General features: G+C 60.3%; 105 protein-coding genes and 1 pseudogene (2 of these 106 only partly in view). 56 read left to right on the top strand and 50 right to left on the bottom strand.

Going from position 1 to position 114,058, the window contains the following annotated elements; translation table 11 throughout:
* Nucleotides 1–269: the start of a leucine--tRNA ligase gene (gene leuS / locus HU727_RS14025; RefSeq protein ID WP_186532377.1), read on the bottom strand. Its footprint begins 2,338 nt before the window's first position; only the first 269 of its 2,607 coding nucleotides appear in the window; the start codon lies at nt 267–269; the stop codon falls past the left edge of the window.
* 255 nt (nt 270–524) lie between these two features.
* Here leuS and HU727_RS14020 point away from each other — a divergent pair, with 255 nt between their 5' ends.
* Together HU727_RS14020 and HU727_RS14015 are read left to right on the top strand one after the other, a co-directional pair.
* Entirely contained in the window at nt 525–848 is a 324-nt protein-coding gene (locus HU727_RS14020) for a hypothetical protein (protein ID WP_186532378.1), read from the top strand.
* A gap of 104 nt (nt 849–952) precedes the next feature.
* Nucleotides 953–1,732 (top strand): YdcF family protein, encoded by a 780-nt coding sequence (locus HU727_RS14015; protein ID WP_186532379.1) that lies wholly within the window; start codon nt 953–955, stop codon nt 1,730–1,732.
* A 90-nt stretch (nt 1,733–1,822) separates the two neighbouring features.
* Here the strand turns inward: HU727_RS14015 and lnt are convergent, their stop codons facing one another.
* The 5 genes from lnt to miaB all read right to left on the bottom strand — a co-directional run bounded on the left by lnt (nt 1,823) and on the right by miaB (nt 7,218).
* Nucleotides 1,823–3,346: an apolipoprotein N-acyltransferase gene (gene lnt / locus HU727_RS14010; RefSeq protein ID WP_186532380.1), complete on the bottom strand. Its 1,524-nt coding sequence runs from the start codon at nt 3,344–3,346 to the stop codon at nt 1,823–1,825.
* Nucleotides 3,347–3,364: 18 nt separating this feature from the next.
* Nucleotides 3,365–4,204: a CorC family transporter gene (locus tag HU727_RS14005; RefSeq protein WP_007909641.1), complete on the bottom strand. Its 840-nt coding sequence runs from the start codon at nt 4,202–4,204 to the stop codon at nt 3,365–3,367.
* A gap of 5 nt (nt 4,205–4,209) precedes the next feature.
* Nucleotides 4,210–4,704, bottom strand: coding sequence for an rRNA maturation RNase YbeY (gene ybeY / locus HU727_RS14000; protein WP_186532381.1), 495 nt, complete (start codon nt 4,702–4,704; stop codon nt 4,210–4,212).
* Complete coding sequence (locus HU727_RS13995) at nt 4,697–5,695, bottom strand: PhoH family protein (RefSeq protein ID WP_186532382.1); 999 nt, start codon at nt 5,693–5,695, stop codon at nt 4,697–4,699. Before HU727_RS13995 ends, ybeY begins: the two co-directional genes overlap by 8 nt.
* A 194-nt stretch (nt 5,696–5,889) precedes the next feature.
* Nucleotides 5,890–7,218: a tRNA (N6-isopentenyl adenosine(37)-C2)-methylthiotransferase MiaB gene (miaB, locus tag HU727_RS13990; protein WP_186532383.1), complete on the bottom strand. Its 1,329-nt coding sequence runs from the start codon at nt 7,216–7,218 to the stop codon at nt 5,890–5,892.
* 133 nt (nt 7,219–7,351) lie between these two features.
* Here miaB and HU727_RS13985 point away from each other — a divergent pair, with 133 nt between their 5' ends.
* Nucleotides 7,352–7,681: a DUF1820 family protein gene (locus HU727_RS13985; protein WP_003185742.1), complete on the top strand. Its 330-nt coding sequence runs from the start codon at nt 7,352–7,354 to the stop codon at nt 7,679–7,681.
* A gap of 111 nt (nt 7,682–7,792) precedes the next feature.
* Here HU727_RS13985 and HU727_RS13980 read toward each other — a convergent pair whose 3' ends face one another.
* From HU727_RS13980 to HU727_RS13965, 4 genes are all read right to left on the bottom strand, one after another.
* Nucleotides 7,793–8,347 carry a tetratricopeptide repeat protein gene (locus HU727_RS13980; RefSeq protein ID WP_064364065.1) on the bottom strand — a complete coding sequence of 185 codons (555 nt, stop codon included), beginning with the start codon at nt 8,345–8,347 and terminating at the stop codon, nt 7,793–7,795.
* Nucleotides 8,348–8,571: 224 nt separating this feature from the next.
* The gene (hemL, locus tag HU727_RS13975; RefSeq protein ID WP_186532384.1) at nt 8,572–9,855 is read right to left on the bottom strand and encodes a glutamate-1-semialdehyde 2,1-aminomutase; all 1,284 of its coding nucleotides are present in this window, start codon (nt 9,853–9,855) and stop codon (nt 8,572–8,574) included.
* Nucleotides 9,856–9,870: 15 nt separating this feature from the next.
* Nucleotides 9,871–10,494: a thiamine phosphate synthase gene (gene thiE / locus HU727_RS13970; protein ID WP_186532385.1), complete on the bottom strand. Its 624-nt coding sequence runs from the start codon at nt 10,492–10,494 to the stop codon at nt 9,871–9,873.
* Nucleotides 10,495–10,512: 18 nt separating this feature from the next.
* Nucleotides 10,513–11,310 (bottom strand): hydroxymethylpyrimidine/phosphomethylpyrimidine kinase, encoded by a 798-nt coding sequence (locus tag HU727_RS13965; RefSeq protein ID WP_186532386.1) that lies wholly within the window; start codon nt 11,308–11,310, stop codon nt 10,513–10,515.
* A 280-nt stretch (nt 11,311–11,590) separates the two neighbouring features.
* Between HU727_RS13965 and HU727_RS13960 the strand changes: the two genes are divergently transcribed.
* From HU727_RS13960 to HU727_RS13945, 4 genes are all read left to right on the top strand, one after another.
* A complete protein-coding gene (locus tag HU727_RS13960) occupies nt 11,591–13,945 on the top strand; it encodes a hybrid sensor histidine kinase/response regulator (RefSeq protein ID WP_186532387.1) in 2,355 nt (784 codons plus the stop codon).
* Between the two features lie 95 nt (nt 13,946–14,040).
* Nucleotides 14,041–15,690 carry an acyl-CoA dehydrogenase family protein gene (locus HU727_RS13955; protein WP_186532388.1) on the top strand — a complete coding sequence of 550 codons (1,650 nt, stop codon included), beginning with the start codon at nt 14,041–14,043 and terminating at the stop codon, nt 15,688–15,690.
* A gap of 93 nt (nt 15,691–15,783) precedes the next feature.
* Entirely contained in the window at nt 15,784–17,283 is a 1,500-nt protein-coding gene (gene amn / locus HU727_RS13950) for an AMP nucleosidase (protein ID WP_186532389.1), read from the top strand.
* A 72-nt stretch (nt 17,284–17,355) separates the two neighbouring features.
* On the top strand, nt 17,356–17,991 hold the full coding sequence (locus HU727_RS13945) for a pseudouridine synthase (RefSeq protein WP_225919837.1): 636 nt from the start codon (nt 17,356–17,358) through the stop codon (nt 17,989–17,991).
* Here HU727_RS13945 and HU727_RS13940 read toward each other — a convergent pair.
* Nucleotides 17,986–18,195: a DUF2788 domain-containing protein gene (locus tag HU727_RS13940; RefSeq protein WP_186532390.1), complete on the bottom strand. Its 210-nt coding sequence runs from the start codon at nt 18,193–18,195 to the stop codon at nt 17,986–17,988. The two genes, HU727_RS13945 and HU727_RS13940, sit on opposite strands and share 6 nt — an antisense overlap.
* 284 nt (nt 18,196–18,479) lie before the next feature.
* Nucleotides 18,480–18,956: pseudogene (locus HU727_RS13935) on the bottom strand (Lrp/AsnC family transcriptional regulator); the annotation flags it as partial.
* 441 nt (nt 18,957–19,397) lie between these two features.
* Here HU727_RS13935 and HU727_RS13930 point away from each other — a divergent pair.
* Complete coding sequence (locus tag HU727_RS13930; protein WP_186532391.1) at nt 19,398–20,384, top strand: DUF6515 family protein; 987 nt, start codon at nt 19,398–19,400, stop codon at nt 20,382–20,384.
* Here the strand turns inward: HU727_RS13930 and HU727_RS13925 are convergent.
* Nucleotides 20,378–21,274: a cation diffusion facilitator family transporter gene (locus HU727_RS13925; RefSeq protein ID WP_186532392.1), complete on the bottom strand. Its 897-nt coding sequence runs from the start codon at nt 21,272–21,274 to the stop codon at nt 20,378–20,380. The two genes, HU727_RS13930 and HU727_RS13925, sit on opposite strands and share 7 nt — an antisense overlap.
* Before the next feature lie 12 nt (nt 21,275–21,286).
* Nucleotides 21,287–21,721, bottom strand: coding sequence for a periplasmic Zn2+ metallochaperone PmcY (gene pmcY / locus HU727_RS13920; RefSeq protein ID WP_186532393.1), 435 nt, complete (start codon nt 21,719–21,721; stop codon nt 21,287–21,289).
* Nucleotides 21,722–22,085: 364 nt separating this feature from the next.
* Between pmcY and hrpB the strand changes: the two genes are divergently transcribed.
* The gene (hrpB, locus tag HU727_RS13915) at nt 22,086–24,605 is read left to right on the top strand and encodes an ATP-dependent helicase HrpB (RefSeq protein WP_186532394.1); all 2,520 of its coding nucleotides are present in this window, start codon (nt 22,086–22,088) and stop codon (nt 24,603–24,605) included.
* Nucleotides 24,606–24,784: 179 nt separating this feature from the next.
* Here hrpB and HU727_RS13910 read toward each other — a convergent pair whose 3' ends face one another.
* From HU727_RS13910 to HU727_RS13900, 3 genes are all read right to left on the bottom strand, one after another.
* Nucleotides 24,785–25,753, bottom strand: coding sequence for a WaaS/CpsH family glycosyltransferase (locus HU727_RS13910; RefSeq protein WP_225919836.1), 969 nt, complete (start codon nt 25,751–25,753; stop codon nt 24,785–24,787).
* A gap of 52 nt (nt 25,754–25,805) precedes the next feature.
* The gene (locus tag HU727_RS13905) at nt 25,806–26,885 is read right to left on the bottom strand and encodes an endonuclease/exonuclease/phosphatase family protein (protein ID WP_186532395.1); all 1,080 of its coding nucleotides are present in this window, start codon (nt 26,883–26,885) and stop codon (nt 25,806–25,808) included.
* Between the two features lie 75 nt (nt 26,886–26,960).
* Nucleotides 26,961–27,635, bottom strand: a complete 675-nt coding sequence (locus tag HU727_RS13900; RefSeq protein ID WP_186532396.1) for a YciC family protein — start codon at nt 27,633–27,635, stop codon at nt 26,961–26,963.
* A 179-nt stretch (nt 27,636–27,814) separates the two neighbouring features.
* On the opposite strand from HU727_RS13900, the gene HU727_RS13895 reads away from it, so the two are divergent.
* From HU727_RS13895 to rhlE1, 5 genes are all read left to right on the top strand, one after another.
* Entirely contained in the window at nt 27,815–28,576 is a 762-nt protein-coding gene (locus tag HU727_RS13895; RefSeq protein WP_186532397.1) for a DUF2076 domain-containing protein, read from the top strand.
* A gap of 208 nt (nt 28,577–28,784) precedes the next feature.
* On the top strand, nt 28,785–29,264 hold the full coding sequence (locus tag HU727_RS13890) for a LabA-like NYN domain-containing protein (RefSeq protein ID WP_186532398.1): 480 nt from the start codon (nt 28,785–28,787) through the stop codon (nt 29,262–29,264).
* A 35-nt stretch (nt 29,265–29,299) separates the two neighbouring features.
* Nucleotides 29,300–29,905, top strand: a complete 606-nt coding sequence (locus HU727_RS13885; protein ID WP_186532399.1) for a 3'-5' exonuclease — start codon at nt 29,300–29,302, stop codon at nt 29,903–29,905.
* A gap of 253 nt (nt 29,906–30,158) precedes the next feature.
* Nucleotides 30,159–31,094, top strand: coding sequence for a drug/metabolite exporter YedA (gene yedA / locus HU727_RS13880; RefSeq protein ID WP_186532400.1), 936 nt, complete (start codon nt 30,159–30,161; stop codon nt 31,092–31,094).
* Nucleotides 31,095–31,146: 52 nt separating this feature from the next.
* On the top strand, nt 31,147–32,484 hold the full coding sequence (gene rhlE1 / locus HU727_RS13875; protein ID WP_186532401.1) for an RNA helicase RhlE1: 1,338 nt from the start codon (nt 31,147–31,149) through the stop codon (nt 32,482–32,484).
* Between the two features lie 238 nt (nt 32,485–32,722).
* Here the strand turns inward: rhlE1 and HU727_RS13870 are convergent, their stop codons facing one another.
* Together HU727_RS13870 and HU727_RS13865 are read right to left on the bottom strand one after the other, a co-directional pair.
* Entirely contained in the window at nt 32,723–33,964 is a 1,242-nt protein-coding gene (locus HU727_RS13870; RefSeq protein ID WP_186532402.1) for a TIGR03862 family flavoprotein, read from the bottom strand.
* 272 nt (nt 33,965–34,236) lie between these two features.
* Nucleotides 34,237–35,157 (bottom strand): histone deacetylase family protein, encoded by a 921-nt coding sequence (locus tag HU727_RS13865; protein WP_186532403.1) that lies wholly within the window; start codon nt 35,155–35,157, stop codon nt 34,237–34,239.
* A 96-nt stretch (nt 35,158–35,253) separates the two neighbouring features.
* On the opposite strand from HU727_RS13865, the gene HU727_RS13860 reads away from it, so the two are divergent.
* The 3 genes from HU727_RS13860 to HU727_RS13850 all read left to right on the top strand — a co-directional run bounded on the left by HU727_RS13860 (nt 35,254) and on the right by HU727_RS13850 (nt 37,393).
* Entirely contained in the window at nt 35,254–35,823 is a 570-nt protein-coding gene (locus HU727_RS13860) for a GNAT family N-acetyltransferase (protein ID WP_186532404.1), read from the top strand.
* 110 nt (nt 35,824–35,933) lie between these two features.
* The gene (tesB, locus tag HU727_RS13855; RefSeq protein ID WP_186532405.1) at nt 35,934–36,803 is read left to right on the top strand and encodes an acyl-CoA thioesterase II; all 870 of its coding nucleotides are present in this window, start codon (nt 35,934–35,936) and stop codon (nt 36,801–36,803) included.
* Entirely contained in the window at nt 36,800–37,393 is a 594-nt protein-coding gene (locus HU727_RS13850; RefSeq protein WP_186532406.1) for an HAD family hydrolase, read from the top strand. Before tesB ends, HU727_RS13850 begins: the two co-directional genes overlap by 4 nt.
* Nucleotides 37,394–37,534: 141 nt before the next feature.
* Here the strand turns inward: HU727_RS13850 and HU727_RS13845 are convergent, their stop codons facing one another.
* Complete coding sequence (locus tag HU727_RS13845) at nt 37,535–38,488, bottom strand: alpha/beta hydrolase family protein (RefSeq protein ID WP_186532407.1); 954 nt, start codon at nt 38,486–38,488, stop codon at nt 37,535–37,537.
* The gene (gene ypfJ / locus HU727_RS13840; RefSeq protein WP_186532408.1) at nt 38,489–39,373 is read right to left on the bottom strand and encodes a KPN_02809 family neutral zinc metallopeptidase; all 885 of its coding nucleotides are present in this window, start codon (nt 39,371–39,373) and stop codon (nt 38,489–38,491) included. It abuts the gene before it with no gap.
* Between the two features lie 395 nt (nt 39,374–39,768).
* Between ypfJ and HU727_RS13835 the strand changes: the two genes are divergently transcribed.
* A complete protein-coding gene (locus tag HU727_RS13835; RefSeq protein ID WP_186532409.1) occupies nt 39,769–40,647 on the top strand; it encodes a DMT family transporter in 879 nt (292 codons plus the stop codon).
* A gap of 127 nt (nt 40,648–40,774) precedes the next feature.
* Here the strand turns inward: HU727_RS13835 and HU727_RS13830 are convergent, their stop codons facing one another.
* Nucleotides 40,775–42,112 carry an MFS transporter gene (locus HU727_RS13830; protein ID WP_186532410.1) on the bottom strand — a complete coding sequence of 446 codons (1,338 nt, stop codon included), beginning with the start codon at nt 42,110–42,112 and terminating at the stop codon, nt 40,775–40,777.
* Between the two features lie 274 nt (nt 42,113–42,386).
* On the opposite strand from HU727_RS13830, the gene quiC reads away from it, so the two are divergent.
* Both quiC and HU727_RS13820 read left to right on the top strand, forming a co-directional pair.
* The gene (quiC, locus tag HU727_RS13825; protein WP_186532411.1) at nt 42,387–44,288 is read left to right on the top strand and encodes a 3-dehydroshikimate dehydratase QuiC; all 1,902 of its coding nucleotides are present in this window, start codon (nt 42,387–42,389) and stop codon (nt 44,286–44,288) included.
* A 102-nt stretch (nt 44,289–44,390) separates the two neighbouring features.
* Nucleotides 44,391–45,068, top strand: coding sequence for a TetR/AcrR family transcriptional regulator (locus HU727_RS13820; protein WP_186532412.1), 678 nt, complete (start codon nt 44,391–44,393; stop codon nt 45,066–45,068).
* Between the two features lie 118 nt (nt 45,069–45,186).
* On the opposite strand, the gene HU727_RS13815 is transcribed toward HU727_RS13820, so the two are convergent.
* The 4 genes from HU727_RS13815 to HU727_RS13800 form a co-directional block, all read right to left on the bottom strand.
* Nucleotides 45,187–46,041 (bottom strand): shikimate dehydrogenase, encoded by an 855-nt coding sequence (locus tag HU727_RS13815; protein ID WP_186532413.1) that lies wholly within the window; start codon nt 46,039–46,041, stop codon nt 45,187–45,189.
* Between the two features lie 5 nt (nt 46,042–46,046).
* Nucleotides 46,047–46,487: a type II 3-dehydroquinate dehydratase gene (aroQ, locus tag HU727_RS13810; protein WP_186532414.1), complete on the bottom strand. Its 441-nt coding sequence runs from the start codon at nt 46,485–46,487 to the stop codon at nt 46,047–46,049.
* Between the two features lie 195 nt (nt 46,488–46,682).
* The gene (gene trmA / locus HU727_RS13805) at nt 46,683–47,762 is read right to left on the bottom strand and encodes a tRNA (uridine(54)-C5)-methyltransferase TrmA (protein WP_186532415.1); all 1,080 of its coding nucleotides are present in this window, start codon (nt 47,760–47,762) and stop codon (nt 46,683–46,685) included.
* Entirely contained in the window at nt 47,759–49,054 is a 1,296-nt protein-coding gene (locus HU727_RS13800) for an NCS2 family permease (protein ID WP_186532416.1), read from the bottom strand. The genes trmA and HU727_RS13800 overlap by 4 nt, the downstream gene beginning before the upstream one ends.
* Before the next feature lie 223 nt (nt 49,055–49,277).
* Between HU727_RS13800 and HU727_RS13795 the strand changes: the two genes are divergently transcribed.
* The gene (locus HU727_RS13795; RefSeq protein ID WP_186532417.1) at nt 49,278–49,727 is read left to right on the top strand and encodes a DUF4879 domain-containing protein; all 450 of its coding nucleotides are present in this window, start codon (nt 49,278–49,280) and stop codon (nt 49,725–49,727) included.
* A gap of 66 nt (nt 49,728–49,793) precedes the next feature.
* Nucleotides 49,794–50,345 (top strand): DJ-1 family glyoxalase III, encoded by a 552-nt coding sequence (locus tag HU727_RS13790; protein ID WP_186532418.1) that lies wholly within the window; start codon nt 49,794–49,796, stop codon nt 50,343–50,345.
* A 4-nt stretch (nt 50,346–50,349) separates the two neighbouring features.
* Here the strand turns inward: HU727_RS13790 and HU727_RS13785 are convergent, their stop codons facing one another.
* Nucleotides 50,350–51,588, bottom strand: a complete 1,239-nt coding sequence (locus tag HU727_RS13785) for an MFS transporter (protein WP_186532419.1) — start codon at nt 51,586–51,588, stop codon at nt 50,350–50,352.
* A 516-nt stretch (nt 51,589–52,104) separates the two neighbouring features.
* Between HU727_RS13785 and HU727_RS13780 the strand changes: the two genes are divergently transcribed.
* The 3 genes from HU727_RS13780 to HU727_RS13770 all read left to right on the top strand — a co-directional run bounded on the left by HU727_RS13780 (nt 52,105) and on the right by HU727_RS13770 (nt 54,799).
* Entirely contained in the window at nt 52,105–53,550 is a 1,446-nt protein-coding gene (locus HU727_RS13780) for a cytochrome ubiquinol oxidase subunit I (RefSeq protein ID WP_186532420.1), read from the top strand.
* Between the two features lie 3 nt (nt 53,551–53,553).
* Nucleotides 53,554–54,561, top strand: a complete 1,008-nt coding sequence (gene cydB, locus HU727_RS13775; protein ID WP_186532421.1) for a cytochrome d ubiquinol oxidase subunit II — start codon at nt 53,554–53,556, stop codon at nt 54,559–54,561.
* Between the two features lie 70 nt (nt 54,562–54,631).
* Nucleotides 54,632–54,799 (top strand): DUF2474 domain-containing protein, encoded by a 168-nt coding sequence (locus tag HU727_RS13770; protein ID WP_186532422.1) that lies wholly within the window; start codon nt 54,632–54,634, stop codon nt 54,797–54,799.
* Between the two features lie 69 nt (nt 54,800–54,868).
* On the opposite strand, the gene HU727_RS13765 is transcribed toward HU727_RS13770, so the two are convergent.
* Together HU727_RS13765 and HU727_RS13760 are read right to left on the bottom strand one after the other, a co-directional pair.
* A complete protein-coding gene (locus tag HU727_RS13765; RefSeq protein ID WP_186532423.1) occupies nt 54,869–55,993 on the bottom strand; it encodes a methyltransferase in 1,125 nt (374 codons plus the stop codon).
* A 178-nt stretch (nt 55,994–56,171) separates the two neighbouring features.
* The gene (locus tag HU727_RS13760) at nt 56,172–56,858 is read right to left on the bottom strand and encodes an autoinducer binding domain-containing protein (RefSeq protein ID WP_225919835.1); all 687 of its coding nucleotides are present in this window, start codon (nt 56,856–56,858) and stop codon (nt 56,172–56,174) included.
* Between the two features lie 315 nt (nt 56,859–57,173).
* Here HU727_RS13760 and HU727_RS13755 point away from each other — a divergent pair, with 315 nt between their 5' ends.
* On the top strand, nt 57,174–57,950 hold the full coding sequence (locus HU727_RS13755) for a ferredoxin--NADP reductase (protein ID WP_186532425.1): 777 nt from the start codon (nt 57,174–57,176) through the stop codon (nt 57,948–57,950).
* 47 nt (nt 57,951–57,997) lie between these two features.
* Here the strand turns inward: HU727_RS13755 and mscL are convergent, their stop codons facing one another.
* Complete coding sequence (gene mscL / locus HU727_RS13750; protein ID WP_186532426.1) at nt 57,998–58,411, bottom strand: large-conductance mechanosensitive channel protein MscL; 414 nt, start codon at nt 58,409–58,411, stop codon at nt 57,998–58,000.
* 286 nt (nt 58,412–58,697) lie between these two features.
* Here mscL and katB point away from each other — a divergent pair, with 286 nt between their 5' ends.
* From katB to radA, 3 genes are read left to right on the top strand one after another with little or no spacing between them, the layout of a single operon-like run.
* Entirely contained in the window at nt 58,698–60,239 is a 1,542-nt protein-coding gene (gene katB / locus HU727_RS13745; protein WP_186532427.1) for a catalase KatB, read from the top strand.
* A 59-nt stretch (nt 60,240–60,298) separates the two neighbouring features.
* Nucleotides 60,299–60,841, top strand: coding sequence for an ankyrin repeat domain-containing protein (locus tag HU727_RS13740; RefSeq protein ID WP_186532428.1), 543 nt, complete (start codon nt 60,299–60,301; stop codon nt 60,839–60,841).
* Nucleotides 60,842–60,883: 42 nt separating this feature from the next.
* Nucleotides 60,884–62,251 carry a DNA repair protein RadA gene (gene radA, locus HU727_RS13735; protein WP_007909773.1) on the top strand — a complete coding sequence of 456 codons (1,368 nt, stop codon included), beginning with the start codon at nt 60,884–60,886 and terminating at the stop codon, nt 62,249–62,251.
* Between the two features lie 117 nt (nt 62,252–62,368).
* On the opposite strand, the gene HU727_RS13730 is transcribed toward radA, so the two are convergent.
* Entirely contained in the window at nt 62,369–62,737 is a 369-nt protein-coding gene (locus HU727_RS13730; RefSeq protein ID WP_186532429.1) for a PilZ domain-containing protein, read from the bottom strand.
* A 160-nt stretch (nt 62,738–62,897) separates the two neighbouring features.
* Here HU727_RS13730 and HU727_RS13725 point away from each other — a divergent pair, with 160 nt between their 5' ends.
* The 3 genes from HU727_RS13725 (at nt 62,898) to yjiA (ending at nt 66,308) form a co-directional block, all read left to right on the top strand.
* Complete coding sequence (locus HU727_RS13725; RefSeq protein WP_186532430.1) at nt 62,898–64,964, top strand: carbon starvation CstA family protein; 2,067 nt, start codon at nt 62,898–62,900, stop codon at nt 64,962–64,964.
* A 15-nt stretch (nt 64,965–64,979) separates the two neighbouring features.
* On the top strand, nt 64,980–65,177 hold the full coding sequence (locus HU727_RS13720) for a YbdD/YjiX family protein (RefSeq protein ID WP_003228401.1): 198 nt from the start codon (nt 64,980–64,982) through the stop codon (nt 65,175–65,177).
* 153 nt (nt 65,178–65,330) lie between these two features.
* Nucleotides 65,331–66,308: a GTPase gene (gene yjiA, locus HU727_RS13715; protein ID WP_186532431.1), complete on the top strand. Its 978-nt coding sequence runs from the start codon at nt 65,331–65,333 to the stop codon at nt 66,306–66,308.
* Nucleotides 66,309–66,420: 112 nt separating this feature from the next.
* Here the strand turns inward: yjiA and HU727_RS13710 are convergent, their stop codons facing one another.
* The 5 genes from HU727_RS13710 to morA all read right to left on the bottom strand — a co-directional run bounded on the left by HU727_RS13710 (nt 66,421) and on the right by morA (nt 74,859).
* On the bottom strand, nt 66,421–67,125 hold the full coding sequence (locus HU727_RS13710) for a GntR family transcriptional regulator (RefSeq protein ID WP_186532432.1): 705 nt from the start codon (nt 67,123–67,125) through the stop codon (nt 66,421–66,423).
* Nucleotides 67,126–67,143: 18 nt separating this feature from the next.
* Nucleotides 67,144–67,848, bottom strand: coding sequence for a FadR/GntR family transcriptional regulator (locus HU727_RS13705; RefSeq protein WP_186532433.1), 705 nt, complete (start codon nt 67,846–67,848; stop codon nt 67,144–67,146).
* Nucleotides 67,849–67,897: 49 nt separating this feature from the next.
* Entirely contained in the window at nt 67,898–69,211 is a 1,314-nt protein-coding gene (locus HU727_RS13700; protein ID WP_186532434.1) for a C4-dicarboxylate transporter DctA, read from the bottom strand.
* 327 nt (nt 69,212–69,538) lie between these two features.
* Complete coding sequence (glyA, locus tag HU727_RS13695) at nt 69,539–70,792, bottom strand: serine hydroxymethyltransferase (protein ID WP_186532435.1); 1,254 nt, start codon at nt 70,790–70,792, stop codon at nt 69,539–69,541.
* Nucleotides 70,793–71,010: 218 nt separating this feature from the next.
* Entirely contained in the window at nt 71,011–74,859 is a 3,849-nt protein-coding gene (gene morA, locus HU727_RS13690) for a cyclic di-GMP receptor MorA (protein ID WP_186532436.1), read from the bottom strand.
* Between the two features lie 285 nt (nt 74,860–75,144).
* Here morA and ettA point away from each other — a divergent pair, with 285 nt between their 5' ends.
* The gene (ettA, locus tag HU727_RS13685; RefSeq protein ID WP_003228391.1) at nt 75,145–76,809 is read left to right on the top strand and encodes an energy-dependent translational throttle protein EttA; all 1,665 of its coding nucleotides are present in this window, start codon (nt 75,145–75,147) and stop codon (nt 76,807–76,809) included.
* 347 nt (nt 76,810–77,156) lie between these two features.
* Nucleotides 77,157–78,494 carry an NADP-specific glutamate dehydrogenase gene (gdhA, locus tag HU727_RS13680; protein WP_186532437.1) on the top strand — a complete coding sequence of 446 codons (1,338 nt, stop codon included), beginning with the start codon at nt 77,157–77,159 and terminating at the stop codon, nt 78,492–78,494.
* On the opposite strand, the gene HU727_RS13675 is transcribed toward gdhA, so the two are convergent.
* The 4 genes from HU727_RS13675 to HU727_RS13660 all read right to left on the bottom strand — a co-directional run bounded on the left by HU727_RS13675 (nt 78,491) and on the right by HU727_RS13660 (nt 82,221).
* A complete protein-coding gene (locus HU727_RS13675) occupies nt 78,491–78,985 on the bottom strand; it encodes a GreA/GreB family elongation factor (protein ID WP_186532438.1) in 495 nt (164 codons plus the stop codon). The two genes, gdhA and HU727_RS13675, sit on opposite strands and share 4 nt — an antisense overlap.
* Before the next feature lie 48 nt (nt 78,986–79,033).
* Nucleotides 79,034–79,408, bottom strand: coding sequence for a hypothetical protein (locus HU727_RS13670; protein ID WP_186532439.1), 375 nt, complete (start codon nt 79,406–79,408; stop codon nt 79,034–79,036).
* 199 nt (nt 79,409–79,607) lie between these two features.
* On the bottom strand, nt 79,608–81,461 hold the full coding sequence (locus HU727_RS13665; protein WP_186532440.1) for an Lnb N-terminal periplasmic domain-containing protein: 1,854 nt from the start codon (nt 81,459–81,461) through the stop codon (nt 79,608–79,610).
* Nucleotides 81,462–81,732: 271 nt separating this feature from the next.
* A complete protein-coding gene (locus HU727_RS13660) occupies nt 81,733–82,221 on the bottom strand; it encodes a DUF3015 domain-containing protein (protein ID WP_016773112.1) in 489 nt (162 codons plus the stop codon).
* Nucleotides 82,222–82,521: 300 nt separating this feature from the next.
* On the opposite strand from HU727_RS13660, the gene HU727_RS13655 reads away from it, so the two are divergent.
* Together HU727_RS13655 and HU727_RS13650 are read left to right on the top strand one after the other, a co-directional pair.
* Complete coding sequence (locus HU727_RS13655) at nt 82,522–84,960, top strand: Lon protease family protein (RefSeq protein ID WP_186532441.1); 2,439 nt, start codon at nt 82,522–82,524, stop codon at nt 84,958–84,960.
* Nucleotides 84,961–85,284: 324 nt separating this feature from the next.
* A complete protein-coding gene (locus HU727_RS13650; protein WP_186532442.1) occupies nt 85,285–85,599 on the top strand; it encodes a PA4575 family protein in 315 nt (104 codons plus the stop codon).
* A gap of 36 nt (nt 85,600–85,635) precedes the next feature.
* On the opposite strand, the gene HU727_RS13645 is transcribed toward HU727_RS13650, so the two are convergent.
* Nucleotides 85,636–87,465: a hypothetical protein gene (locus HU727_RS13645; protein WP_186532443.1), complete on the bottom strand. Its 1,830-nt coding sequence runs from the start codon at nt 87,463–87,465 to the stop codon at nt 85,636–85,638.
* Nucleotides 87,466–87,625: 160 nt separating this feature from the next.
* Here HU727_RS13645 and HU727_RS13640 point away from each other — a divergent pair, with 160 nt between their 5' ends.
* Together HU727_RS13640 and bamJ are read left to right on the top strand one after the other, a co-directional pair.
* A complete protein-coding gene (locus HU727_RS13640; RefSeq protein ID WP_090286455.1) occupies nt 87,626–88,114 on the top strand; it encodes a TIGR00645 family protein in 489 nt (162 codons plus the stop codon).
* A gap of 198 nt (nt 88,115–88,312) precedes the next feature.
* Nucleotides 88,313–88,930, top strand: coding sequence for a BamJ family beta-barrel-assembly machinery protein (gene bamJ / locus HU727_RS13635; RefSeq protein ID WP_186532444.1), 618 nt, complete (start codon nt 88,313–88,315; stop codon nt 88,928–88,930).
* Nucleotides 88,931–89,066: 136 nt separating this feature from the next.
* Here bamJ and HU727_RS13630 read toward each other — a convergent pair whose 3' ends face one another.
* From HU727_RS13630 to HU727_RS13620, 3 genes are all read right to left on the bottom strand, one after another.
* Complete coding sequence (locus HU727_RS13630) at nt 89,067–89,324, bottom strand: PA4570 family protein (protein ID WP_186532445.1); 258 nt, start codon at nt 89,322–89,324, stop codon at nt 89,067–89,069.
* A 192-nt stretch (nt 89,325–89,516) separates the two neighbouring features.
* On the bottom strand, nt 89,517–89,858 hold the full coding sequence (locus HU727_RS13625) for a zinc ribbon domain-containing protein YjdM (protein ID WP_186532446.1): 342 nt from the start codon (nt 89,856–89,858) through the stop codon (nt 89,517–89,519).
* 180 nt (nt 89,859–90,038) lie between these two features.
* Nucleotides 90,039–91,007 (bottom strand): polyprenyl synthetase family protein, encoded by a 969-nt coding sequence (locus HU727_RS13620; protein WP_007950962.1) that lies wholly within the window; start codon nt 91,005–91,007, stop codon nt 90,039–90,041.
* A gap of 241 nt (nt 91,008–91,248) precedes the next feature.
* Between HU727_RS13620 and rplU the strand changes: the two genes are divergently transcribed.
* The 5 genes from rplU to HU727_RS13595 all read left to right on the top strand — a co-directional run bounded on the left by rplU (nt 91,249) and on the right by HU727_RS13595 (nt 95,004).
* A complete protein-coding gene (rplU, locus tag HU727_RS13615) occupies nt 91,249–91,560 on the top strand; it encodes a 50S ribosomal protein L21 (protein ID WP_007924746.1) in 312 nt (103 codons plus the stop codon).
* Between the two features lie 35 nt (nt 91,561–91,595).
* On the top strand, nt 91,596–91,853 hold the full coding sequence (gene rpmA, locus HU727_RS13610) for a 50S ribosomal protein L27 (protein ID WP_003176049.1): 258 nt from the start codon (nt 91,596–91,598) through the stop codon (nt 91,851–91,853).
* 193 nt (nt 91,854–92,046) lie between these two features.
* Entirely contained in the window at nt 92,047–93,270 is a 1,224-nt protein-coding gene (gene cgtA, locus HU727_RS13605; protein WP_186532447.1) for an Obg family GTPase CgtA, read from the top strand.
* A 137-nt stretch (nt 93,271–93,407) separates the two neighbouring features.
* The gene (gene proB, locus HU727_RS13600) at nt 93,408–94,526 is read left to right on the top strand and encodes a glutamate 5-kinase (protein WP_186532448.1); all 1,119 of its coding nucleotides are present in this window, start codon (nt 93,408–93,410) and stop codon (nt 94,524–94,526) included.
* A 10-nt stretch (nt 94,527–94,536) separates the two neighbouring features.
* Nucleotides 94,537–95,004 carry a CreA family protein gene (locus HU727_RS13595; protein ID WP_186532449.1) on the top strand — a complete coding sequence of 156 codons (468 nt, stop codon included), beginning with the start codon at nt 94,537–94,539 and terminating at the stop codon, nt 95,002–95,004.
* 186 nt (nt 95,005–95,190) lie between these two features.
* Here the strand turns inward: HU727_RS13595 and rpsT are convergent, their stop codons facing one another.
* A complete protein-coding gene (gene rpsT / locus HU727_RS13590) occupies nt 95,191–95,463 on the bottom strand; it encodes a 30S ribosomal protein S20 (RefSeq protein ID WP_003228351.1) in 273 nt (90 codons plus the stop codon).
* A gap of 252 nt (nt 95,464–95,715) precedes the next feature.
* On the opposite strand from rpsT, the gene murJ reads away from it, so the two are divergent.
* The 6 genes from murJ to ispH all read left to right on the top strand — a co-directional run bounded on the left by murJ (nt 95,716) and on the right by ispH (nt 103,212).
* Nucleotides 95,716–97,254 (top strand): murein biosynthesis integral membrane protein MurJ, encoded by a 1,539-nt coding sequence (murJ, locus tag HU727_RS13585; RefSeq protein WP_186532450.1) that lies wholly within the window; start codon nt 95,716–95,718, stop codon nt 97,252–97,254.
* 129 nt (nt 97,255–97,383) lie between these two features.
* Nucleotides 97,384–98,322 carry a bifunctional riboflavin kinase/FAD synthetase gene (gene ribF / locus HU727_RS13580; RefSeq protein ID WP_186532451.1) on the top strand — a complete coding sequence of 313 codons (939 nt, stop codon included), beginning with the start codon at nt 97,384–97,386 and terminating at the stop codon, nt 98,320–98,322.
* A gap of 13 nt (nt 98,323–98,335) precedes the next feature.
* Entirely contained in the window at nt 98,336–101,167 is a 2,832-nt protein-coding gene (ileS, locus tag HU727_RS13575) for an isoleucine--tRNA ligase (RefSeq protein ID WP_186532452.1), read from the top strand.
* Nucleotides 101,160–101,672 (top strand): signal peptidase II, encoded by a 513-nt coding sequence (gene lspA, locus HU727_RS13570; RefSeq protein ID WP_186532453.1) that lies wholly within the window; start codon nt 101,160–101,162, stop codon nt 101,670–101,672. Before ileS ends, lspA begins: the two co-directional genes overlap by 8 nt.
* Complete coding sequence (fkpB, locus tag HU727_RS13565) at nt 101,665–102,117, top strand: FKBP-type peptidyl-prolyl cis-trans isomerase (RefSeq protein WP_186532454.1); 453 nt, start codon at nt 101,665–101,667, stop codon at nt 102,115–102,117. Before lspA ends, fkpB begins: the two co-directional genes overlap by 8 nt.
* A gap of 150 nt (nt 102,118–102,267) precedes the next feature.
* Nucleotides 102,268–103,212, top strand: a complete 945-nt coding sequence (gene ispH / locus HU727_RS13560) for a 4-hydroxy-3-methylbut-2-enyl diphosphate reductase (protein ID WP_186532455.1) — start codon at nt 102,268–102,270, stop codon at nt 103,210–103,212.
* Here ispH and HU727_RS13555 read toward each other — a convergent pair.
* Entirely contained in the window at nt 103,169–103,738 is a 570-nt protein-coding gene (locus HU727_RS13555) for a GspH/FimT family pseudopilin (protein WP_186532456.1), read from the bottom strand. The two genes, ispH and HU727_RS13555, sit on opposite strands and share 44 nt — an antisense overlap.
* A 130-nt stretch (nt 103,739–103,868) precedes the next feature.
* Between HU727_RS13555 and HU727_RS13550 the strand changes: the two genes are divergently transcribed.
* From HU727_RS13550 to thiO, 7 genes are read left to right on the top strand one after another with little or no spacing between them, the layout of a single operon-like run.
* Nucleotides 103,869–104,342: a GspH/FimT family pseudopilin gene (locus HU727_RS13550; protein WP_186532457.1), complete on the top strand. Its 474-nt coding sequence runs from the start codon at nt 103,869–103,871 to the stop codon at nt 104,340–104,342.
* Entirely contained in the window at nt 104,339–104,788 is a 450-nt protein-coding gene (gene pilV / locus HU727_RS13545; protein WP_186532458.1) for a type IV pilus modification protein PilV, read from the top strand. Before HU727_RS13550 ends, pilV begins: the two co-directional genes overlap by 4 nt.
* Nucleotides 104,785–105,498, top strand: a complete 714-nt coding sequence (locus HU727_RS13540) for a PilW family protein (RefSeq protein WP_186532459.1) — start codon at nt 104,785–104,787, stop codon at nt 105,496–105,498. The genes pilV and HU727_RS13540 overlap by 4 nt, the downstream gene beginning before the upstream one ends.
* Before the next feature lie 11 nt (nt 105,499–105,509).
* Complete coding sequence (locus HU727_RS13535; RefSeq protein ID WP_186532460.1) at nt 105,510–105,989, top strand: pilus assembly PilX family protein; 480 nt, start codon at nt 105,510–105,512, stop codon at nt 105,987–105,989.
* Nucleotides 105,976–109,065: a pilus assembly protein gene (locus tag HU727_RS13530; protein WP_186532461.1), complete on the top strand. Its 3,090-nt coding sequence runs from the start codon at nt 105,976–105,978 to the stop codon at nt 109,063–109,065. The genes HU727_RS13535 and HU727_RS13530 overlap by 14 nt, the downstream gene beginning before the upstream one ends.
* 15 nt (nt 109,066–109,080) lie before the next feature.
* Nucleotides 109,081–109,482 carry a type IV pilin protein gene (locus HU727_RS13525; protein WP_186532462.1) on the top strand — a complete coding sequence of 134 codons (402 nt, stop codon included), beginning with the start codon at nt 109,081–109,083 and terminating at the stop codon, nt 109,480–109,482.
* Nucleotides 109,483–109,539: 57 nt separating this feature from the next.
* Nucleotides 109,540–110,655: a glycine oxidase ThiO gene (gene thiO / locus HU727_RS13520; protein ID WP_186532463.1), complete on the top strand. Its 1,116-nt coding sequence runs from the start codon at nt 109,540–109,542 to the stop codon at nt 110,653–110,655.
* A gap of 90 nt (nt 110,656–110,745) precedes the next feature.
* Here the strand turns inward: thiO and HU727_RS13515 are convergent, their stop codons facing one another.
* From HU727_RS13515 to HU727_RS13500, 4 genes are all read right to left on the bottom strand, one after another.
* The gene (locus HU727_RS13515) at nt 110,746–112,092 is read right to left on the bottom strand and encodes a sigma-54-dependent transcriptional regulator (protein WP_186532464.1); all 1,347 of its coding nucleotides are present in this window, start codon (nt 112,090–112,092) and stop codon (nt 110,746–110,748) included.
* A complete protein-coding gene (locus HU727_RS13510) occupies nt 112,089–113,678 on the bottom strand; it encodes a sensor histidine kinase (protein ID WP_186532516.1) in 1,590 nt (529 codons plus the stop codon). Before HU727_RS13510 ends, HU727_RS13515 begins: the two co-directional genes overlap by 4 nt.
* Nucleotides 113,668–113,901, bottom strand: coding sequence for a PP0621 family protein (locus HU727_RS13505; protein WP_186532465.1), 234 nt, complete (start codon nt 113,899–113,901; stop codon nt 113,668–113,670). Before HU727_RS13505 ends, HU727_RS13510 begins: the two co-directional genes overlap by 11 nt.
* Nucleotides 113,902–114,027: 126 nt before the next feature.
* Nucleotides 114,028–114,058, bottom strand: partial view of an outer membrane protein assembly factor BamD gene (locus tag HU727_RS13500; protein ID WP_186532466.1) — the 3' end only. The gene runs 986 nt beyond the window's last position; the window shows 31 of its 1,017 coding nt (coding positions 987–1,017); its start codon lies beyond the right edge, outside the window; its stop codon occupies nt 114,028–114,030.

Here is a 114,058-nt window from a genome sequence, read left to right as displayed (position 1 = left end):
GCGGCGTTTTCCGCCGGCATGCCGAAGGCGTCCCAACCCATCGGTTGCAGGACATTCTTGCCTTGCATGCGCTGGTAACGGGAAATCACGTCGCCGATAGTGTAGTTGCGCACGTGCCCCATGTGTAGCTTGCCGCTGGGGTAAGGGAACATCGACAGGCAGTAGAAGGTTTCCTTGCCTGGCTGTTCACTGACTTCAAAGGACTTTTGCTCATCCCAGAACGACTGGGCGGCGGCTTCGATTTCACGGGGCTGATATTGTTCGTGCATGGCTACTTTTGTATTGAATAGGGGTGGCCTAATCCTCTTCAACGGCGGCATACGGGATGGCCCGGGTGCGCTGGAAGTGGAATGACAGGAAGCGCCGTAGCATACATGACCGCGCTTGGCCTAGGGAAACCCTGATTACAGCTGTTTGCGGGGGGCTTCAGATGGTGAGGGCCGTTGGTCGCGGCGTCCAGCCGGTTTGCGCAGCGAAGCTAAGCTCTACTTGGGGAGTAAGTCTTATCTTCAATGAGGTGAGGGATGGTGGAGCAGCAGAGAAAACACGTAACGAAACCCGAGTTGTACGAACGGTTGATCGATCGTCTTGGCACTGCGCTGGACGCCGTGAAAACCGCCGACCGGCTGCGCGACGAGCGCCCCCTGGAACTGGAATTGCGTGGCCTGAGCCCCGCCGAGTTCAAACTGGTCAAGGCCTATCTGGATCGCAGTGAACGTGAAACGCAGGGATGCCTGTCGCAAGCAGTGAAGCAGCTCGATGCAGGACATTCGGCCAAGGTCATCTGGCTCAAGGACAAGGCGCCGCGCAGAGACACCGACAAGGTTCGCTCTGTGCAGGCCAAGTAAACCCATGGCAGGTCAGGAGGCGGATCTTTTTCAACGGGATCTCGCCTATTGGTTGTAACGCTTTATCAACACTCTTAGGCTTCGGGCATCTTTGGAGATGCCCGATGCCGTTTCGATATTTCATCAAACAAATTCTATTGCCGCCCGGCATTCTTTTGCTGCTGTTGCTGGTTGCCTGGTGGTTGCGCCGCTCGCGACCAAGGCTGGCGGGCGTGTGTTTTGCCCTTGGCTTTGGTGGCTTGTGGCTGATGAGCCTGCCCGTCGTGGTGCAGTGGGGCGCTAAGGTGCTGGAGCGTGAGCCGCCGTTGGCGCGGGAAGAGTGGTCGACCCTGGCGCAGCGCGCCGATGCGATTGTGGTGCTGGGCTCGGGACGTGAGCGCGGTGATCTCGCGTGGGGCGAAGACCAGCCGACCGGCATCGGGCTTGAGCGCCAGCGCTACGCGGCGCGGCTGGCCAAGGCATCGGGATTGCCGATTCTCACCAGTGGAGGTCTGCACTACGGCACACCGCCAACCGAGGCGAAGCTGATGGCGGACTCGTTGCGCGATGATTTCGGCGTCAGCGTCCGTTGGCAGGAAGGCGAAAGCCGCACCACGTGGGAGAACGCCAAACTTAGCGCTGATATTCTGTTGCCGCAGGGGATCAAGCGCGTAGTCGTGGTGACGCAGGCCTGGCATATGCCGCGATCGGTGTGGAGTTTTCAGCAGGCGGGATTTGACGTGGTGCCGGCCCCGGTGGGTTTTTTAGGCACCGATAACGCTCGGCCGTTTGGTGGCTGGCTGCCGGAATTCAAATCAATCTGGCAGAGCGGGCAGCTGCTGAATGAGGCGGTGGGGCAGGTCGGCTATTCGTTGTTTTACCGAGGTGATGCCAGCCCGGATTAATCGGATGCGGCTGATGCCCTCTTCGCGAGCAGGCTCGCTCCCACCTTGAAATGCATTCCAAATGTGGGAGCGAGCCTGCTCGCGAAGCTTTTAAAGGGTTTTCGACATCCGGCTTGCCATCAGGGCCCAGCCGAACAGCACCAGGCACAACCCGATCAACGGCCAGGAGCGCCATTGCAGATAGGGCGTAAGGTTGTGCATCGGCACCACTTCGCCGTACAGGATGCCCTGCTCGAACTGCGGAATCTGCTCGGTGATTTGCCCGAACGGGTTGATCAGGCCGGTGACGCCGTTGTTGGTGGCGCGAATCATCCAGCGCCCGGCCTCAAGCGCGCGCATCTGCGCCATCTGCAGGTGTTGCAGCGGTCCAATCGAGGTGCCGAACCAGGTGTCGTTGCTGATCGTCAGCAGCAGATCGCTGCGTGCCGACAACCCGGCAGCGAATTCCGGGTACACCACTTCGTAGCAGATAAACGGTGCGATCTGATAACCCTTGGCCTGCAACAGCGCCTGATCGGCCGGGCCGCGCGCGAAGTCCGACATCGGCAGGTCAAAGAATGCAATCAAGCCGCGCAGCACGTCCTGCAGCGGCACGTATTCGCCGAACGGCACCAGTTTCTGCTTGAGATACGTGCCATCGCCTTCGCCCACCACGGTGATGCCGTTGTAGAAACGGCGTTCGTGATGCACGGTCTGGCGGATCGGCACACCGGTGATGAGCGCCGATTTACGCTCGGCGGCGAAGTTGCCCATCATGGTCAGATAACCCTCGGCAGACTCCTTGAGCACCGGCACGGCGGTTTCTGGCCAGATCAGCAGATCGACCGGTTTGGAGCGAAAACTCAAGTCGCGGTACAACGCCAGTTGCGCGTTGAGTTCAGCCGGGTCCCATTTCATGCTTTGCGCAACGTTGCCCTGAATCGCGGCGACGGTCAGCGGTGCACCGGAAGGGCTGGTCCAGGCGTGGCCTTTGAGGGCGATGCCCGCTGCCCAAGGGCCGACCAGAAGTAACACACCGGCGGCGATAAAACCCTTGCGGCGCGCCTGCACCAGGCGCGGCGCGTTGTAGATCAGCGCCGCGGTCAGAGCCAGAACGAACGACACCAGCCACATGCCGCCGACTGGGGCGAGCCCGGCCAGCGGGCCGTCGAGCTGGCTGTAACCGGAATACAGCCACGGGAATCCGGTAAGGAACCAGCCACGAAAGGCTTCCTGACCCACCCACAAAGCGGCAAAGGCCAGAGCATCGGCCAGCGGTGCTTCGTTGCGGCGCAACCAGCGTGCCCACAGCCAGGCCGGCACGGCAAAGAACCAGGCAATCGCGGCGGTGAACAACAGCATCAGGAACCCGGCCAGCAGCACCGAAGCACCGCCGAAATGGTGAATGCTGTAATAGATCCAGCTGGTGCCGGCGCCGAACAGGCCAAAGCCGAAGCACCAACCTCGGCCCAGCGCCTGGCGGGGGCTCAGCTCACGCAACCCGGCATAAAACAAACCGACCGCCAGTAACGCCAGCGGCCAGATGTTGAACGGGGCAAGAGCAAACGTGGTGATTGCACCGGCCGCCACGGCCAGCAGATTACCGGGCCAGCCGGGGCGGGTTGTCCAGCGCATTTCAGTCCTTAGATTTCTTTACCGAGCAATTGGCGTGAGTCGCAGCAAATGAATCCGACGGCTGTCGGCGTTCAGGATGCGGAAACGATAGGCGCCGATTTCAGTGATTTCGTTGCGTTTTGGCAAGTGCCCGAACGCGCTCATCACCAGGCCGCCGACGGTGTCGAACTCATCGTCGGAGAATTCGCTGTCGAAGAACTCGTTGAAGTTCTCGATCGGCGTCAGGGCCTTGATCAAGAAATCACCGCTGGGCAGCGGTTTGATGTAGCTGTCTTCTTCAACGTCGTGCTCGTCTTCGATGTCGCCAACGATCTGCTCGAGCACGTCTTCGATGGTTACCAGGCCGGCCACGCCGCCGTATTCGTCAATCACAATGGCCATGTGGTTGTGGTTGGCGCGGAATTCACGCAACAACACGTTCAGACGCTTGGACTCCGGCACAAAGGTGGCCGGGCGCAGCAGGTCCTTGATGTTGAAGCTGTCACCGTTTTCCTTGAGGATCAGCGGCAGCAGGTCCTTGGCCAGCAACACGCCCATCACGTCGTCATGGCTTTCGCCGATGACTGGATAGCGCGAGTGGGCCGAATCGACCACGGCAGGGAGAAATTCGCGAGGTGTCTGGGTCGCCTTGATGCTGATCATCTGCGAGCGAGGGACCATGATGTCGCGTACTTGCAGGTCAGCCACCTGAATGGCGCCTTCGACGATGGCCAGCGCTTCGCTGTCCAGCAGTTTGTTCTGATGTGCATCACGCAGCAGCTCGAGGAGCTCCTGACGGTTCTTCGGCTCGTGGGCAAAAGCCTGGGTCAGTTTACCCAGCCATGACTTCTGCCCGTTGCTCGATCGATCTTCGCTCATAGCGATTACTCTGAATCCTTTGTTGTAACGATGGGGGATGGTTCGGTTTCGTCGTCCGCGTACGGATCGGGATAGCCCAGTTCGGCAAGCAACTCGCGTTCCAGTGCTTCCATTTCCTCGGCTTCGTCGTCATCTATATGGTCGTAACCGAGCAGATGCAAGCAGCCGTGAATGACCAGATGTGCCCAGTGGGCGTTTAGTTCCTTGCCTTGCTCGGCCGCTTCGCGTTCGACCACTGCCACGCAGATCACCAGATCGCCCAGCAGCGGGATGTCGAGAAATTCGTCGGGCACTTCGGCCGGGAACGACAGGACGTTGGTCGCATAATCCTTATGACGCCAGGTGTGATTGAGTTCACGACCTTCTTTCTCGTCGACCAGACGGATGGTCATTTCCGAGTCGGCGGTGCGCTGGCGCAGGGCCATTTCGCACCATTGGCGGAACTCGGTTTCACTCGGCGCCGACGCTTCGGTGGCGATTTGCAGATCCAGCTCAAGCATTGCGCGGGGCTTCCTTTGGCGCTTCGGCGCGGCTTTCGAAGCGCTCGTAGGCCTCGACAATCCGCTGCACCAAGGGGTGGCGCACCACGTCTTTGGGCTGGAAGTGGGTGAAGCTGATGCCCGGCACGTCTTTGAGCACTTCGATCACATGATGCAGGCCAGACTTGGTGCCGCGCGGCAGGTCGACCTGAGTGATGTCGCCGGTAATGACCGCCGTCGAGCCGAAGCCGATTCGCGTCAGGAACATCTTCATTTGCTCGACGGTGGTGTTCTGGCTCTCGTCGAGAATGATGAAGCTGTTGTTTAGCGTGCGACCGCGCATGTAGGCCAGTGGCGCGACTTCAATGACCTGTTTCTCGATCAGCTTGGCGACGTATTCGAAACCGAGCATTTCGTACAGCGCGTCATAGAGCGGGCGCAGGTACGGGTCGATCTTCTGGGACAGGTCGCCGGGCAGGAAACCGAGCTTTTCGCCCGCCTCGACCGCCGGACGCACCAGCAGGATGCGGCGGATCTGCTCACGTTCCAGCGCATCGACGGCGCAGGCCACGGCCAGATACGTCTTGCCGGTACCGGCCGGGCCGATGCCGAAGTTGATGTCGTTGCCGAGGATTTCCTTCACGTAGCGCTGCTGATTCAGACCGCGCGGGCGAATCATGCCTTTTTTCGTGCGCAGGGCGACGGTGGGTTCTGCGGGGGCAGGATTGTCGAGATCTTCGCCAGCCGATTCCTGCAGGAACAAGTGAACCAGGTCTGGCGACAGCTCGGTACCCTTTGTTTCGCGGTACAGCCGACGCAGCAGGTTTTCCGCAGACGTGGTGTGTTTGGGGTCGCCGATCAGTTCGAACTGGTTTCCGCGATTGCGGATCTCGATGGCCAGGCGCTGTTCGATCAAGCGCAAATGCTCGTCGAATTGCCCGCACAGATTGGCGAAGCGGCGAGCCTCAAAGGGCTCGAGAAGAAAACGATGTGGTTCGATGGGTGCGTTCAAGGTCGTATTTAGCCGCCCAGGGGCAATTAAGATGAAATCAAGGATAACGCCAGTGGCGTGGGTGCGAAAGCTCTTAAATCACCGCTGTTCCTGTGGGAGCGAGCCTGCTCGCGAAAGCGGTCTGTCAGACACATTGATGTTGAATGTGTTGCCGCCTTCGCGAGCAGGCTCGCTCCCACAGAGGAAATGCAGTGTTACTGAACCAGCGAACCGCGCAACGAGTGCGGTTGCGCGGCATCAATATGCACGTCGGCAAACTGACCGATCAGCGTTGGATTGTCGCAGCGGAAGTTGACGATACGGTTGTTCTCGGTGCGGCCCTGGAGTTCGCCGGGATCCTTTTTCGAATAATCGGTCACCAGAATGCGCTGAATCGAGCCGACCATTTGTCGGCTGATTTCGAACCCCTGCTGGTTCAAGCGATGTTGCAACGCATTGAGCCGCTCTTTCTTCAACTCTTCGGGGGTGTCGTCGGCCAAGTCGGCGGCGGGGGTGCCCGGGCGCTGGCTGTAGACGAACGAATAGGAGAAATCGAAGCCGACGTCGGCAATCAATTTCATGGTCTGTTCGAAGTCTTTCTCGGTTTCGCCTGGGAAGCCGACGATGAAGTCCGAACTGATGCAGATTCCTGGCACGGCCGCGCGCAGTTTGCGCAGCTTGGATTTGTACTCCAGCGCCGTGTGGTTGCGCTTCATCGCCGCGAGGATCCGGTCGGAACCCGACTGCACCGGCAAGTGCAGGTGCTTGACCAGCTCCGGCACCTCGGCGTGAGCCTGGATCAGGCTGTCGGAGAACTCCAGCGGGTGCGAAGTGGTGTAGCGAATGCGGTCGATACCGTCGATGGCGGCGACCACGCGAATCAGCTCGGCCAGATCGGCCAGGCGACCGTCGTGGGTGGTGCCGCGATAGCCGTTGACGTTCTGTCCCAGCAGCGTCACTTCGCGCACGCCGTTTTCGGCGAGGTGGATGACCTCGGCGATCACGTCATCGAACGGCCGGCTGACTTCTTCGCCACGGGTGTACGGCACCACGCAGAACGTGCAGTACTTGCTGCAACCTTCCATCACCGACACGTAAGCGCTCGGGCCGTCGATGCGCGGCTCGGGCAGGTGGTCGAATTTTTCGATTTCCGGGAACGAGACGTCCACCTGCGGCAGCTTGCTGCTGCGCGCGGCGTCAATCATTTCGGGCAGACGGTGCAGGGTCTGTGGGCCAAACACCACGTCAACGTACGGGGCGCGATCACGAATCGCCGCGCCTTCCTGGCTGGCCACGCATCCGCCGACGGCAATCACCATGTCCGGGTTGGCGAGTTTCAGTTCGCGCCAGCGGCCGAGCTGTGAGTACACCCGGTCCTGGGCGCGCTCGCGGATCGAGCAGGTGTTGAGCAGAATCACGTCGGCGTCTTCCGCACGAGCGGTGACTTCCAGGGCCTGATGTTCGCCCAGCAGATCGACCATGCGCGAGCTGTCGTACTCGTTCATCTGGCAACCGTGGGTTTCGATGTAAAGCTTCTTGGCCATGGATTAGGGTCGTCACGTGATTCAAAGAACCGCGCATTATAGGGAACAAGCCCTCAGGTTCCTACCGCTGTGCGTCCGGTGGCTATGCTATAGTTCGCGCCCTCATTTTTGTCCCCGATGTTGTCCATCCGCCATGACCAAACGCGAAGCTCCAATCTACAAGGTGATTTTCCTCAACCAGGGCCAGGTGTTCGAAATGTACGCCAAGCAGATCTATCAAAGTGATCTGTGGGGTTTCCTGGAAGTCGAAGAATTCGTCTTTGGCGAGCGCACGCAAGTGGTCGTCGACCCGAGCGAAGAAAAGCTCAAGGCGCAATTCGAAGGCGTGGTGCGCAGCTTTGTGCCGATGCATTCGATCGTGCGCATCGACGAAGTGGAACGTCTGGGCACCCCGAAAATCAGTGAAGCCCGTGGCGCGGTCGGCAATGTCATGCCGTTCCCGATGCCGATGCCTGAGAAGTAAGTCTCAAGACCGAGGCGCGCTCTTCGCGAGCAGGCTCGCTCCCACAGGGAAATGCATTCCGATGTGGGAGCGAGCCTGCTCGCGAAGGGGCCAGAAAGGTCGGCGCAAAAATCAGGGAAGTGGCGAAAAGGGCGTGCGCCCATCGGCGCTCTGCAGTTCCATCAGGTATTTGCGGAAAATCTGTCCCAGCACCTGAGTGGCGGTCTCGAGGTCTTCTCGGGACATTTTTTCAGAGACTTCGTCGGCGGTGTCCAGCGCCTCTTCGGCGCCGTTGACCGCGGCCATCTTCAGCACGATGTACGCCTGAATATTGTTGGCCTGCACGCCTTCACCGTGGAAGAACATGCTGCCGAGCTTGAATTGCGCCTGAGCGTGGCCTTGCAGCGAGGCTTTTTCGAAATAGCTCAGGGCTTGATTGAGGTCGCGCGGCGCGTTTTTGCCGTCGTAGTAGAACTCACCCAACTCGTATTGCGCTTGCGCATCCCCTTCGTCCGCCGCTTTCTGGCAGGCGGCCAGTGCCTGCGTGACGTCTTGCGGCTGAGTATTGAGGGTGCAACGACCCATCGCCGGGATCAACAACGAGTTGCCGCCTGCTTGTGCATGCGCGAGCAGGGGCTGAAGGAGCAACAGGCAGCCCAATGCAAGGGTGCGGCCGGTGCGGTTCATGGGAATCGACTTACCTCTGAAGGGCACGCGGACCCGTCGGGGGATCCAATAAGCGCGCATTATGAAATAAGCAGGGCCAACCTTACAAAGTCTTTACTCGTTTTTCTGCTGCGCGGGGAACATATCGCCCACTTTAGGCGGGATTTTGGCAGGCGGTTCGGAAAAATCGCAGGGATGTAGGTGAAAGCTGACGCTGGCCATGGCCAACGTCAGCGGTACGGCGATTACTTGAGTGCGGCGAAAGCACGCTCGGCAGCGTCCAGCGTCAGTTTCAACTCCGCTTCACCGTGAGCGATCGAGGTGAAACCGGCTTCAAAGGCGCTCGGCGCCAGATACACGCCACCTTCCAGCATCAAGTGGAAGAAGCGGCCGAACAGCGCAGCGTCGCTTGCCATGACATCGTCGAAAGTGACGATGTCGTCGGCGCCGCTGAAGTACAGGCCGAACATGCCGCCAGCTTGAGTGGTCACGAACGGAATGCCCGCCGCATCGGCGCGTTGTTGCAGACCGTCGAGCAGGCGTGTGGTGTAGTCGGTCAGTTCGGCGTGGAAGCCCGGACGGCTGATCAGACGCAAAGTCGTCAAGCCAGCGGCCATCGCCAGGGGGTTACCCGACAACGTGCCCGCCTGATACACCGGGCCGAGCGGCGCGATGCACTGCATGATGTCGCGTTTGCCGCCGAAGCAACCCACCGGCATGCCGCCGCCGATGATCTTGCCGAAGGTGGTCAGGTCTGGCGTGACGCCGTAATGCGCCTGGGCACCGCCGAGTGCGACGCGGAAACCGGTCATTACTTCGTCGAAAATCAACACCACACCGTGCTTGTCGCACAGCGAACGCAGGCCTTCGAGAAAGCCCGGCGCTGGCGGTACGCAATTCATGTTGCCAGCCACCGGCTCAACGATGATGCAGGCCACTTCCTGGCCCACTTCAGCCAGCATCGTTTCAACCGCTTCGATGTCGTTGAACGGCAGGGTCAGGGTGTGTTTGGCGAATGCTGCCGGTACACCGGCCGAACTCGGCACGCCCTGAGTCAGCGCACCGGAGCCGGCCTTGACCAGCAGGCTGTCGGAGTGGCCGTGGTAGCAGCCTTCGAATTTGATGATGCTGTCGCGGCCGGTGAATCCACGGGCCAGGCGGATCGCGCTCATGGTCGCCTCGGTGCCGGAGCTGACCATGCGCACCATGTCCATCGATGGCACCAGCGAGCAGACCAGATCGGCCATCTCGGTTTCCATCGAAGTCGGCGCGCCGTACGACAGGCCGTGTTGCAGCTGATTGCGCACTGCATCCAGAACGTCCGGATGGCTGTGGCCGAGGATCATCGGGCCCCATGAACCCACGTAATCAACATAACGCTTGTCGTCTTCGTCAGTGACGTAGGCGCCTTCGGCATGCTTGAAGAACAGCGGCGTGCCGCCAACACTCTTGAACGCGCGAACTGGCGAGTTCACGCCACCGGGGATGTGCTTCTGGGCATTGGCAAACAGGGTTTCGGAACGAGACATGATCGGGCTCTCAAATCAGATTTTGAACAATTCGTTGAAGGCGCGGGCGCGGCGAGTCACCTCGGCGGTGCTGTCGGCGCCGAACAGGCCATGCACCACTGCGAGCAGATCCACGCCGTGATTCACCAGCGGCGCAGCATTGTCGAGGGTGATGCCGCCAATGGCGCAGATTGGCAAGTGCAGTGTTTGTTTGGCTTCGTGGAGCAGATCGAGGCTGCAACTCGGCGCACCTGGCTTGGTGGTGGAGTTGAAGAAGCGGCCGAAGGCGACATAGCTCGCACCTTCTTTGGCGGCTTGTTCGGCCAGGGCGATTTGCCCGTGGCAGGTCGAACCGATGATCGCTTTCGAGCCGAGGAGGGCGCGGGTCGGCGACAGCGGGCCGTCGGTCTGACCGAGATGAACGCCGACGTTGAGGCGCGCGGCCAGTTCGGCGTCATCGTTGATGATCAGACGCGTCTTGTAGCGCTCGCACAGATCGCGCAGCGCTTGGGCCTCACGCAGACGGCGGGCCTCGTCGCTGCTTTTGTCGCGGTATTGCAGCAGGGTGACGCCGCCTTCGAGCGCCGCCTCCACGTAAGACAGAAACTTGCCGGACAGCAGTTCGCTGTCGGTAATGGCATACAGGCCACGTAGTTTCATCGAACAGACCTCGCGACGTTACGAACAGAAATCAAGCGGCAGGCGGCGCGGCACGAACTGGCCTTTGCCCAGTTGCTCTGCATCGCGCAGGGTACGCCAGGTGTAATCCAGAGCCGTGCGCACGGCGCTGACGAGGTGTTCACCCTGCGCCAGACGACCGGCCAAGGCACTGGCCAGTGTGCAACCGGAGCCGTGATAACTGCCGGGCAGCCGCTGGCAGTAAAAGGTTTCACGCAGGCCATCGCGGCTGTACAGGCGGTTGTGGATTTCAGTTTCGTCGCCATGACCGCCGGTGATCAGCAGGTTTTTGATGAACGGCAGAAGTTTTTCCGCGCACTCGTCGGCGGTGCCTTCGGGCAGTTCGGCGAGGATGCGCGCTTCGGGAAGGTTGGGCGTGGCAATGATCGACAGCGGCAGCAGACGCTCGCGCATCGCATAGCCGACCTCGTCCTTGCCCAGTCGTCCGCCGCCGCCGGCGCGCAGTACCGGGTCGCAGACCACCGGCAAATGCGGGTGCGCCGACAGCAGTTCGACCACCGTGTCGACCATTTCCAGCGAACCGAGCATGCCCAGTTTCACCGCCGCGACTTCGGAGTCGTTGAACACGGCGTTGGCCTGGGCCAGAACCCACTCACGATCGAGGACGCGAAAGTCAGTGACGTTGACGGTGTCTTGCACGGTCAGGGCGGTGACGGCCGGAGCCGCATGGCATCCTTGCGCGAGCAAGGCTTCGATATCTGCCTGCAGGCCGGCGCCACCACTGGGGTCGTGGCCGGAGAGACAGAGGACAACGGGGCGGGAGCTGTAGATATTCATGGTGCGCGAGCTTACCACCAAAGCTGATTTTCGGGTGCAGGAGCTGCCCCAGGCTGCGATCTTTTGATCTTCCTGACCAACCCAACAGCTCTATCTCGGCGCTTTGCCCTGAAACGCCTGTTCTAGAGCCGTTGTAGGAAAAATTTCCATGGTGCTCAATGGCCATCAACCGCTATGCTACGCTGGATCCAAACCAATAACAGGTAATACCGGTTTTACGTCTACTCAAAGGGAATGGGGGGCTTCCTGACACAACCGGACGAGCCACGCTGGGGCTTCAATGCGCTATTTGCTGATGTTGCTGTTCTGCTTGCCCCTTATGGCGAGCGCCGTCGAGTTCGACGAATTCACCCAGGGCCTCCCGCTGGGCCGATCGCTGCAAGTGTTCGAAGACCCGAGCGGTCAGGCGAGCATTACCGATGTTCGCGCGCAAGCCGCCGCCGGACAGTTCAAGGCCCACGACAGAGCCACACTCAATGCCGGTTATTCGCGCTCGGCGTTCTGGCTGAAGATCGACCTGCATTATCGCCCGAGCAATCCGACGGCCCAGCGCACCTGGCTGTTGGAACTGGCGTATCCGCCGCTTGATCATCTCGACCTGTATCTGCCAGACGCCAGCGGGGAATATCGACGGGTGCGCCAGACCGGCGATGCCTTGCCTTTCGCCAGCCGCGAGATCCGCCAGAACAACTATCTGTTCGACCTGCCCTTCAAAGCGGATCAGCAACAAACCCTGTACCTGCGACTGGCCAGCCAGGGTTCGATTCAGGCGCCGGTGACGTTGTGGTCGAGCACCGCCTACCTCGAAGATCAACCGGTGCGGTTGTATGTGCTCGGCATCATTTATGGCGTTCTGCTGGGGATGCTGGTCTACAACCTGTTCATCTACCTGAGCGTGCGCGACACCAGCTACCTTTATTACATCTTCTATATCGGCTCGTTCGGCCTCTATCAATTGTCGGTGAACGGCGCGGCGGTCGAGTATTTCTGGCCGGACAATCCATGGTGGGCCAACGCCGCGACGCCGTTTTTCATTGGTTGCGCGGGTCTGTTCGGCAGCCAGTTCGCCCGCAGTTTCCTGCAGACCAAAACCCACAGCCTCTGGCTCGATCGCTTGCTGATGGCCTTGATCGCGTTCAGTGCGCTGGTGATCGGGCTGTCGTTGATGACCAGTTACGCCCTGGCCCTGCGTCTGGCGACCACACTGGCGCTGACGTTCACTGTGGTGATTTTCGCCGCCGGGATCCTGGCCTGGTGGCGCGGTTTGCGCGTGGCGCGTTATTTCATCATCGCCTGGTCGGCATTCCTGCTGGGCGGCATCGTCAACACGCTGATGGTGCTGGGCTTGCTGCCCAACGTGTTCCTGACCATGTACGCCAGCCAGATCGGCTCGGCCATCGAGGTGGCATTGCTTTCACTAGCGCTGGCCGACCGCATCAATGCCATGCGCGAACAACAGGCGCAGACGCTATATGACGCCGGGCAAAAACTCGAAGTGCTCAATCAGCAGCTGGCCCACAGCAACAAGCTCAAGGATGAATTCCTCGCCACGCTGACCCACGAACTGCGCACGCCGATGAACGGGGTGATCGGTTCGCTGGAGTTGATGCAGACCGTCGAGCTCGATCCGGAGCTTGAGCAGTATCAGCAGACCGCCGCCGGTTCCGCCCGCGACATGATGCGCATGGTCAACGGCATTCTCACCCTCACCGAATTGCAGGCCGGCAAGCTCAAGGCGACGCCGGGCACGTTCAGCCTGCGCGGTGTGGTCGAGGCGTTGCGTGTGCAGTTCGACGGTAACGCGGCGAGCAAGTCCCTGGACTTCAAGGTCGAAGTACTGCCGACTCTGCCGGATCGCCTGCTCGGCGACAGTGCGAAACTGACGCAATGTCTGGAGTGCCTGCTGGACAACGCGATCAAGTTCACCCGCGTCGGGGGGCTGGCGTTGCGGGTCACGGGCAGGCCGTCGACGGATAATCGCCTGGCGCTCTCGTTTGCGGTGATCGACACCGGCATCGGTTTCACCGATCTGGGCGAGGCCAACCTTTATCAGCGCTTCTTCCAGCTCGACGGTTCGATGACCCGCGAATACGGGGGGCTGGGCGTCGGCCTGGCGATCTGCCGACAGCTGGTGGAACTGCTTGGCGGCAAACTCACCCACCGTTCCGAACCCGGACGCGGCAGTCGCTTTCAGCTGGATGTCGAATTCGAACTGCCGGCGATCGAAGCGTTGCCCGCTACACAGCCGGCCCGCGATTGCATCCGTTCGCCGCAGGACTGCACAGTACTGTTGGTGGACGACAACAACGTCAACCAGTTGGTGATGCGCGGCATGTTGCTCAAACTCGGTTTCCGCGTGCGTACCGCTGACAGTGGTGCCGCCGCGCTGGAATGCTTGCAGCGGGAGACTTTCGACGCCGTGCTGATCGATTGCCAGTTGCCCCGTCACGAAGGCGCGTCGTTGTGCTGCCAGATCCAGGCCTTGCCGGGCTGCGCGCACTTGCCGGTGTTCATGTTGGCGGTGACGGCAGACCGCGAACCCTGCGCCCCGGGCGCCGCCATCGACTATCTGCACAAACCGGTAAAATTCGAGGATCTGCAAGCCGCGCTACAGCGCCGGGTCCTCAGCTGCTGATACGGTAAAAGCGCCGCAAAAACGGCGCGTATGACACTTTGTTCAAAAAAGCACCAGTGCTTAACTGGTGCCATTGCTGAACAAGGAGCCCCGTCATGAACCTGCATCAGTTCGCCGAAACGCACGAAGTCACCAATCAGCCGCCGTCTCTGGACGGCACCAACCTGTACCGTATCGACCTGCCGTTGCAGGAGTGGTCGCGCCGATTTGGCGCCGGCTGGGCAGAATCGCGGATTGATGCCTATGGGGCGCTGGCGGGCGGGCCGCTGATGGAGGCGGGGTTTCTTGCCAACCAGAACAAACCTGTTTTTGCCAGCCATGATCGCTACGGTCATCGCATTGATCTGGTGGAATTTCATCCTGCTTATCACGAACTGATGCGCACAGCGATCGAGCATGGCCTGACTTCCCTGCCGTGGGCGCACCCACAAGAGGGCGCCCACGTCGCCCGCGCTTCGATGACGTATTTGCACAGCCAGGCCGAGGCCGGCAGCGGTTGCCCGCTGACCATGACGTTCGCCAGCGTGCCGGCGCTGCGTTTGCAGCCGAATCTGGCCGAGCAGTGGCTGCCCAAAGTCCTCGCCACGCAATACGACCCGCGTAACGTCGGCATGGCGCACAAGGCCGGGGTGACCATCGGCATGGCCATGACCGAGAAACAGGGCGGCACCGATGTTCGTGCCAATACCACCAAGGCCTATCCGGTTGGCGCCAGCGGAGCGGGTCAGGCTTATGAGCTGGTCGGGCACAAGTGGTTCTGCTCGGCGCCGATGTGCGATGCCTTTCTGACGCTGGCGCAGACTGACAAGGGCTTGAGCTGTTTTCTGCTGCCGCGTCACCGACCCGACGACACGCGCAATCAGTTCTACATCCAGCGCCTGAAAAACAAACTCGGCAACCAGTCCAACGCCTCCAGTGAAGTGGAGTTTCGTGGCGCGCTGGCGTGGATGGTCGGCGAGGAAGGGCGCGGCGTACCGACCATTATTGAAATGGTGGCGATGACCCGCTTCGATTGCATGGTAGGTTCCAGTTCACTGATGCGTCAGGCGCTGACCCAGGCCAGCCACCACTGCGCGCATCGTAAGGTCGGCGGCAAGCTGCTCAGCGAGCAGCCCTTGATGCAAAACGTGCTGGCGGATCTGGCCCTCGAAAGCGAAGCGGCCCTGGCCCTGAGCCTGCGCATGGGCAAAGCGCTGGATCACCTTGATGATCGCCACGAAGCGCAGTTCGCGCGACTGGTAACGGCGGTGGGCAAGTACTGGATCTGCAAGCGTGCGCCGGGAATGATCAACGAAGCCGCCGAATGCATGGGCGGCGCGGGCTACGTGGAAGACAGCATTCTGCCGCGCCTGTACCGCGAAGCGCCGGTTAACTCGACATGGGAAGGCTCGGGTAATGTGCAATGTCTGGACGTGTTGCGGGCACTGTCCAAAGAGCCGGGCGTGCTGGATGTGCTCTTTAGCGAGTTGGGCGACGGCCATGGCGACAAGCGTCTGGCAGCGCATATTCAGCAGTTGCAGGCGCAGTTCAAGGATACGAGCGACATTCAGTATCGCGCGCGGCAACTCACCGAAGACATCGCCCTCGGTTTGCAGGCGAAGCTGCTGCTGGAAGCCGGGAACTCAGCGATCAGCGATGCCTTTATCGCCAGCCGTCTGAGTGGTGGCGGCCGCGTGTACGGCGCGTTGCCGCGCGGGCTGGATGTCGAAGCCATCGTCACCCGCTCAACCCCACAAGGCTTCTGACCTCACACAAATCCCCTGTAGGACCGTTGGTGGCCGACATATTGTTCGGTTGCCAACATGCCACTGTTCCCGTGAGACCACGATGCAGGCAAGATGAAGCTCTGCAAGTCAGAACACAGGAAGCTGATCGTGACCGAAGCGTTTATTGTCGTTCAAACCGCCGAACAAGCCGTGGATCGTCTGGCCGAGTTGCATGAGCGAGCCACCACCGCGCTGAACTCGGCGCTCAAGCGTTACCTCAAAGATCGCGTCGAGCCCGACGCCGAACAGCGTGCCCTGTTTCGTTATCCCGAACTGCGTCTGACCTATCACTGCCAGGGCGAAGTGCCGCAAACCACTCGGGCCTACGCCAAGGTGCAATTGCCGGGCACTTACAGCGTCACCGTCACTCACCCGGCGGCGTTTCGCAAATACCTGCTCGAACAGCTTGTGCCGTTGATGCACGATTTCACCGTGACCGTCGAAGTGGGCGTCAGCCAGCAGAATATTCCGTACCCATACGTGGTCGAGCAGGGCGATGAACTGGCCGGTTCCGGTGTGACCGCTGCAGTGCTGGCGCGGGTTTTTCCGAGCACCGACCTGTCTGCCGCCACTGATGGCATCGCCGACGGCCTCTACGACTGGGAAAACACCGATCCGCTGCCACTGGCGCTGTTCGACGCCGCGCGCGTGGACTTCTCCCTGCGCCGGCTGGTGCACTACACCGGCAGCGACTGGCGCCATGTGCAGCCGTGGATTCTGCTGACCAATTATCACCGCTATGTCGACCAGTTCATCGTGCACGGTCTGGAGCAACTGCGCCGCGACCCGCGTTTTGTGCGCATGGTGCTGCCGGGCAATGTGATCATCGAGAAGAGCATGGACCACGGTGAGGCGTCGGCGATTGCGGCGGGTGTGGTCTGGCACCGTTACCAGATGCCGGCCTATCACCTGATCGCCAGCGATGGCCATGGTGTGACGCTGGTGAATATCGGTGTCGGCCCGTCCAACGCCAAGAACATCACCGACCACCTGGCCGTGCTGCGTCCGCATTGCTGGCTGATGATCGGCCACTGCGGCGGCCTGCGTCAGTCGCAGACCATCGGCGACTATGTGCTGGCCCACGCCTACATGCGCCGCGACGGGATTCTCGATCGCGTGGTGCCGCCGAACATCCCGATCCCGGCCCTGGCCGAGGTGCAGCTTGCTCTTCAGCAGGCGGCGGCAAATGTCACCGGCGAGAAGGGCGACGACCTGAAAAAGCGTTTGCGCACCGGCACCGTGCTGACCTACGACGACCGCAACTGGGAACTGCGCTGGGCCCAGGAGCGTCCGCTGATCAACCTGTCCCGCGCGGTGGCGGTGGACATGGAAAGCGGCACCATTGCCGCTCAAGGTTATCGCTTGCGGGTGCCGTACGGCACGTTGCTTTGTGTCTCGGACAAGCCGCTGCACAGTGAGATCAAACTGCCGGGTTCGGCCAACGCCTTCTACGAGCGTGCGGTCAGCCAGCACTTGAAGATCGGCATAGAAGCGGTGGATCTGCTGCGCACCGAACTCAACTCGCTGCACTCGCGCAAACTGCGCAGCTTCGACGAGCCGCCGTTCCGTTAACGGTTAGTCGTGGTCATTTGGCGGTCGGGGCACTAGCATTAACAGCCCAGATCGCCAGATGTTGTTTTGCCCATGTCCCGTCCTCCGCGTCCTCCTGCCCGCCGCCCCGGCGCGAAACCACAGTCTTCTGCGCCACGCCGTGTCGCCAAGGCGCCGCCGGCCGAGCCGAAGCTGATCCTGTTCAACAAACCATTCGATGTGCTGACGCAATTCAGCGACGGCGAGGGGCGGGCGACGCTCAAGGATTACATCGATGTGCCCGGTATCTACCCGGCCGGACGTCTGGATCGCGACAGCGAAGGGTTGCTGCTGCTGACCAACGACGGGCAGTTGCAGGCGCGTATCGCGGACCCGAAACACAAACTGGCGAAGACCTATTGGGTGCAGGTCGAGGGCGAACCGACGCCCGAACAGTTGCAGCGTCTGCGCGATGGCGTCGAACTCAATGACGGCATGACCTTGCCCGCCGAAGCGCGGCAGCTCGATGAGCCTGAGCTATGGCCGCGTAATCCGCCGGTGCGCTTTCGCGTGACCGTACCGACGAGCTGGCTTGAACTGGTGATTCGCGAGGGACGCAACCGCCAGGTGCGGCGCATGACAGCGGCGGTAGGGCTGCCAACGTTGCGTCTGGTACGGGTCAGGATTGGCGACTGGACGATCGAAGGGCTCGATCAGGGCCAGTGGAAGGAAGTGCCGGCGCGTCTATAGCTTGCCGGATTCGATCAGGCCGATCACCACGCTCTTGATGATGAACGCGGCGACGCCCAGGCCCAGTACGAAAAACAGAATGAACGAGCCGAAGCGTCCTGCCTTGGATTTCTTCGCCAGATCCCAGACGATGAAACCCATGAAAATGATCAGGATGCTGACCAGACCGGTCATCATCCACTCTTCGAACAGTGCTGGATCCATTGGCGTTCTCCGGCGCGGACAGGGCTGAAAGGGCGGCGGCGAGTATACGCCATGGTCGGAGGGGTGGCATTGATGTGGGTCTGATTCGGAACGGTTGCCCTCACCCTAACCCTCTCCCAGAGGGAGAGGGGACCGATCGGGGGATGCTGATGAGCTATGCCGACCTGTTCCAGCTGTTGCGAACCCACAATCGACTCGGGCTTTCAGGTCGATGTATAACGCCTGACCCTGCGGTCGGCGCCCTCTCCCTCCGCGAGAGGGCTGGGGTGAGGGGCTTTTGCTAAGCTACGCAAATGAGTCAACGGCAATTCAGTGCTGTTCAAAACCTGATTCAACACAAAACTCGACCGCACACTCGTAACCCCCTCAATTCGGGTCAGATGCCCCAGCAGCAACTTTTGATAGTGATCCATGTCCGGCACTACCACCTTCAACTGGTAATCGGCATCAACACCGGTCACCAGGCTGCACTCCAGCACTTGCGGCAATGTCCGGATCGCTGCCTCGAAATTCTCGAACCGCTCCGGCGTGTGCCGGTCCATGCCGATCAATACGTAAGCGGTCAGGCTCAGGCCGAGCATCTTGCGATCCAACAGGGCCACCTGACGCGAAATGTAGCCGTCGTCTTCCAGCTGCTTGACCCGGCGCGAGCAGGGCGAAGGAGAGAGTCCGATGCGCTCGGCCAGTTCCTGGTTGGAGATGCGGGCGTCGCGCTGCAGTTCCGCCAAAATACTCAGGTCGTAACGGTCAAGTTTGCTCATCAGTGCGTCCGTGGCTGTAACTATTGCGGTGGATTATCTATCCAGGGTTAAAAATTGCGCAAGTGGTGTTTATTTCAGCAATCTTCGCAATCCTCTGTCGCGCCCTCGGGCTTATTCTTATCACCAGAATCACTGCTCGGTAACACAGTCCACAGCGGCCCGCCCAATCAGGCCCGCCGCGGTCGCCGCCCTCCACCGGGGACGTGCCGGCCCCCGAGCTGCACACTGTCCAGAAGACGGCGTGAGGTGAGCCGACGTCAAAAGCGTCGAGCCAGGACGAAGTTCTCTAGAAGGGAGGCCGACGGGTCTCCCTTTTTTCTTGCCTGCAATTTCATGTGGCGCCGCTCAATAAATAAGCTGCGCGACTGATAACCTGTTGCAGAACCCGGTGTGAAAGTCCCCGGTCTGATGTGTACGCCCTAACCCGCAGTGAGGAAGAGCATGAAGTCGCGCATCTGGCGTCTGGCCGGTGTTGGTTTGCTGTGTGTGAGTGTCAGTGCGCAAGCGCTTGCCGATGAGCCTGAGGGGCGTGGCCCGGATGGCGGCGGACGGGGGCCGGAGCATCAAGGCAATAATCAGCCGCGCCCGCAGAGCAATGAGATCATTCGTGGCGACAATAGTCGCCAGTTCGAGCAAAACGGCCAGCCTCCGCACAACGATGGCCAGTGGCAGAACCGCAATCGTCCTGCCTATGAACCCGAGCCGGGGCGTCAGCCGTCACATCAACCGGCCAATAACCTGCCGATCCAGCCGCGGCCCGACGCCGTGCGCCAGACCGAGGAACCGCGTCAGGGTTACTACCGCGACGAGCGTCCGCAGAACGGGTACCACAATCAACAGTGGCAGACACAACATCGGCCCGATGACAACCGCTGGCCCGGGCGTCCCGATGGTCACGGCAATGGATGGGGCCCTGGGCCGCAATATCGCCCGGGGCAGGTGATCGACCGCTTCCCGGATCGGGACTATCGCGTACCGTATCGCGGTCAGGATTATTTTTATTCGGGCGGCTACTGGTATCGCCCGCAAGGTCCGCGCTACATCGTCGTGCAGCCGCCACGGGGCATTCGTATCCAGTATTTGCCAGCGTACGCCCGTGAAGTGTGGGTGGGTGGTTCGCTGCTGTTCCTCGCCGCCGGTTCCTACTATGCGTACCAGCAAGCCACGCAGGATTACATTGTGGTCGAGCCACCGGTGCAGCAGCCGCAACCGCAAACCGGCGGATACGACGTCGAGGCTTATCCGGCCAACGGCCAGTCGCCGCAGCAGGTGCAGCAGGACGGTTATCAGTGCTCTCAGTATGCGGTGCAGCAAAGCGGTTTCGACCCGCGCACCGCGACCTATCAACCGGCGCCCGAGGTGGTTCAGGCCTACCGTCAGGCCCAGGGTAATTGCCTGAGCAGTCGTGGTTATCAGGTGAACTACTGAGCCCGAGCGGCCAGCACCACTTCCTGTGGGTCGGCGTGCACGAGTACTTCGGCCCTGGGATAGGCCTTGTGAATCGCAGCCGCGGCTTGATCGCTGATGCCATGGGCGACTGACAGGGTCAGTTCGCCCGGCAGTTCCAGGTGCAACTGCACAAACCAGTGGTTGCCGGAAATGCGCGTGCGCAAGTCATGCGCACCCAACACGCCCGGCACGCTGCAGGCCAGTTCAAGCATGTGTTGGCTGACGTCGGTCGGCAGCTCTTCGTCCATCAATACTGAAAAACTTTCCCGGGCGATCTGGATCGCGCTCCAGAAAATATACGCAGCAATCCCCAGGCCGAACCACGCATCCAGTTGCTCAAAACCTAACCCGGCCAGCACCAGCGCGATCAGAATGCTGCCGTTGAGCAACATGTCCGAGCGGTAATGCAGCGAATCGGCGCGCACGGCGTTGGAGCCTGTCTGCCTGACCACCCGGTGCTGCAAAACGAGCAGCGCCGCCGTCAGCAGCAGCGAAAACACGATGACGCCGATGCTCAGCCATGGCGCGCCAAGCGGTTCCGGCGTCTGCAAACGCGCATAGGCCTGGAACGCGATCAACACTGCACTGCCACCGATGAACAGCGCCTGCGCCATCCCCGCCAGCGATTCCGCTTTGCCGTGGCCATAACGGTGATCGTCGTCCGCCGGGCGCAACGCGTAATGCACGGCGAGCAGATTCAGCATTGAGGTGACGCCATCCAGCGCCGAATCGGTGAGACCGGCGAGCATGCTCACCGAGCCGCTGAGCCACCAGGCGATGGCCTTGGCGATGATCAGCGTGCACGCAACCGCCACCGAGGCGCGGGTCGCCAGCCGCAGCAGGCGGGCGTGTTCGGGGCTGGAGGTCATGGGGCTTCCTTGTCAGGCGGCAGGTTGCAGGCCGAACATTGCCAGTTGCTGCGCGCTGCCCTTGTGCTGAATCAGACGCGGATCATCCAGGGCCTTATTTATTTCAACGGCAGCCTTGCCCAGTTCGCTCTCCAGAATCGCCTGCAACTTGTGGTTATCGACCTGGCCATCCGGGCCGATGGCTTGCTTGAGTTTTGCTGGGTCAACTTGCGCGGTGTGGCCCGGTTCGAAATAGATCGCGCCGGTGGCGAAGTCGACGGCAAACGCGATCAGCCCGGGAATGATGTAGAACAGCAGGCCCACGGCGTCGAGCGCGGCAATCGCCGGGTCAATCTTGCCGTCGATCTGGCCGCGACGGTCCGGGTAGAAAATCGACCCGCACGCGGTGATTTGCGTCAGCAGCGTGGCGACCAGAACACCGCCGATCAGACGAGAAGGTAAGCGCATGGAAAATGTCTCCTGAGTCATCAAATAACGAAGCTTCGTCTTGTGAAGTTAAGACCCTGACGAACGCCCGGCAGTTCGCCGTTATACTCGCGATGGCAGGGCGTGCCCACTGTAAATTGCGGCCTCGTCTCACCCCTACCGAAATACCTTGAGGATTGAAGTTGTTTTCTCCAGATCGACACCGCGTGAAGGCTTATGAACTCTATCGGGGTTCGGCCCTGCGGGCTAAAGCCGTGAACGCGCCATGCTGCGTTGCGGGACTTGGCAAGGAAACGACCCTTACTTGCGTCCCGCGTCTTGCCTGGCACGCTCACAGCCTTAACGCGACTCGCAATTTATTGTGGGCACGCCCTGGGGAGCCAGCATGATTTCTTTGCCGATCGACGATGTTTTACCTGCCCTGCGTGAAGCCTTGGCGTCACGCCACGAAGCCGTACTCGAAGCACCGCCCGGCGCCGGTAAAACTACCCGCGTGCCGCTGGCCTTGCTCAACGAAGCCTGGCTGGCGGGGCAGACGATCGTCATGCTCGAACCGCGTCGTCTGGCGGCGCGGGCCGCAGCGGAGCGTCTGGCCAGCGAACTGGGCGAGCAGGTCGGTGAAACCGTCGGTTATCGCATCCGCCTCGACAGCAAGGTCGGCCCCGCCACGCGCATCGAAGTGGTCACCGAAGGCATTCTCACCCGGCGCCTGCAGGACGACCCGGCGCTCGAAGGCGTGGGCCTGCTGATCTTCGACGAATTTCACGAACGCAGTCTCGACGCCGATCTGGCGTTGGCGCTGAGTCTGAACGGTCGCGAGCTGTTTCGCGCTGAACAGCCGCTGAAGATTTTGCTGATGTCGGCCACGCTCGAAGGCGAACGATTGGCCGGGTTGCTCGATGATGCGCCGATCCTGCGCAGCGAAGGGCGCATGTACCCGGTGACGATGCGCTGGGGCCGGCCGTTTCAGCCGGGCGAATACATCGATCAACGGGTCGCGCAAACCGTCCTTGAAGCGCTGCACGATGAGACAGGCAGCCTGTTGGTGTTCCTGCCGGGACAGGCGGAAATCCGTCGCGTCCATCAGCAACTGGCTGATGCCATCGGCGAGCGTACAGACGTCTTGCTGTGCCCGTTGCATGGCGAACTAGACCTCAATGCGCAGCGCGCGGCGATCGACCCGGCGCCGGCCGGACAACGTAAAGTCGTGCTTGCCACCAACATTGCCGAGACCAGCCTGACCATCAACGGCGTGCGCGTGGTGATCGACGCCGGATTGGCGCGGGTACCGCGATTCGATCCGGGCAGCGGCATGACCCGCCTCGATACTCAACGGATCTCCAGGGCCAGCGCCACCCAGCGTGCAGGCCGCGCCGGGCGACTGGAACCGGGCGTGTGTTATCGCCTGTGGTCGCAGGATCAACATGAACAACTGGCAGCTTATGGCAGCGCGGAAATTCTCTCGGCGGATCTGGCCAGCCTCGCTTTGCAACTGGGCCGTTGGGGCGTGGCCCCGGCCGAACTGGTCTGGCTGGACGTGCCACCAGCCGCCGCGTATGCCCAGGCGCAGGATTTGCTGCAACGACTCGGCGCCTTGCACGGTGAAACGCTGACGACCCACGGCCAGGCCATGGCCGAACTGCCGGCGCATCCGCGCATCGCGCATTTGCTGTTACGCGGTCAGGCGCTGGGGCTGGCGAACATGGCGTGTGATGTCGCGGCGCTGCTTGGCGAGCGCGATATCCTGCGCGGCGCCGGTGCGGACCTGCACAGCCGGCTGGTGCTGCTTTCGGGCGAAGAGCGCGCCGGTCGTGGCGCGCAGGGCGGGGTGCAACGCGCCCGGCAATTGGCCCGGCAATATCGTGGGCACTTGCGCGGCAAACCGAGTGAGCCGGTCAGCGATCCCGATCATCCGCGCTGGCTCGGCGCGTTGCTGGCGCTGGCGTATCCGGATCGCGTCGCCCAGCAGCGTCGTACCGGTGGGGCTGAATATCGCCTGGCCAACGGTCGTGCCGCGTTGTTTGCTGAAGCCGACAGCCTGATGAAACAGCCGTGGATCGTCGTCGCCGATCTCGGCAGTCGTCAGGGCCAGCGTGAAGAGCGTATTTATCTGGCGGCTGATTTCGATCCGGCGCTGTTCGATTCCGTGCTCGCCGAACAAGTCCGAACCATCGATCAACTGGACTGGGACGAGCGCGAAGGCGTGCTGCGGGCCGAGCGTCAGCGCAAGGTTGGCGAGCTTATTCTCAGCCGCGAACCGTTGACCGGTCTCGATGAAAATGCGCGCAGTCAGGCGCTGGTCAATCTGGTGCGGCGCAAAGGTCTGGAGTTGCTGCCGTGGACGCCGGAACTGCGCCAGTGGCAGGCGCGAGTGGCGCTGTTGCGTCAGCTTGACCTGGGCTCTCAGACCGACAGCCAATGGCCGGATGTCAGTGACGCGGCTTTGTTGAATACGCTGGAAGATTGGCTGATGCCGTATCTGGGCAAGGTCTCGCGGCTCAGCCATTTCGCCAATCTGGATCTGTCGAGCATCGTGCGCAACCTCCTGCCCTGGCCGTTGCCACAAAAGCTTGATGAGCTGGCGCCGCATCATTTGAGCGTGCCGTCAGGTTCATCGATTCGACTGGATTACAGCGAGTACCCGCCGATTCTTGCCGTGCGTCTGCAAGAGCTGTTTGGCCTGGCGGATACGCCACGGATTGCCGGCGGACGGCAAGTGGTCAAGTTGCACCTGCTGTCACCGGCGCGACGCCCGGTACAGGTCACTCAGGATCTGGCGAACTTCTGGCGCAGCACCTATGCCGAGGTGAAGAAGGATTTGAAGGGGCGTTATCCGAAACATTACTGGCCGGATGATCCGCTGGTCGCAGAAGCCACCGCGCGGGCAAAGCCGCGAGGGACTTGAGCAGTAACAGCGGCGCTCCATCCGATGGCCCATATCGGCAACCGCATGGAGTACACCGAGCATTACCAACAGGTCGGGCACAGTTCCGATTGCATTACAGGCGAAGATCAATCAACAGAGGAAGATCGCCCAGTTCCTGATGGAAGACGGGCGAATCCTGCACGGCAAGTGCCTCAACGTCAGGTATGTCCCCGGTTACATTCGCCCGGGCTCTGAGCTGGCGGGCCCTTACCGGCGTGCAGAACCGTCTCGACCCAGCCTTGCAATGTGTATTTGCGATAGATCTGCTCAGGAATGTCGGCATACGCCGTGGCGATGAACGACGCCGGAATCTGCGGGTCGGCCTCGTCGATGACCAGTATGTTCGCCGGGTTGTAAAAGTCGTAATCCAGCACATGCTTATTGGTAGTGATGACTTTCTTGCGCGCGGCCATGGCTTCAAAAAAACGGAAGCTCAAACCTGCCTGACCGGGCTTGCAAATATCGAGAATGATGCGCGAGCGTTTTACCAGTTCACCGACCGACTCCAGTGACATCCTCTGCTCAAAGAAAGTGATGCCAGGGTGCGTGCCGGGGATCGGTTTGCACTGCACCAGGAACTTGTAATCGGTGACGCCGAGTCGATCGAAGGCCTTCGCCAGACCTTCAAGCGCGGGTACTCGATCCCTGCCGGCCAGCACCGCGAAAGCGGAGTATTTGTCGGCATCGTCACTCTTGATGGGGGCGTCGTAAATGAAATTGTGCAGTTTTTTCAAGCCGTATTGCTCGGCATTCTGCGGGTCGAAGGAAAATACCTCGTCGTAAACGGCCAGCGCTTCGCGGCTCATCGGCCACCGACTGAAACTGTCGTAGAGGTAGGCAATCCTGTGGGCCGAAGCGTTTAGCCCTGCCGCCAGTTGCTTGGGATCGATCTGCGCCGGGTTGATAATCAATGCGACGTCAAAACGCCCGCCTGCCGCCACGGCCTTGCTGAACTGACGCGTTTGTGACCAGCGGTTGAGCCGGCGCCGTAAAAACCTGGGGGCGCGGTCGAAGGTCTTCGCCAGCGAGGTTGTATCGATAAAGCAGACATCGTGATCGATGCTCAAGTGGTCCGCGAGTTTGCGGGCGTAGCCACCAATGTCCTTGCATACCAATAAGATTCTCATGCGTTTCCATGCCTTGAATTCGCCGACGATCGGGGAGGATTCCTGTCAGCGGCTAGGGCGCAGCCGGCAGCAGGAACCGTGCAATCACCGGCAAGTGGTCGGAGATTCGCAACGTATCGTCCTGTCGCACCTGCGCTTCCACGCGTTTAAGCCTGGGGCTGTAGAACAGATAATCGACCGTGCGATCGGGGCCGTTGAGGCCGGGGTCGTTGGGGTAGTGCGTCAACCACTTTGCCCGGTCGATGCCGCTGGCTTCGTTGTTGGTCGGGATCATTGGATATTTGTCCCACAGCAGATGCAGCTCGCTGTCGGCGGCGTAGGGCGTGCGTTGAGCGGCAGGCAGGCGTCGATATTGGCCGAGCGGCAGCAGGTTGAAATCACCACCGATCAGCCACGGCAGGCCTTGGCTTTCATACTTGTCGAGCACTTTGGCCACGGCTGCCACTTGCGCCTGCGAGGTGCCGTCCGGCTGGCGGGCGCGCTGCAGATGTGTGTTGAACACGGTCAGTTGCCCGCCATCGCTGAGCGGCAGTTTGACCGCGAGCAAAGCGTCCTTGGGCTGAAACTGACGAGTGATGAAGTTGCTTGAGGCAACCGGCAATTGCAGGCGTTCGGCGTGTTCGATGCGATAGCGGCTCAGGGCGGCCAGTTGACGGCCGACGCTGCCGTAGATGTGGGGCTCGGGGACGAAATCGGCTTTCCAGTCAAAGGCGCTGGTGCTGCATGGGTACAGGTCTGCAACGCGTTCCTGCAACAGCTTGAGCTGGTTCTGGTAATCGCTCGCCTTGGCGCCTTCGTCCAGTTCCTGGAGCAGCACCACATCGGGTTGTTCGTCGCGGATCACTCGCGCCACTTCATCGAGGCTGAAGGCCATGTCTTCGAGGGTCGGCGCTTCATCGTCACCCTGGGCCAGATCATTCCAGAACACGTAACGCTTGCCGGCGAGGAATTGCACGTTCCAGGTCATGACCTTCAGCGCTTGCCCGGGCACCAGCGACGGCGCCGTGCCGTTGCAACTGACGGGCAGGGTTTCGCGTACGTTGGGGCGCCAGGTCAGACTGAACAGCAGCGCGCCGAGCAAGGCGACGGCGAGCACAACGAGCAACAGGGTGTAGCGCAGCAGACGGGTCATGGCTCGGCTTATAGCGTTACAGAAAGTGGCCCCGAGCATACCTGACGGCAGCCGTGGAGCCCAAGCGTTGCGCGGTCAGACCGCTCCGTCGCGTTTGTCAGGCAGGTCGCTGATCAGCATGAACAGGCGAAACAGCACCACACTGGTGAACAGTTGCAGGAAGCTGTGGGCGCTGTCGATCAGCCCGGCAATCAGCGGATTTTGCGGTTCCGGGTACACCGCCAGCGTCGCACCTTTGAGCAGCCACAGCGGCGTCATCACGCAGAGGATGCACAGCAGGATCCGCCAGAAATGTCCGCGCGTCAGGCGCAGGCTTTCCTTCATCGCCTGCAACGGCCCGAGGCCGCGCAGCACCAGGAGATATTCGGCGAAGGCGAGCATGACCATGAGCATCAGGCCCGGCAGGAAGTACAGCGACAGGCCGAGCAGAATCAGCAAAGTATTGAGCGCGGTCAGCACGGCAAAGCGCGGCCACAGGGTGGCGGCCATTGCCAGCAGGTCGCGGTTGCGCGGTGATTCGCCACGGCTGCGGGCGTCGAGGAACAGGATCAGGGCGGCGGTATACAACGGATACACCAGCAGGCCCACGATGATGCTGACGCCCGAAAATGTCTCCGGCCCGGTGGCGTGATCAACCGCCTGTTGCAGGAATGCTTCGACAATCACCAGCGGCAGACACAGCTGCACGATGCTGCCCAGATGACGTTTGAAAAAATACAAAGAGTCGCGCAGTACTTCGAGGGCATTCATCAGTCGGTATCGCAGGTCGAAAACAGTGGCTCACTTTAACCGATGAGACGCGGGGCGACGCAAACGTAAACATTCGGTAAAGGTCATTGAAACGTTTTGTAACTGTCTCCATTACAGGAGGGCGCCTGGCCCGACGTGGGCGAGGGCAACGTTTATTACCGGCAATCTGCGAGGTCGCCATGAACAGCGAAGAACAAACCCTGATCGATGGACTGTTTTCCCGGCTGCAGCAGGCCGAAGCGGACGCAGCCCCGCGCGACGCCCAGGCCGAGACGCGGATCAAGGAACACCTGGCGCGCCAACCGGCGGCAGGCTATTTCATGACCCAGGCGATTCTGGTGCAAGAAGCGGCGCTCAAGAGCCTCGATGAGCAGAACAAGCAATTGAATCAACAAATCCAGCGCCTGCAGGCCGAACTGCAATCGGCCAGGGCTCAGGGTGCAGCACCTGCCTCGAGCGGTGGCGGTGGTTTTCTTTCGAGCATTTTTGGGGGTGGCGGTTCGCGGCCGGCGGCGAGTCAGAGCGCAGCGCCATCGTCCACGGGTGGCTGGCGCGAGCCGGCGCCACAGCAGAACTTCAACGCGCCAGCGCCGCAACAGAATTTCGGCGGGGCGCCGCCCAACTATGCGCAGCAGGCAGTCCCGGCGGCGGGCAACAGCTTCCTCAGCGGCGCGCTGAAAACCGCTGCAGGCGTGGCGGGTGGTGTGATGCTGGCGCAAGGCATCAGCAGCCTGTTCCATCACAATCAGCAACCGGAAGAGATCGTCGAAGTGATCAAGGAAGAGCCGGCCCAGGTCGCTGACCAGAGCAATAACGGTTGGGGCGATGAGCCGCGCGTGGCGGACAACGGCTTCTCGGGCAATGACCAGGGCGGTTTCAGCGACGCCGATTACAGCAGCGACAACTCGTCGTTCTTCGATGACGACGATTCCTTCGTCTGACCAACGGCCAGCATCGACCGTTGTGGCGAGGGAGCTTGCTCCCGCCGGGGCGCGTAGCGGCCCTTTCTTTTGAAAAGAAGGGCCTGCTGCGCAGTCCAGCGGGAGCAAGCTCCCTCGCCACAGCGCTGTTTACTGGCATACTGAGCGCCTTTTTCAGGCCTGATCGCCTGATCCCGCTTCGTGCGCTTGCGCGCTCACAGGAACTCCGGTGAAAAAAATCGCAGTGTTCGCCGATGTGCAGAACCTCTACTACACCGTGCGTCAAGCCTATGGTTGTCACTTCAACTATGCCGCACTGTGGGCGGACATCAGCAAGGACGGGCAGATTGTCGAGGCCTATGCCTATGCGATCGATCGGGGCGACAGCAAGCAGCAGCAGTTCCAGCAGATCCTGCGCAACCTCGGCTTCACCGTGAAGCTCAAGCCCTACATCCAGCGCAGCGACGGCTCGGCCAAGGGCGACTGGGACGTAGGTATCACCCTCGACATCATGGACGCCGCCGACCACGTCGATGAAATCGTCCTGGCCTCCGGTGATGGCGATTTCGACATGCTGCTCGAACGCATCATCAGCAAACACGGCGTGCATGCGGTGGCTTACGGCGTACCTGGCCTGACCGCCAACTCGCTGATCCGCGCCGCCAGCCGTTACGTGCCGATCGAAGGCGCGCTGCTGTTGAAAAACTGAGCTGAAGAATTGATTTGGACGGAGTACAACCCGGTTTGGAACGCATTGCAGTCATTGACTTTGAAACCACCGGCCTCTCGCCGAACAGCAGCTGCCGCGCCACGGAAATCGCCGTGGTCATGCTGGAAAACGGCCGCATCGTCGAGCGTTACCAGAGCCTGATGAACGCTGGTGTACGCGTCCCGGCATTCATCGAGCAACTGACCGGCATCAGCAACGCCATGCTGCGCACCGCGCCACCGGCCGAGCGTGTGATGGAAGAGGTCAACGAGTTTGTCGGCTGCACGCCGCTGCTGGCGCACAACGCTTCGTTCGACCAGAAGTTCTGGGATTTCGAGCTGGGCCGAATCAAACGCACGCGCCTGCAGAACTTCGCCTGCTCACTGCTGCTGGCTCGCCGATTGATGCCGGCGGCGCCGAATCACAAGCTCGGCACGCTCACCTCTTTTGCGCAGTTGCCGCATACGGGCCAGGCTCACAGGGCGATGGCGGATGCGGAAATGGCGGCGAACCTGATGGCGCATCTGGCCGATGAGTTGCGCGGCAAACATGGGGTGCGCGAGTTGAACCATGATTTGCTGTGCAAATTGCAGAAAGTCCCGGCCGCCAAAGTGGGCGAGCATCTGCAGCGGTATCGCTGATCCGAGGGAAAACACGGCACTTTGATCGTTCCCACGCTCCGCGTGGGAATGAAGTCCAGGACGCTCCGCGTCCCTTTCAAAGCCGAACGCAGAGCGTCCGTTGAGGCATTCCCACGCGGAGCGTGGGAACGATCCAAGATGGATGTCTTTGATGTAAAAGTGTACCGGCGCGATAAACAGGTTTTGTAACTTACTATTGCGCGCGGGCCTTTCTAGAATAATCGGTCCACCGAATCTGACTGTCGAGCTGACCATGCCTGCCTTGCGCCGTTTTTCCCTGCCGTTGATCGCCGCGTTTTTCGCGTTGTATGTGATTTGGGGATCGACCTATCTGGTCATCCGCATCGGCGTCGAATACTGGCCGCCGCTGTTGCTGGCCGGGGTGCGCTTCGTGATTGCCGGCAGTTTGATGTATGCCTTTTTGCGTTGGCGCGGTGCTCCGGCGCCGACCTGGGCGCAGTGGAAAGCGGCGGGGATCATCGGGATTCTGCTGCTCAGTTTCGGTAATGGCGCGGTCAGCGTGGCCGAGCATACCGGTGTGGCTTCGGGCGTTGCGGCATTGGCGGTGGCGACGGTGCCGTTGTTCACGTTGCTCTGCGGCTATTTTTGGGGCGCACGCAATACGCGTCTCGAATGGGCTGGCGTGGCGCTGGGTATTGTCGGCATCGCCATGCTCAACATGGGCTCCAACCTGCAATCGAGTCCGTTGGGTGCGACGTTGCTGATTTTTGCGGCGGCGAGCTGGGCGTTCGGTTCCGTGTGGAGCAGGCATTTGCCTCTGCCGACGGGGGCTATGGCCAGCGCCGTGGAAATGCTCGTTGGCGGCGTCGTCTTGCTGATCGGCAGCGCGGTGAGCGGCGAGCACCTGCAAGCCATGCCGCCGCTTGAGGGCTGGCTGGCGCTGGCCTATCTGATTTTCTTTGGCTCGATCATCGCTTTCAATGCCTACATGTATTTGCTCAAACATGTGCGTCCAGCCGCGGCGACCAGTTATGCCTACGTCAATCCGGCGGTGGCGGTGTTGCTCGGCGTGGTGTTTGTCGGCGAGACCATTGGTATCGAAGAGGCGCTGGCGATGCTGGTGATCATTAGCGCCGTGCTGCTGATCAGCCTGCCGCAGTGGCGCCGGCCGCCGCAGTTGCCGGTAGAAGAGGCGAAAAGCGTTCCGACGGAAGCGCGTACGAATTAGGGTAAACTGCGCGGCATTGCATCCCCGCGTCATTTTTTCCTACGGTACTCCCATGACTTTCGCCTCCCTTGGCCTGATCGAACCCTTGCTGCGCTCCCTTGAGACGCTCGGCTACCAGACCCCGACGCCGGTCCAGGCGCAAGCCATTCCGGCCGTGCTGGCCGGTCGCGACCTGATGGCAGCGGCACAGACTGGCACCGGCAAGACTGCCGGTTTCGCCTTGCCGTTGTTGCAGTTGCTTACCATGGAAGGGCCGAAAGTCACCGCCAACTCGGCGCGTGCGCTGATTCTGGTGCCGACCCGCGAGCTGGCCGAGCAGGTCCACGAAGCCGTGCGCCAGTATGCTGAAAATCTGCCGCTGCGCACTTATGCGGTTTACGGCGGTGTCAGCATCAACCCGCAGATGATGAAGCTGCGCGGCGGCGTCGATGTGCTTGTCGCCACGCCCGGTCGCTTGATCGATCTGTTCCGCCAGAACGCGTTGAAGCTGGATCAGTTGCAAACTCTGGTGCTGGATGAAGCCGATCGTATGCTCGACCTGGGCTTCTCCGAAGAACTGGCGAATATTTACCGCATGCTGCCGAAAAAGCGCCAGACCCTGTTGTTCTCGGCAACCTTCTCCGACGATATCCGCCTGCTCGCCGGACAGATGCTCAACGATCCGCTAAGCGTCGAAGTCAGCCCGCGCAACGTCGCTGCCAACACCGTCAAGCAGTGGATCGTGACGGTGGATAAAAAGCGCAAGGCCGAGCTGTTCGTGCACCTGATGCGCAAGAACAAGTGGAAGCAGGTGTTGGTGTTCGCCAAAACCCGCAACGGCGTCGATGCGCTGGTGGAAAAACTTCAGGGCCTTGGTGTGAATGCTGACGGCATCCATGGCGACAAACCGCAGGCGACCCGCCAACGCGCGCTGGATCGTTTCAAGCTCAGCGAAGTGCAGATTCTGGTCGCGACCGATGTGGCTGCGCGTGGCCTTGATATCGAAGATCTGCCACTGGTGGTCAACTTCGATCTGCCGATCGTGGCCGAGGATTACATTCACCGCATCGGCCGTACCGGGCGTGCGGGTGCCACCGGTGAGGCGATTTCGCTGGTGTGCGCCGATGAGGTGAACATGTTGTCGGCGATTGAAATGCTGACGCGCCAAACGTTGAAGCGCCAGAACGAGCCGGACTTCGAGCCCGAGCACCGCGTGCCGGATACCGATGCCAGTGGTCAGGTGGTCAAAAAACCGAAGAAACCAAAAAAGCCGAAGACTTCCGGCGGTGGCGGCAAGCGTAATCTGGGCAAATGGGTGGAGAGCGGTGAGAGCCAGACGCCGGAGCCATCGATCAAGCCAGTGCGCAAAGTGCCGGTGTTCAACACCGGGCCGCGCAAGCGCAAACCTTGAGATCAAAAGTCAGAAGCCCCTCACCCTAACCCTCTCCCGGAGGGAGAGGGGACTGATTTGGGGATGCTTATGAGTTGCGCCGATCTGAATAGGCGTTGCTGAATCCATAATCGATCCAGTTGGTCATGCGGCATCAGATCCATAATCGACACGGCCTTTCAGGTCGATGTAAGAAGCCAGACACCGCGGTCGGCTCCCTCTCCCTGGGGAGAGGGCTGGGGTGAGGGGCAGTGGCGACTCAGTCCCCGCGCCTTAACCACTCCAACATCCCAAGCCCGGCCGCCCGGCCGCTGGCAAAACATCCCGTCAGCAAATAGCCGCCCGTCGGCGCTTCCCAATCAAGCATTTCGCCTGCGCAAAATACCCCCGGCAGCGCCTTGAGCATCAATCGCTCATCCATCGCTTCGAACCTCACGCCACCCGCACTGCTGATCGCCTCGTCCAGTGGACGGGTTTTTACCAGTGTCAGCGGCAATGCCTTGATCGCTCGGGCCAGCAGTGCCGGATCGGCGAAGGACTCGGCATCGGTCAACTCGCGCAGCAACGAAGCTTTCACTCCGTCGATCCCGACCTGGCTGTGCAAATGCTTGGCCATCGATCGCGAACCGCGTGGTTTACTCAGCGCCGCCTGCAATTTATCCACAGGCCAGCCGGGCAGCAGGTCGATGTGGATAACCGCTGCGCCATAGCGATTGATTTCCTCGCGTATCGGCGCCGACAGCGCATAAATCAGGCTGCCCTCGATCCCGGTCGCGGTGATGACGCATTCGCCCAGACGCGGGATATCGTCGTTCAAACCGATGGCGATGTTTTTCAGCGGCGCGCCGGCGAATTTGCTCACCATCAGCTCGCTCCAGGCCTGCACCTCGAAGCCGCAATTGCTTGGCTGCAACGGCGCCAGATCCACGCCGCGTTGCTCCAGAGGCAGCATCCACGCGCCGTCCGAGCCCAGGCGTGACCAACTGCCGCCGCCGAGGGCGAGCAGGGTGGCGTCGGGTTCGATGCTGATTTCGCCCTGCGGGCTGACGATGCGCAGGGCGCCGTGTTCGTCCCAGCCGAGCCAGCGATGGCGGGTGTGGATAACCACGCCGCTGTCGCGCAGGCGTTTGAGCCAGGCGCGCAGCAGGGGGGCGGCTTTCATGTCAGTGGGGAAGACGCGACCGGAACTGCCGATGAACGTTTCAATGCCCAGATCGTGAATCCATTGGCACAGCGCATCGGCATCGAATGCACGTAATAGCGGTGCGATTTGCGGCGCACGTTCGGCGTAGCGCGAAAGAAATGCAGGGTAAGCTTCGGAGTGGGTGATGTTCATGCCGCCAACCCCGGCCAGCAGGAATTTGCGGCCCACCGAGGGCATGCCGTCGTACAGATCGACACGGACGCCGGCCTGGCTCAGCACTTCGGCGGCCATCAGGCCGGCGGGGCCACCGCCGATGATGGCGACGTGAGCATTAACGGAGGCGGAGTTCTGGGTCATGGGCGTGCGCTGCGGTATGGCGGGATAAGGCGCGCATTCTAACAGCGCAAATCTCAAGTAGGAGTGAGCCTGCTCGCGATAGCGATTGATCAATCGGCATCCATGTTGAATGCAAGACCGCTATCGCGAGCAGGCTCGCTCCCACAGGGGAAATGTTGGGTGGTTAATTATTAATCAGCTTTCTGAACGCCATAGCCCTCAAGGCCTGCAGTCCCTTTCGCTCAGCTTATCCACAGGCAGTTCCACAGCGATTGTGGGTAACGCGGCACACTTCAATGACAGCCGTGTGAATCCCACACACGCTGCGCGCTGTGATGGAGGATGCCGTGGCGGCGGGCGAGGGCGTGGCGGTCCTTGCTGTAGCCGCCGCCGATCACGCCGACCACCGGGATGTCCCGGCCCAGGCAATGACGCATCACGCGTTCATCGCGCTCGGCCACGCCTTCGTCGGTGAGCTGCAGATAACCGAGGGCGTCGTCCTTGTGCACATCCACGCCGGCGTCGTAGAGCACCAGGTCTGGCTGATACAGCGGCAATAGATAATTGAGCGTGTCATCGACCACTTTCAGATAGTCGGCATCGCCCATGCCTTTGGGCAACGGAATGTCCCAATCACTTTCTGCTTTGCGTGCAGGAAAATTCTTTTCGCAATGCAGGGAAACGGTAATCGCCTCAGGCGTGTCGTGAAGAATCCGCGCCGTGCCGTCGCCCTGATGCACGTCGCAATCAAAGATCAGCACGCGATTGACCCGGCCACTTTGCAACAGGTACTGACTGATGATCGCCAGGTCATTGAAAATGCAGAACCCGGCCGGGTAGTCGTAGTGCGCATGATGAGTGCCGCCCGCCAGATGGCAGGCCAGGCCCTGTTCCAGGGCTTTTTCCGCCGCCAGGATCGAACCGCCAACGGCGCGCACGGTGCGTCTCGCCAGCGCCTCATTCCACGGCAGGCCGAGACGCCGTTGGTCTTCGCGAGACAACTCGCCGCTCATGTAGCGTTCGATATAGCCGCGGTCATGGGCGAGGGCGAGGATGTCGTTGGGGCACACTTGCGGGCGCAGCAGGTCGGCATCGCGGGTCAGTCCGCTGTCGACCAGGTGATCGCGCAACAGGCGAAACTTGTCCATGGGGAAGCGGTGATCCGCCGGAAACTCGGGGCTGTAGTCTTCGTGGTAGATCAGCGGCACGGGCATGGTGATTTCGTCTGGCAGTGAAGAATCTGGAACGTCGGAACGCGTGAAGGATCCTACCAGCGATGTAGACTTGCGACACGCAAAGGGAGGGGCAAGATGGAGCCGATACTGCAACTGGAGAGCGCGCGACTGCTGATGCGGCAATGGCAGGACGAGGACTTGCCGATATTTGCCCAAATGTGTGCCGATCCGCAGGTGATGCGTTACTTTCCGGCACCCTTGACCCGACTGGAAAGCGCCGCGCTGATCGGTCGGGTGCGCGGGCATTTTGCCGAGCACGGGTTTGGCTTGTGGGCACTGGAGCGCAAGGACACCGGCGAATTCATCGGATTCACCGGGCTCGGCGTGGTCGGCTTCGACGCGCCGTTTACCCCGGCGGTGGAAATCGGCTGGCGACTGGCCAAGGAGCATTGGGGGCTCGGTTACGCCAGTGAAGCGGCATGGACCGCTCTGCGCTGCGGGTTTGATCGGTTGGGTTTGAAAGAGGTCGTGTCGTTCACCGCGAAAACCAATCTCCCTTCCGAGAAAGTCATGCAGGCAATCGGCATGCACCACGATCCCGCCGACGACTTCGATCACCCCAAGCTGGCCGTCGGGCACCCGTTGCGCCGCCATGTGTTGTATCGCATCAGCCGCGAACAATGGCTGCAAACCTTGCATGAATAAGCCGACACGGACGTTTACAATGGCCGCCATCGTATTGGCCCGTGCCAGAACCTGAATCGTCCGCCGCAGCCAAGACTGCGCGGCCATTGCTTTGTGTGAGGAGAGTCTGAATGAGCCAAGTGCTGGAAGATCTGGTCGATTTGCTAACCCTGGAGCCGATCGAAGAAAACCTGTTTCGTGGCCGCAGCCAGGACCTGGGTTTCCGGCAGTTGTTCGGTGGTCAGGTGCTTGGCCAGTCGCTGTCGGCGGCCAGTCAGACGGTAGAAGAGGCGCGCCACGTGCATTCGATGCACGGGTATTTCCTGCGCCCGGGCGATGCCAAGTTGCCGGTGGTCTACTCGGTTGATCGCGTGCGCGACGGCGGCAGTTTCAGCACCCGCCGCGTCACGGCGATTCAGAAGGGCCACCCGATCTTCACCTGCAGCGCTTCGTTTCAGTACGACGAAAAGGGCTTTGAGCATCAAGGCGAAATGCCCGTGGTGGTCGGCCCGGAAAACCTGCCCTCGGAGCTGGAACTGATCCAGCAACGCGCGCACCTGATTCCTGAGCACATGCGTGAAAAGCTGCTGTGCCCAAAACCGATCGAGGTGCGCCCGGTCACTGAAAAAGACCCCTACAACCCGCAACCGGCCGACCCGGTCAAATACGTGTGGTTCCGCGCGGACGGCGCCTTGGCCGACATCCCGGCGCTGCACAAATACCTGCTGGCCTACGCCTCGGACTTCGGTCTGCTGACCACTTCGATGCTGCCGCATGGCAAATCGGTCTGGCAGAAAGACATGCAGGTCGCCAGCCTCGATCACGCGCTGTGGTTCCACAACGATCTGCGTGCCGACGACTGGTTGCTGTATGCGATGGACAGCCCGTGGGCCGGCAATTCCCGAGGCTTTTCCCGTGGCAGCGTGTTCAATCGCGCCGGGCAGTTGGTCGCTTCGGTGACTCAGGAAGGCCTGATCCGCCACCGCAAGGATTGGGCATGAGCCTGGCCGAGGTCCGTCATTGGGTGTTTGACATGGACGGCACGCTGACTGTCGCGGTGCACGACTTCGCGGCGATTCGCGTGGCGCTGGGGATTCCTGCAGAGGACGATATTCTCACGCATCTTGCCGCATTGCCGGCCGATGAAGCGGCGGCCAAACATGCCTGGCTGCTGGAGCATGAGCGCGACCTGGCGCTGGGTTCGACCCCGGCAACCGGTGCGGTGGAATTGGTGCGTGACCTGCACGCGCGCGGTTATCGCCTCGGCATTCTGACCCGCAATGCGCGGGAGCTGGCGCATGTCACGCTGGAAGCGATCGGCCTGGCCGACTGCTTTGACGTGGACGATGTACTGGGTCGCGATGAAGCTCCGCCGAAGCCGCATCCGGGTGGTTTGCTGAAACTGGCAGAGGCCTGGCAAGTGCAGGCCAGCGAGATGGTGATGGTCGGTGATTACCGTTTCGATCTGGACTGCGGGCGAGCAGCGGGCGCGCGGACGGTGCTGGTGAATCTGCCGGACAACCCGTGGCCGGAACTGACCGATTGGCATGCGCAGGATTGTGTCGAGTTGCGGCGGATGGTTCAGGCTTGAGATCCTCGTCGCCTGACCGGGCGCCTTCGCTAGCAGGCCCGCTCCCACATTGGATCTTCAGTGCGCAGATATTTGTGCATGTCACAGAACCCTGTGGGAGCGAGCCTGCTCGCGAAGAGGCCGGTAGATTCAGCGCATAACTTACTGATCAAACAACGCCTTCTGCCCCTCCGCCGACGTCAGCATCCCATCCCCGTCATGCCCGACGCCGGGCACTTCAATCAGCCGCTGATTGACCCCGCCCGGATGGCGGCGCAACAGATAACCGAAATACAGCTTGCCGCGCATCAACCGGTAAGCGCCTTGCGCCTCGGCCGCACAGCTCTTGTCCAGCGCCGGATGCTCGGGGTCGACATCCTGCTGCCCCAGTAGATAAATCACCTCGCGTTTGACGTAACTGCTTTCCACCTGCAATGGCGTTTGCCCGCCGGCATACACCGGCATGTCTGCCAGACCGTACTTCCAGCGATTGAAACCCGGACATTGCGCGTGATCGAACGCCACCGGGCGCTGTTCATTGAAGTAGGCGTATGACGAGGGATTGGCCACGACATAACGAAGACGGATGCCATTGGCCTTGAGCGCCGGCTGATCCTTGGCGAGCAGGGCGTAGCGCTGTACCACTTGACCGCCGCCGGAGTGGCCGAAGATCACGATCTGCTTCACGTCCGGAAACTGCTTGCGATCGCTGATCCGCGCCACGATTTCATCCAGCGCGGCATAGGAGCTCAAGGGATTGGGCCCCGTGGACAAGCCGCCGCCCATCCACTCGTTGCCTTGCCAGCGCAGTACCGTTGGCGGCAACGAATACAGCGTGACATCACTTTCATTGAGAAACTGCGGGGCAATCACCAGCGTATGCGTGGTTTGCCCGGCGAGTTCGACGGCGCTTTCGGCGCTTTTGCGATAGGTCTCCGCGTTGCGCAATCGACCATGAATCACGATCAGCACCCGCTCGATCTTTTCCGGCGCAGGGCCGATGCCCACCGCCATTTCCCCGGCCTTCAGTTGCAGGCGACCGGGGCTGATCGCATCGACACCCGTCGCTTGCGCGGTGCCGGTGATGAACAGTAACGCCAAAAGCCACTTTTGCATTTACAGGGTTTTCGCCGCGAAGGTGTCGCACTGGCTTACCTGGCCTTGCGCGAATCCGGTTTTGAACCAGCGCACCCTTTGCGCCGACGTGCCGTGGGTGAACGAGTCCGGGACGACGCGGCCCTGGCCCTGTTGCTGCAGGCGATCATCACCGATGGCGTTAGCGGCGTTCAAGGCTTCGTCGATGTCGCCGGGTTCCAGCCAGTTCAGGCGCTTCTGCGCGTTATAGGCCCAGACGCCGGCGAGGCAATCGGCCTGCAGTTCCTGACGGACCAGCAAACCACCGTCGCCTTCCATCTGCCGGCCTTGCTGGCGGGCGGCCTGGATTTTTGCCGAGACGCCGAGCAGCGTCTGCACATGGTGACCGACTTCGTGCGCGATCACGTAAGCCTGGGCGAAATCGCCGGCCGCCTTGAAGCGTTGCGACATTTCCTGGAAGAACGCCATGTCCAGATATACCTTCTGGTCGGCGGGGCAGTAGAACGGGCCAGTGGCCGACGTCGCCATGCCGCAGGCGGAATTGACCCGGTTGCTGAACAGCACCAGCGTCGGGTCTTTGTATTGGCGCCCGGCCTGTTGAAAGATCGGACCCCAGGTGTCTTCGGTGTCGCCCAGAATCGAGCGGACGAACTCGGCCTGTTCATCGTTGGCCGGCGGCGCCTGACGGGTTTGCGAGGTGGGCGCTGGTTGCTCCATCTGCCCGGTCAGTTGACCGAGGATCTGCATCGGGTCCTGGCCGGTGAGCCAGCCGATGCCGACGATCAACACGATGGCGGTCAGGCTCAGTCCCTTGCCGCCACCGAAGCGCATGCCGCCGCCACCGCCTGTGCCATCACCCCGGGCGTCGACGACGTTGTCACTGCGTCGGCCTTTTTTCCATAGCATGTGGGAATCCTCTTTTATTGCGGGTGAAGTGGCAGGTCATGATGAGTGTTGCTGGTGTGTGAGTGTGGCGCCAGTCGGGCCGTCCGTCCATTCACACGCACCCACGCAGGGCGGGCTTGTTATTGACGGTCGGCAGGGCGGCGAATTCAATCCGGAGAAGAATTTGTACCGACGTATGGGTGAACCCGCTGTTTCGACAGCAGTCTGTGATGGGGCAGGCCCGCAGCGCGCGGACATGGCCGGAATCTTGCGTCCCGCTTTGGAACAACGGCGGTTTCCCGGCGAGGAATCATGATGATCTGTTCTGCTTGTTGAAAGGTCTGCCGACTATGATTGGGAAAACCGATTGCCACGCATGCGACTAAGCTCGCACTGTATTTCTTCAGAGATTGCCAATGACCGTCAGCACTCCGCTCTCCGGTGTCAACCAGCCCTTCAAGGGGATCTTGCTGATTGTCGTGGCGACGTTTCTGTTTTCCAGCCACGACGCTTTGTCCAAATACCTGTCCGGGTTCTATCCGATCGTGATGGTGGTGTGGGCGCGGTACGTGGTGCACACCTTGCTGATGGCGGGGATTTTTCTGCCGCAGTCCGGGTTGCGTGTCTTGCGGACAAAAAAACCGTTATGGCAGTTGGTTCGTGCCCTTTGCCTGCTCTGTACGAGTCTGTTTTTCACTACCGCGTTGTTATACATCCCGCTGGCGGAAGCCACGGCGGTCAACTTTCTTGCGCCGGTATTGGTCACTGCGCTGTCGGTGCCGCTGCTTAACGAGCGAGTGACGCGCGGGCAATGGATCGCGGTGATTTGCGGCTTCATCGGCGTGCTGATTATCGTCCACCCCGGCGGCGAACTGTTCACTCCAGCAATCTTGCTGCCGTTCTGCTCGGCGCTGTTTTTCTGCTTCTACCAACTGCTGACCCGCAAGCTCGCCACCATCGATAGCCCGACCACCAGCAACTTTTTCGCAGGGCTGTGCAACACCTTGGTGATGAGTGCGCTGGTGCCGTTCTTCTGGCAAGTGCCGACCCTGACCCATGCCGCGCTGATGCTGGCACTGGGCAGTTGCGGGATGACCGCACACCTGTTTCTGACCCAGGCGTTCCGCCACGCAGCACCGGCCTTGCTGGCGCCGTTTGGCTATTGCCAGATCGTGTTTGCGGGTTTGCTGGGCTGGCTGCTGTTCAACCATACGCCGAGCGGATTGACGGTGATCGGTATCGCGGTGATCTGCTGCAGCGGGCTGGCGGCGGCTTGGCAGCAGAGCCGCCGCTGAGAAGGGCACCCAAATGACTGTGGGAGCGAGCCTGCTCGCGAAAACGGTGTGCAAGTGACCCTGTAAGTGGCTGACTTGACGCCTTCGCGAGCAGGCTCGCTCCCACAATGGAATCCAGGTAGGAAGGTTATTCGGTAACGGTCGGAATCTTGCGCGGTGCCATAAAGTACATCCACGTCAATGCAAGGAAGTACATCGCCGGGATCAGCGTGAACAGCACCGTGTAGTTGTTGTTGGTGACCGTCAGGATGTGGCCGACGATCTGGGTCATGAACATCCCGCCGATTGCCGCGCACATGCCGCCGAAGCCGAACACCGTGCTCATCATGTGCTTGGGCGTGTAATCCATCACCAGGCTCCAGATGTTGGCGGTCCAGGCCTGGTGCGCGCCGATCGCCAGGGAAATCGCGGCCACGGCGACCCACAGATTGGCGGAACCCGCAGCCATCACCACGCCGATGATGCAGCAGGCGAACAGGAGCATCGATAGCAGTCTGGCCTTGATCGAGTTCATTCCGCGGCCGATCAGGAACGAAGACAGAATGCCGCCACCGACACTGCCGAAGTCGGCCGTGACATAGATGATGATCAGCGGAATCCCCATCTGCGTGACGTTGATGCCCAGGTTGTATTGCTGATTGAGGAATGGCGGCAGCCAGTACAGATAGAACCAGAACACCGGCGCGGTCAGCGAGTAGGCGATGGCGAAGGCCCAGGTGCCGCGCATGCGCAGGATTTTCGAGAAGGGCACGCGGGCCTGTTCCGGTTCGACTTCCTGTTGGATGTAATCGAGTTCGGATTTTTTCACGCTCGGATGATCTTCCGGGTTGTAGTACTTCAACCCCCAGAACAGCAACCAGATCCCGCCCAGCGCGGCCATGCACAGGAACGCCGCCTGCCAGCCCCACACGTGCAGCACCAGCGGCAACAGCATCGGCGTGAACATCGCGCCGACGTTGGTGCCAGCGTTGAAGATGCCGGTGGCGACGGCGCGCTCGCCGGCCGGGAACCACAGGCGCGTGGTCTTCACGCAGGCCGGGTAATTGGCCGCTTCGGTCAGGCCGAGGATAAACCGGCAGACCATGAAACCGACCGCCGACGTCGCCAGGCCATGAGCGCCCGTGGCGAGGCTCCAGAGCAGCACGGCGCAGAAGAACACGCGCTTGACGCCGACCCGGTCGATCAACCGGCCCTGCAGGACAAACCCGATCGCGTAGCCCACCTGAAACCAGAAGTTGATGTTGGCGTAGTCCATCGCCGTCCAGCTCATTTCCTTGGCGAGGATCGGCTGCATGACGCCGAGGGCGGCGCGGTCGATGTAGTTCAGAGTGGTGGCGAAAAACACCAGCGCCAGCATGCCCCAGCGGGTCTTGCCGACCGCCATGGCGCCGCGGATCTTGTCGCCGATGCCACCCGTGGCAGTGCTCATGGCCGGAGCCACGCGGGAAGTCTGTGAAGGAATCATGTGTTCCACCCGTTTTTGGATTTGTTATTTGGTGTTCTTCTTTGTCGAACACCTTGTCCGGTGGTTAGTGGGCCGGACTCGATGTGCAACCGATGTTGGGCAGTGGACGAAAAATCGTCAATTCGCCAAATCGCCTTAGTGTTCGATAATCGCACGCAAAACTAACCGGGTAGTACACTTTAAATTGCTGCGCGGAGGGATGCAGCCAATAATTTGCTCATCCTATAAAAGCGGCGCGGCTCACGCAGCCGCCGTCTCCAACGGGAGTTGAAACATGCAGCGTTCCATTGCCACCGTTTCCTTGAGCGGCACCCTGCCGGAAAAACTCGAGGCCATCGCCGCCGCCGGCTTCGACGGGGTGGAGATTTTCGAAAACGACCTCCTGTACTACGACGGCAGCCCGCGGGAAATTAAACAGATGTGCGCCGATCTCGGGATCGCCATTACCCTGTTTCAGCCGTTCCGTGACTTTGAAGGCTGCCGCCGTGATCGTCTGGCGCGCAACCTTGAGCGCGCCGAACGCAAATTCGATCTGATGCAGGAACTGGGCACCGACCTGGTGCTGGTGTGCAGCAACGCATCGCCGGACAGCGTTGGCGATCAGCAAATGCTTGTCGATGATTTGCGTCTGCTGGCCGAGCGCGCCGGCGCCCGTGGGTTGCGCATCGGATATGAGGCGTTGGCGTGGGGCCGTCACGTCAACACCTGGCAGCAGGTCTGGGACATCGTGCGTCAGGCCGATCACCCGAGCCTCGGCGTGTTGCTCGACAGCTTTCATACCCTGTCGCTGAAAGGCGATCCAGGCGCCATCGCCGACATTCCCGGCGACAAGATCTTCTTCGTGCAAATGGCCGATGCGCCGATTCTGGCCATGGATGTGCTGGAGTGGAGCCGGCATTTTCGCTGTTTCCCTGGGCAGGGCGAATTCGATCTGCCGGGATTTCTCGCGCCGATCATCAAAAGTGGCTACACCGGCCCGCTGTCGCTGGAAATCTTCAATGACGGATTCCGAGCCGCGCCGCCACGGGCCAATGCCGCCGACGGCTTGCGTTCGCTGCTGTATCTGGAAGAGAAAACGCGCCAGCGGCTGGAGCAGGACGCCGAACCTGTTGCCAACCGCGACATCCTTTTCGAGACACCGAGGGCCAGCGAATACAATGGCATCGAGTTTCTTGAGTTCGCCATCGACGAAGCGCTCGGCGCGAAGCTCGGTCACTGGCTGCAACGCCTCGGTTTCGTCAAGGCCGGGCAGCATCGTTCCAAGAATGTGAGCCTGCTGCGTCAGGGCGATATCAACCTGATCCTCAATGCCGAGCCGTATTCGTTCGGACACAGCTTTTTCGAAGCCCACGGGCCGTCGCTGTGCGCGACCGCCGTGCGGGTCAAGGACAGCGCCAGTGCGCTGGCTCGGGCGATCGCCTACAAAGGGCAGCCTTATCGTGGGCTCGTCGGCCCCAACGAGCTCGAATTGGCGGCGGTACGCGCGCCCGACGGCAGCCTGATTTATCTGGTCGATGAAAACGCCGATGTCTATGGCACGGACTTCAACATGCTACCGGACGCGGTGGTGGGCACGGGCCTCAAGCGCATCGACCACATGGCCATGGCGTTGCCGGCCGACAGCCTCGACAGTTGGGTGCTGTTCTATAAAAGCCTGCTGGATTTCGAGGCCGACGACGAGGTGGTACTGCCCGATCCATACGGTCTGGTGAAAAGCCGCGCACTGCGCAGCCGCGACAGCTCGATCCGTCTGCCGCTGAATATTTCCGAGAACCGCAACACCGCGATCTCCCATGCGCTGTCGAGTTATCGCGGTTCCGGCGTGCACCACATCGCCTTCGATTGTGACGACATCTTCGCCCAGGTGAGTCGGGCCAAAGAGGCCGGCGTGCCGCTGCTGGACATTCCGCTGAACTATTACGACGACCTTGCGGCGCGGTTCGATTTCGATGATGAATTTCTCAGTGAACTGGCCTATTACAACGTGCTCTATGACCGTGATGCCCAGGGCGGCGAGCTGTTTCACGTTTACACCGAGCCGTTCGAAGGGCGTTTCTTCTTCGAGATCATCCAGCGCAAGAACGGCTATGCCGGCTACGGCGCGGCCAACGTCGCCGTGCGACTGGCAGCGATGGCCAAATCGCGCAGCGGCGCGGTGCGCCAGGCGAAGTTGTAGGTAATTCGTAAACGCGGGATCAAACACCGGCCGCGCGGCTTCCTTCACTGTCCCGCGCGGCCCATAATCGCCAGCTTGTGCAGTGATGGCCGTGAGCCCGCGATGACCATGAATTCAGAACTTTCCGCCGCTGTTGTCGAGCCCGACGCAGCGCCGCGCAAGAGTCGCAAGAACAACCCGGAAAAGACCCGCGAGAACATCCTGCAGGAGGCGATCGTCGAGTTCGTCCAACAGGGCTTGTCAGGCGCCCGCGTCGATGCGATCGCCGAGCGCATCCACACCTCCAAACGCATGATCTATTACTACTTCGGCAGTAAGGAGCAGCTGTACGTCGAAGTGCTGGAAAAGTTGTACGGCGATATCCGCAGCACGGAAAACCGACTTCATCTGGACGAACTGCCGCCCGAGCTTGCGATCCGCCGATTGGTGGAATTCACTTTCGATCACCACGACCATAACGTCGATTTCGTGCGCATCGTCAGCATCGAGAACATCCACAACGCCGAGTATGTGAAGCGTTCCGATGCCATCAAGGCGTTGAACAACACGATTCTCGATACGCTGGGCGGGATTTTGCAACGGGGCGCTGACGAAGGATTGTTCCGCCACGGGATCGATGCGCTGGACGTGCATTTGCTGATCAGTTCGTTCTGCTTTTACCGCGTCTCGAACCGGCACACGCTCGGTGAGATCTTCCAGATCGATTTGCCGGACGAAGCCATCAAGCTGCGTCATCGGGAAATGATCTGCGAGTCGGTGTTGCGCTATCTGAAGGCCTGAACCGATCATCCCTGTGGGAGCGAGCCTGCTCGCGAAAGTGGCATGTCAGTCGCCATATTCGTTGACTGAATCGACGCCTTCGCGAGCAGGCTCGCTCCCACAGGTGCCGCTTTGATATTCAGCCATTCATGCTTTGAAAATGCTCAAGCATCCTTTGCGCATCCGGCGCCACGCCGCTGAACAATTCAAACGCCTTGACCGCCTGAAACACCGCCATGTTGCCGCCGTCCAGGGTCCGGCAACCCAAGGCGCGGGCGTCACGCAGTAGCTCGGTTTCCAGCGGGAAGTACACGATCTCCGCGACCCACAGTTGCTCGCGTAGCAATCCGGCCGGCACCGGTGAACCCGGCAGCTTGGCCATGCCCACTGGCGTGGTGTTCACCAGACCGTCAGCCTGCGCCAGCGCGTCGGGCAAGTCCCGCCCGGCCTGGGCGCGTCGCTCACCGAAATGCTGATTCAGATTGTTCGCCAGGCTCTCGGCGCGCTCATGATCGACATCAAAAATCGTCAGTTGCCGTACGCCTTCGCCGAGTAGCGCGTGGGCCACTGCCGCACCGGCGCCGCCAGCGCCCATCTGGACCACACGTTCGCGGGCAGCGTCCGTCAGACCGCGACGAAAACCCTCGGCGAAACCGAGGCAGTCGGTGTTGTGGCCGACACGCTTGCCGTTCTTCAGCACCACGGTGTTCACCGCGCCGATGCCCCGTGCTTCGGGCGACAACTCGTCGAGCAGCGGGATGATCGCCTGTTTGCACGGAAAGGTGATGTTCAGCCCGGTGTAATTCATTCGCTGCGCCGCTTGCAGCAAGCCGGGCAGGGCAGTGCAGTCGAGGCGCAATTGATCGAGGTCGATGAGTTGGTACAGATAACGCAGGCCTTGGGCGTCACCTTCATGCTCATGCAGCGCCGGGGTGCGCGAGGCCTGAATACCGGCGCCGATCAGCCCGGCGAGTATCACGTTGGGGCGGGACATACGATTCACCCCTTCAATCGCTGGCTGAAATGCTCCAGCGCCAATCGATAGCCATGGCTGCCGAATCCGCACATCACTGCCGTGGCGATGCCGGAAACGAATGAATGATGACGGAACGGTTCGCGGGCATGCACGTTCGACAGATGGACTTCGATCACCGGCAGTTCACTGGCGACCAGGGCATCGCGGATCGCGACCGAGGTGTGCGTCCAGGCTGCCGGGTTAATGACGATGCCAGCGCAACGACCGCGCGCACCGTGAATCCAGTCGAGCAATTCGCCTTCATGGTTGGTCTGGCGAAACTCTACGGCCAGGCCGAATTCTTGTGCCGCACGACCACACAACGCGGAAATGTCAGCCAGGGTTTCGTGGCCATAAGTCTCCGGCTCGCGCGTGCCGAGCAGGTTCAGGTTCGGGCCGTTAAGCACCAGAACGATAGGGGGCATGACGTTAACTCCACTTATTGTTTTTGGCTTGGGCCGAGAGGTTTCAGCCTGTGGAGATAAAATGTACTAGATGGTTACATGGGTCAATTGAACAACTTTGGGAACGGTGGATTTTGTTCGGTGATCGAACAACCTAGAAACGCACCCACAAAAAAGCCGTCATCACGACGGCTTTTTCATTCCTGGCATACGCACTCAGCGCCGGGTCAGCAGCACGCCCGATTCCATGTGGTGAGTCCACGGGAACTGGTCGAACAATGCGCAGCGAGTGATGCGGTGCGTGTCGTTCAACTGCGCGATGTTGGCCGCCAGCGTGTCCGGGTTGCAGGAGATGTAGAGGATGTTGTCGAAGCGTCGGGTCAGCTCGCAGGTGTCCGGGTCCATGCCGGCGCGGGGCGGGTCGACGAAGACGCTGCCGAATTCGTAGCTCTTCAGGTCGATGCCGTGCAGGCGACGGAACGGGCGCACTTCGTTGAGTGCTTCGGTCAGCTCTTCGGCGGACAGACGCACCAGCGTGACGTTATCCACAGCGTTTTCGCTGAGGTTGCTCAGTGCAGCGTTGACCGAGGTCTTGCTGATTTCCGTGGCGAGCACTTTGCGCACGCGGGTGGCGAGGGGCAAAGTGAAGTTGCCGTTGCCGCAGTACAGCTCCAGCAGGTCGTCGCTGCGATCGCCAAGTGCCTCGTACGCCCAGTTCAACATCTTCTGGTTGACCGTGCCGTTGGGCTGGGTGAACGCGCCTTCGGGCTGGCGATAGCTGAAGGTGCGGCCGCCGACTTCGAGTTTTTCGACCACATAATCCAGGCCAAGCACTTCGCGTTTGCCCTTGGAGCGGCCGATGATGCTGACGCCGAGATCGGCCGACAGCCGGGTCGCGGCCGCGTGCCAGTGCTCATCCAGCGGACGGTGATAGCACAGGGTGATCATCGCGTCGCCGGCCAGCGTAGTGAGGAACTCCACTTGAAACAGCTTGTGGCTCAACGCGGAGCTGGCCTGCCACGCAGCCTTCAACTGCGGCATCAACTGGTTGATGCGCAGACTGGCAATCGGGAACTCCTCAATGAGGATCGGCGTGCGTTTGTCGTCCTGGGAAAACATCGCGTAGTGCCGCTCGCCGGCCTCGCGCCACAGGCGGAATTCGGCGCGCAGGCGAAAGTTCTGCAGAGGCGAGTCGAACACGGTCGGTTCGGGCGCATCGAACGGCGCCAGCAGGTCACGCAGGCGCGCGACCTTGGCATCGAGTTGTTCGGCGTAGGCCTGGGAATCGAAAGTCATGCGTTGAACCAACCCAACTTGATCACAAACAGAATCGACAGAATCACCAACGCCGGGTTCAGCTCACGGGCGCGGCCGGACAACAGCTTGATGGCGGTCCAGGCGATGAAGCCGAAGGCGATGCCGTTGGCGATCGAATAAGTAAACGGCATGGCCAGCGCAGTGACTACGACCGGCGCAGCCACGGTGATGTCGTCCCAGTCTATTTCCGCCAGGCCAGAAGTCATCAATACAGCGACGAACAGCAGCGCCGGCGCGGTGGCGAAGGCTGGGACGCTGGCCGCCAATGGCGAGAAAAACAGCGCCAGCAGAAACAGGATCGCGACGACGATGGCCGTCAGACCGGTGCGACCGCCGGCACTGACGCCAGCAGCGGATTCGATGTAACTGGTGGTGGTCGACGTGCCCAGCAGCGAACCGGCCATTGCCGCGGTGCTGTCGGCGATCAGGGCACGGCCCATTTTCGGCATGTGACCGTCCTTGCCCATCAGGCCGGCGCGCTTGGCAACACCGATCAAAGTGCCGGAGTTATCGAACAGGTCCACAAACAGGAAGGCGAAGATCACGCTGACCAGACCAATGTCCAGCGCGCCTTTGATGTCCAGCTGCAGGAAGGTCGGTGCCAGCGACGGTGGCATCGACAGGATGCCGTTGAAGGCGGTGACGTTCAGTACGATCGAGGCGATGGTCACGGCAAGAATGCCGATCAGGACGGCGCCGCGCACTTTCAGTGCTTCGAGGGCGACGATCACCGCGAAACCGATGGTGGCTAAAATCGGCGCCGGCTTGGTCAGGTCGCCCAGCCCCACCATGGTCGCCGGGTTGCTCACCACGATACCGGCGTTGTGCAGGGCAATCAGCGCCAGGAACAGGCCGATACCGGCGGCAATCGCCGAACGCAACGGTAGCGGGATGGCATTGATGATCCATTCGCGGATGCGGAAAATCGACAGCAGAAAAAACAGCACGGCGGAAATGAACACCGCACCCAGCGCCACTTGCCAGGTGTGGCCCATGTGCAGAACCACGGTGTAGGTAAAGAAGGCGTTCAGGCCCATGCCCGGAGCGAGGGCAATCGGGTAGTTGGCGATCAGGCCCATGATCGTCGAGCCAATGGCGGCCGCCAGACACGTAGCGACGAACACTGCGCCCTTGTCCATGCCGGTCTCACCGAGAATGCTCGGGTTGACGAACAGAATGTAAGCCATCGCCAGGAAAGTCGTGACGCCCGCGAGAATTTCGGTGCGCACGTTGGTGTTGTGTGCCTTGAGTTGAAACAGCCTTTCCAGCATGTCTGCTCCCCGTGGCGCGCGTGGCGCCGTGAATGTATCGACCTCAACAGCAAAGCACAGACCGTCGCAAGCGCCTGGAAAATTGTGGTGGGTCGGAAAAAGCCGCGCATCATACCAGCCGCGTGAGGAATTTGGCGGATGTTGGTGTCGATCGTCGGCGAAGTTTTGCGCAGCAAACAACTGCGCCATACTGCGCGCTGATTTTATTGCGGGTGGTCAATGCATGAGCAGGTGTTGGTTTCAGGTGTTGGGTTTGATTGCAGCGCTGTCGATCGCGGCGCCCGTGGCGCTGGCAGCCTCGGCGGAACCGTTGAGCCAGGTGAAAGTGATCAAGGTCCTATCGTCGACCTGTGGTCTGGAAGACATCGGCAATACGCAGCCGCAGACGCAGTGCAATCACAACGGGCCGAGCGTCAAGGTCTATGTGCTGGAAGTCGGGTACGGCCAGAATCAGCCGCACGCCACACTGGATGGTTTTGAAGTGAACGGTACCCGGGCGCCGGTGTGTGCCTTTGATAACGGCAACCTGACTGAATGCACTCCCGGCAGCAAAACCGTCGGCTCCCTTTATACCTTCGATCTGGCGGGCAAACAGCAAGGCACCTTCTCTTTCAGCAACACCTCGATCAACGCCCCGCGCAACACGATGTCGACGCAGCTTTACATCAAGTAACGGCTGTCGCCGCGCGATCCGGTCGAAGCTGACTACGCTTTCCATATCACTCAGCGGAAAGCGCCCATGACTTCTAGAGTACTGATTACCCTCGCCGAGGGCATTGATGATCTGCAAAGCGTGACCCTGATCGACGTGCTGCGCCGGGCCGGTATCGAAGTCGTAGCGGCCAGTATCGAAGGCCGGCGCATGCTGACTTGCGCACGCGGCACGCGTCTGACCGCCGACGGCATGCTGGTCGATGTGCTGGCGCAAAGTTTTGATTTGATCGTCCTGCCCGGCGGGGCCGTCGGTTCACAGCACCTGGCGGCGCATCAGCCTTTACAGCAGTTACTCAAGGATCAGGCGAGCGCCGGACGCCTGTTCGCCGCCATCGGCGAATCGCCAGCCGTGGCCCTGCAAGCCTTCGGCGTATTACGCCAACGGCGCATGACCTGCCTGCCCGGTGCCAGCCATCAGTTATCGGGCTGTACGTTTGTTGATCAACCGGTGGTTGTCGATGGCAATTGCATCACCGCCCAAGGCTCGGGCGCAGCGCTGGCGTTTGCCTTGACCCTGGTCGAGCAGCTTGGCGGCAAGGCGTTGCGAGGGAGAGTGGCAGGGGAATTGATGATGTGAAGGCTCAGACCTTCGCCTCGTCCACCGGCACATGCATCCGGTCCCGATTTGCCAGGGTCGGGAACAGTTTGATCCATGTCCCCGTCACCACCAGCGTGCCGATGCCGCCCATGACCACCGCCGGCACCGTGCCGAACCAGTGGGCAGTCAGGCCTGACTCGAATTCGCCCAGCTGGTTCGAGGCGCCGATGAACAGGCCGTTCACCGCGCTGACCCGGCCACGCATCTCGTCCGGGGTTTCCAGTTGCACGAATGAGGCGCGGATGACCATGCTGATCATGTCTGCCGCACCGAGTACCACCAGCACGGCCATCGAGAACCAGAACGAGGTTGAAAGACCGAAGGCGATGGTTGCGACGCCGAAGATGCCGACGGCGGTGAACATTACCCGACCCACCTTGCGCTCCACAGCAAACCGGGCGAGGAAAAGCGACATCGCCAGCGCGCCGACCGCGGGTGCCGAGCGTAGCAGGCCCAGGCCCCACGGCCCGGTCAGCAAAATGTCCTTGGCAAATACCGGCAGCAGCGCGGTGGCGCCGCCGAGCAGCACCGCGAACAGATCCAGCGAGATCGCGCCGAGAATGTCTGGCCGGCTGCGAATGAAGCGGATCCCGGCCAACAGCGAGTCGAGCGTGGCCTTGCCTTTATTCAAAGGTGTCTGGCGGGCGGGCAGGTTGAGCATCAGCGTGCAGGCAATGACATACAAAAGCACTGTCGGGCCGTAGACCCAGACGCTGCCGAACGCATACAGCAGACCGCCGAGCGCCGGGGCCACGATCGTCGCCGACTGTTGCGCCGATTGCGCCGCGGCGACCGCCCTCGGGAACAACGCACTGGGCACGATACTCGGCAGCAGCGCCTGGGTCGTCGGCATTTCGAATGACCGCGCCGCGCCCAGCAGGAAGGCGAGGATGAAGATCATTTCCCGGGTGACGTTATCAGTAGCGCTGCCAATGACCAGAGCCAGTGCGATCAAGGCCTGCAGCGATTGGCAGATCGCCGCCACCTTGCGCCGGTCATAGCGGTCGGCCACGTGTCCGGTGTGCAGCATGAACAGCACCCGTGGCGCGAACTCCACCAGACCGACCAGCCCGAGGTCGAGGACATTGCCGGTCAACTGATAGAGGTTCCAGCCAATGGCCACGGTGAGCATTTGAAAACCGCTGGCGGTAAAAATCCGGGCAAACCAGAACGCAAGGAAAGGCCGGTGGTGACGTAACAGCAGGGGCTCTTGGCTGGGCATCTGAAGGCAGGTCTGGCTCAAAAGGGAACGGCGAGATTATCACCAGTCTGTAACAGGAAGTTGCTACTAGAAAAAATTCAGTTAGCCAGACACCGATCTTTTCAGTTTTCTCGAGCACTGTGGCGAGGGAGCTTGCTCCCGCTGGAGTGCGAAGCGCTCCCGGCACGTCTCTCGACAAGCCAGGGTTGCAGGTTTTACGACGACTGTGTCGCCGATCGGGAGCAAGCTCCCTTGCCACAAATATTTCATGCCAGAACCTCGCTGCGCGGATGAGACAACTTGCCACGCGGCAAACGACCACGCGGCCCATCGGTAAAAATGGGACTACTCTTTCAACGTTGCTTGATCCAGATCAAGACCTCTACCGGACCTGATCTGGCGGCCATTTGGCCAGACTCCCTGCGTTGCGATGGGTGAAAAAAAGAACGAATCCGAATTCGCTGCACTCCATATCCGTGGGGCAAGTGGTGCAGACCTACGGGTCCGCCACCCGTATTACCTGACAGAGGAAGCCATATGTTCGGTTTAGAGGCTCTCGATCTCGCCCGAATTCAGTTCGCGTTCACTATCTCGTTCCACATCCTGTTCCCGGCCATCACCATTGGCCTGGCGAGTTACCTGGCGGTGCTTGAAGGCCTGTGGCTGAAAACCCGCAACGACACCTACCGCGACCTCTACCACTTCTGGTCGAAGATATTTGCAGTCAACTTCGGCATGGGCGTGGTGTCCGGTCTGGTCATGGCCTATCAGTTCGGTACCAACTGGAGTCGTTTTTCCGACTTTGCCGGTGCGGTCACCGGGCCATTGCTGACTTACGAGGTGCTCACGGCGTTCTTCCTCGAGGCCGGATTCCTCGGCGTGATGCTGTTCGGCTGGAACAAGGTCGGACGCGGGCTGCACTTCTTCTCTACGGTGATGGTGGCCGTGGGTACCCTGATTTCGACGTTCTGGATTCTGGCGTCCAACAGCTGGATGCAGACCCCACAGGGCTTTGAAATCGTCAACGGCCAGGTCATTCCGACCGACTGGCTGGCCATTATCTTCAACCCGTCATTCCCTTATCGCCTGATGCACATGGCCACCGCAGCGTTCATCGCGACGGCGTTCTTTGTCGGTTCTTCTGCAGCCTGGCACCTGCTGCGCGGCAGGGACAACCCGGCGATCCGCACCATGCTGTCGATGGCCATGTGGATGGCGCTGATTGTCGCCCCGATCCAGGCCGTCATCGGCGATTTCCATGGGCTCAACACCCTCAAGCATCAGCCGGCCAAGATCGCTGCGATTGAGGGCCACTGGGAAAACAAGGGTGATGAGGCCACGCCGCTGATTCTGTTCGGCTGGCCGGACATGAAAGAAGAAAGAACCAAATTCGCCGTCGAGATCCCGTACCTCGGCAGTCTGATCCTGACGCATTCGCTGGACAAACAGGTACCGGCACTCAAGGAGTTCCCGCCCGAAGACCGGCCGAATTCGACCATTGTGTTCTGGTCGTTCCGGATCATGGTCGGCCTCGGCTTCCTGATGATCTTTACCGGCCTGTGGAGCCTGTGGTTGCGTAAGCGCGACAGCCTGTATACGTCGCGTCCGTTCCTGCATCTGGCGCTGTGGATGGGCCCGTCCGGCCTGATCGCGATTCTGGCCGGCTGGTTCACCACAGAGATCGGCCGGCAGCCATGGGTGGTCTATGGCCTGATGCGCACGGCGGATGCCTCGTCCAACCACAGCTTCATGCAGATGAGCATCACCCTGATCATGTTCGTGGTGGTGTATTTCGCGCTGTTCGGGGCCGGGCTCGGCTACATGATGCGCCTGGTGCGCAAGGGGCCGAAGATCAGCGAAGGCAGCGACACGCCAGACGGTGGTCCAGGCCAGAAGCGTACACCGGCGCGTCCGCTGTCCGCTGCCGACGTTCCGTCCGACGGCGAGCACGAAGACAACGCTCGCTTGACCAAGGAGGTTTGACTCATGGGTATTGATCTTCCGCTGATCTGGGCCGTGATCATCATCTTCGGCATCATGATGTACGTGGTCATGGACGGCTTCGACCTGGGGATCGGCATTCTCTTCCCTTTCGTGCCCGGCAAGACCGACCGCGACGTGATGATGAACACGGTCGCCCCGGTCTGGGACGGCAACGAAACCTGGCTCGTACTGGGTGGCGCGGCGTTGTTTGGCGCGTTTCCACTGGCTTATTCGGTGGTGCTGTCGGCGCTCTATCTGCCATTGATATTCATGTTGATGGGCCTGATTTTCCGCGGCGTGGCCTTCGAATTCCGCTTCAAGGCCACGGATGAAAAACGCCATCTGTGGGACAAGGCGTTCATCGGTGGTTCGATCGCGGCGACGTTCTTTCAGGGCGTGGCGCTCGGTGCCTTCATCGACGGCTTGCCGGTGGTCAACCGGCAGTTCGCCGGTGGCTCACTCGACTGGCTGACACCGTTCACGCTGTTCTGCGGCGCTGCGCTGGTGGTCGCCTACGCCTTGCTCGGTTGCACTTGGCTGATCATGAAAACCGAAGGCAAGCTGCAGGAACAGATGCACGACCTGGCGCGGCCGCTGGCTTTCGTGCTGCTGGCGGTGATCGGAATCGTCAGCCTGTGGACGCCGTTGTCGCACCCGGAAATCGCCTCACGCTGGTTCAGCATGCCGAACCTGTTCTGGTTCATGCCGGTGCCGATTCTGGTGCTTGTGACCCTTTACGGTCTGATCCGTGCCGTGGCGCGCAACGCCAACTACACGCCGTTCCTGCTGACGCTCGTGCTGATTTTTCTTGGCTACAGCGGCCTGGGCATCAGCCTGTGGCCGAACATCGTGCCGCCGTCGATCTCGATCTGGGACGCCGCCGCGCCGCCGCAAAGTCAGGGCTTCATGCTGGTGGGCACGCTGTTCATCATTCCGTTCATCCTGGGTTACACCTTCTGGAGCTACTACGTGTTCCGCGGCAAGGTGACCCATGAAGACGGTTATCACTAAGCGTGGGAGCGAGCCTGCTCGCGATGGCGCCCTTCAGCGGCGCCATGAATTTTGAAGAGGTTCAACGAAAATGACCGGCAAACATTCCCTGCACGACATTGAAGAAGCCGAAAAAAAACCGCTGTGGCAGCGGCTCGGCTGGCTGGCCCTGATCTGGGGCGGCAGCGTTGGTGTGTTGTTTATCGCGGCGACCCTGATGCGCATGTTCATGAATGCGGCAGGATTGACCACTCACTGAATCACCCGTCCCGGCGCCTTCGGGACGGATTTGCAACCCTCCTCACGGAGGGTTTTTTTTGGGCTGGATTTACTTGCGAGCCTTGAGGATGACGAATTTCGGCGTCGCCGCTACTTGCTCGACGCCTCGGAACAATCGCGCCAGTTTGCTGTGATAGCCCAGGTGACGATTGCCGACGATGTACAACGCGCCGCCGACGACCAGTGCTTCGCGGGCCTGCTGGAACATCCGCCAGGCGAGGAAATCTCCGACCACCTGCTGCTGATGAAAGGGCGGATTGCACAACACAACGTCGAGCGACTGCGGTTCCTGTCCGGCCAGGCCATCACCTGCGCGCACGACAGCTTCACGATTACCCAATGTGGCGCACCAGTTCTCGGCAGCCGATTGCACCGCCATGAATGATTCATCCACCAGTGTGTAATGCGCGTCCGGATTTTCCAGCGCGCTGGCAATCGCCAGCACGCCGTTGCCACAACCGAGGTCGGCAACCCGCGCATGCCCAAGATTTTTCGGCAGGTGCGGCAGGAATGCCCGGGTGCCGATGTCCAGACCTTCGCGGCAGAACACGTTGGCGTGATTGAGCAATTCGATGGCCGGCTCGTCGAGACGATAGCGCGTAGGGTAGGGCGAAGCGGCGGGGGCTTTCGCTTCTGGCGTGGCGATCAGCAGCCGGGCCTTTTTTACCGCCAGCGAAGCGTGCACCGGACCGATGTAGCGCTCCATCAGATCGCCGGCAGCACGTGGCAGATGTTTGACCATGGCGGCCGCCACGACTTGCGCGCCAGGGGCAAGTTGCCCTTGCAGACGGATCAATTGTTCTTCCAGCAACGCCAGGGTTTTCGGCACGCGGATCAGGACACAGTCGAACGGTCCGATCAAAGGCTCGCTGGCGGGTGTCGGGCGAATCGCATCGAATGCATGCCCATTGCGCAGCAAGTTCTTTTCCAGCCCGGCGAAACCCAGAAACGAATCGCCGCTGCTGCTGACGTCAACTTTGCCCAGCAGGCTGATCGCCAGTGCACCGAAGCTGTCATTGAGCACCAGCACGCGTGAACCGCTTGCCGGATTTTGGGCCGCCATATGGTTGAGCAGGTATTCGTCTGCCGCGTCGAACGCTTGCAGCGGTTCGTTCTGCTGTTCGGGTTGGCGTATCAGATCAAGTTCGGCGAAAGGCGTATGGAGCAAGGGCATGGGACGGGGACTCAGGATAATCGGCGGGCGTCCCGTTGCCAGTGTGCGGTGCGACGGGATCCGACCGAGTGGACTGCGATGCAGGTGGTTTGCGTCATCACTCGGAGAAGCCCTGAATGGTACGTTTTTTCAAGAGGAAATACTCGCCGGATTTAATCGGGGCGCAAGGGGCGGTTACTCAGATAAGCCCGGCCCGTGACGCCGCGATCACCGCGGAAATCTTGTTGCAGACATTGAATTTCTCGATCACGTTTTGCACGTGATAATTCACGGTTCGTTCGCTCAGGCTGAGAATTCTCGAAATCTCATACGCAGTCTTGCCCTTCGCGGACAGCTGCAGAACCTCCAGTTCTCGAGGCGACAGGCGTGGCTGACCGGTTTTGGCCAGCATGGGCGTGGACCGCACGTACAGCTCGCAAAAAAGACAGGCAGCGTAAAAGATATAACCATAATGCTCGTACAGTTCGAGCGGGCTGATCGAGCAGTTTTTACGGGCCAGGCTGATGATGCTGCGCAAGCCGCTCTTCTCGTGATGGTAGGCCTGAGACCAGCCATGCTGCATTTGGTTTTCCTTCAGTGCCTGCCATATCTCCGTCGTTTTGGTGAACACGTTTTGCTCCCACAGAATCGGCAATACCGAGTTGAGACAATGTGCTTTTACCGGGTCAATACTTTCGTAGTTCTCTTCCTCATATTGGGCGTTCCAGTTTTCAGGGTAATTGTTGATTTGCAGGGGGAGGATCGCCTTTTCAAAGTGCGGCTGGGTCACCGCTATTCCACAATAATTAAAACCAAGATTTTCAGCGAAGCTCAGCAACATCGGGTAGGCGGTTTCCATACCCTTGGCAAGCGCCAGCTGTTTCAACTGTGATTCCTTCCACGCTTCCATAACAAATTGCCTCTTCTAATATCGGTACGCAAAGTGGATCCAAGTCGTCCGACACGAAGCAGAGTGTAGGATGTTTCCTACGCTGCGCTTACATTTTTTAGAGATTAAATACGCCCGTATTTACATAAAGCGGTCTTAGCAGTAACGGAAGTAGTAATTATCAACTGTTCTGAAGTTATTGCTCTAATCCGTAACGGCGAGCGATGTATGGCTCAATAACACTACCAACTGTCGGTGTTTGATGGAGCGATTTTGCGGGACACTGTGGGCAATCGTTTCAGGGAGTGCCTCATGACCGCCAGTACAGAGAAATACACCACTCAGACCTTGCTCGATGTACAACCGTTGACCCCGAATCTGTTCACGTTGCGAACCAGCCGTGATCCCGGTTTCCGTTTCCGCGCCGGGCAGTTCGCCCGCCTTGGCGTCACCAAGCCTGATGGCAGTACCGTGTGGCGCGCCTATTCGATGGTGTCTTCACCGTTCGACGAGTTTCTCGAATTCTTTTCCATCGTGGTGCCGGATGGCGAGTTCACCAGTGAGCTGAGCCGGCTAACGATTGGCGATACCTTGATGGTGGAGCGCCAGGCCTTTGGCTATCTGACCCTGGATCGCTTTGTCGATGGTCGAGATCTGTGGCTGTTGTCCACAGGCACGGGGGTTGCGCCGTTTCTGTCGATCCTTCAGGACTTTGAAGTCTGGGAGAAATTCGATCGCATCATTCTGGTTTACAGCGTGCGCGAAGCGCGGGAGCTGGCGTATCAGGAGCTCATCGCCGATTTGGCGCAACGCGAATACTTGAGTGAGCATGTCCACAAACTCCAGTTCATCCCGACGGTGACGCGTGAGATGCATCCCGGCGCGCTGCAGGGACGCATTACGACGCTGATCGAAAACGGCGAACTGGAGCGCGCGGCCGGTGTAGAACTGTCGGCAGAGCATTCGCGGGTCATGCTGTGCGGGAATCCGCAGATGATCGACGACACCCGCGCCTTGCTGAAAGAGCGCGACATGCGCCTCAGCCTTACGCGCCGCCCCGGACAGGTCGCTGTGGAGAATTACTGGTAATGAAAAACGGCACCCGTGGGTGCCGTTCTTTATTCTGAGGCGTGTCCTCAGGGCTGATTGTTCTGCGCCTTGAGCAGGTCGCGGATTTCGCCCAGCAGTTGCTCTTCCTTGCTCGGGATCGGCGGCGCGGTCGGCGCCACGGCCTCTTCGCGCTTGAGGCGGTTGATGGCCTTGACGCCCATGAAGATCGCGAACGCGACGATCATGAAATCCAGCACAGTCTGCAGAAATTTGCCGTAGGCCAGCACCACGGCAGGCGCATCGCCCTGGGCGGCCTTGAGCGTGACGGCCAGGTCACTGAAGTCCACCCCGCCGATCAGCAGGCCAATCGGCGGCATGATCACGTCGCCGACAAACGACGAAACGATCTTTCCGAACGCCGCGCCGATGATGATACCGACGGCCATGTCGACCACATTGCCTTTGACCGCGAAGGCCTTGAACTCGCTAAGCACGCCCATAGTTATTTCCTTGTTACAGATGAGTTTGGTGTAGGCAGTGTAAATCAGCGAAACGCGTCCTGCGCGAAACACCTTCTTACAATGCTGATTTTTTATCGACACATGAATTTTCGAATAGTTTGCAAAATGCCACCAATCGCGCGCGAAATACCCCCTAACTCGCTGAGTGGGAAGCTAATTTCTTCAATCATGGTGTTATGTTCTTTCTATTTATGTTCGGCGGCACAGGCCTCTAGCCTTGGTGAAGCGCACCTGGATGCGCTCAACAAAACCAGAGGAACCTGACATGACTTCCACATTTGGATTGGGGGCTTTTCCCCATCGCTGCACGCTCGGTGTCGTCGCTGCCAGCCTGCTCTCTTTCACCGTCAACGCCGCCCCCTTGACCCGCGATAACGGCGCTGCGGTCGGTGACAATCAGAACTCGCAAACGGCAGGCGCCAACGGTCCGGTGCTCCTGCAGGATGTACAACTGATTCAGAAGCTGCAGCGTTTCGATCGTGAACGCATTCCCGAGCGCGTCGTGCATGCACGCGGCACCGGCGCCCACGGCACCTTCACGGTGAGCAATGACCTCAGCGATTTGACCAAGGCCAAGGTCTTTGCCGCAGGCCAGAGCACGCCGGTGTTTGTACGTTTCTCGGCGGTCGTCCACGGCAATCATTCCCCGGAGACCCTGCGTGACCCGCGCGGCTTCGCCACGAAGTTCTACACCGCTGACGGCAACTGGGACCTGGTCGGCAACAACTTTCCGACGTTCTTCATCCGCGATGCGATCAAATTCCCGGACATGGTGCACGCCTTCAAACCCGATCCGCGCACCAACCTCGACGACGATTCGCGTCGGTTCGATTTCTTCTCTCATGTACCGGAAGCCACCCGTACGCTGACCGAGTTGTATTCCAACTCCGGCACGCCGGCCAGCTATCGCGAAATGGACGGTAATGGCGTTCATGCCTATAAGCTGATCAACGCGAAGAATGAAGTTCACTACGTGAAGTTCCACTGGAAAAGTCTACAAGGCATCAAAAACCTGACACCGAAACAGGTCGGCGAAGTTCAAGGGCAGGATTACAGTCATATGACCAATGACTTGGTCAGCAATATCAATAAAGGCAATTTCCCGAAGTGGGACTTGTACGTGCAAGTTCTCAAACCGCAAGATTTGTCCAAGTTTGATTTCGATCCATTGGATGCAACCAAGATCTGGCCAGGTATTCCAGAGCGCAAAGTTGGACAAATGGTTTTGAACCGCAATCCGGCAAATGTCTTCCAGGAAACCGAACAAGTGGCCATGGCGCCCGCCAACGTAGTTCCCGGTATCGAACCTTCGGAAGATCGTTTGTTGCAGGGTCGAGTGTTCTCCTATGCCGATACGCAAATGTATCGCCTGGGGGCCAATGCTTTGCAATTGCCGATCAACGCGCCGAAAACAGCGGTGAACAATGGCAATCAGGATGGCGCGATGAATTTCGGTGCGAGCCAGTCCGGCGTCAACTATCAGCCGAGTCGCCTGCAGCCGCGTGAAGAAACCCCAGCGGCGCGTTACAGCCAGTCGGCCCTGTCGGGCAGCACCCAGCAGGCGAAGATTCAGCGTGAGCAGAACTTCAAGCAGGCCGGTGATCTGTATCGCTCGTATAGCCAGCAGGAACGCCGTGACCTGATCGACAGCTTCGGCGGCTCGCTTGCCACCACCGATGACGTGAGCAAGCACATCATCCTGTCCTTCCTCTACAAAGCCGATCCTGAATACGGCAGTGGTGTGACCGAAGTGGCCAAGGGCGACCTGAGCCGGGTCAAGGCACTCGCCGCCAAACTGGTCGACTGATATCGATGCGGCGCACGCGAGGGCCAGTCGGTCCTCGCGTGCGTGCGGGGAGACTGCTGATGCGGATGTTTCTTTTATTACTGGGCTGCCTGTCGTTCGCGGCGTGGGCGGCGCCGGTCGAGCAAAACCCAGACGCGATCAAGGCGCAGTTGGAGGATTACTACTTCGACGCGGCACGCCGGGGGGATGTGCCGATGCTTGAAACGTTTATCGAATCCGGCTATTCCCTCGATACCCGCGACAGCAAGGGCTACACGGCGCTGATTCTCGCGGCCTATCACGGTCAGGCGCCGGCGGTTGAACGCCTGCTCGCCGCCGGGGCCGATGCCTGTGCTCAGGATCAACGCGGCAATACGGCGCTGATGGGCGCGATATTCAAAGGCGAATTGCAAATCGCGAAGCGCTTGATGGCCACCGATTGCAGCCCCGACCAACGTAACGGCGCCGGGCAAACGGCGGCGATGTACGCTGGGCTGTTCAAACGTCTGGAACTGCTCGACGCCTTGCAAGCCAAGGGCGCCGATCTCAACGCCGAGGATCCTCTGGGTAACAGTGCCGCGCGTCTGGCCAGCGGCGAAATCCGCACGGCTGCGCCGCGTTGATCGGCGCGTGCGTTATCATCGCGTCTTTTGTCGGGGGTTCTGATGGCCAAGGCCAAGCGCATGTACGGCTGCACCGAGTGCGGCGCAACCTTTCCCAAGTGGGCCGGCCAGTGTGGCGAATGCGGTGCCTGGAATACGCTCACCGAAACCATGATTGAAAGCGGCGGCGCCACGGCGCCCACCGGCCGCACCGGTTGGGCGGGGCAGCAGGCGCAGATCAAGACGCTGGCCGAAGTCAGCATTGAAGAAATTCCACGATTCTCCACCGCCTCCGGCGAGCTGGACCGTGTGCTTGGCGGCGGCCTGGTCGATGGCTCTGTCGTGCTGATCGGCGGCGACCCGGGCATCGGCAAATCGACGATTTTGCTGCAGACCCTGTGCAACCTGGCCAAGAGCATGCCGGCGTTGTACGTCACCGGTGAAGAATCCCAACAGCAAGTGGCGATGCGCGCGCGCCGTCTGGGGCTGCCACAGGATCAACTGCGGGTGATGACCGAAACCTGCATCGAAACAATCATCGCCACCGCCCGACAGGAAAAGCCGAAGGTGATGGTGATCGACTCGATCCAGACGATTTTTACCGAACAACTGCAATCGGCACCCGGTGGCGTGTCCCAGGTGCGCGAGAGTGCGGCGCTGCTGGTGCGTTACGCCAAGCAGAGCGGCACGGCGATTTTCCTCGTCGGCCACGTCACCAAGGAAGGCGCGCTGGCCGGGCCGCGCGTGCTCGAGCACATGGTCGACACCGTGCTGTATTTTGAAGGCGAGTCCGATGGTCGCTTGCGTCTTCTTCGCGCGGTTAAAAACCGATTTGGCGCGGTCAACGAGCTGGGTGTGTTCGGCATGACCGACAAGGGCTTGAAAGAAGTCTCCAATCCCTCGGCGATTTTTCTCACGCGTGCTCAGGAAGAAGTCCCGGGCAGTGTGGTGATGGCGACGTGGGAAGGCACCCGCCCAATGCTGGTCGAGGTGCAGGCGTTGGTCGATGACAGCCACCTGGCCAACCCGCGTCGCGTGACGCTGGGTCTGGATCAGAACCGTCTGGCAATGTTGCTCGCGGTTCTGCACCGACACGGCGGCATCCCGACCCACGATCAGGATGTATTCCTCAACGTCGTCGGCGGGGTGAAGGTGCTGGAGACAGCGTCCGATCTGGCGCTGATGGCGGCGGTGATGTCCAGTTTGCGCAATCGACCGCTGCCACATGACTTGCTGGTCTTCGGCGAAGTCGGGTTGTCCGGCGAAGTGCGCCCGGTGCCGAGCGGTCAGGAGCGTTTGAAGGAAGCGGCCAAGCACGGCTTCAAGCGCGCGATCGTGCCGAAGGGCAACGCGCCGAAGGAATCGCCGCCGGGCTTGCAGATCATCGCCGTCACCCGCCTCGAACAGGCTCTCGACGCATTGTTTGAGTAACGCTGAACCTGTGGGAGCGAGTCTGCTCGCGAAGAGGCCGTGTCAGTCGGCATGATTGCACGGTGATAAACCGTCTTCGCGAGCAGGCACGCTCCCACAGAGGTTTCGTGGTGATGGCTAGATTTCGATCAGCGCCGCCAGCTCGCGCTCCAGCTCGGCCTCATCCGCCAGATTCAGCTCGATCAACCGTCGCAACTGCTGGATAGATTCCAGGCTGATATGTTTGCAGACAAAGCCCAGATGGCCTTTCTCTTCGTGAGTCAGGTGCACTTCCATCTCGATATCGACGTCTTTGCTCAACTGAATATCGACAAAAAAATCCTTCTGCTTATCCCCCAGCCAAGGCTCCGGTCGCTCGACCAACAACCCTTTGAGCGACAGGTCGATCAGCTTCACCTGCCAGATGTACTCGCCCTGCCTCAGCTCGGTTTTGGCATCGAACTCGATACGTTTAAAGCGGCGACGATTGTCTGGGTGCTCGCTCATGGCGCAATCCTCCGAAGGTTCGCTGACTATAGACCCGCATTGTTCAAGCGTGCCAGCGCAGGCGGGCCGAATAGACCAATGTCGGGGTATGGCCTTTGGCGCCGTAAGCGCTAAACTCGGGGTGGCTGTCTTTCTTGTCCACCCTGGCTGGAATAATAAAATGAAAAATAATAATAGCCTGCTGCGCCATTTACCCTGGCTCGTGCTGGCAATCGTAGGAGCGTGCGCCCTGGGCGTAGTGGCATTGCGCCGAGGCGAGGCGATCAACGCCTTGTGGATTGTGGTGGCTGCCGTGGCCATTTATCTGGTTGCGTACCGTTACTACAGTCTGTTCATCGCCAACCATGTGATGCAACTGGATCCGCGTCGGGCCACCCCCGCCGTGCTCAACAATGATGGTCTGGACTATGTGCCGACCAACAAACACATTCTTTTCGGTCACCACTTCGCGGCTATCGCTGGCGCGGGGCCTCTGGTCGGTCCGGTGCTGGCGGCGCAGATGGGGTATCTGCCCGGCACGCTCTGGCTGATTGCCGGTGTGGTGCTGGCGGGCGCGGTGCAGGACTTCATGGTTCTGTTCATGTCGACCCGACGCAACGGCCGCTCCCTGGGCGACATGGTGCGTGAAGAAATGGGCCGGGTTCCCGGCACCATTGCACTGTTTGGCTGCTTCCTGATCATGATCATCATCCTCGCGGTGCTGGCGCTGATCGTGGTCAAGGCGCTGGCGGAGAGCCCATGGGGCATCTTCACCGTGATGGCGACCATCCCGATCGCGATGTTCATGGGCATCTATATGCGCTACATCCGCCCGGGCCGTATCGGCGAAATCTCCGTGGTCGGCGTGTTGCTGCTGCTGGGTTCGATCTGGCTGGGTGGGCAGATTGCCGCCGATCCGGTATGGGCCAAGGCGTTCACCTTCACCGGTGTGCAGATTACCTGGATGCTGGTCGGTTACGGTTTTGTGGCTGCGTCGCTTCCGGTCTGGCTGATTCTGGCGCCGCGTGACTACCTCTCGACGTTCCTCAAGATCGGCACCATCGTTGCGTTGGCGATCGGCATTCTGGTGACCATGCCCGAGCTGAAAATGCCCGCGCTGACCCAGTTCACCGACGGCACCGGTCCGGTGTGGAAGGGCGGTCTGTTCCCGTTCCTGTTCATCACCATCGCTTGCGGTGCGGTGTCCGGTTTCCACGCACTGATCTCGTCGGGCACCACGCCCAAGCTGCTGGATAACGAAACCAACGCCCGCTACATCGGTTACGGCGGCATGCTGATGGAGTCGTTTGTTGCCATCATGGCCATGGTTGCCGCTTCGGTGATCGAGCCGGGCGTGTACTTCGCCATGAACAGCCCGGCAGCCGTGGTCGGCAGTGACGTGGTTTCGGTCGCCCAAGTGGTGACCAGCTGGGGCTTCGCGATTACGCCGGAAGCGCTGCAAGCGGTGGCCAACGACATCGGTGAAACCACCATTCTGGCGCGCGCCGGCGGTGCACCGACCCTGGCGGTCGGTATCGCACAGATCCTGCACAGTGTCCTGCCAGGTGAAAACACCATGGCGTTCTGGTACCACTTCGCGATCCTGTTCGAAGCGCTGTTCATTCTGACCGCCGTGGACGCTGGCACCCGTGCCGGGCGCTTCATGCTGCAGGATCTGCTCGGCTCCTTCGTGCCGGCGCTCAAGCGCACCGAATCGTGGACCGCCAACCTGATCGCCACCGCCGGTTGTGTGGCGATGTGGGGCTGGTTGCTGTATCAGGGCGTGATCGATCCGCTGGGCGGCATCAACACGCTGTGGCCGCTGTTCGGTATCTCCAACCAGATGCTGGCCGGTATCGCACTGATGCTCGGCACCGTGGTTCTGATCAAGATGAAGCGCCAGCGCTATATCTGGGTCACCCTGCTGCCGGCCACTTGGCTGCTGATCTGCACCACGACGGCGGGCTTCATCAAGCTGTTCGATGCCAACCCGGCGATCGGTTTCCTGTCGCTGGCCAAGAAGTACAGCGATGCACTGGCCAACGGTCAGGTGCTCGCGCCGGCCAAAAGCGTCGAGCAGATGCAGCACGTGATCTTCAACGCCTACACCAACGCAACGCTCACCGCGCTGTTCCTGTTCGTGGTCTTCAGCATCCTGTTCTATGCGCTCAAGGTCGGCATCGCCGCCTGGGGCAAAAAAGAGCGCACGGATAAAGAATCGCCATTCCAGGCCCTGCCGGATGCGTAACCAGAGGATTGCACCATGTTCAATGACCTGAGTCGCCTCGGTAAATACCTCGGTCAGGCCGCGCGCCTGATGGTCGGCATGCCCGACTACGACACCTACGTCGAGCATATGCAAACCAAACACCCGGACAAACCGGTGATGAGCTACGAGATGTTCTTTCGCGAACGTCAGGAAGCCCGTTACGGTGGCAAGGGTGGGCCGAAGTGCTGTTGAGCTGACAGCCTTCGGTTGATGCAGTCCCCCTGTGGGAGCGAGCCTGCTCGCGAATACGGAGCGTCAGTTGATGAATAATTTGACTGACACACCGCTTTCGCGAGCAGGCTTGCTCCCACATTTGTTTTGTGTTTCTTTTCAGGAGATCGAGTTTTGTCCTCTCCCATTCCGGTAACGGTACTCAGCGGTTTCCTCGGCGCCGGCAAGACCACCTTGCTGCGCCACCTGCTCAAAGCCGAGCACGGCCTGAAAATCGCCGTGATCGAAAACGAATTCAGCGACGCCGGTATCGACACTCAGCTACTGGGCGACGAGCCGGTGCAAGTCATGACCCTGGCCAACGGCTGCGTCTGTTGCACCATCCACACCGACCTGACCAAGGCGCTGTACTTGCTGCTCGAGCGCCTGGACAGCGGCGAGATTGCCTTCGATCGTCTGGTGATCGAGTGCACCGGTCTGGCCGATCCGGCGCCGGTGGCGCAGACTTTTTTCATTGATGACGAGCTGCGCGAGCGTTACCTGCTCGACGGCATCATCACCCTGGTGGACGCCGCCCACGCCGACGTGCATCTGACCCAGACCATCGCCCAGGCGCAGATCGGGTTCGCCGACCGCTTGCTGGTGAGCAAGACTGACCTGATCGACGAAGCGACATTCAACGCGCTGAGCGAGCGGCTGACGCGGATCAACCGCCGCGCGCCGATCCGTGTGGTCGAGCATGGCAACATTGACCTGGCCGAATTGCTGGACGTGCGTGGCTTCAACCTCAATGCCGACCTTGGCGGCGGCCTGAGTCTGCGTCCGGTGGGCAAGGCGCCGTCCATCGATCGCATTTCCAGTCTGGTGCTGCGCACCGATCAGCCGCTGGATATCGATCAGCTCAGCGAGTTCATGAATGAACTGCTGGAAGAACACGGCAAGCAATTGCTGCGGTACAAAGGCGTGCTGAACATTGCCGGGGAAGATCGGCGGCTGGTGTTCCAGGGTGTGCTGAAGCTCTATGGTTTCGACTGGGACACCGAATGGGCCGAAGGCGAGGCCCGGGAAAGTGTGATCGTGTTTATTGCCGATGATTTGCCGGAAGAGAAGATTCGGGCGGGGTTTGCCAGGGTGGCGGCGCGGCAAAACTGAATTTGTGTTTCTGAAAGGGCCTCTTCGCGAGCAGGCTCGCTCCCACAGTGAGTTGCATTCTTCCTGATACAACGCGGTCTACTGTGGGAGTGAGCCTGCTCGCGAAGGCGATTTAACCGACGGCACAATGTTTCAGGTCTGGACCCAGCAATGTCTGCTCGAGCTGATCCAGATGTCGATTCATGAGCATTCCCGCCTTGGCGGCATCGCGACGCTCCACCGCTTCAACCAACGCGACATGTTCCTGCCATACGCAACGACTGCGCGTCGAGTGCCCGCATCGCGCAATCGCGAGCGACGTCAGCGGCACCAGAGTTGCGAGAAAATGCGCCAAAGGCACATTTCCCGCCATCCGCGCCAATTGCAGATGAAACTCTCCGGATAAACGGATCGCCGCACCCTGCCGTCCTTGCTCGACGGCTTGCTGTTCGTGCTCGATCAGACTGCGCAAGCCTTTCAGCCCGTCTGCATGCGGCTGCTGACAGGCCAGCCGCACCAGCGTGTTCTCGGTCAGGCGCCGTGCATGCAGAGTCTGTCGGATCAGGTTCGGATCAGGTGCGGCTACCCGGGGCCGATGATTGACGCGCAGCACCATGATTTGCTCGTGGGACAGCTGCGTCAGTACCCGCCGCACATCGGCACGGCTGACACTGAACATGGCCTTCAGGCTGTCTTCGGTGAAACGGCTGTCGGCGTTAATACGCTGCTCGAGAATCGCATCGAACAGTCGCGGATACAGGTCCTCCGTCGGTATCCGCAGGGGAGAGAAGGGCAGGGCAGTCGAATGCGTGTGCGACGCTGAAGCAAAACTGTTCATGGCCGGTCTCCAGGGAAATCAGGGGGTCAGATGGTCGTCCGGAATATTCAGCTCGATGCCCATTCGCTGACCTTCGCGCAGAATGTGCCGGCGCATTTCGGCGCTCGCCTGCGCACTGTTTTTACTGCGAATAGCGCGCACTACGGCCTCGTTTTCTTCGAGGCGCTCAGCCAGATGCTCCGGCGAGTTGCGCAGCACCTCGGCGCTTTGCTTGAGGGCGTTGCTGGTCTGTTGCACCACGCTCTGGAAGATCGGGTTCGACGTCAGGGTGAACAGCTCCTCGTGGAAGGCGATGTAAGCGCTGACCCCGGCGTCGCTGTCGCCGGCCTCGAGGGCTTCGCGCATGTCCATCAGGGTCAGGCGTAACTGACCGACTTCCTTGCTGCTGATCGATTGGGCGACCAGACCGACGATGAAAGGCTCAAGGGTGTAGCGCAGTTGCAGCACGTCTTCGAGGCTGGCGCCGGCCACTGCGCTGTCGTGGCTCTGGCGGTCGGTCAATTGCGCGTCGAGCACGACCACGCCTTTGCCCGGCATCGAGCGCACCAGACCGAGGGTTTCCAGCACGATCACCGCCTCACGCAAACTCGGGCGGCTGATGCCCAATTGTTCGGCCAGTTCGCGCTGGCCCGGCAGCATGTCGCCGGAACGCCATTGCCCTCGGGCCAGCGCCGCGCGCAGTTTTTCGACCACTGAGTTGACGACGGTTGATGAAGTAATCACGTATTGGCTCCATTTGCCGTGCCTGCGGTTGGGCAGGCACGGCGCTCATTCAAAATTCTTTGGCCGCCGCTTGAGCGACCGTTTTTCTCGGTTGAAAGTTATAGCCCTGCTCGCCGTTGAGCACCTTGTTCGCCCGTTGCACATCGATGTCCTTTTCCCAGCGGGCAATGGCCACGGTCGCCACGCAGTTGCCGATCAGGTTGGTCAGCGCGCGGCCAATCCCCATGAACCAGTCCACCGCCAGCACCAGGACCAGACCCACCACCGGGATCGCCGGGATCGCCGTCAGGGTGGCCGCCAGAATCACCAGCGCCGAACCGGGGATGCCGTGGGCACCTTTGGAGGTGATCAGCGACACCAGCAGAATCGTCAGCAGATCGGTCATTGCCAGCGGTGTGCCGGTGGCGTTGGCGATAAATACGATGGCCAAGGTCAGGTAGATCGAAAAACCATCAAGGTTGAACGAATAACCGGTCGGAATCACCAGGCCCACGGTCGAGCTGCCGATGCCCAGGTGTTCCAGCTTGCGCATGATTTGTGGCAGCACGGCGTCGGAGGACGCGGTGCCCATCACGATCAGCAACTCCTCGCGCAGGTATTTGAGCAGCGGCCACATGCGCAGGCCGGAGACGCGCATCACCAGACCTAGAATCAGTGCAACGAATGCGATGCAAGTCAGGTAGAACAAACCGACCAGACTGCCCAGATGCTGCAGCGAATCGAGGCCATATTTGCTGGTGGTGAAAGCGATCGCGCCGAACACGCCGATCGGCGCCAGGCGCACGATCATGCCCATGATGCGGAAGATCACATGGCTCAGTTCGTTGATCAGCCGCGAGATGCCGGAGGCGGCTTCGCCGACAAGGTTCAAGGCGCTACCGAACAGCACGGAAAACAACAGCACTTGCAGAATGTTGTTGTCAGCAAAGGCGCCGATCACCGAGGTGGGGATCAAATCCATCAGAAATTGCGTGGTGGTGTGCATGTGCTGGCTGCGTTCGGCCAGGTCGCCCATGTCGGCGGTGGAGAGCTGCTCCAGATGAATATTGGCGCCGCTGCCGATGCCGGTGCTGAAGGCGAACACCAGGCCGATGATCAGCGCGAGGGTCGTCAGTATTTCGAAATAGATGACCGATTTGAGGCCGATGCGCCCGACCTTCTTCAGATCGCCCGCGCCACTGATGCCGCTGACCACCACGCAAAAAACGATGAGGCCGATGAGCATCTTGATCAGTTTGATGAAGCCATCGCCGAGCGGTTTGAGCTGGGCCGAATATTCAGGAAGGGTCAGCCCACAGATGATGCCGAGCATCAGTCCGAGAACCACTTGGAGGAAGATTGAACGCGAGCACCATCTGAGCATGGGAGGAATCCTGGTCGGTGTCCTGGCTGCCGCACGCTTGGCGCATCGGATTCAGGACTTAATTATTGTGGTCTTACCGGTATGTCCAGTGCAGGCGCAGTCTACGCTCGGTTTTTTCGCAATGACAAGGGGAAATATCAGAATTGGCATGACCGGTCAGACCAGTGGCCAAGGATCAAAAGATCGTAGCCTTCGGCAGCTCCTTCGCGGAAACGCGAATCCCCAGTAGGAGCTGCCGAAGGCTGCGATCTTTTGATCTTTCTTCAGGCGAAAAAAAACCGGCCAATCACTTGGCCGGTTTTTCATGCTGCGGTTTTAGCGTCGCGATTACGCGCCGTATACCGGCAGTTTCTTGCAGATGGCTTTGACTTTCTCACGCACGGCGTCGATCACCGCTTCGTTATTCAGGTCCGCCAGGATGTCGCAGATCCAGCCGGCCAGTTCTTTGCACTCTGCTTCCTTGAAGCCGCGAGTGGTGACAGCCGGGGTACCGAAGCGCAGGCCGGAGGTGACGAACGGCGAGCGTGGATCGTTAGGCACGGAGTTCTTGTTCACGGTGATGAACGCTTTGCCCAGAGCGGCGTCGGCGTCTTTACCGGAGATTTCCTGTTTGATCAGCGACAGCAGGAACAGGTGGTTTTCGGTACCGCCGGACACCACGTCGAAACCGCGTTCGATGAACACGCCAGCCATAGCCTTGGCGTTCTTCACTACCTGCTGCTGGTACGTCTTGAACTCAGGCTGCAGCGCTTCCTTGAAGCAGATCGCCTTGGCCGCGATCACGTGTTCCAGCGGGCCACCCTGGGCGCCCGGGAATACGGCAGAGTTGAGCTTCTTCTCGATGTCGGCGTTGGCCTTGGCCAGAATCAGGCCGCCACGTGGACCGCGCAGGGTCTTGTGTGTGGTGGTGGTCACGACGTCAGCGAAAGGCACCGGGTTCGGGTAGACGCCAGCGGCGACCAGACCGGCTACGTGAGCCATGTCGACGAACAGGTAGGCACCGACCTTGTCAGCGATCTCGCGAAAGCGTGGGAAGTCGAGGATCTGCGAGTAAGCAGAGAAACCGGCCACGATCATTTTCGGCTTGTGCTCGACCGCCAGACGCTCTACTTCGTCGTAGTCGATCAGGCCGTTGGCGTCGATGCCGTACTGGATGGCGTTGTACAGCTTGCCCGAGGAGGAAACGCTGGCGCCGTGGGTCAGGTGACCGCCGTGAGCCAGGCTCATGCCCAGAATGGTGTCGCCAGCCGACAGCAGGGCCAGGTAAACAGCGGCGTTGGCTTGCGAACCGGCGTGCGGTTGAACGTTGGCGTAATCGGCGCCGAACAGCTCTTTTGCACGGTCGATGGCCAGTTGTTCAACGACGTCAACGTACTCGCAACCACCGTAGTAGCGCTTGCCCGGATAGCCTTCGGCGTACTTGTTGGTCAGGACCGAGCCTTGAGCTTCCATCACCGCTGGGCTGGTGTAGTTTTCCGAAGCGATCAGCTCAATGTGTTCTTCCTGACGCTGAGCTTCTTGCTCCATGGCGGCAAAAAGGTCGGCGTCGTACTTGGCAATAGTCAAATCACGGCTGAACATGGCGGTCCTCAAGGATCGGGGGGGCAGAAAAGGGGGGCATTCTAACCCAACCGCTTTTGGATGGCATATGAAACGGCATCATGTCGCAGACAAGTGGCGTTCATGCGCAGATAGATGGCGATTGTGCCGGCGTTTTCGCGAGCAGGCTCGCTCCCACAGGGGCAATGCATGTTCAAATGTGGGAGCGAGCCTGCTCGCGAAGGGGGCGCCGCGAATCTTCAGTCGAACATGAAGAGCGCATCGTTGCTGAACTGCGCCTCGAACCGCCCGGCCGGCATGGGCCGCCCGAACAGATAACCCTGAACCTCGTCGCAACCATGCTCGCGCAGGAAGTCCAGTTGCTCATGGGTTTCGACGCCTTCGGCGATCACCGCCAGATTCAGGCTGTGGGCCATGGCAATGATCGCCCGGGCGATCTGTGCGTCCTGCTCGCCGGACGGCAGCCCGTCAACGAACGTGCGGTCGATCTTCAGCACATCGATCGGGAACTGCTTGAGGTAGTTCAGCGATGAATAACCGGTACCGAAGTCATCAACCGCAATGCTCAGGCCGAGGTTTTTCAGCCCGGCCAGAATCTGCATCGCCTCGCTGACTTCGCGCATCAGAATACTTTCGGTCAACTCCAGTTCCAGACACGCCGGCGGCAGGCCGGTTTCGCGCAGGATCGTGGCGATCCGCGTGCCGAGCTGGCCGTCGGAGAACTGCCGCGCCGAGATGTTCACCGAGACCTTCGGCACTCGCACGCGTTGCTGGTGCCAGGTTTTCAGTTGTCTGCACGCCTCGCTGATCACCCAGTCGCCGACGTCCACCACCAGACCGAGTTCTTCCAGCACCGGAATGAAATCCCCCGGCGGCACCAGCCCGCGTCGCGGATGCCGCCAGCGCAGCAGCGCTTCGGCGCCGGTCAGGCGTTTGCCATCACCGCTGAATTGCGGCTGGTAATACAGCACAAATTCGTTCTGTTCGAGGGCATGGCGCAGGTCGCTTTCCAGCTCCAGACGTTCCAGCGCACTGGCGTTCATGTCGGCCTGATAAAACTGGAAGTTGTTCTTGCCGCGCTCCTTGGCGTGGTACATCGCGGTGTCGGCGTTCTTCATCAACTGGCTGAGTTCGTTGCCGTCCTGCGGGCTCAAGGCGATGCCGATACTGGCGGTGACGAAAAATTCGCGACCCTCCAGCACGAACGGTCGCACCAGGCTGGCGAGAATTTGCTCTGCGACATGAATCGCCCGGTTCAGCGCCATTTCGCGGCTGGAGCGATGTTGCAGCAGCAGCGTGAATTCATCGCCACCCATGCGCGCCACGGTGTCGTCGTCATCGACGCAAGCGAGCAAACGCGTGGCCATGTCCTTGAGCATGCGGTCGCCGGCGGCGTGGCCCAGGGAGTCATTGATCGGTTTGAATCGGTCGAGGTCGAGGAACATCAGCACCACCCACGACTTCTGCCGTTCGGCCGCTTGCAGCGCGGTGTGCAGACGATCCTGGAACAGCGTGCGGTTCGGCAGGTGGGTGAGGGCGTCGTAGTAGGCGAGGCGGTGGATGCGCTGTTCGCTGGCCTTGCGTTCGCTGATGTCGCTGAAGAAACACACGTAACTGGCCAGGTCGCCCTCATCGTCGAGCACGGCGGTGATGCCGACCCACGCCGGGTAGTGCTCGCCATTACGGCGCTTCATCCAGACTTCGCCTTCCCAGGTGCTGTGCTCGTGCAACTGCTTGAGCACGTAGCGCAGGTGCGCGTCCTGTTGTTCATCAACCGTGAGCATGTTGGGCAACTGGTCGAGCACTTCGCTGACGGAGTAACCGCTGACGCGGCTGAACGCCTCGTTGGCCTGCACGATGTAACCGGCCGGGTCGGTGATCAGAATCGCCGAGGTCGAGTGTTCGAATACCGTGGCGGCCATGCGCAGGTCTTTTTCCGCGCGCCGCTGCTGGCTGATGTCACGACCGACGCCAAGCACGCCTTCGAACGCGCCGTGTTCGTCCCACACCAGCACCAGGCGCAGTTCGATCGGGATCTTGCGGCCGTCGGCGCGCAGGCAGTCAAAGAGGAACAGTTGCGTTTGCACCTGACTGCGCAGCAACGCCAGTTGCTCGGGTTTATCCAGCGCTTTGCTGACGCGGTCCATCAGCGCGTAGATGCCGCTCAGTTGCCCGGGATTGGCAATGGTCGATTGCCAACCGTACTGGAAAATCCACTCGGCGTTGTAACCCAGAACAGCTTGCACGGAAGGGCTGACATAGTTCAGCGAGAGCTTGCTGTCGGTGGAGAAAATCACGTCGCTGATGCTTTCGGCGAGCATGCGGTAACGCTGCTCGCTGTCGCGCAGTGATTCGCTGGCCTCGATCTGTTCGGTGATGTCCTTGGCCACGCCAATGATCCGCGTCACCTGGTCATGCTTGTCCCGTGCCAGCGCCTGTTCACGGATGTCGAAGCGCCGCCACTTGCCATCGCGATGGCGGAAACGCAGCTGGCATTGCAGCAACTGGCTGTAACCGGCATGCCGCTGCAGTTGCCGTGAGCGATGGTAATGATCGGCATCTTCGGGGTGCAGGAGGATTTCCCAGAAATACTCGCCCATCTGGTGCAGTTCGGTACGGTTGTAGCCCAGGGTCTGACCAAGGTGGTGGTTGCTGAAAATCATCCGCTGGCTGATCACGTCCTGGACGTACAAGTGATCCGGCACGGTGCGCACCACGTCCGACCAGAAACCTTCGCGCTCCAGCAACGACAGCTCGATCAGTTTGCGGCTGGTGATGTCGTTGATGCTGAGGATCACCGCTTTATAGTCGTGCTGTTCGTGCGGCAGGCGCAGCACCATCCACAAGTGCTGATCGCGTCCGTTGCTGTTCGGGAGTTTGATTTCCAGTTCCAGCTGCTTGTGCTGCTGCAGGACGGCCTCGAGGATCTGTTGGCCAATCGCGCACTGCGGGTGCGGCTGACCGTCGATCAGCAGTTGCCAGGCCTGTTCGCAAGAATGCACATCGAGCAATTGCAGCGCCACCTGATTGACCTCGGTGACGCGCATTTCCTGCAGCAGTTGCTGGCGCTGCTGCGGTTGATCGAGCCAGGCATTGAGCTGATCGCCGGTCTGGATCTGCGCCCGGTCGAACATCAGCTTGAGCCCGGACAGGTCAAGCACGCACAAGGCCACGCCGGTGCCTTCGAAAATATCCTGATAACGCCGCCGGCCTTCATGCACCTGGCGCTGGCGGCGACGCATGTTAAGCAGCGCAATGACCGGCAACATCGAGAACGCCAGCCCGAGCAGGCACTTGCCGATGAACGCCGGCAGCAATTCTTCCAGTACCCGTTGGCGGTCGAACAGGCCGCGCAGTTGCCAGTCGCTGCTGCTCAGCGGCACGGTCAACACGGTGTTGGCCAGGTCGTCCGGGGTGAGCACGCCGGGCTTGGCCGAGGGCAGGGCGGCGTCGCGGCTGACGATCTGATGGTTGAGACGGTTTTCCACCAGCCACAACGGACGCAGCCCGGTTTCGCCCTGTTTGGTCAGCGAATCGAAGAACGTCGGCGTCAGGCGCAAGGCCCAATAGCCACGGCTACTGCCGCTGGCCTGATGGAGGAGCAAGTGCACCACCGAGCCGTCATTGGCATTGCTGAAGTAATGCGCCTGGGCGCGGCTGCGGCGCACCAGTTCGGTCAGGTAGTCGGCGTCGTCGCTGTCGGGGGCGCTGTCGCTGATGACTCTGCCGGACGGCGAGAGCAACGCCATGCTGCGCAAATCCGGCAGTGAGCGCTGCAACTTGCGCAGCAACATCTGCTGTTCGTCGGCGGTTTGCGGTTGTTCGACGATCGGTAGCAGATTGAGGGCGATTTGCGCGTTCAGCGCCATGTTCAGGCTAATCTGCGAGGCGAGGTCAGCGGTGTAGTCGATGGTGTACTGGCGTTGGCTCTTCTGGGTTTCGCGCAATTGATCAAGCAGTTGCCAGAACAGCAAGGCCAGCAATAAGAGCACGAGAGTGGCCAGTGCGCCCTTCAATGTCCCGCGCAGGGGCGAGCCGGGCGCCGGTGGGGCGCTGCTCACTGAAGCTGGCGGAGTGACGTTGGACAAGCTGTAATCCTGCGGTCTGGCTGGACTGGCGCGACGTGCACTATAAGCCGGACGCCCAAAGGGCGGCTAGCATGCCTTGAGTCGTGGCGAAGTGCCAGCCCCTCGCGGCTGGACTGCCACCGGTCATTAAGGTAGCTTTGCCCGTTAAACAGGGGCGTCCCGGCTCCTGCAATCAGGCTTTTTCTGCGCGCACGCATTGATAACCATCAAGTGAACGACGCGCACGGTCTGGCCAGGCCTCGCCTGCGCTTCAATCATTCATCTGTCACTGACCCAAGGTTCTCCATGGCTCAATACGTATTCACCATGCATCGGCTGGGCAAAGTTGTTCCGCCGAAGCGGGAAATCCTCAAAAACATTTCGCTGTCCTTCTTCCCTGGCGCCAAGATCGGCGTGCTCGGTCTCAACGGTTCGGGTAAGTCCACGCTGCTGAAAATCATGGCCGGCGTCGACACCGAGTTCGAGGGCGAAGCCCGTCCGATGCCGGACCTGAACATCGGTTATCTGCCCCAGGAGCCGCAACTGGACCCAACCAAGACCGTGCGTGAAGTGGTTGAGGAAGCGGTCAGTGTGATCAAGGATGCGCAAGCGCGTCTGGACGAGGTCTACGCGGCTTATGCCGACCCGGACGCCGACTTCGACAAGCTCGCCGCCGAACAGGCCAAGCTCGAAGCGATCCTGCAGGCCAGCGACGGTCACAACCTGGAGCGTCAACTGGAAGTCGCCGCCGATGCGTTGCGTCTGCCGGCATGGGACGCCAAGGTCGAACACCTGTCCGGTGGTGAAAAGCGTCGTGTGGCGCTGTGCCGTCTGCTGCTGTCCGCCCCGGACATGCTGCTGCTCGACGAACCGACCAACCACCTGGATGCCGATTCCGTGGCGTGGCTGGAGCACTTCCTGCACGATTTCCCGGGCACCGTGGTTGCGATCACGCACGACCGTTACTTCCTCGACAACGTCGCAGGCTGGATTCTGGAACTGGACCGCGGCGCGGGCATTCCTTACGAGGGCAACTATTCGGGCTGGCTGGAAGCCAAGTCCGATCGTCTGGCCGCTGAATCCAAGCAGCAGTCGGCCCATGAAAAAGCCATGAAAGAAGAACTGGAGTGGGTGCGCAAAGGCGCCAAGGCCCGCCAGTCGAAATCCAAGGCACGTCTGCAACGCTTCGAAGAAATGCAGTCGCAGGAATTCCAGAAGCGCAGCGAAACCAACGAGATCTACATCCCTGCCGGCCCACGTCTGGGCGACAAGGTCATCGAATTCAAGAACGTCACCAAGGGCTATGGCGATCGCGTGTTGATCGACAACCTGTCGTTCTCGATGCCCAAGGGCGCCATCGTCGGCGTGATCGGCGGTAACGGTGCCGGTAAGTCGACCCTGTTCCGCATGCTGATGGGCAAGGAAACCCCGGATTCCGGCACCATCGAAGTCGGCGAGACCGTGCAACTGGCGTGCGTCGATCAGAGCCGCGAAGACCTCGACGGCAGCAAGACTGTGTTCCAGCAGATCTCCGACGGTTCCGACCAGATTCGCATCGGCAACTACGAGATTCCGTCGCGCACCTACGTGGGTCGCTTCAACTTCAAGGGCGGCGATCAGCAGAAGTTCGTCAAGGACCTGTCCGGTGGTGAGCGCGGTCGTCTGCACCTGGCGCTGACGTTGAAGGAGGGCGGTAACGTCCTGCTGCTCGACGAACCGTCCAACGACCTCGACGTGGAAACCCTGCGTTCTCTGGAAGAAGCCTTGCTGGACTTCCCGGGCGCCGCGATTGTGATCTCTCACGATCGGTGGTTCCTTGACCGCGTGGCGACTCACATCCTGGCGTACGAAGACGACTCGCAAGCGGTATTCTTCGAAGGCAACTACACCGAGTACGAAGCCGACCGCAAAAAGCGCCTCGGCGAAGCAGCGGCCCAGCCACACCGGGTGCGTCACAAGAAACTGGCCTGATCGGGCTGGTTGCAGAAAAAGCGGAGCCTTCGGGCTCCGTTTTTTTTGCCCATATTTTCAGTCAGACCGCGCCGAGCCCTTCGCGAGCAGGCTCGCTCCCCCAGGCGGAATACATTTTCAAATATGGGCGCAAGCCTGCTCGCGAAGACGGTGTAACTGTTGGTGCAAGGTATGGATATGCACTCCCTGATCCGGTGCAAAAACAGGCCAAAAAAGGTCCTGATTTATATCCTGTGCACCATTTAATTTCATAACTGCGACATTTTGCTCTGTTCCTGTGCGCAAGTCGTTTGCTAAAGTCCGGCTCAATCGCTTCCAACGACAATAAATTTGCCGAGACTTTTCCCATGATCGAATCCGTCGAATCCTTCCTTGCGCGCCTGAAAAACCGCGACCCGGATCAACCTGAATTTCACCAGGCCGTCGAAGAAGTGCTGCGCAGTCTGTGGCCGTTTCTCGAAGCCAATCCGCATTACCTGACGTCAGGCATTCTGGAGCGTATTTGCGAGCCGGAGCGCGCCGTGGTGTTTCGCGTGTCGTGGGTCGACGATCAGGGCAAGGTTCAAGTCAATCGTGGTTTCCGCATCCAAATGAATAGCGCCATCGGGCCGTATAAGGGCGGTTTGCGCTTTCACCCTTCAGTAAACATGGGTGTGCTGAAATTCCTCGCCTTCGAACAGACCTTCAAGAACTCGCTGACCTCGCTGCCCATGGGCGGCGGCAAGGGCGGTTCGGATTTCGACCCGAAGGGCAAGAGCGACGCCGAGGTCATGCGGTTCTGCCAGGCGTTCATGAGCGAGTTGTATCGTCATATCGGCGCTGACGTTGACGTGCCGGCCGGTGACATCGGCGTGGGCGCGCGCGAGATCGGCTTCCTGTTCGGCCAGTACAAGCGGCTGAGTAACCAGTTCACCAGCGTGCTCACCGGCAAAGGCATGACCTACGGCGGCAGCCTGATTCGGCCGGAAGCCACCGGGTTCGGCTGCGTGTATTTCGCAGAAGAGATGCTCAAGCGTCGCGGGCAGACCGTGGAAGGAAAACGCGTGGCGATTTCGGGATCCGGCAACGTTGCGCAATACGCGGCGCGCAAGGTCATGGATCTGGGCGGCAAGGTGATTTCCCTGTCCGACTCCGAGGGCACGTTGTACTGCGAAGCAGGGTTGACTGAAGATCAGTGGCTGGCGCTGCTGGAGCTGAAAAACGCCAAGCGCGGGCGCATCAGCGAGCTGGCAGGTGCACAGGGGCTGGAGTTCCGCGCCGGCCAGCTCCCATGGTCGCTGCCGTGCGACATCGCGTTGCCGTGCGCTACGCAGAACGAACTCGACGCCGAAGCCGCGCGCACGCTGTTGCGCAATGGCTGCGTATGCGTGGCCGAAGGCGCGAACATGCCGACGACGCTGGAGGCTGTGGATATCTTTATCGAGGCCGGCATTCTGTTCGCGCCGGGCAAAGCCTCGAACGCCGGCGGCGTGGCGGTGAGCGGTCTGGAGATGTCGCAGAACGCCATGCGCCTGCTGTGGACGGCCGGCGAGGTGGACAGCAAGCTGCACGCGATCATGCAGTCGATCCACCACGCTTGCGTGCATTACGGCGAAGAAAACGGTGAGGTCAATTACGTCAAAGGCGCGAACATCGCCGGCTTCGTCAAAGTCGCCGATGCGATGCTGGCGCAGGGCGTGGTTTAAGCCGGTTCGATGCGGATGACTTCGATCAGTTGATCGCCGGCAGGCCGTTGCCATAGCACCTCATCGTTGAGCCGGGCGCCAAGCAGTGCCCGACCCAGCGGTGAGGCCCAATTGATCAAACCCTGATTGGCATCGGCCTGATCCTCGCCGACCAGTTGTACGCGATGCTCGGTGTCGTGCTCGTCGGCAAAAGTCACCCAACTGCCGATTTGCACTTTGTCAGTAGAAGTCGCGGTGAGCGCAACTTGCGCGCTGCTCAGGCGTTGATTGAAATAGCGCAGATCCCGTTCGAGATCCGCCGACCGTTGTTTGTCACCCTGGTCACCCTTGGCCGCCTGCTCGGCGTGCAGGGCTTGCAGTTCGGCGACTTTGGCCTGTAACTGCGCCAGGCCCTGTGGCGTGACGTAGTTGGGCTGCGTGCTGACCTGACGTTCGACGGGTTGATCAGCCTGCGCGGCGGCGTTGTCTTCGTTGACGAATGCGCGACTCATGGTGTCCTCCTGTTATAGGAATTGGGCCATGGTTGTCGGCATTTGGTTTCAACGGATGTCTGTAAGCGACTCAGGGCGATCGATAGCCCGCCCGACGTCCCGGTCTTTCTGCTGTTGCCAGGCGCGCTCGCGTTCGTCCCAGTGCTCGTTGCGATACTGCTCGCGATCCCGGTTTTCCAGCATCGCCTGGCATTGGCGGAAGCCGTCGGTCCAGCCTTCGGCGTAGAGCTTGTCTTTCAGGTAGCGCGGTACGTTCTTGCGAAACTCGCCGCTGATCGAACCGGCGGCCTGGCGACCGCTGACACAACCGTCGTCAAAGCCGTCGGCGAAGGCGGGCGGATAACCTTTGGCAATCAAATCTTCATGGGTGGTCTGGCAACCGCCCAGCAACAGCAAAACGCCCAACCCCACGCACCGCCACATCGCATTCTCCCGCGCCGGTTTTCGGCTGATAAGGGAAGTCTAGAAGGGGATTGGTCGGGCGGCTGTCGTAGGCGGGTGAAAAATCTGTCAGCCGCACGAACCAATGTGGGAGCGAGCCTGCTCGCGAAGGCGGTGGGTCAGTCGACACTAAGGTCGCCCGACGCGACGCATTCGCGAGCAGGCTCGCTCCCACAGGGGCTCAGTAGTGATACCACTTCACCTCAAGCATGACTTCGGTCTCCGGCGTCGCCAGATGGCTGAATTCACGCTGCGCACTCAGGCGTAAACCAAGGTTGCGCGACAGCTCCCACTGCTGGTTCAGGCTCAGGCTGCGACGCACTTCGCCGTTGAAGAAGTAATCGCCCTTGGCCTCAAGGCTCAGATTGCCCAACGGATTTTTCCACAACACACCGGTGTTGAAACCGCCGGCCGGTGACACAAATTCGGCGAAGTCATTGTTGTGCTCCACGCGCACCGTACCGAGGGCGAAGCCGAGCACGTCTTCGCCCAGTTGCCAGGTACCGCCGCCGCCGCCATTGACGTGGCTGACGAGTGTTTCGTCGTCATGCTTGCCCGGCACGCGTTCCAGGCCACCGGTGACTTGCCACGACAAGGGTTGCAAGAGCTCGTTACGCGGCGTCAGTGAACGAATCGTCGCCAGGTCCAGTTGCTGCAATTGCCAGTCGTTGCCCTCGTACTGGCGCAACTTCAATTGCAGGATTTCTATCTGCGCGCCGAGGGGGAAGCTTTCGGCGTTGTCGTTGAGATCGTGATAGGCCATGCGCAGGCCATATTCGCCAAATGCACGGTCGCCGCGGGTGCCGAGACCGGCCTGCCAGGTACGTGATTCATGGCCGTCTTCGGGCAGGCCGGGTTGCGGGATGTCCAGCTCCGGCGCGGGGTTCTTGTTGATCGCCCGCAGCAGTTCGAAGCTGCGCTGGGCGCGTTGCGGGTCGCGTTCCTGACCGTTGGCGCGGTAGCGCTCGAGGCGATAGGCCGCGTCGACGATCAAGGCCTGGCGCTTGCGGGGCAGCGCTTTGAACGCTGGCTGCTGCAATACCTGTTGATCGGCGCTGACTTTCAGCACCCATTGCTGCTCATCGTCGCTCAACGGCTCGGCGCGGCTGAGCAGTTCACGCTCGCGGGACGGGCGATATTCGATGTGCTCGACCAGTCCGGCCTCTTTCACCGCTTTAACGGTGTCGGTGGGGATAGCGGTCAGCGGAAATTGTTCTGTCAGGCGCAGGCTTGGGCGCGCCACTTGCAGCAGTTCCAGCAAGCGATACGAGCAGTTTTCGTCGAAGAAGAAATAATCGAACTGAATCTGTTTGAGCTCCCACACATGCTCGACCATGCGCGCGGTTTCTTCCTGAGTCAGATTGAGCCGGTACTCCCACAGGTCGCGGTTCTCCAGGCTGCGGTACTCAGAGAGTTTTTCCTGGTACGGCACCAGCGCGAACAGCCCCGGATAGCCGCCCATCAAGCCCTTCCAGGCATAGAGAATGCTGTTGTCCGAGCCTTCGATGTAGGCGCCGAAGTTGATGGCGTAACTGAGCAGGGAAGTCTTGTCGGCCTGCACATCGGCCTGATCGATGCGCAGCAGGGTGTGGCCGAACATCGACGAGGGGCTGTTGAGGTACGCCGCCGGAAAAATCATTACCGCGCTGTGCGGCGAAACGTCCTTGAACCATTTTTTGTATTCAGCGCATGCCGGCGTGGGCAGGTCGGTGAGGTTGAGCTGCGCCTTGATCCAGCGTGTTCGTGCCGGATAGACGCACTGAGCGTGTTGCTCGCCAAGACCGGCCGGGGCGTACAGCGCCTGCACAGTCGCGGCCAGCTCTCGGTCGGGATGCTCGTTGCCATCGGGCGCCAGGAAGAACTTCTTGTCGCTGACGTAACTGCGCCAGCCACCCAGCTTGGCGCTTTCATAGTGGCCTAAGGAAATCCAGAAGCGGTCGTTGGCCAGTTGCTGCAAACGTTGAGGATCGATGTGAGGCGCGGCGGACAGCGGGGCGCAGACACAGAGCGCCAGCCAGGCAAGGCGTTTGAGCATAGATGGCAACTTAAGTCGAAAGAAAACAAAGACCCTGCGCAGTTGATACCTTTCGGCCGAATCCGCGTCCACCCTGTGGCGAGGGAGCTTGCTCCCGCTGGAGTGCGCAGCGCTCCCCGTTCTTCAAGAGCGGGGGCGCTTTGCGCCCCAACGGGAGCAAGCTCCCTCGCCACAGGGTTCAGCGCATGTATTCGACTGATCTGGCATCGCTCAGAAAGGGCAGTCCAAAAAAAGAAAACCCGCTTCCCGAAGGAAGCGGGTGGGGTCGAGCTTAAGCCTGAGTTGCGTACTTGGCCAGACGTGGGTCCGATTTCAGTACCGCCAGGGTGTTGGTATGCACGTCTTCAGCGGTCACGTCAGCCTTGCTGAAGATCTGCTGGAAGTGCTCGTGGGTCACTTGAGCGAAGTGTGCGCGATCTTCCGGTGCTACGCCCAGTACCACGGCATAAGTCGTCAGCGCTTCGCCGTTGCCTTTGGCCATGTCTTCGGACAGCTCGTTCATCATGCCATTCATGGCGAACCAGGATTTGCCGCCATAGGTCAGCGACGCGTTGGTGGAGCAACCGTTGGTGCCGGAAGTCATACCGAACGTGGCGTTGCCGGAAGTGCCGTTGGTGGTGGATGCGAGGAAGTGAGCCGGGGTGCCACGCTGACCTTCAAACAGCATGTTGCCCCAACCGCAATCCGGGCCGCCCGGGGCTTGCGCCATTGCGTTGATGGATACAGCGGTGAAGAGAGTACCGAGAAGAATCCGTTTCATAGCTTTGTTCTCTTTATGTGCATACCAATGGACAGGGTTCTGGCCGCCCCAGACTCTGTGGAAACAGAGCCCAATGAAGCCAGTGGGCCGGTATTAGTTCCAGCCGCGCAGTTTGGAGTTTAGGCACGTTCCAGCGGTTCCGTGATTTTTTACAAAATATTTGGAATAAACCCCGATTCCACGGGCCGCGCCCAGCGCCCGAGCGCTTGTCTATGCTTTGTCATGTGGCGCGCCTTGCCAGTGGGGCACGGGCGGCGCCAGAATGCCGCTACCTGCCCCGCCCGTTTGTAAGGAAGCCCGATGCCTGATTCTGTTGCTGCCAGCTTGCGTCTTGCGCCAGAAGCGCTGACCCGTCCGTTTTCCGCTGAACAGTTCAGCTTCACTACCACCAATGATCTGGAGCCCTTTCGCGGTGTGCTCGGCCAGGAACGCGCGGTCGAAGCCTTGCAGTTTGGCGTGGCCATGCCTCGCCCCGGTTACAACGTATTTGTCATGGGCGAGCCCGGCACCGGTCGGTTCTCGTTCGTCAAACGCTACCTGAAAGCCGAAGGCAAGCGTCTGCAGACGCCGGCGGACTGGGTCTACGTCAATAATTTCGACGAGCCCCGCGAACCCCGGGTTCTGGAATTGCCATCGGGCACCGCGACGTCGTTCATTGCCGACATCAACGGGTTGATCGATAACCTGCTGGCGACCTTCCCGGCGGTCTTCGAGCACCCGTCCTATCAGCAAAAGAAGAGCGCCATCGACCGGGCATTCAACCAGCGCTACGACAAGGCGCTGGACATCATCGAGCGTCTGGCCCTGGAAAAAGACGTCGCCCTGTACCGCGACAGCAGCAACATCGCTTTCACGCCGATGCTCGAGGGCAAGGCGCTCGACGAAGCTGAGTTTTCGCAGTTGCCGGAAGCCGATCGCGAGCGCTTCCACAACGACATTTCCGGCCTTGAGGAGCGTCTCAACGAAGAGCTCGCCAGCCTGCCGCAATGGAAGCGCGAGTCGAACAACCAACTGCGTCAGCTCAACGAAGAGACCATTACCCTGGCCTTGCAACCGTTGCTGTCACCGCTGTCGGAAAAGTACGCCGAGAACGCCGCCGTCTGCGGGTACCTGCAAGCGATGCAGGTTTATTTGCTGAAAACCGTGGTCGAGCAACTGGTCGATGACAGCAAGACCGACGCCGTCGCGCGCAAGCTGCTGGAAGAGCAATACGCGCCAAGCCTGGTGGTCGGGCATCCTTCCAGCGGCGGTGCGCCGGTGGTCTTCGAGCCGCATCCGACTTATGAAAACCTGTTCGGTCGCATCGAATACACCACCGATCAAGGCGCGCTCTACACGACCTATCGCCAGCTGCGTCCGGGTGCGCTGCATCGCGCCAATGGCGGCTTTCTGATTCTTGAAGCGGAAAAAATGCTCAGCGAGCCGTTCGTGTGGGATGCGCTCAAACGCGCCCTGCAGTCGCGCAAACTGAAAATGGAATCGCCGCTGGGCGAAATGGGCCGTTTCGCCACCGTGACCCTCAACCCGCAACACATCCCGTTGCAGGTCAAAGTCATCATCATTGGCGCGCGGCAGCTGTACTACACGCTGCAGGACCTCGATCCGGACTTTCAGGAGATGTTCCGCGTTCTGGTCGACTTCGACGAAGACATCCCGATGGTCGACGAGAGCCTGGAGCAGTTCGCCCAATTGCTCAAAACCCGCACCTCGGAAGAGGGCATGGCGCCGCTGACCGCTGATGCGGTGGCGCGACTGGCAACGTACAGCGCACGGCTGGCCGAGCATCAAGGGCGTTTGTCGGCGCGCATCGGCGATTTGTTCCAGCTGGTCAGCGAGGCTGATTTCATCCGCCACCTGGCCGGCGACGACATGACCGACGCCGGTCACATCGAGCGCGCACTGAAAGCCAAGGCCACCCGAACCGGGCGTGTGTCGGCGCGGATTCTCGACGACATGCTTGCCGGCATCATCCTCATCGACACCGATGGCGCGGCGGTCGGCAAGTGCAACGGGCTGACGGTGCTGGAAGTCGGCGACTCGGCGTTCGGCGTGCCGGCGCGGATCTCCGCCACGGTGTACCCGGGCGGCAGCGGCATTGTCGACATCGAGCGTGAGGTCAACCTCGGCCAGCCGATTCACTCCAAAGGCGTGATGATTCTCACCGGCTATCTGGGCAGTCGTTACGCCCAGGAATTCCCGCTGGCGATTTCGGCGAGCATCGCCCTGGAGCAATCCTACGGCTACGTCGACGGCGACAGCGCATCGCTGGGCGAGGCATGCACACTGATTTCGGCGCTGTCGAAAACCCCGCTCAAGCAATGCTTCGCGATCACCGGTTCGATCAACCAGTTCGGTGAAGTGCAGGCGGTGGGCGGGGTTAACGAGAAGATCGAAGGTTTCTTCCGGCTCTGCGAAGCGCGCGGTTTAACCGGCGAGCAGGGCGCGATCATTCCTCAGGCTAACGTCGCTACGCTGATGCTCGACGAAAAGGTGCTGAGCGCAGTGCGCGCCGGGCAATTCCATGTGTATGCAGTGCGTCAGGCCGATGAGGCGCTGAGCCTGCTCGCGGGCGAGCCGGCCGGTGAACCGAACGCCGATGGCGAATTCCCCGAGGGCAGCATCAACGCCCGGGTGGTCGAGCGTCTGCGAGACATCGCCGAGATGATCAGCGAAGACGATCTGAAAGAGGCCGAGAAGGAACTGGCGCAGGAGGCTCTCGCCGAAGCCAAACCGGCCTGATCCATTTCACACCAGACCCTGTGGGAGCGAGCCTGCTCGCGAAGACGATGGATCAGCCCACTTATCTGTCGGTTGACCCGACGCCTTCGCGAGCAGGCTCGCTCCCACAGTCGTTTTCCGATTGATATTTGCGCCGATCTTCGTCAATAGTGCCACTACTCTGGCGTCAAACTTCACACAATGACCATTCGGCGCCTTCTGGTTCCATTTGGCTTGCGCGGGACACTTTTCTTCTATTCTCAGGTCAAGGATATCGACAGTATCACTGGATCGAGCCAGTCCTCCCGTGGGGGCTGAATACCGGCTTTACCGAGGGTCGCCGCCATGTCGCGCAACCTCTGTCTCACCCGTCAATGCCTGGGTCTGGTGACCCGGATCGAATGCGCCGTCAAGCCGCTGGCCGGCGATAACGGCATGTGGACGCTGCTCTTCGCCGCCGGCATGGCCGGCGAACAACCTTCCGCGATCAAAGCCCAGGGCCCGTTTCACGGACCGGTGGCGGCTGAGTCGATTCTCGACACCATCGTCGAGAGCCTGACCTTGCATGGCTATGAACTGGCCGACGATCCGCAGATCTGGAGCCTGCACCTGCAAGCGCAACTGCGCCAGATCAACGGCGGTCGTGGTCGCAGCCTGTAGGCGCTGTCGCAGGCTGCGATCTTTTGATCTGGCCCTTCAAGGAGCAACATCGTCCGTCGGCGCTTTGTCGAGCTTGACCTCGAACCCGTATTGCACGGTGGCGAGGTCAGTTCGCTGATAGCTTTCCACCTGGGTTGGGCGACCGTAAAAATAGTGCACGGCAAACAACGCCGGGCCTTCTGTGCTTGCGTCGTGGCTGACCGACAGAATCTGTTTGAGGTAATGCCCGCTGTCGTCCTTGACGAAAAAGCGCCATTCGTTGGCCGGGAACATGTTGCGATCCACCACCAGCGTGTTGTCGTTGATCTTCAGACCTTTGGGCAATGACTGCGCGTCGTAGCTCTGTCGGGCCACTGTGGCCAGAAACAACGGCATCGAGCCTACGGCAATCTCCGGTGTTTCGGGGAACAGGTTCAGATCGTAAGTAATGGTCGCGCGCAGCGGATCGACCTGATAAGCCTCGGGCGGCAGTTCGATCGGTTCGTCCAGTTTGCCGCCACGCTTTTCAGTAAAGAAGGTGACGGGGCTAACGCCGGGATTGAACTCGTCGCCGAGCATTTCATCGTTGAAGGTGCGGCGGTGAGAAAACTCGATACGCGCCGCGCTCGGTTCTTCCACGGACTGATGAATGCGCACGCCGGCCTTCAGCTGCTCTTCCGTCAGGCTCGCGCCCTTGAGCCAGTTACGGGCCTGATCGTCGTAAACCACCACTGGCAGGTCGAGCGGCTGAACGACTTTTGCCGTGGTGCGCGGATTGAACGTGCGAATCGGCAGGTCCAGGTCTTTGCGCGTTACGGTCGCCGAGGAGAAGTCGAGTACGCTGATTTCCAGTGTTTCGATGGGGCCGTGGAAATACACCTTGTTGTAGCGGCGCGGGTGCTCTTTTTCGAATGCTTGCTGATCGTCGCTGAGCTGCTTTTCCAGCGTATCGCTCCAGCTCTTCTGCTTTTGCAGCTGCGCCAGTTGCTTTTGATAGAACGCGACCTGCTCCGGGCTTTCGTTGATCGAGCCGGCGCGCACCAGGTATTGACCAGTGGCGTCGCGGGCCTGGACGATCAGTGGATTGATGCGGCTATCGGCCACTTCGGCAGCCAGCGGCAGACTGTTGCTGACTTCGACTTCAGCGTAGTTCTTCGCAAGCTTCAGCAGTTTGACGCTGAGGTTGTCGTTGGTGCGGGTCTGGCCGACGTCTTTTTGCGTCAGGTCGAAACTGTACAGCCGCCGTGGCGCGATGACTTCGATCTGGCCTTGCAAGCTGACCGGTTGCGGCAGGGTTTTCTTGTCGACATTCAAACCATCGATGAACGGGTAGGTGACGGTCAGATCGTCGGGGTTGGTCACGTTGGAACTGGACGGGCTGAGCTGAATGCCGGGATCGGTTTCCGACCATTCCGGCTGATAGGCGATGACGCGTTTGTTGCTCAGCGTCACCGAGCGCCATTCGATACCGTGCGGAAACAGGAAGCCGCCGGGTATGTCGAGGTTGAGCGGGAAGACCGGTTGCAGGTCGGTGAGGTAATCGGAGCTGGCGTCCTTGTGCAGCACGAACAACCCATTGATGAAGGTATCGACCAGCGCCTGCGGGGCAGGGTAGTGCTTGAGCACGGCGAGGGCGTCTTCGCCGTATTCGGTATGGGGCGTGATGTCGTCGAGCTTGAGCCGGGCTCTTTCCAGCAACAGCAGCGAACCGCCGAGTTCAGTGACGGCGTCCTTGAGTTTCGGATCGCTGATCGCGTCCAGTGACTGTTCAAAGGTCGCTGTTTTTTCGTCGAGGCTGGCGACGTGCTTCTCATCGCCGGGCGAGCAGCCGCCCAACAGCAGGGCCAGGCAGATTGAGGCGGTCGTCCACGGTAATCGCACATCCATTTCCACGCGTCCTGTCCAGTATTACTGGGGTGTCAATGGTTTGGACACTAGCAGAAAAACCTTGTCACACACACGCAGGTCGCGGATTTTTCGGCGGTTTCTGGCTGTCATGGCGGGCTGTTATACTCCCCGCCATTTCCAGCCCCCTGTGTGAGACCCAATGGAACGCTTTATTGAAAATGCAATGTACGCCACCCGCTGGCTGCTGGCGCCGATCTACATCGGTCTATCCCTCGGTTTGCTGGCGCTGGCATTGAAGTTTTTCCAGGAAATCGTGCATATCCTTCCCAACGTCTTCGCGATGGCCGAATCGGAGCTGATCCTGGTGCTGCTGTCGCTGATCGACATGGCGCTGGTCGGTGGTCTGTTGGTGATGGTGATGATTTCCGGCTACGAAAACTTTGTTTCGCAACTGGACATTGACGAAGGCAAGGAAAAGCTCAGTTGGCTGGGCACCATGGATTCGTCTTCGCTGAAGATGAAGGTGGCGGCCTCGATCGTGGCGATTTCCTCGATCCATCTGCTGCGCATTTTCATGGACGCCAAGAATGTCGATCCCGAGCATCTGATGTGGTACGTGATCATCCACATGACGTTCGTGATTTCCGCGTTCGCGATGGGTTATCTGGACAAAGTCACCAAGCATTGATCAGGTTGTTGACCGATCAATCGGCCGCCCGTCTGTTGTGAAACAGACGGGCGGCTTCGTTTGTGGCCTGTGCTTTGGCGCGAGCGCCAATGATTGAGCATCTGTGCTAGTCTGCTCGCCCTTTTGGTTCCGGGCGCGCCGGGACGCGCTGTGCACGCACGGCAAGTCTTGTGGCCGTCCGCACAGCGGAGCAGTGTCATGTCCGAAGTAAATCTGTCCACCGACGAAACCCGCGTCAGCTACGGCATCGGCCGTCAGTTGGGCGACCAGCTGCGCGACAACCCGCCACCGGGCGTTGACCTGAACGCCATCCTGGCAGGTCTGACCGACGCGTTCGGCGGCCAGCCAAGCCGTGTGGGTCAGGAAGAAATGTCCGCCAGCTTCAAGGTGATCCGCGAAATCATGCAAGCCGAAGCGGCTGCCAAGGCAGAAGCTGCCGCTGGCGAAGGCCTGGCTTTCCTGGCTGAAAACGCCAAGCGTGACGGCATCACCACTCTGGCTTCGGGCCTGCAATTTGAAGTGCTGACTCAGGGCGAAGGCGCCAAGCCATCCCGCGAAGACACTGTGCGCACGCACTACCACGGCACACTGATCGACGGCACTGTGTTTGACAGCTCCTACGAGCGCGGCCAGCCTGCAGAATTCCCGGTCGGCGGCGTGATCGCCGGCTGGACCGAAGCCCTGCAACTGATGAACGCCGGCAGCAAATGGCGTCTGTACGTGCCGAGCGAATTGGCTTACGGCGCTCAAGGCGTTGGCAGCATCCCGCCGCACAGCGTTCTGGTATTCGACGTCGAGCTGCTGGAAGTTCTGTAACACCGAGCCTGCCGTCATGGCGGGCTTACCCCTGTAGGAGCGAGCCTGCTCGCGAAAGCGATGTCTCAGTCAACTCAATCGTCGACTGGAAATCCGTCTTCGCGAGCAGGCTCAATCCCACAGGTTTCAACGCGATTCATATTTCGATCTTGTTGTGCAACTCACTGGCCGGGCGCAAGGCTCTGGCATAGCAGAACAGGAACAGATTGCGCACCAGCTCCTTGAGCACCAGTGGCTCGCTGGAATTGAGGCTGCTGACGTCCAGGTCTCCCTGATCCTGCAGCTCGTGCAAGGCTTCTTCTTCAAGCACCGCACAGACTTCGCCGGTCTCCCGATGGAGGATTCTGAGGTAAGGGTGTGGGCGATCCAGCCAGGCGTCGATCAAATAAGTCATGGTTCTCATCTCCTTGAAGGGTTTCAATGAGAATAATTCTTATTCGTAAAATAGCAAGTGCCTATCGGCGGATTAAGATTGTTCTGTGGGAGCAAGCCTGCTCGCGAATGGACAAACAGAGGGTTCTTTGAGGCGAAGCGCAGAGGGCGAAGCTTCCATCCCACGGCTGGCGCGGGATGGATGACAACAGGCTCAGACTTTTCTGACGAACTCGGATTTGAGTTTCATCGGACCGATGCCGTCGATCTTGCAGTCGATGTCGTGATCGCCATCGCACAGGCGGATGTTCTTGACCTTGGTGCCGACCTTGACCACCAGCGAAGTGCCCTTGACCTTCAGGTCCTTGATCACGGTGATGGTGTCGCCGTCCTGCAGGACGTTGCCGACCGAATCTTTCTTCACGGCATCATCAGCGGCTGCTTCGGCTTCGCCCGTGGCTGACCACTCATGAGCGCACTCTGGGCACACCAGTTGGGTGCCGTCTTCGTAGGTGTATTCGGAATTGCATTTCGGGCAGGGTGGCAACGTGCTCACTAAGGCTCCTTGGTGGGGATCACTAAAAGTCGCACATTGTATAGGGTTTTACGCGAAGGAGGTCATAGCGCAGAAACAACTGTGGGAGCGAGCCTGCTCGCGAAGGCGTCCAGTCAGTCAGCATTGATGCCGACGGGTAGATCGCTTTCGCGAGCAGGCTCGCTCCCACAAGAGGCAGAATCAATGCGTACGCGCGACCGCAAACTCACTCAATTCAACCAGTGCATCGCGGTATTCGCTGGCGGGCAGCGCATCCAGGCACTTGATTGCACGGGCCACGTAATCACGGGCCAGTTGTGCGGTGTACTCCAGCGAACCGGACGCTTCAACTGCGATGCGGATGCTTTCCAGATCTTCGATCCCGCCTTTCTGGATCGCCTGGCGCACCAGTGCGGCCTGCTCGGGCGTGCCCTCGCGCATGGTGTAGATCAGCGGCAGGGTCGGCTTGCCTTCGGCCAGATCGTCGCCGACGTTCTTGCCCAGGGTTTCTGCGTCGCCCTTGTAATCAAGCAGGTCATCGACCAGTTGGAACGCGACGCCCAAGTGATCACCGAAGGTGCGCAGGGCTTCGCTCTGCTCGGCAGTCGCACCGGCGAGGGCAGCAGCGCTGTGGGTCGACGCTTCGAAGAGCATCGCGGTCTTGCCGCGGATGACTTCCATGTAGGTTTCTTCGGTGGTGCTGGCGTCGCGCACCTTGGACAGCTGCAAGACTTCGCCTTCAGCGATGATGCGCGTGGCCTGAGACAGGATTTTCATCACCGGCATCGAGCCCAGTTCGACCATCATTTCGAACGAGCGCGAGTACAGGAAATCGCCGACCAGCACGCTCGGGGCGTTGCCCCACATGGCGTTGGCGGTCGAGCGGCCACGGCGCATACCGGACATGTCGACGACGTCGTCATGCAGCAGGGTCGCGGTGTGCAGGAATTCGATGGTGGCAGCCAGCAGGCGCATGTCGTCGCCTTCGCGACCCAGGGCCTTGCCGCACAGCAACACTAATAAAGGACGCAGGCGTTTGCCGCCGGCCGAAGTGATGTAATCGCCGATTTTCGATACCAGCGGCACTCGAGACGTCAGCTGCTTCTTGATGATGCCGTCGACGGCGCTAAAATCGTCCGCCACCGCGCGGTAGAAAGCTTGGGGTTGCATCAGCGAGAGTCGCTCCAGAAGGGTTGCGCGGCATGCTAGGACCCCTTCCCAGACCTGTCAAGGCGCGATGGACGGCCACTTGCAAGCCTGCGGCGGCTTGCGTACAATCGCGCACCCTGAACTTCCTGGGCAGCACCTGCCTTACGCAATTGCACTTGGGCCGTTCCAGCCCCATGCAGCCATGCCAGCCAATACCTCTTCCTATAAAGAGCTGGGTGAGCAGGATTATCGGAGAAATACCATGTACGCAGTAATCGTTACCGGCGGTAAGCAATACAAGGTCGCTGAAGGTGAATACCTGAAGATCGAAAAACTGGAAATCGCTACTGGCGAATCCGTTACTTTTGATCGCGTTCTGTTGGTCGCCAACGGCGACGACGTGAACATCGGCGCACCAGTTGTTGCTGGCGCAACCGTCAAGGCTGAAGTGATCTCCCAAGGTCGTCACGATAAAGTCCGCATCATCAAGTTCCGTCGTCGTAAGCACCACATGAAGCGTATGGGCCACCGCCAGTGGTTCACCGAGATCAAAATCACCGGTATTCAGGCTTAATTACAGCCTAATTCCTCACTAGGAGAATTGAACTCATGGCACACAAAAAAGCTGGTGGTAGTACCCGTAACGGTCGCGACTCAGAAGCCAAACGCCTTGGCGTCAAGATGTATGGCGGCCAGAAAATCATTCCGGGCAACATCATCGTGCGTCAGCGCGGCACCCAATTCCACGCCGGTTACGGTGTAGGCATGGGTAAAGATCACACCCTCTTCGCGAAAATCGAAGGCGTGATCAAGTTTGAAGTAAAAGGCGCGTTCAACCGCCGTTACGTGAGCGTTGTCGCAGCCTAACTGCGAGATCGCTGGAAAAGCCCTGTCTCGCGACGGGGCTTTTTCGTTTGTGGGGTGAGTCTCTTGCAAAGCTGTTTGTATGGGCTGTCGGCGTGCGATGCAGGTCGTGTTTTGGGGTCGCTGCGCTCATTTTTGCAAGAGTCTTATGTCTTGATTGTTTTTCGGCTCGTCCGTATGGCGAGAGGCGTTGGTTATGAAGTTTGTTGATGAAGTATCGATTCGCGTAAAAGCCGGCGATGGCGGCAATGGCTGCATGAGTTTCCGTCGGGAAAAATTCATTGAAAACGGCGGCCCGAACGGCGGTGATGGCGGTGACGGCGGTTCCATCTACATGATGGCCGACGAAAACCTCAACACCCTGGTTGACTACCGTTACACCCGGCACTTCGATGCCGAGCGTGGCTCCAACGGCGGCAGCACCGACTGCACCGGCAAGAAGGGTGAAGACCTGATCCTGCGCGTGCCGGTCGGCACCACGATCATCGACTCTGCCACCCAGGAAGTCATTGGTGACCTGACCAAGGCTGGTCAGAAGCTGATGGTGGTGCAGGGCGGTTGGCACGGTCTGGGTAACACCCGTTTCAAGTCCAGTACCAATCGCGCACCGCGCCAGACGACGCCGGGCAAGCCGGGCGAGCAGCGTGACCTGAAGCTGGAAATGAAGGTGCTGGCCGACGTCGGTCTGCTGGGGTTGCCGAATGCCGGCAAAAGTACCTTTATCCGCTCGGTGTCGGCCGCCAAGCCGAAAGTCGCAGACTACCCGTTCACCACGCTGGTGCCGAACCTGGGTGTGGTCAGCGTCGATCGCTGGAAGAGCTTCGTCATTGCCGACATACCGGGTCTGATCGAAGGTGCTTCCGACGGTGCCGGTCTCGGTATCCGCTTCCTCAAGCATCTGGCGCGTACGCGTCTGCTGCTGCACCTCGTCGACATGGCGCCGCTGGACGACTCCAGTGCACCGGACGCTGCTGAAGTGATCGTCAACGAGTTGATCAAATTCAGCCCGTCGCTGGCCGAGCGTGATCGCTGGCTGGTGTTGAACAAGTGCGACCAGATCCTTGAAGAAGAGCACGATGCCCGCGTCAAGGAAATCGTCGATCGTCTGGAGTGGACCGGTCCGGTGTACGTGATCTCGGCCATTGCCAAGATCGGTACCGAGCGCCTGTGCCATGACATCATGCGTTACATGGAAGATCGTGCCGATCGCCTGGCCAATGATCCGGCGTACAAGGAAGAGCTTGCCGATCTCGATCAGCGCATCGAAGACGAAGCTCGCGCGCAGTTGCAGGCGCTGGATGACAAGCGTGCCCTGCGTCGCAGTGGCGTGAAGTCGGTCCATGACATCGGCGACGATGACTGGGATGAAGAAGATGTGGATGACGAAGACGGTCCGGAAATCATTTACGTGCGTGACTGATCTGTTGCAGTAAACTTGAACGCCGCTCAATCGAGCGGCGTTTTAGTATCTGGAAATCGATCGTTGGTCACCAATAGCCACGATTAACGTTATGGGCAGTGCCAGGTCGCGCTGTCCTCAAGCTAAGGTTGAAGATGATGCGGAGCAAGGTGACGGGTGCGCAGCGTTGGGTCGTGAAGATCGGCAGCGCTTTGCTGACAGCAGATGGCAAAGGGCTTGATCGCGCGGCAATGAGTGTCTGGGTTGAGCAGATGGTGGCGTTGCATGAGGCGGGCGTCGAGCTGGTGCTGGTGTCCTCCGGGGCTGTGGCGGCTGGCATGAGTCGCTTGGGCTGGATCGCGCGACCCAGTGCGATGCATGAGCTTCAGGCGGCTGCGGCAATCGGTCAGATGGGGCTTGTGCAGGCGTGGGAGTCGAGCTTCGCCGAGCATGGCCGGCACACCGCGCAGATTCTCCTGACCCACGACGACCTGTCCGATCGCAAGCGCTATCTGAACGCCCGCAGCACGTTGCGTGCGCTGGTCGAGCTGAAAGTAATTCCGGTGATCAACGAAAACGACACCGTGGTCACTGACGAAATCCGTTTTGGTGACAACGACACGCTGGCGGCGCTGGTGGCCAACCTGGTCGAGGCTGATCTGTTGGTGATTCTGACTGATCGCGACGGCATGTTCGACGCTGATCCGCGCAACAATCCCGATGCGCAGATGATCTATGAGGCGCGTGCCGATGATCCGACGCTGGATGCAGTCGCCGGTGGTACCGGCGGTGCGCTCGGGCGCGGCGGCATGCAGACCAAGTTGCGCGCTGCGCGACTGGCGGCACGTTCCGGTGCGCATACCATCATCGTTGGCGGGCGACTTGAGCGTGTGCTCGATCGCCTTAAAGTGGGTGAGCGCATCGGCACGCTGCTGTCGCCAGAGCGCGGCATGCTCGCGGCGCGCAAGCAGTGGCTGGCCGGGCACCTGCAAACACGCGGCACATTGGTGCTGGACGAGGGGGCGGTATCGGCGTTGTCCAAAGGCAACAAAAGTCTGCTGCCGGTAGGCGTAAAACTGGTTCAGGGCAGCTTTCGTCGCGGTGAAATGGTGGTCTGCGTGGCGCCTGACGGTCGCGAGATCGCCCGTGGCCTGGCCAATTACAGCGCGCTCGAAGCGCAAAAAATCATCGGTCAGTCGTCGGATGCGATTGTCGGTTTGCTTGGGTACATGGCGGAGCCTGAACTGGTTCACCGTGACAACCTGATTCTGGTGTAAGGACTATTCGATGCGTGTAGCGAAAGGATTGTTGGGCCTGCTAATGGCAATGCCATTGCTGGTCTCGGCCGAGGAAGTCGGTCAGGTATCGACAGTGTTCAAGTTTGTCGGGCCGAATGACCGGATCGTGGTCGAGGCATTCGATGATCCGAAAGTCGAGGGTGTGACCTGCTACCTGTCGCGCGCCAAGACCGGTGGAGTCAAGGGTGGTCTGGGTCTGGCCGAGGATCGCGCCGAAGCGTCGATCGCCTGTCGTCAGGTCGGGCCGATCAAGTTCAAGGGCGAGCTGAAGGATGGCGACGAGGTGTTCAAAGAGCGCACCTCCCTGGTATTCAAGACCATGCAGGTGGTGCGGTTCCTCGACGAGAGGCGTAATACGCTGGTGTATCTGGTCTATAGCGATCGCCTGATTGAAGGCAGTCCGCAGAATGCGGTGACGGCAATCCCGATCCTGCCGTGGGTGCCGGTCCAGCAATAAGCGCCGCCAACCCAAACTGTGGGAGCGAGCCTGCTCGCGAATGCGATCTGTCAGTTGATATTTATATCGACTGATATGACCTCTTTCGCGAGCAGGCTTGCTCCCACAGTTTTTTTGCGCGTAGCTTGTTAAATCGCAGGCAATAAAAAACCGACCCTGAGGTCGGTTTTTTAATGACTACGTCGCTTAGGCAGCTTCTTTCAGTGCCTTGACGTGGCCATTCAGACGGCTCTTATGACGAGCAGCCTTGTTCTTGTGGATGATGCCTTTATCGGCCATACGGTCGATAACTGGCACAGCCAGAACGTATGCAGCTTGAGCTTTTTCAGCGTCTTTTGCGTCAATGGCCTTAACTACATTCTTGATGTAGGTACGAACCATGGAACGCAGGCTGGCGTTGTGGCTGCGACGCTTCTCAGCCTGTTTTGCACGTTTTTTGGCGGAAGGTGAGTTGGCCACCGTCGAGCTCCTCGAAAGACTTTTTAGGAAATAGCAAACAAAATAGGCCGCGAATCATGCCGATGAAGACTTGTCTTGTCAAGGGCACTTGAATCGTTCCGCTAAGTGGTAGGTATAAAGAGGCGGGATATTTATTTCCGGCGCTTGACCTGTAAACTCGCGAGCTTTGGCTCTGTGCTGCTGCGGCGCGGAGTATCGCACAAGTAGGCGCATTGTTCGCCTGCTGTTTATCGACAGGCACACACTCTCTCAATGAATCTGCTCAAATCGTTGGCCGCCGTCAGCTCTATCACGATGCTTTCCCGGATTCTGGGTTTTGTTCGTGACACGCTGATCGCGCGGACATTCGGCGCCGGGATGGCGACCGATGCCTTCTTTATCGCCTTCAAACTGCCCAATCTGTTGCGGCGAATCTTTGCCGAGGGGGCATTCTCCCAAGCCTTCGTGCCGATTCTGGCTGAATATAAAAGCCAGCAGGGCGAAGAGGCGACGCGCACCTTTATTGCCTACGTCTCGGGGTTGCTGACGCTTGTGCTGGCCGTGGTCACGGTGCTGGGCATGATCGCCGCGCCCTGGGTGATTTGGGCTACCGCGCCCGGTTTTACCGATACACCGGAAAAATTCCAGCTCACCTCCGACCTGTTGCGGGTGACCTTTCCTTATATATTGCTGATTTCCCTGTCCTCGCTGGCCGGGGCGATACTCAATACCTGGAACCGCTTCTCGGTGCCGGCGTTCGTGCCGACCCTGCTCAATGTCAGCATGATCGTGTTTTCACTGTTCCTCACGCCGTACTTCGATCCGCCGGTCATGGCGCTCGGGTGGGCGGTGTTGGTCGGTGGTCTGGCGCAACTGCTTTATCAACTGCCGCACCTGAAAAAAATCGGCATGCTGGTGCTGCCGCGCCTGAACCTGCGCGATACCGGGGTGTGGCGGGTGATGAAGCAAATGTTGCCGGCGATCCTGGGGGTTTCGGTCAGCCAGATTTCGCTGATCATCAACACGATCTTCGCCTCGTTTCTGGTCGCCGGGTCAGTGTCGTGGATGTACTACGCCGACCGTTTGATGGAATTGCCGTCGGGTGTGTTGGGGGTGGCACTGGGCACGATTCTGCTGCCGACACTGGCCAGGACTTACGCCAGCAAGGATCGCCACGAATATTCGCGGATTCTCGACTGGGGCCTGCGCCTGTGCTTTGTGCTGGTGCTGCCGTGCGCACTGGCATTGGGGATTCTTGCCGAGCCGTTGACGGTTTCGCTGTTCCAGTACGGTGAGTTCAGTGGCTTCGATGCCCAGATGACCCAGCGTGCGCTGATTGCCTATTCTGTCGGTTTGCTCGGGATCATTGTGATCAAGGTGCTGGCCCCGGGCTTTTATGCGCAACAAAACATTCGCACGCCGGTGAAAATCGCAATTTTCACTCTTGTGTGCACTCAGCTGTTCAACCTGGTATTGATCGGGCCGTTGGCTCACGCCGGTCTGGCGCTGGCGATCAGTGCCGGTGCCTGCTTGAATGCTGGTCTGCTGTTTTATCAACTGCGCAAGCAGAAGATGTATCAGCCGCAGCCGGGCTGGGGGAAATTCGGCTTCAAGCTGGTCGTTGCCGTGACAGTGATGTCGGCGGTGTTGCTAGCCGGCATGCATTTCATGCCGGCCTGGGATCAGGGCCACATGCTTGAGCGCTTCCTGCGTCTGGGGGCACTGGTGGTTGCCGGCGTGGTGGCGTATTTCGGTATGCTGCTGCTGCTCGGCTTCCGCCTGCGCGACTTCAATCGCAAAGGCTTGAGCTGAGGTTTCAGTCGCTGCAAACAGGAGCGGGTCGGCAGTTTTGTCGGCTCGATCACTTTGCGTTACGGTGTTGCCTGTCGTCGGCCGTCGGGTGTGGTTATAATCGACCACTTTATGAGCAAGAAGCGCGTTATGCAGCTGGTTCGAGGCCTCCACAACTTGCGCCCCCAGCATCGGGGCTGCGTCGCCACTATTGGCAACTTTGACGGTGTTCACCGTGGTCACCAGGCTATCCTGGCCCGACTGCGTGAGCGTGCGCTCGAGTTGGGCGTACCCAGCTGCGTGGTGATTTTCGAGCCGCAGCCGAGGGAATTTTTCGCCCCCGACACCGCGCCGGCGCGTCTGGCCCGATTGCGCGACAAGCTGCAGCTACTGGCCGCCGAAGGTGTCGACCGGGTCTTGTGCCTGGCCTTCAACCAGCGCCTGAGCAAGCTCAGCGCCAGTGAGTTTGTCGATACCATTCTTGTCGATGGTCTTGGCGTGCAGCACCTGGAGGTCGGGGACGATTTCCGCTTCGGCTGCGACCGCCTCGGCGATTTCGACTTCCTGCTGCAAGCCGGGCAGGTACACGGTTTTACCGTCGAGGCCGCGCAAACCGTCGAGCTGGACGGCATCCGTGTCAGCAGCACGCAAGTGCGCAACGCGTTGGCCGCCGCCGATTTTGCCTTGGCCGAACGTTTGCTCGGCCGCCCGTACCGGATCGCCGGTCGCGTGCTGCATGGCCAGAAACTGGCCCGGCAACTGGGAACGCCCACTGCCAACATACAGCTCAAACGTCGTCGCGTGCCGTTCACCGGGGTTTACCTGGTGAACGTGGATATCGACGGCAAGACCTGGCCCGGCGTCGCCAACATCGGCGTTCGGCCCACGGTTCAAGGTGACGGCAAGGCCCACCTTGAAGTTCATCTTCTCGATTTTGCCGGCGATCTGTATGACCGGCGTCTGACGGTGGTTTTCCACCAAAAGCTGCGTGAAGAGCAGCGCTTCGCCTCCCTGGAGGCATTGAAAACGGCGATCAATGCGGATGTCGCCACCGCCCGTGCACTAGCCGCACCTAGCGCCCATCGCTAATGAAGAGCCTTAAATGACCGACTATAAAGCCACGCTTAACCTTCCGGACACCGCCTTCCCAATGAAGGCCGGCCTGCCACAGCGCGAACCGCAGATCCTGCAGCGCTGGGACAGTATTGGCCTGTACGGAAAGTTGCGCGAGATTGGCAAGGATCGTCCGAAGTTCGTCCTGCACGACGGCCCTCCGTACGCCAACGGCACGATCCACATCGGTCATGCACTGAACAAGATTCTCAAGGACATGATCATCCGTTCGAAAACCCTGTCGGGTTTCGACGCACCGTATGTCCCGGGCTGGGACTGCCATGGCCTGCCGATCGAACACAAGGTTGAAGTGACCCACGGCAAGAATCTCGGCGCGGATAAAACCCGCGAGCTGTGCCGTGCCTACGCCACCGAGCAGATCGAAGGGCAGAAGTCCGAATTCATCCGTCTGGGTGTGTTGGGCGACTTTGCCAATCCATACAAGACCATGGACTTCAAAAACGAGGCCGGTGAAATCCGCGCCCTCGCCGAAATCGTCAAGGGCGGCTTCGTGTTCAAGGGCCTCAAGCCTGTGAACTGGTGCTTCGATTGCGGTTCGGCTTTGGCTGAAGCGGAAGTCGAATACGAGAACAAGAAGTCCTCGACCATCGACGTCGCTTTCCCGATCGCTGACGAAGCCAGACTGGCTGCCGCGTTCGGTCTGGCGTCGCTGGGCAAACCTGCATCGATCGTGATCTGGACCACCACCCCGTGGACCATCCCGGCCAACCAGGCTTTGAACGTTCACCCGGAATTCAACTACGCGCTGGTTGATATCGGCGACAAGTTGCTGGTGCTGGCCGAAGAACTGGTCGAAGCCTGTCTGGCGCGCTATGGCGTGGAAGGCTCGGTCATCGCTACCACCACCGGTAAAGAGCTGGAGCTGATCAACTTCCGTCACCCGTTCTATGATCGTCTGTCGCCGGTATATCTGGCTGACTACGTCGAGCTGGGCGCTGGCACCGGTGTGGTTCACTCCGCTCCGGCCTATGGCGTGGACGACTTCGTGACCTGCAAGAAGTACGGCATGGTCAACGATGACATCCTCAACCCTGTGCAAAGCAACGGCGTGTACGTGCCGTCGCTGGAATTTTTCGGCGGCCAGTTCATCTGGAAGGCCAACCCGGCGATCGTCGAGAAGCTGACCGAAGTCGGTGCGCTGATGCACACCACCGTCATCGAACACAGCTACATGCACTGCTGGCGCCACAAGACCCCGTTGATCTATCGCGCCACCGCGCAGTGGTTCATCGGCATGGACAAAGAGCCAACCAGCGGCGACACCCTGCGCGTGCGCTCGCTCAAAGCCATCGAAAACACCAAGTTCGTTCCGGCCTGGGGCCAGGCGCGTCTGCACTCTATGATCGCCAACCGTCCGGACTGGTGCATCTCCCGTCAGCGTAACTGGGGCGTGCCGATCCCGTTCTTCCTGAACAAGGAAAGCGGCGAGCTGCACCCACGTACCGTCGAACTGATGGAAGAGGTGGCCAGGCGCGTTGAAGTCGAAGGCATCGAAGCCTGGTTCAAGCTCGACGCCGCCGAACTGCTGGGCGATGAAGCGCCGCAATACGAAAAGATCAGCGACACCCTTGATGTCTGGTTCGACTCGGGCACCACGCACTGGCACGTCCTGCGCGGTTCGCACCCGATGGGCCACGAGACCGGCCCGCGTGCCGATCTGTACCTGGAAGGTTCCGACCAGCACCGTGGCTGGTTCCACTCTTCCTTGCTCACCGGTTGCGCCATCGACAACCACGCGCCGTACCGCGAACTGCTGACTCACGGCTTCACCGTCGACGAGTCCGGCCGCAAGATGTCCAAGTCGCTGGGCAACGTGATCGCGCCGCAGAAAGTCAACGACACCCTGGGCGCCGATATCATGCGCCTGTGGGTCGCATCGACCGACTATTCCGGCGAAATGGCGGTGTCCGAGCAGATCCTGCAACGCAGCGCGGACGCTTATCGTCGCATCCGTAACACTGCGCGTTTCCTGCTCTCGAACCTGACCGGTTTCAACCCGGCTACTGACCTGCTGCCGGCCGAAGACATGCTGGCGCTGGATCGCTGGGCGGTGGATCGCACGCTGCTGCTGCAACGCGAGCTGCAAGAGCACTACGGCGAATACCGTTTCTGGAACGTCTACTCGAAGATCCACAACTTCTGCGTGCAGGAGCTGGGTGGTTTCTACCTCGATATCATCAAGGATCGCCAGTACACCACCGGCGCGGACAGCAAGGCGCGTCGCTCTTGCCAGACTGCGCTGTTCCACATCTCCGAGGCGCTGGTGCGCTGGATCGCGCCGATCCTCGCCTTCACCGCCGACGAGCTGTGGCAATACCTGCCGGGCGAGCGCAACGAGTCGGTGATGCTCAACACCTGGTACGAAGGTTTGACCGAGCTGCCGGAAGGTTTCGAGCTGGGCCGCGCCTACTGGGATCGCATCATGGAAGTGAAAGTCGCGGTCAACAAAGAGATGGAAATCCAGCGTGCGGCGAAAGCCGTCGGTGGCAACCTGCAGGCCGAAGTGACGCTGTTTGCCGAAGAGGCGCTGAGCGCCGATCTGGCCAAGCTGAGCAACGAGCTGCGCTTTGTACTGATCACCTCGACCGCCAGCGTTGCACCGTTCGTTCAGGCTCCGGCCGATGCGGTGGTGACAGAAGTCAGCGGTCTGAAATTGAAGATCGTCAAATCTGCGTTCCCCAAGTGCGCGCGTTGCTGGCATTGCCGCGAAGACGTCGGCGTGAACCCGGAGCATCCGGAAATCTGCGGTCGTTGCGTCGACAACATCAGCGGCGCTGGCGAGGTTCGTCACTATGCCTAATGCCGTTGGCCGTTTCGGACGGCTGAGCTGGCTCTGGTTGAGCTTGCTGGTTCTGGTCATTGACCAGGCCAGCAAGTTCTACTTCGAAGACAAGCTCGAAATGTTTCAGCAGATCGTGGTGATCCCCGATCTGTTCAGCTGGACGCTGGCGTACAACACCGGCGCGGCGTTCAGCTTCCTGGCTGACAGCTCCGGCTGGCAGCGCTGGCTGTTCGCCCTGATCGCGATTGTGGTCAGTGCCGTGCTGGTGGTCTGGCTAAAACGGCTGGGGCGCAACGAAACCTGGCTGGCCGTCGCGTTGGCGCTGGTGCTGGGTGGCGCGCTGGGCAACCTGTATGACCGCATTGCCCTGGGCCATGTGATCGACTTCATCCTGGTGCACTGGCAGAACCGCTGGTACTTCCCGGCGTTCAATATCGCCGACAGCGCGATCACCGTTGGTGCGATCATGTTGGCACTGGACATGTTCAAATCGAAGAAAACCGAAGAGACCGCTCATGACTGAACAGTTATCGGCTGAGCAACGCATCGGCCAGAACACGGAAGTCACCTTGCACTTTGCCTTGCGCCTGGAAAACGGCGACACCGTCGACAGCACGTTCGACAAGGCCCCGGCGACCTTCAAGGTCGGCGATGGCAACCTGTTGCCGGGTTTCGAAGCTGCATTGTTCGGCTTCAAGGCCGGCGACAAGCGTACCCTGACCGTCGAGCCTGAAAACGCCTTCGGCCAGCCGAACCCGCAAAATGTGCAGGTTATTCCGCGCTCACAGTTCACCGACATGGAGCTGTCGCCGGGTTTGCTGGTGATCTTCAATGATGCGGCCAATACTGAGCTGCCGGGCGTGGTGAAAGAATTCGATGACGCGCAAGTGACCATTGATTTCAATCATCCGCTGGCAGGCAAGACGCTGACCTTTGACGTGGAAATCATCAACGTCAAAGCGCTATAACTGACTGTATAAGGTCAAATGTGGGAGCGAGCCTGCTCGCGAAGCGGTGTGTCAAGCAACAGAAATGTTGCAGGTAATGTCCCTTCGCGAGCAGGCTCGCTCCCACAGTCTGTTTTCCATTGTTTTCGCGCGCAAGACACGAGGCACAGCATGCAAATCAAACTCGCCAATCCCCGTGGCTTCTGCGCCGGTGTGGACCGGGCGATCGAAATCGTCAACCGCGCCCTGGAAGTCTTCGGGCCGCCGATTTATGTGCGTCACGAAGTGGTGCACAACAAGTTCGTCGTTGAAGACCTGCGCAGCCGTGGCGCGATTTTCGTCGAGGAGCTCGATCAGGTTCCCGATGACGTGATCGTGATCTTCAGCGCCCACGGCGTTTCTCAAGCCGTGCGCAACGAGGCGGCGGGGCGTGGCCTGAAAGTGTTCGACGCGACCTGCCCGCTGGTGACCAAGGTGCACATCGAAGTCGCGAAATACAGCCGCGACGGCCGTGAGTGCATCCTGATCGGCCACGCCGGTCACCCGGAAGTCGAAGGCACCATGGGCCAATACGATGCCAGCAATGGCGGCACGATCTACCTCGTCGAAGACGAGAAAGACGTGGCCGAATTGCAGGTGCGTAACCCTGAAAAACTTGCCTTCGTCACACAGACTACCCTGTCCATGGACGACACCAGCCGCGTTATTGATGCTCTGCGCACTCGCTTCCCGGCCATCGGTGGTCCGCGCAAGGACGATATTTGCTACGCCACGCAAAACCGTCAGGATGCCGTCAAGCAACTGGCCGACGAGTGTGACGTCGTGCTGGTGGTCGGCAGCCCGAACAGCTCCAACTCCAATCGTCTGCGTGAACTGGCTGAACGCATGGCGACTCCGGCCTACCTGATCGATGGCGCCGAGGACCTGGAAAAGAGTTGGTTCGACGGTGTACAGCGTATCGGTATCACCGCCGGTGCCTCCGCGCCGGAAGTGCTGGTGCGCGGCGTGATCCAGCAATTGCAGGCCTGGGGCGCGACCGGTGCCGATGAGCTGTCTGGCCGCGAAGAGAACATCACGTTTTCGATGCCGAAAGAGCTGCGCGTCCGTTCGATCTGACGTTTTTGCTTTTGCCGCACAGCGCCTGCTCAGTCTCCTGATGGGTAAGGCGCACGCGACCGGTTGCCGCCAGCACGATCTGGCGTTGGCTGACCGGTTCGCGCGGCGAGCAGATGTGTAACGTCCCCGCCTGAAATCGCCGTCCCGGCATCAGCGGTTGCCCCAGATGACTGAACCGCACATAACGACTCACCCACCAATTGCCGACGATCGGCACCTTCGCCTCACTGGCGCGTTCAACCAGCAGCGGATTGCTGCTGTCCTCCGGCCCCTTGCCGTTGAGATCCAGAATGATCCGCCATCCCTGACTCCAGTCACCGCCGATGCCATGGATCACCACGCTCTGATTGTGCGTCATGGCCAGTGTGCGAGCGTGGCGGATACCTTCGAGCAGCGACTGCACCGCGTGGTCGCGTTGAGTCGCTTGCTTGAGCGCGGCGAACGCCGGGCTGACCAGCAGCAGAACAATTGCGGCAATCGCCAGTCCCATAAGCAGTTCAATCAGGCTGAAACCGTGTTGCGGCATGAAAAATCCCTCCGTGGAATGGTGCGGGCGGCGCAATCCGTGCGCCGGGCAGAGCAAATCAGTCGGCGTGGGCCGGTTGAATGTTCTAGCGTGTAAAAGCAGGTATAGCCGACGGCAACGGAGGGCACCGATGGATCTTCGTACAAAAGGTTTCACGCTGGTCGAGTTGCTGGTCGCCATCGCGGTGTTCCTGGTGCTGATCACGCTGGCGGTGCCGGCCTTTACCCGTACGATTCAAAGCAGCAAGGCGGATACCGAAATGGGTGATCTGCAGCGAGCCATCAATTTTGCTCGCCTCGAAGCCATCAACCGTGGAGTGACGACACGACTGCGCCCGACCGCTGGCGGCAATGGCTGGACGGGTGAACTGGCGGTTTACGACAGCACTGGCAATCCAGCCAATGTGTTGCGGGTTGTTCCAGCGATGAGCAGCGGCGCGACTCTGACGCTACCCTCAGGAGTGACCGCACTGGATTTCAACAATCTGGGCGGTCTGGCGGCACCGTCGACGGCGGTGGCCATCGGTTACACGCTGGGCACGCAAAGCAGGACGCTGAACGTGTGTTTGAACGGACGCATTCAACTGGGTGGAAATTGCGGATGAGGGCAGGGAGCAAAATCGCACAGGAGGGCATGACGCTGATCGAAGTACTGGTCGCGTTGCTGATTCTGACCGTCGGGCTGCTGGGCGCGGCGGCGGTGCAACTCAATGCGCTGAAATACACCGACAGTTCGCGAATGACCAGTCAGGCCAGTTTCATTGCCTACGACATGATGGACCGCATTCGCGCCAACTCCGGGGCCGACTACACGGTTACGCCGCCGACCTCCGGCAACCTGAACGTGGCACGGGATCAGGATCTCTACGACTTCGCAACCAACATCGTCAATTTCGGTGGCCCGACCGCGACGGGTAGCATCGCCCTCAACCAACGCGTTTATACAATCACCATTACCTGGAGCGATGCCCGCGCTGCCAACACCACCATTGCCCAGCGCAGTTTCGTGCTGACCAGCCGGGCAGCGGTCGATCCGGTGTCCACTCCATGAGGCGTTCCAGTCGTGGTTTCGGTCTGATCGAACTCCTGATCGCCCTCGCGCTGGGGCTGATCGTGGTGCTCGCAGTGGTGCAGATATTCATCGCGGCGAAGAACACCTATGTCAGCCAGAACAGCGCTGCCGCGATGCAGGAAGACGCACGTTTCGTCCTCAGCAAGATGATCCAGGAAATCCGCATGGTCGGCATGTTCGGTTGCCTTGGTACCATCGTCGATTCGAGCTCTACGGGGGATTTCAAAGCGGCGCAGGTCACACCGATCAGCTGGGATAACGCCAGTCTCAAGCTCACCCTGGTCACTGCCGATATCGGCAGCGGTGGCGGTACGCCGACCTGGACGGTGATCTCCGATTGTCGCAACAGCGCGGTCGCCTACAGCGGCTTGCGCAGCCCGACGACGGGGCAGATTGCCTTTCCGATCCGTCGCTTGCTCTACAGCTTCAGCAATAACCAGATTCTGATGGGCACCGGTAGCGGTAACCCGGCCCAACAGGTGCTGGTTAACAATGTCAGCGCATTCAACGTAACGTTCGGCCTGGCGAGCTCCGCTACCGACGTGGCGGCTTCCACTTACAGCAGCAACCCCGGCGATCCGGCCCGCATCCGTAGTGTGCGCCTGAGCCTGACCCTCACCGACCCGAACAATCGGGTGCGCAATCAAACCTTCAACGTGGTTGCGGCGTTGCGCAACCGCTTGCCGTGACGGGGGTGGCGATGAGGATTTGCTTGCATCAACGTCAGACGCAGCGCGGCATGGTATTGCTGGTCAGTCTGGTGTTTCTTCTGTTGCTGACGCTGATTGGTTTGTCGTCCATGCAAAGCGCCAACCTGCAGGAAAAAATGGCCGGCAGCGTCAGCCTGCGCAACCAGTCTTTCCAGACGGCCGAAGCGGCGTTGCGTGTCGGTGAAAGCGCGGTGCAACTGGATAGCTATGCGCTGGCGGTGTGCAGCGGCACAACGCAGTGTGCGCCGCCGGCGGAATCCTCAGTGGTCAATTCAGCAGGTTTCAACTCGACCTCAGGCGTGACCTGGGTCGCCGCCGGCAACGGCTTTTATGGGGTGCAGAACATCGGCACGACACTCACTGCGGTGAACGTGCCGAGCAACACCTCGGCAACCTTGTATCGAGTGACCGCAGTCGGCATCGCCGGCAATTCGCGTAGCGTGGTGGAGAGTGTCTATGCGAAGTATTGAGCGCTGCGGATCACTGTTGATCGGCATGCTGATGAGTTTGTATCTGGCAGCGCCGGCCTGGGCGTTCACGCCGTCCGATTCGCCGTTGTTGAGCGCGGCAGCGGTGGCGCCAAACGTGATGCTGCTGATCGACGATTCTGGAAGTATGAACAGCATCATTTACGCCGCCGGATTCGACCCGAACGTCAACCGCACACCCGCCCGGCAGTGCAATGCTTTCCTCGGATTGTGCTCAGCGCTCAATGCTCCGCAGATAACCGGCGACACCGTGTTTCTATCGAGCCTGCCGACCTCCGGGTGCTCGGGTGGCGCCTATGCGTTCTACAACAACAGCGTGGCGCCGTTGTGCCTGAAGCTTCCAGACCCCGTAGGCAACGAGAACACCCGTTATTCCGCTGATTACATTTCCTACATTGTCGGCCTGGCTAACAGCAACGGCACCCGCGACTTCACCACCGGGGCGATCCCCAACGATTACAGGATGAACGTGGCGCGCAACGTTTCCACTGCACTGGTGAGCAGCAACCGCACCTTGCGCATGGGCCTGTCGACGTTCAATCCGGCTACCAGCAGCAACCCGGGTAACGGCGGGTTTATCGCTCGCTCGATCACCGATTTGTCACCCGTCGCGGGCAGCGTCACCCAGGCCCAGGCAGACACCAACTACAACGCGCTGATCTCATCGATAAACGGCTTGAACGCCGTGGCCAATACACCGCTGGCCGAGACCTATTACGAAGTCACTCGCTACATGCGCGGCCTGACGCCTTACTACAACGGCACGCCGGCCACCTACACGAGCCCGATCCAGTACCGCTGCCAGAAAAACTACGGCGTGGTGATTACCGACGGCTTGCCCACCTACGACCGTACCTTCCCGACCAACGACCCGCTGGGCGGCAGCCGATTGCCGAACTGGGACGGCGTCAATAATGACGGCGACAACCCCAGCGGTGATGGCGAAGGCGACACGCTGTATCTGGATGACATCGCCAAGTTCGCCTTCGATATCGACATGCGCTCGACCGGCACCGACGCGGCAGGCAAAAGCTGGAACGCCGTGGATTTTCCCCGGCAGAACATGAACACCTATACCGTGGGTTTTGCGGCGAGTAACGACATGTTGTCCGACGCCGCCAGCTACGGTCAGGGCAGGTATTACCAGGCGACCGACAGCTCGGGACTCAATGCCGCGTTATCGTCGGCATTGAGCGATATCACGTCCAAGGCTGGCTCCGGCGGCGGCGGTGTTTCCAGCGGCACCACGTTGGCCAGTGGCACCAGCTATTTCCAGACCAGTTACGATCCGAGGGATTGGCGCGGGACGATAAAGTCGTTCGGCTTCACGTCAGCCGGCGCGGTGAATACCTCGGCCACCCTGTGGACCACCGATACCACGATTGTCCCCGGCGCTACCGCGCCGACATTCCAGTCCTGGAACACAGCGAACAACGCGGCAGTCAACCTGTCCTTCGGCAACTTTTCCGTCCCTCAGCAGGCCACGCTCAGCCAGGGCTTGCCCACCGGCATGACTGGCACCGATCTGGTGGAATGGAGCAAAGGCACCAACAAGGCCGGCCTGAAGGTGCGCAGCGTATTGCTGGGCGACATCATCAATTCGCCGCTGGTGCTCGCCTCTCCAACGGAGCAAACCGCATCCGACCTGTCGGGTGACACCACCTACAGCACCTATCTGGCCACCAAAGCGGCCAACATGAATGCCAGTCTGGTGGTGAATGCCAACGATGGCTTCGTCAGCGTCATCAACACGGCCAACGGGACTCGCCGTTACGCCTACATGCCGTCGAGTGTGCTCCCGTCACTTCGGTTCATTGCCGATCCTAACTACGTAAACGGTGTCAGCCACAAGTTTCTGGTGGATGGACAGGTTGGCGTATATGACGCGCAGATCAGCGGCGCGTGGAAAACCCTGGCCATCGGTGGCACCGGGGCCGGCGGCAAGACCTTTTATGCGTTGCAGCTATTCGACGCTTCGGCGGGGAACGTGACACGCGCCCTGTGGGAAGTCAGCGCGCCTGCCACTGCAAGCACCGGCAACGCTTTTAATGATCTGGGTTATGCGTACGCTCGTCCGGAAGTGGCACGCTTGGCCGATGGTCGTTGGGCGGCGTTCATTGCCAACGGCTTCGGCAGTAACTCCGGTGTGGCGGCGTTGTATGTGCTGGATGTGCGCGACGGCTCCCTGATCAGGAAGATCGTTGTCGACAGCACGGAAACCGGCAATGGCTTGTCTTCGGTGAAGCTGCGAGTCAATTCGCAGAACGTGGTGCAGGCGGCCTATGGCGGCGATCTGAATGGCCGGCTCTGGAAGTTCGACCTCAGTGCCACGGCGGCGGACAGCTGGGGCGTAGCATTTTCCGGCAGACCGTTGTTCACCACGGTGGGTGGGGCAACTCAGCCGATCACCGCGCAACCGCTGCTGGCGGATAACCCGCAGGGAGGCAAACAGATTTTCATTGGCACCGGTAAATTCAACGAAACCGCCGACAAGACCAACAAGGATTCGCAAGCGTTCTATTCGGTGTGGGATGCCGAGGGTGGCTCGGGGCAGATAACCGTCAGCAGTTTGCAGCCGCAAGCCATTACCGGTGTGTTCTCCGGCAGCTCCGGGCAATTTGTGACCACAACGCAAAATGACACAACGTATCCGGGGGAGAAGGGCTGGTACCTGCCATTGGTGTATAACAACGCGCTGACGGGTGAGCGAGTGATCAATCAGGCCAGCCTCGTGCTCGGGCGGATCATTTTCACCACGGCGAGCGTCGATACCACGGACCCGTGTTCCAGTTTCGGCACCGGCAAACTGATCGAACTCGAGGCATTCAGCGGTAAGATGCTCAACTATGCGGTGCTCGACACCAACGCCGATGGCGTGGTCGACAGCAACGACACAATATCCAGTGGCGTGGTGTTCACGGGTGGCATACCCACCCTGAACGCCATCGTCAAAGAAGCAACACGCAAAATCGTCAACGACTCCAGTGGCGGCGTGACCACGCTGGTAGAGAAAGCCGGCGGCGGCAGCCGTCGTATCATGTGGCGACAAATTCAGTAAGCGAGAGAGTGAGGCATGCGCAGATCCAGCCGAGGTTTTACCCTGATCGAGATCATGATCGTGATTGCGATTATCGGGATCATCCTCACCATCAGCGTTCCCAGCTACAACGAATACGTAAAAAAAGGTCGCCGTGCTGAAGTGGTGTCACTGCTCTCGGAGCAGGCGCAAACCCTCGAACGTTTCTATACGCGAAACAATGTCTACACCGGCGTCACCGGGCTGAGCGCAGGCAATGATTTCTACACCATTACCCCAACGCTGACTGACCAGACCTTCCTGCTGACTGCGACCCGTAAAACGGGCACGGCCATGGCGACCGACAAGTGCGGGGATTTCACCCTGACCAACACCGGCGTGCGAAGCATGAACAACGCGACCACCGGAGTGACCGCGAAGGATTGCTGGGGCCGCTGACGCACTCTTTTTCCGGCGCCTTTAGCGCCCACTGTCTTATTCACGGTTGGATCAAACATGACCAGGCAACAGCAAGTGGTGATTGTCGGTGGCGGGGTGATTGGCCTGCTGACTGCCTACAACCTAGCCTCCGAAGTGGGCAGCGTGGTGCTGCTGGATCGGTCCAATGTCGGCCAGGAGTCGTCCTGGGCAGGCGGTGGAATTGTCTCGCCGCTGTACCCGTGGCGCTACAGCCCTGCAGTTACCGCGCTGGCCCATTGGTCGCAGGATTTTTATCCACAGCTTGGCGCGCGCTTGTTTGCCGATACAGGGGTTGATCCGCAAGTGCACACCACCGGCCTTTACTGGCTGGATCTGGACGATGAAGTGGAGGCGCTGGCCTGGGCCGAACGGGAAAATAGGCCGCTGCGGGCTGTGGATATCTCGGCAGCGCATGACGCGGTGCCGGTGCTCGGCGGTGGGTTTTCCCGGGCGATCTACATGGCTGATGTGGCGAATGTACGCAATCCACGGCTGGTCAAGTCGCTGAAAGCGGCACTGCTGGCGCTGCCGAACGTGACGATTCACGAGCAATGCGAGGTCAGTGGATTCCTGCGTGAAGGTCAGCGCGTGGTAGGCGTGCAAACCGGCACGGGTGTGATCAAGGGCGATCAGGTTGTGCTGACGGCGGGCGCGTGGAGCGGTGATCTGCTCAAAACTCTGGACCTGACGCTGCCGGTCGAACCAGTCAAGGGCCAGATGATTCTGTACAAGTGCGCGGCTGACTTCCTGCCGAGCATGGTATTGGCGAAAGGGCGTTATGCGATTCCGCGTCGCGACGGCCATATCCTGATCGGTAGCACGCTTGAGCATGAAGGCTACGACAAGACCCCGACCGACGTGGCACTGGCAAGCCTCAAGGCTTCGGCGATCGAATTGTTGCCGGCACTGGCGGATGCTGAAGTGGTCGGGCATTGGGCCGGCTTGCGTCCGGGGTCGCCGGAAGGGGTTCCGTATATCGGGCGGGTGCCGGGGTTCGAAGGTTTGTGGTTGAACTGCGGGCATTACCGTAACGGGCTGGTGCTGGCACCTGCGTCGTGTCAGTTGTTTGCCGATGTGATGCTGGGCAGGACGCCGATTATTGATCCGCTGCCGTATGAGCCTGCGGGTCGGACCCAGCCAGATCTTCATTGATACTCGCTAAACCGCTTTCGCGAGCAGGCTCGCTCCCACAGGGGTTGATCATTCCGAACGTGGGAGTGAGCCTGCTCGCGATAGGGCTCTTCAATCCAAACCCAACTTCTTCAGCCGATACCGCATCGACCGGAACGAAAGACTCAACCGCTGCGCCGCCGCCGTGCGGTTCCAGCGGGTTTCCTCCAGGGCCTGCAGGATCAGCTTGCGCTCGACGCTCTCCAGATAATCCTCAAGATTATCGATCTGCGTCAGGTCGGCAGCCGCGCCATCCACCGCGCAGTGGCCCTCGCTCAAGCGCAGGTCCTGCGCGTCGATCGCGCGGTTTTCACACAGGGTATGCGCGCGCTCGAGTACATTCTCCAGTTCGCGCACGTTGCCCGGAAAGCGATAATTCTTCAGTGCCTCCAACGCCTGCGGATGCAGGCGCGCTTCGGGCTGCCCAGTGTCTTTGGCCAGGCGTCTGAGCACGTGCGTCGCCAGTGTTTCGATGTCATCGCGGCGCTCGCGCAGGGAAGGCACGCGCAATTCGATGACATTGAGCCGGTAATACAAATCCTGACGAAAACGCCCGGCAGCGACCTCGGCCTCGAGGTCTTTGTGCGTGGCACAGAGGATGCGTACGTCAACCACGGTTTCGAGTTGACCGCCCACGCTGCGCACGGCTTTTTCCTGAATCGCGCGCAGCAGCTTCACCTGCATTGACAGCGGCAGATCCGCCACTTCATCAAGAAACAGCGTGCCGCCCTGCGCCGCCTGGAACAGCCCCGGCTTGTCTTCGACGGCGCCGGTGAAGCTGCCTTTGCGGTGGCCGAAGAACTCGCTTTCCATCAGCTCGGACGGGATGGCGCCGCAGTTCACCGGGACAAACGGCTGGCTCGCGCGGGCGCCCTGTTCGTGGATCAGTCTTGCGACCAGCTCCTTGCCGCTGCCCGACTCGCCGCTGATATACACCGGCGCCTGGCTGCGCGCCAGCTTGTCGATCTGCCTGCGCAAATTCGCCATCGGTTGCGAATCGCCCAACAGCCGTCGCTCGATGGCGGTGCTCAAGCCGCCCGCCGTCGGCATGCGCAAGGCTGCGCTGACCAGCTCGCGTAATCGCGGCAGCTCCACCGGTTTGGTGAGAAAGTCGAACGCCCCGGCCTTCAGTGCATTGATTGCCGTTTCGAGACTTCCATACGCGGTGATCATCGCCACCGGCAGGTGGGGAGCGCGTTGCTGGATGTGCTGGACCAACTCCAGCCCGGTGCCGTCGGGCAGGCGCATGTCGGTTAGGCACAGGTCAAAGTGCTCGCGCTGCAACAGCGCCTGGGCCTCGCCCAGATTACGTGCGCTGAACGTATCGAGTTTCATCCGCCCCAAGGTAATTTCCAGGAGCTCGCGGATATCCGGTTCGTCGTCGACGATTAGAATTTTTTGCCGTGGGCTTGTATTCAACTTTGTTTCCGTCCGTGAGCAAAGGTGATGCGAAAGCAGCCGCCGCCTTGGCGTGGTTTGAAGTCTAGGCGTGCCTGATTGCTTTCGCACAGCTCACGGGACAGATAAAGGCCAAGGCCGGTGCCCTGGTTGCTGGTGGTGAAGAACGGTTCGAATAGATGCGCCTGCTCATCGGCCGAAACGCCCGGGCCGTTGTCCTGCACTTCCAGCACCGCCAACTGGCTGTCGGGGTCGATGAACAGTGCCAGCCAGACCTCGGCCTGATCATGTAGTTGGGCGCTGTGGCGCCAGGCGTTGCGGATCAGATTGTCGAGAATCTGCCTGAGCTGGTTGGGGTCCATCAGGGTGGTGAAATCCCCCGAATTGATGCGCAGATGAATCTGTTGGCGCTCGGTCGCCTGCTCGCGGATTTCAGCGACGAAATTTTCCAGCCACGGCTTGAGATCCAGCCGTTGCGGTGCGCTCTGCTGGCGGCGGGACAATTGCAGGACGTTTTCGATGACTCGGTTCATGCGCTGGCAGTGGTCTTGAATAATCTGCGTCAGACGCCGATCGGCACTGTCGAGTTCCTCGGATTCAGCCAACAGCTGCGCGGCATGGCTGATCGCACCCAGTGGATTGCGAATTTCGTGAGAGATGCCGGCCGTCAGACGCCCGAGCGCGGCGAGTTTCAGTTGCTGAGCCTGCTGAGTGATCTGCGCCAGGTCTTCGAGAAAAACCAGCGTCTGCTGATTCGGGCTCTGTCCGAGGCCGATGAAACTCGGTTGCAGTTCCTGGGTATTGCCTGGGATTTTCAGGCTCTGCGGGCGCAAGGTCGGGTTATTCGTCCACAGTTGCAGGCGGTCGACCAGCGCCGGTGAGTAGTCATCGATCAGATGACCCTGCAAATGAGTTTGCCCCAGCAGGGTCTGCGCGCTGTGGTTGGCCAGTTGTACCCGACGCTTCTCGTCGAGCACCAGAATGCCGGTGCGCATGCGCTGCAGAATGAGCGCATTCAGCGCTTCCAGGCCCACCACTTCGCTGGCGCGCTGTTCTGCAAGGGTTTCACTGACTTCAAGACGCCGAATCAGCCCCTGCACCAGCAGCGAGGCGGCAAAGCACAGCGCGCCGAGGGTGCCGGCTTGCAGGTATTCGTTGGCGCTCAGGGGATGACTGAAACTGAGCAGGAAACTCAGGCCGACGATGCCGATAGCCCCGATGGCGGCAATCAGCAGGCCGATGCGCCGTCGCAGCAGGGTGTTGCTGATCGCCACCGAGACGATCAGCAAATTGCCCAGCGCACTGGCTACGCCGCCGGCGGCGTAGAACAGGCCGCACAACAGCAGCACATCGACGAGCGCCAGACTGAACAGTTGCGAAGGGCGTCGGGTGTTTTCGAGAAAAACCACCAGCAGCATGTTGATGATCAGGTATAGCCAGCTGCCGCCGCGCAACAGGTCGTCGTTGGCCGACGTCAGAAGCTGGTTGTCCATGTTGCTGGAGATCAGCAACACCAGCGTGATGCCGACGCTTAAACGGTACAGATGATAAAGGCGCAGCAGACGCTGAGCCTGTTTACTGTCGGCGTTAGCGGTCTCAGCGACCACTGGAACCGGGGCCTTGCTCAAGATGAGCCTGGCTGCAATACCACTGTTGTTGATCACCCAATGCGCGGTCGCGCGGCAGATGCACGCCGCAATGGGCGCAACGCACCATCGGCGGGGCGTCCTGTTCGCGCGGCGATTGGGTGGACGAAGCGGGGGCCTTGAATTTACGCCAAAGCCAGATGGCGGCGAAGATCAGGGCAATCCAGAACAATAAACGAAGCATGATGAGCGGCTTTTCGACGGATGATCCGGCAGTTTAGCCAAGGACCTGATCAGCGCACAGCCTATTAAATCGTGACAATAAAAAAGGGAGATCCGCAGATCTCCCTTTTTCGTCCATCCGGTGTGATCAGTCGAACACGCCGAAGGTCATGTAGCTG

Source organism: Pseudomonas khorasanensis (genome assembly GCF_014268505.2).
Classification (GTDB): Bacteria; Pseudomonadota; Gammaproteobacteria; order Pseudomonadales; family Pseudomonadaceae; genus Aquipseudomonas; species Aquipseudomonas khorasanensis.
The sequence above is the reverse complement of the archived record's forward strand: the minus strand, read 5'-3'. Positions and strand labels throughout refer to the sequence as shown.

Bases quoted from the DNA above. Each gene is read 5' to 3' on its own strand.
- HU727_RS14020 (WP_186532378.1), top strand. From the start codon at position 525: ATGGTGGAGCAGCAGAGAAAACACGTAACGAAACCCGAGTTGTACGAA.
- HU727_RS14015 (WP_186532379.1), top strand. From the start codon at position 953: ATGCCGTTTCGATATTTCATCAAACAAATTCTATTGCCGCCCGGCATT.
- lnt (WP_186532380.1), bottom strand. From the start codon at position 3,346: ATGCGCTGGACAACCCGCCCCGGCTGGCCCGGTAATCTGCTGGCCGTG.
- HU727_RS14005 (WP_007909641.1), bottom strand. From the start codon at position 4,204: ATGAGCGAAGATCGATCGAGCAACGGGCAGAAGTCATGGCTGGGTAAA.
- ybeY (WP_186532381.1), bottom strand. From the start codon at position 4,704: ATGCTTGAGCTGGATCTGCAAATCGCCACCGAAGCGTCGGCGCCGAGT.
- miaB (WP_186532383.1), bottom strand. From the start codon at position 7,218: ATGGCCAAGAAGCTTTACATCGAAACCCACGGTTGCCAGATGAACGAG.
- HU727_RS13985 (WP_003185742.1), top strand. From the start codon at position 7,352: ATGACCAAACGCGAAGCTCCAATCTACAAGGTGATTTTCCTCAACCAG.
- HU727_RS13980 (WP_064364065.1), bottom strand. From the start codon at position 8,347: ATGAACCGCACCGGCCGCACCCTTGCATTGGGCTGCCTGTTGCTCCTT.
- hemL (WP_186532384.1), bottom strand. From the start codon at position 9,855: ATGTCTCGTTCCGAAACCCTGTTTGCCAATGCCCAGAAGCACATCCCC.
- thiE (WP_186532385.1), bottom strand. From the start codon at position 10,494: ATGAAACTACGTGGCCTGTATGCCATTACCGACAGCGAACTGCTGTCC.
- HU727_RS13965 (WP_186532386.1), bottom strand. From the start codon at position 11,310: ATGAATATCTACAGCTCCCGCCCCGTTGTCCTCTGTCTCTCCGGCCAC.
- HU727_RS13960 (WP_186532387.1), top strand. From the start codon at position 11,591: ATGCGCTATTTGCTGATGTTGCTGTTCTGCTTGCCCCTTATGGCGAGC.
- HU727_RS13955 (WP_186532388.1), top strand. From the start codon at position 14,041: ATGAACCTGCATCAGTTCGCCGAAACGCACGAAGTCACCAATCAGCCG.
- amn (WP_186532389.1), top strand. From the start codon at position 15,784: ATGAAGCTCTGCAAGTCAGAACACAGGAAGCTGATCGTGACCGAAGCG.
- HU727_RS13945 (WP_225919837.1), top strand. From the start codon at position 17,356: ATGTCCCGTCCTCCGCGTCCTCCTGCCCGCCGCCCCGGCGCGAAACCA.
- HU727_RS13940 (WP_186532390.1), bottom strand. From the start codon at position 18,195: ATGGATCCAGCACTGTTCGAAGAGTGGATGATGACCGGTCTGGTCAGC.
- HU727_RS13930 (WP_186532391.1), top strand. From the start codon at position 19,398: ATGAAGTCGCGCATCTGGCGTCTGGCCGGTGTTGGTTTGCTGTGTGTG.
- HU727_RS13925 (WP_186532392.1), bottom strand. From the start codon at position 21,274: ATGACCTCCAGCCCCGAACACGCCCGCCTGCTGCGGCTGGCGACCCGC.
- pmcY (WP_186532393.1), bottom strand. From the start codon at position 21,721: ATGCGCTTACCTTCTCGTCTGATCGGCGGTGTTCTGGTCGCCACGCTG.
- hrpB (WP_186532394.1), top strand. From the start codon at position 22,086: ATGATTTCTTTGCCGATCGACGATGTTTTACCTGCCCTGCGTGAAGCC.
- HU727_RS13910 (WP_225919836.1), bottom strand. From the start codon at position 25,753: ATGAGAATCTTATTGGTATGCAAGGACATTGGTGGCTACGCCCGCAAA.
- HU727_RS13905 (WP_186532395.1), bottom strand. From the start codon at position 26,885: ATGACCCGTCTGCTGCGCTACACCCTGTTGCTCGTTGTGCTCGCCGTC.
- HU727_RS13900 (WP_186532396.1), bottom strand. From the start codon at position 27,635: ATGAATGCCCTCGAAGTACTGCGCGACTCTTTGTATTTTTTCAAACGT.
- HU727_RS13895 (WP_186532397.1), top strand. From the start codon at position 27,815: ATGAACAGCGAAGAACAAACCCTGATCGATGGACTGTTTTCCCGGCTG.
- yedA (WP_186532400.1), top strand. From the start codon at position 30,159: ATGCCTGCCTTGCGCCGTTTTTCCCTGCCGTTGATCGCCGCGTTTTTC.
- rhlE1 (WP_186532401.1), top strand. From the start codon at position 31,147: ATGACTTTCGCCTCCCTTGGCCTGATCGAACCCTTGCTGCGCTCCCTT.
- HU727_RS13870 (WP_186532402.1), bottom strand. From the start codon at position 33,964: ATGACCCAGAACTCCGCCTCCGTTAATGCTCACGTCGCCATCATCGGC.
- HU727_RS13865 (WP_186532403.1), bottom strand. From the start codon at position 35,157: ATGCCCGTGCCGCTGATCTACCACGAAGACTACAGCCCCGAGTTTCCG.
- HU727_RS13860 (WP_186532404.1), top strand. From the start codon at position 35,254: ATGGAGCCGATACTGCAACTGGAGAGCGCGCGACTGCTGATGCGGCAA.
- tesB (WP_186532405.1), top strand. From the start codon at position 35,934: ATGAGCCAAGTGCTGGAAGATCTGGTCGATTTGCTAACCCTGGAGCCG.
- HU727_RS13850 (WP_186532406.1), top strand. From the start codon at position 36,800: ATGAGCCTGGCCGAGGTCCGTCATTGGGTGTTTGACATGGACGGCACG.
- HU727_RS13845 (WP_186532407.1), bottom strand. From the start codon at position 38,488: ATGCAAAAGTGGCTTTTGGCGTTACTGTTCATCACCGGCACCGCGCAA.
- ypfJ (WP_186532408.1), bottom strand. From the start codon at position 39,373: ATGCTATGGAAAAAAGGCCGACGCAGTGACAACGTCGTCGACGCCCGG.
- HU727_RS13835 (WP_186532409.1), top strand. From the start codon at position 39,769: ATGACCGTCAGCACTCCGCTCTCCGGTGTCAACCAGCCCTTCAAGGGG.
- HU727_RS13830 (WP_186532410.1), bottom strand. From the start codon at position 42,112: ATGATTCCTTCACAGACTTCCCGCGTGGCTCCGGCCATGAGCACTGCC.
- quiC (WP_186532411.1), top strand. From the start codon at position 42,387: ATGCAGCGTTCCATTGCCACCGTTTCCTTGAGCGGCACCCTGCCGGAA.
- HU727_RS13820 (WP_186532412.1), top strand. From the start codon at position 44,391: ATGACCATGAATTCAGAACTTTCCGCCGCTGTTGTCGAGCCCGACGCA.
- HU727_RS13815 (WP_186532413.1), bottom strand. From the start codon at position 46,041: ATGTCCCGCCCCAACGTGATACTCGCCGGGCTGATCGGCGCCGGTATT.
- aroQ (WP_186532414.1), bottom strand. From the start codon at position 46,487: ATGCCCCCTATCGTTCTGGTGCTTAACGGCCCGAACCTGAACCTGCTC.
- trmA (WP_186532415.1), bottom strand. From the start codon at position 47,762: ATGACTTTCGATTCCCAGGCCTACGCCGAACAACTCGATGCCAAGGTC.
- HU727_RS13800 (WP_186532416.1), bottom strand. From the start codon at position 49,054: ATGCTGGAAAGGCTGTTTCAACTCAAGGCACACAACACCAACGTGCGC.
- HU727_RS13795 (WP_186532417.1), top strand. From the start codon at position 49,278: ATGAGCAGGTGTTGGTTTCAGGTGTTGGGTTTGATTGCAGCGCTGTCG.
- HU727_RS13790 (WP_186532418.1), top strand. From the start codon at position 49,794: ATGACTTCTAGAGTACTGATTACCCTCGCCGAGGGCATTGATGATCTG.
- HU727_RS13785 (WP_186532419.1), bottom strand. From the start codon at position 51,588: ATGCCCAGCCAAGAGCCCCTGCTGTTACGTCACCACCGGCCTTTCCTT.
- HU727_RS13780 (WP_186532420.1), top strand. From the start codon at position 52,105: ATGTTCGGTTTAGAGGCTCTCGATCTCGCCCGAATTCAGTTCGCGTTC.
- cydB (WP_186532421.1), top strand. From the start codon at position 53,554: ATGGGTATTGATCTTCCGCTGATCTGGGCCGTGATCATCATCTTCGGC.
- HU727_RS13770 (WP_186532422.1), top strand. From the start codon at position 54,632: ATGACCGGCAAACATTCCCTGCACGACATTGAAGAAGCCGAAAAAAAA.
- HU727_RS13765 (WP_186532423.1), bottom strand. From the start codon at position 55,993: ATGCCCTTGCTCCATACGCCTTTCGCCGAACTTGATCTGATACGCCAA.
- HU727_RS13755 (WP_186532425.1), top strand. From the start codon at position 57,174: ATGACCGCCAGTACAGAGAAATACACCACTCAGACCTTGCTCGATGTA.
- mscL (WP_186532426.1), bottom strand. From the start codon at position 58,411: ATGGGCGTGCTTAGCGAGTTCAAGGCCTTCGCGGTCAAAGGCAATGTG.
- katB (WP_186532427.1), top strand. From the start codon at position 58,698: ATGACTTCCACATTTGGATTGGGGGCTTTTCCCCATCGCTGCACGCTC.
- HU727_RS13740 (WP_186532428.1), top strand. From the start codon at position 60,299: ATGCGGATGTTTCTTTTATTACTGGGCTGCCTGTCGTTCGCGGCGTGG.
- radA (WP_007909773.1), top strand. From the start codon at position 60,884: ATGGCCAAGGCCAAGCGCATGTACGGCTGCACCGAGTGCGGCGCAACC.
- HU727_RS13730 (WP_186532429.1), bottom strand. From the start codon at position 62,737: ATGAGCGAGCACCCAGACAATCGTCGCCGCTTTAAACGTATCGAGTTC.
- HU727_RS13725 (WP_186532430.1), top strand. From the start codon at position 62,898: ATGAAAAATAATAATAGCCTGCTGCGCCATTTACCCTGGCTCGTGCTG.
- HU727_RS13720 (WP_003228401.1), top strand. From the start codon at position 64,980: ATGTTCAATGACCTGAGTCGCCTCGGTAAATACCTCGGTCAGGCCGCG.
- HU727_RS13710 (WP_186532432.1), bottom strand. From the start codon at position 67,125: ATGAACAGTTTTGCTTCAGCGTCGCACACGCATTCGACTGCCCTGCCC.
- HU727_RS13700 (WP_186532434.1), bottom strand. From the start codon at position 69,211: ATGCTCAGATGGTGCTCGCGTTCAATCTTCCTCCAAGTGGTTCTCGGA.
- glyA (WP_186532435.1), bottom strand. From the start codon at position 70,792: ATGTTCAGCCGTGATTTGACTATTGCCAAGTACGACGCCGACCTTTTT.
- ettA (WP_003228391.1), top strand. From the start codon at position 75,145: ATGGCTCAATACGTATTCACCATGCATCGGCTGGGCAAAGTTGTTCCG.
- gdhA (WP_186532437.1), top strand. From the start codon at position 77,157: ATGATCGAATCCGTCGAATCCTTCCTTGCGCGCCTGAAAAACCGCGAC.
- HU727_RS13675 (WP_186532438.1), bottom strand. From the start codon at position 78,985: ATGAGTCGCGCATTCGTCAACGAAGACAACGCCGCCGCGCAGGCTGAT.
- HU727_RS13670 (WP_186532439.1), bottom strand. From the start codon at position 79,408: ATGTGGCGGTGCGTGGGGTTGGGCGTTTTGCTGTTGCTGGGCGGTTGC.
- HU727_RS13665 (WP_186532440.1), bottom strand. From the start codon at position 81,461: ATGCTCAAACGCCTTGCCTGGCTGGCGCTCTGTGTCTGCGCCCCGCTG.
- HU727_RS13660 (WP_016773112.1), bottom strand. From the start codon at position 82,221: ATGAAACGGATTCTTCTCGGTACTCTCTTCACCGCTGTATCCATCAAC.
- HU727_RS13655 (WP_186532441.1), top strand. From the start codon at position 82,522: ATGCCTGATTCTGTTGCTGCCAGCTTGCGTCTTGCGCCAGAAGCGCTG.
- HU727_RS13650 (WP_186532442.1), top strand. From the start codon at position 85,285: ATGTCGCGCAACCTCTGTCTCACCCGTCAATGCCTGGGTCTGGTGACC.
- HU727_RS13645 (WP_186532443.1), bottom strand. From the start codon at position 87,465: ATGGATGTGCGATTACCGTGGACGACCGCCTCAATCTGCCTGGCCCTG.
- HU727_RS13640 (WP_090286455.1), top strand. From the start codon at position 87,626: ATGGAACGCTTTATTGAAAATGCAATGTACGCCACCCGCTGGCTGCTG.
- bamJ (WP_186532444.1), top strand. From the start codon at position 88,313: ATGTCCGAAGTAAATCTGTCCACCGACGAAACCCGCGTCAGCTACGGC.
- HU727_RS13630 (WP_186532445.1), bottom strand. From the start codon at position 89,324: ATGACTTATTTGATCGACGCCTGGCTGGATCGCCCACACCCTTACCTC.
- HU727_RS13620 (WP_007950962.1), bottom strand. From the start codon at position 91,007: ATGCAACCCCAAGCTTTCTACCGCGCGGTGGCGGACGATTTTAGCGCC.
- rplU (WP_007924746.1), top strand. From the start codon at position 91,249: ATGTACGCAGTAATCGTTACCGGCGGTAAGCAATACAAGGTCGCTGAA.
- rpmA (WP_003176049.1), top strand. From the start codon at position 91,596: ATGGCACACAAAAAAGCTGGTGGTAGTACCCGTAACGGTCGCGACTCA.
- cgtA (WP_186532447.1), top strand. From the start codon at position 92,047: ATGAAGTTTGTTGATGAAGTATCGATTCGCGTAAAAGCCGGCGATGGC.
- proB (WP_186532448.1), top strand. From the start codon at position 93,408: ATGCGGAGCAAGGTGACGGGTGCGCAGCGTTGGGTCGTGAAGATCGGC.
- HU727_RS13595 (WP_186532449.1), top strand. From the start codon at position 94,537: ATGCGTGTAGCGAAAGGATTGTTGGGCCTGCTAATGGCAATGCCATTG.
- murJ (WP_186532450.1), top strand. From the start codon at position 95,716: ATGAATCTGCTCAAATCGTTGGCCGCCGTCAGCTCTATCACGATGCTT.
- ribF (WP_186532451.1), top strand. From the start codon at position 97,384: ATGCAGCTGGTTCGAGGCCTCCACAACTTGCGCCCCCAGCATCGGGGC.
- ileS (WP_186532452.1), top strand. From the start codon at position 98,336: ATGACCGACTATAAAGCCACGCTTAACCTTCCGGACACCGCCTTCCCA.
- lspA (WP_186532453.1), top strand. From the start codon at position 101,160: ATGCCTAATGCCGTTGGCCGTTTCGGACGGCTGAGCTGGCTCTGGTTG.
- fkpB (WP_186532454.1), top strand. From the start codon at position 101,665: ATGACTGAACAGTTATCGGCTGAGCAACGCATCGGCCAGAACACGGAA.
- ispH (WP_186532455.1), top strand. From the start codon at position 102,268: ATGCAAATCAAACTCGCCAATCCCCGTGGCTTCTGCGCCGGTGTGGAC.
- HU727_RS13555 (WP_186532456.1), bottom strand. From the start codon at position 103,738: ATGCCGCAACACGGTTTCAGCCTGATTGAACTGCTTATGGGACTGGCG.
- HU727_RS13550 (WP_186532457.1), top strand. From the start codon at position 103,869: ATGGATCTTCGTACAAAAGGTTTCACGCTGGTCGAGTTGCTGGTCGCC.
- pilV (WP_186532458.1), top strand. From the start codon at position 104,339: ATGAGGGCAGGGAGCAAAATCGCACAGGAGGGCATGACGCTGATCGAA.
- HU727_RS13540 (WP_186532459.1), top strand. From the start codon at position 104,785: ATGAGGCGTTCCAGTCGTGGTTTCGGTCTGATCGAACTCCTGATCGCC.
- HU727_RS13535 (WP_186532460.1), top strand. From the start codon at position 105,510: ATGAGGATTTGCTTGCATCAACGTCAGACGCAGCGCGGCATGGTATTG.
- HU727_RS13530 (WP_186532461.1), top strand. From the start codon at position 105,976: ATGCGAAGTATTGAGCGCTGCGGATCACTGTTGATCGGCATGCTGATG.
- HU727_RS13525 (WP_186532462.1), top strand. From the start codon at position 109,081: ATGCGCAGATCCAGCCGAGGTTTTACCCTGATCGAGATCATGATCGTG.
- thiO (WP_186532463.1), top strand. From the start codon at position 109,540: ATGACCAGGCAACAGCAAGTGGTGATTGTCGGTGGCGGGGTGATTGGC.
- HU727_RS13505 (WP_186532465.1), bottom strand. From the start codon at position 113,901: ATGCTTCGTTTATTGTTCTGGATTGCCCTGATCTTCGCCGCCATCTGG.